The organism is Acidisarcina polymorpha, assembly GCF_003330725.1.
Classification (GTDB): Bacteria; Acidobacteriota; Terriglobia; order Terriglobales; family Acidobacteriaceae; genus Acidisarcina; species Acidisarcina polymorpha.
The window spans coordinates 5,065,574-5,180,916 of sequence record NZ_CP030840.1; the positions used below are offsets into that span (position 1 = coordinate 5,065,574).

General features: G+C 55.6%; 103 protein-coding genes, 1 tRNA gene and 6 pseudogenes (2 of these 110 running past the window's edge). 47 read left to right on the plus strand and 63 right to left on the minus strand.

Translation table 11 applies throughout. From position 1 onward, the window contains the following. The 4 genes in view from ACPOL_RS35885 to ACPOL_RS21450 are tightly spaced (at most 38 nt apart) and all read left to right on the plus strand, a layout consistent with a single transcriptional unit that may run on beyond the window. Positions 1–171 carry the 3' portion of a recombinase family protein gene (locus ACPOL_RS35885; RefSeq protein ID WP_479686121.1) on the plus strand. It extends 393 nt beyond the left edge of the window, so only the last 171 of its 564 coding nucleotides appear in the window; its start codon lies off the left edge, out of view; it ends in the stop codon at positions 169–171. 38 nt (positions 172–209) lie between these two features. Next, entirely contained in the window at positions 210–1,202 is a 993-nt protein-coding gene (locus ACPOL_RS21440; RefSeq protein ID WP_161557494.1) for a FecCD family ABC transporter permease, read from the plus strand. Next, complete coding sequence (locus ACPOL_RS21445) at positions 1,199–2,239, plus strand: FecCD family ABC transporter permease (RefSeq protein WP_161557495.1); 1,041 nt, start codon at positions 1,199–1,201, stop codon at positions 2,237–2,239. Before ACPOL_RS21440 ends, ACPOL_RS21445 begins: the two co-directional genes overlap by 4 nt. Next, complete coding sequence (locus tag ACPOL_RS21450; RefSeq protein WP_114208867.1) at positions 2,236–3,048, plus strand: ABC transporter ATP-binding protein; 813 nt, start codon at positions 2,236–2,238, stop codon at positions 3,046–3,048. Before ACPOL_RS21445 ends, ACPOL_RS21450 begins: the two co-directional genes overlap by 4 nt. Here the strand turns inward: ACPOL_RS21450 and ACPOL_RS21455 are convergent, their stop codons facing one another. Beyond that, positions 3,049–3,996, minus strand: a complete 948-nt coding sequence (locus ACPOL_RS21455) for an ABC transporter substrate-binding protein (RefSeq protein WP_114208868.1) — start codon at positions 3,994–3,996, stop codon at positions 3,049–3,051. It lies immediately after the preceding gene. After that, complete coding sequence (locus ACPOL_RS21460) at positions 3,996–7,166, minus strand: TonB-dependent receptor (protein ID WP_114208869.1); 3,171 nt, start codon at positions 7,164–7,166, stop codon at positions 3,996–3,998. The genes ACPOL_RS21455 and ACPOL_RS21460 overlap by 1 nt, the downstream gene beginning before the upstream one ends. 293 nt (positions 7,167–7,459) lie before the next feature. On the opposite strand from ACPOL_RS21460, the gene ACPOL_RS21465 reads away from it, so the two are divergent. Both ACPOL_RS21465 and ACPOL_RS33675 read left to right on the plus strand, forming a co-directional pair. Continuing rightward, positions 7,460–7,666 carry a hypothetical protein gene (locus ACPOL_RS21465; protein ID WP_114208870.1) on the plus strand — a complete coding sequence of 69 codons (207 nt, stop codon included), beginning with the start codon at positions 7,460–7,462 and terminating at the stop codon, positions 7,664–7,666. 92 nt (positions 7,667–7,758) lie between these two features. Continuing rightward, positions 7,759–7,926 carry a hypothetical protein gene (locus ACPOL_RS33675; protein WP_161557496.1) on the plus strand — a complete coding sequence of 56 codons (168 nt, stop codon included), beginning with the start codon at positions 7,759–7,761 and terminating at the stop codon, positions 7,924–7,926. Between the two features lie 429 nt (positions 7,927–8,355). Here ACPOL_RS33675 and ACPOL_RS21470 read toward each other — a convergent pair whose 3' ends face one another. Beyond that, the gene (locus tag ACPOL_RS21470) at positions 8,356–8,976 is read right to left on the minus strand and encodes a LysE family translocator (protein ID WP_114208871.1); all 621 of its coding nucleotides are present in this window, start codon (positions 8,974–8,976) and stop codon (positions 8,356–8,358) included. 444 nt (positions 8,977–9,420) lie between these two features. Here ACPOL_RS21470 and ltrA point away from each other — a divergent pair, with 444 nt between their 5' ends. From ltrA to ACPOL_RS21485, 3 genes are all read left to right on the plus strand, one after another. After that, positions 9,421–10,980: a group II intron reverse transcriptase/maturase gene (gene ltrA, locus ACPOL_RS21475; protein ID WP_236656923.1), complete on the plus strand. Its 1,560-nt coding sequence runs from the start codon at positions 9,421–9,423 to the stop codon at positions 10,978–10,980. A 304-nt stretch (positions 10,981–11,284) separates the two neighbouring features. After that, complete coding sequence (locus tag ACPOL_RS21480) at positions 11,285–12,046, plus strand: aspartate/glutamate racemase family protein (protein WP_114208872.1); 762 nt, start codon at positions 11,285–11,287, stop codon at positions 12,044–12,046. A gap of 852 nt (positions 12,047–12,898) precedes the next feature. Next, a complete protein-coding gene (locus ACPOL_RS21485) occupies positions 12,899–13,273 on the plus strand; it encodes an AAA family ATPase (RefSeq protein WP_236656933.1) in 375 nt (124 codons plus the stop codon). A 636-nt stretch (positions 13,274–13,909) separates the two neighbouring features. On the opposite strand, the gene ACPOL_RS21495 is transcribed toward ACPOL_RS21485, so the two are convergent. The 3 genes from ACPOL_RS21495 to ACPOL_RS21505 all read right to left on the minus strand — a co-directional run bounded on the left by ACPOL_RS21495 (position 13,910) and on the right by ACPOL_RS21505 (position 17,337). After that, the gene (locus ACPOL_RS21495; protein ID WP_150133089.1) at positions 13,910–15,439 is read right to left on the minus strand and encodes a prenyltransferase/squalene oxidase repeat-containing protein; all 1,530 of its coding nucleotides are present in this window, start codon (positions 15,437–15,439) and stop codon (positions 13,910–13,912) included. Between the two features lie 550 nt (positions 15,440–15,989). Then, on the minus strand, positions 15,990–16,664 hold the full coding sequence (locus ACPOL_RS33680) for a hypothetical protein (protein ID WP_161557497.1): 675 nt from the start codon (positions 16,662–16,664) through the stop codon (positions 15,990–15,992). After that, on the minus strand, positions 16,657–17,337 hold the full coding sequence (locus tag ACPOL_RS21505; protein WP_114208876.1) for a hypothetical protein: 681 nt from the start codon (positions 17,335–17,337) through the stop codon (positions 16,657–16,659). The genes ACPOL_RS33680 and ACPOL_RS21505 overlap by 8 nt, the downstream gene beginning before the upstream one ends. Before the next feature lie 528 nt (positions 17,338–17,865). Here ACPOL_RS21505 and ACPOL_RS21510 point away from each other — a divergent pair. The 3 genes from ACPOL_RS21510 (at position 17,866) to ACPOL_RS21525 (ending at position 19,947) form a co-directional block, all read left to right on the plus strand. Then, complete coding sequence (locus ACPOL_RS21510; RefSeq protein WP_414633387.1) at positions 17,866–18,255, plus strand: OsmC family protein; 390 nt, start codon at positions 17,866–17,868, stop codon at positions 18,253–18,255. Positions 18,256–18,590: 335 nt separating this feature from the next. Continuing rightward, complete coding sequence (locus ACPOL_RS34965; RefSeq protein WP_114208878.1) at positions 18,591–18,941, plus strand: hypothetical protein; 351 nt, start codon at positions 18,591–18,593, stop codon at positions 18,939–18,941. A 271-nt stretch (positions 18,942–19,212) separates the two neighbouring features. After that, a complete protein-coding gene (locus tag ACPOL_RS21525; protein WP_236656934.1) occupies positions 19,213–19,947 on the plus strand; it encodes an O-methyltransferase in 735 nt (244 codons plus the stop codon). Between the two features lie 557 nt (positions 19,948–20,504). Here ACPOL_RS21525 and ACPOL_RS21535 read toward each other — a convergent pair. The 4 genes from ACPOL_RS21535 to ACPOL_RS21550 all read right to left on the minus strand — a co-directional run bounded on the left by ACPOL_RS21535 (position 20,505) and on the right by ACPOL_RS21550 (position 23,093). Next, the gene (locus tag ACPOL_RS21535) at positions 20,505–21,092 is read right to left on the minus strand and encodes a recombinase family protein (RefSeq protein ID WP_114208880.1); all 588 of its coding nucleotides are present in this window, start codon (positions 21,090–21,092) and stop codon (positions 20,505–20,507) included. Positions 21,093–21,153: 61 nt separating this feature from the next. Continuing rightward, the gene (locus tag ACPOL_RS21540; protein ID WP_114208881.1) at positions 21,154–22,188 is read right to left on the minus strand and encodes an SDR family oxidoreductase; all 1,035 of its coding nucleotides are present in this window, start codon (positions 22,186–22,188) and stop codon (positions 21,154–21,156) included. Positions 22,189–22,222: 34 nt separating this feature from the next. Then, on the minus strand, positions 22,223–22,792 hold the full coding sequence (locus ACPOL_RS21545; protein ID WP_114208882.1) for a TetR/AcrR family transcriptional regulator: 570 nt from the start codon (positions 22,790–22,792) through the stop codon (positions 22,223–22,225). Positions 22,793–22,826: 34 nt separating this feature from the next. Continuing rightward, entirely contained in the window at positions 22,827–23,093 is a 267-nt protein-coding gene (locus ACPOL_RS21550; RefSeq protein WP_150133090.1) for a hypothetical protein, read from the minus strand. Between ACPOL_RS21550 and ACPOL_RS21555 the strand changes: the two genes are divergently transcribed. After that, positions 23,079–23,603 carry an IS6 family transposase gene (locus ACPOL_RS21555; RefSeq protein WP_114208884.1) on the plus strand — a complete coding sequence of 175 codons (525 nt, stop codon included), beginning with the start codon at positions 23,079–23,081 and terminating at the stop codon, positions 23,601–23,603. The two genes, ACPOL_RS21550 and ACPOL_RS21555, sit on opposite strands and share 15 nt — an antisense overlap. 345 nt (positions 23,604–23,948) lie before the next feature. Here ACPOL_RS21555 and ACPOL_RS21560 read toward each other — a convergent pair whose 3' ends face one another. From ACPOL_RS21560 to ACPOL_RS21575, 4 genes are all read right to left on the minus strand, one after another. Beyond that, complete coding sequence (locus tag ACPOL_RS21560; protein WP_114208885.1) at positions 23,949–24,371, minus strand: acyltransferase family protein; 423 nt, start codon at positions 24,369–24,371, stop codon at positions 23,949–23,951. Then, entirely contained in the window at positions 24,307–25,077 is a 771-nt protein-coding gene (locus tag ACPOL_RS21565; protein WP_114208886.1) for an acyltransferase family protein, read from the minus strand. Before ACPOL_RS21565 ends, ACPOL_RS21560 begins: the two co-directional genes overlap by 65 nt. Positions 25,078–25,202: 125 nt before the next feature. Further along, positions 25,203–25,535: a GatB/YqeY domain-containing protein gene (locus tag ACPOL_RS21570; RefSeq protein WP_236656935.1), complete on the minus strand. Its 333-nt coding sequence runs from the start codon at positions 25,533–25,535 to the stop codon at positions 25,203–25,205. Continuing rightward, positions 25,535–26,890, minus strand: a complete 1,356-nt coding sequence (locus ACPOL_RS21575) for an NAD(P)/FAD-dependent oxidoreductase (RefSeq protein WP_161557499.1) — start codon at positions 26,888–26,890, stop codon at positions 25,535–25,537. Before ACPOL_RS21575 ends, ACPOL_RS21570 begins: the two co-directional genes overlap by 1 nt. A 61-nt stretch (positions 26,891–26,951) precedes the next feature. Here ACPOL_RS21575 and ACPOL_RS33690 point away from each other — a divergent pair, with 61 nt between their 5' ends. Next, the gene (locus ACPOL_RS33690; RefSeq protein ID WP_161557500.1) at positions 26,952–27,095 is read left to right on the plus strand and encodes a hypothetical protein; all 144 of its coding nucleotides are present in this window, start codon (positions 26,952–26,954) and stop codon (positions 27,093–27,095) included. Between the two features lie 470 nt (positions 27,096–27,565). Here the strand turns inward: ACPOL_RS33690 and ACPOL_RS33695 are convergent, their stop codons facing one another. The 4 genes and pseudogenes from ACPOL_RS33695 to ACPOL_RS35755 all read right to left on the minus strand — a co-directional run bounded on the left by ACPOL_RS33695 (position 27,566) and on the right by ACPOL_RS35755 (position 28,930). Next, complete coding sequence (locus ACPOL_RS33695; RefSeq protein ID WP_161557501.1) at positions 27,566–27,712, minus strand: hypothetical protein; 147 nt, start codon at positions 27,710–27,712, stop codon at positions 27,566–27,568. Between the two features lie 343 nt (positions 27,713–28,055). Beyond that, positions 28,056–28,313 carry a response regulator gene (locus tag ACPOL_RS34250; protein ID WP_201758923.1) on the minus strand — a complete coding sequence of 86 codons (258 nt, stop codon included), beginning with the start codon at positions 28,311–28,313 and terminating at the stop codon, positions 28,056–28,058. After that, positions 28,303–28,500, minus strand: coding sequence for a response regulator (locus ACPOL_RS34255; RefSeq protein ID WP_236656936.1), 198 nt, complete (start codon positions 28,498–28,500; stop codon positions 28,303–28,305). Before ACPOL_RS34255 ends, ACPOL_RS34250 begins: the two co-directional genes overlap by 11 nt. After that, positions 28,478–28,930 (minus strand): annotated as a pseudogene (locus tag ACPOL_RS35755) (ATP-binding protein). The gene ACPOL_RS34255 and the pseudogene ACPOL_RS35755 overlap by 23 nt, the downstream one beginning before the upstream one ends. A gap of 585 nt (positions 28,931–29,515) precedes the next feature. Between ACPOL_RS35755 and ACPOL_RS21600 the strand changes: the two are divergent. Together ACPOL_RS21600 and ACPOL_RS21610 are read left to right on the plus strand one after the other, a co-directional pair. After that, entirely contained in the window at positions 29,516–31,114 is a 1,599-nt protein-coding gene (locus tag ACPOL_RS21600; RefSeq protein ID WP_114208891.1) for an inorganic phosphate transporter, read from the plus strand. A gap of 411 nt (positions 31,115–31,525) precedes the next feature. Then, positions 31,526–31,852, plus strand: a complete 327-nt coding sequence (locus ACPOL_RS21610; protein WP_114208893.1) for a CsbD family protein — start codon at positions 31,526–31,528, stop codon at positions 31,850–31,852. Positions 31,853–32,018: 166 nt separating this feature from the next. Here ACPOL_RS21610 and ACPOL_RS21615 read toward each other — a convergent pair whose 3' ends face one another. Further along, a complete protein-coding gene (locus ACPOL_RS21615; RefSeq protein ID WP_150133091.1) occupies positions 32,019–34,196 on the minus strand; it encodes a sensor domain-containing protein in 2,178 nt (725 codons plus the stop codon). Between the two features lie 183 nt (positions 34,197–34,379). Further along, on the minus strand, positions 34,380–34,871 hold the full coding sequence (locus ACPOL_RS21620) for a hypothetical protein (RefSeq protein WP_114208895.1): 492 nt from the start codon (positions 34,869–34,871) through the stop codon (positions 34,380–34,382). Between the two features lie 461 nt (positions 34,872–35,332). On the opposite strand from ACPOL_RS21620, the gene ACPOL_RS21630 reads away from it, so the two are divergent. The 5 genes from ACPOL_RS21630 (at position 35,333) to ACPOL_RS21650 (ending at position 38,324) form a co-directional block, all read left to right on the plus strand. Beyond that, positions 35,333–35,683, plus strand: coding sequence for a hypothetical protein (locus ACPOL_RS21630; RefSeq protein ID WP_236656938.1), 351 nt, complete (start codon positions 35,333–35,335; stop codon positions 35,681–35,683). Next, a complete protein-coding gene (locus tag ACPOL_RS21635) occupies positions 35,673–36,659 on the plus strand; it encodes an NHL repeat-containing protein (RefSeq protein ID WP_114208898.1) in 987 nt (328 codons plus the stop codon). The genes ACPOL_RS21630 and ACPOL_RS21635 overlap by 11 nt, the downstream gene beginning before the upstream one ends. Next, positions 36,659–36,973, plus strand: coding sequence for a hypothetical protein (locus tag ACPOL_RS21640; RefSeq protein ID WP_114208899.1), 315 nt, complete (start codon positions 36,659–36,661; stop codon positions 36,971–36,973). Before ACPOL_RS21635 ends, ACPOL_RS21640 begins: the two co-directional genes overlap by 1 nt. A gap of 156 nt (positions 36,974–37,129) precedes the next feature. After that, positions 37,130–37,582 (plus strand): hypothetical protein, encoded by a 453-nt coding sequence (locus ACPOL_RS21645; RefSeq protein ID WP_114208900.1) that lies wholly within the window; start codon positions 37,130–37,132, stop codon positions 37,580–37,582. A 52-nt stretch (positions 37,583–37,634) separates the two neighbouring features. Continuing rightward, positions 37,635–38,324, plus strand: coding sequence for a DUF4386 domain-containing protein (locus ACPOL_RS21650; RefSeq protein WP_161557502.1), 690 nt, complete (start codon positions 37,635–37,637; stop codon positions 38,322–38,324). 212 nt (positions 38,325–38,536) lie between these two features. Here ACPOL_RS21650 and ACPOL_RS33700 read toward each other — a convergent pair whose 3' ends face one another. Then, positions 38,537–38,689 carry a hypothetical protein gene (locus tag ACPOL_RS33700; protein WP_161557503.1) on the minus strand — a complete coding sequence of 51 codons (153 nt, stop codon included), beginning with the start codon at positions 38,687–38,689 and terminating at the stop codon, positions 38,537–38,539. A gap of 182 nt (positions 38,690–38,871) precedes the next feature. On the opposite strand from ACPOL_RS33700, the gene ACPOL_RS21655 reads away from it, so the two are divergent. Further along, positions 38,872–39,387, plus strand: coding sequence for a PadR family transcriptional regulator (locus ACPOL_RS21655; RefSeq protein WP_161557504.1), 516 nt, complete (start codon positions 38,872–38,874; stop codon positions 39,385–39,387). Positions 39,388–39,949: 562 nt separating this feature from the next. Further along, positions 39,950–41,011: a hypothetical protein gene (locus tag ACPOL_RS21660; protein ID WP_114208903.1), complete on the plus strand. Its 1,062-nt coding sequence runs from the start codon at positions 39,950–39,952 to the stop codon at positions 41,009–41,011. 208 nt (positions 41,012–41,219) lie between these two features. Here the strand turns inward: ACPOL_RS21660 and ACPOL_RS35555 are convergent, their stop codons facing one another. After that, positions 41,220–41,351 (minus strand): hypothetical protein, encoded by a 132-nt coding sequence (locus ACPOL_RS35555; protein ID WP_275066492.1) that lies wholly within the window; start codon positions 41,349–41,351, stop codon positions 41,220–41,222. A gap of 512 nt (positions 41,352–41,863) precedes the next feature. On the opposite strand from ACPOL_RS35555, the gene ACPOL_RS21670 reads away from it, so the two are divergent. The 5 genes from ACPOL_RS21670 (at position 41,864) to ACPOL_RS21700 (ending at position 46,752) form a co-directional block, all read left to right on the plus strand. Further along, positions 41,864–42,451 carry a hypothetical protein gene (locus tag ACPOL_RS21670; RefSeq protein WP_114208905.1) on the plus strand — a complete coding sequence of 196 codons (588 nt, stop codon included), beginning with the start codon at positions 41,864–41,866 and terminating at the stop codon, positions 42,449–42,451. Positions 42,452–43,135: 684 nt separating this feature from the next. After that, positions 43,136–43,585 carry a phage integrase N-terminal SAM-like domain-containing protein gene (locus ACPOL_RS36470; protein ID WP_201758927.1) on the plus strand — a complete coding sequence of 150 codons (450 nt, stop codon included), beginning with the start codon at positions 43,136–43,138 and terminating at the stop codon, positions 43,583–43,585. Between the two features lie 615 nt (positions 43,586–44,200). Then, positions 44,201–44,797, plus strand: a complete 597-nt coding sequence (locus ACPOL_RS21690; protein WP_114208907.1) for an isochorismatase family protein — start codon at positions 44,201–44,203, stop codon at positions 44,795–44,797. 61 nt (positions 44,798–44,858) lie between these two features. Further along, the gene (locus ACPOL_RS21695) at positions 44,859–46,274 is read left to right on the plus strand and encodes an alginate export family protein (RefSeq protein WP_161557505.1); all 1,416 of its coding nucleotides are present in this window, start codon (positions 44,859–44,861) and stop codon (positions 46,272–46,274) included. 19 nt (positions 46,275–46,293) lie between these two features. Then, complete coding sequence (locus ACPOL_RS21700) at positions 46,294–46,752, plus strand: hypothetical protein (protein WP_114208909.1); 459 nt, start codon at positions 46,294–46,296, stop codon at positions 46,750–46,752. Here the strand turns inward: ACPOL_RS21700 and ACPOL_RS21705 are convergent. Next, complete coding sequence (locus tag ACPOL_RS21705; protein WP_114208910.1) at positions 46,739–47,227, minus strand: MarR family winged helix-turn-helix transcriptional regulator; 489 nt, start codon at positions 47,225–47,227, stop codon at positions 46,739–46,741. The genes ACPOL_RS21700 and ACPOL_RS21705 overlap by 14 nt on opposite strands. A gap of 183 nt (positions 47,228–47,410) precedes the next feature. On the opposite strand from ACPOL_RS21705, the gene ACPOL_RS21710 reads away from it, so the two are divergent. After that, entirely contained in the window at positions 47,411–48,112 is a 702-nt protein-coding gene (locus ACPOL_RS21710) for an IS6 family transposase (RefSeq protein WP_236656939.1), read from the plus strand. A gap of 257 nt (positions 48,113–48,369) precedes the next feature. On the opposite strand, the pseudogene ACPOL_RS35760 reads toward ACPOL_RS21710, so the two are convergent. The 3 genes and pseudogenes from ACPOL_RS35760 to ACPOL_RS21725 form a co-directional block, all read right to left on the minus strand. Then, positions 48,370–50,034, minus strand: a pseudogene (locus tag ACPOL_RS35760) (RHS repeat-associated core domain-containing protein); the annotation flags it as partial. Positions 50,035–50,305: 271 nt separating this feature from the next. Beyond that, entirely contained in the window at positions 50,306–50,416 is a 111-nt protein-coding gene (locus ACPOL_RS36475; protein WP_114210964.1) for an SDR family oxidoreductase, read from the minus strand. A 40-nt stretch (positions 50,417–50,456) separates the two neighbouring features. Then, a complete protein-coding gene (locus tag ACPOL_RS21725; RefSeq protein WP_114210965.1) occupies positions 50,457–53,768 on the minus strand; it encodes a TonB-dependent receptor in 3,312 nt (1,103 codons plus the stop codon). Positions 53,769–54,335: 567 nt separating this feature from the next. On the opposite strand from ACPOL_RS21725, the gene ACPOL_RS21730 reads away from it, so the two are divergent. Next, a complete protein-coding gene (locus ACPOL_RS21730) occupies positions 54,336–55,616 on the plus strand; it encodes an NAD(P)/FAD-dependent oxidoreductase (RefSeq protein ID WP_414633312.1) in 1,281 nt (426 codons plus the stop codon). Positions 55,617–55,741: 125 nt separating this feature from the next. Here ACPOL_RS21730 and ACPOL_RS21735 read toward each other — a convergent pair. The 7 genes and pseudogenes from ACPOL_RS21735 to selD all read right to left on the minus strand — a co-directional run. Beyond that, positions 55,742–56,125, minus strand: a pseudogene (locus ACPOL_RS21735) (deiodinase-like protein); the annotation flags it as partial. Positions 56,126–56,137: 12 nt separating this feature from the next. Beyond that, positions 56,138–56,458 (minus strand): hypothetical protein, encoded by a 321-nt coding sequence (locus tag ACPOL_RS21740; protein WP_236656940.1) that lies wholly within the window; start codon positions 56,456–56,458, stop codon positions 56,138–56,140. A 28-nt stretch (positions 56,459–56,486) separates the two neighbouring features. Continuing rightward, positions 56,487–56,753: a carboxymuconolactone decarboxylase family protein gene (locus ACPOL_RS21745; RefSeq protein ID WP_114208914.1), complete on the minus strand. Its 267-nt coding sequence runs from the start codon at positions 56,751–56,753 to the stop codon at positions 56,487–56,489. 51 nt (positions 56,754–56,804) lie between these two features. Further along, the gene (locus tag ACPOL_RS21750; RefSeq protein WP_114208915.1) at positions 56,805–57,068 is read right to left on the minus strand and encodes a carboxymuconolactone decarboxylase family protein; all 264 of its coding nucleotides are present in this window, start codon (positions 57,066–57,068) and stop codon (positions 56,805–56,807) included. A gap of 51 nt (positions 57,069–57,119) precedes the next feature. Continuing rightward, complete coding sequence (gene selB / locus ACPOL_RS21755; RefSeq protein WP_114208916.1) at positions 57,120–59,021, minus strand: selenocysteine-specific translation elongation factor; 1,902 nt, start codon at positions 59,019–59,021, stop codon at positions 57,120–57,122. A 32-nt stretch (positions 59,022–59,053) separates the two neighbouring features. Beyond that, positions 59,054–60,577 carry an L-seryl-tRNA(Sec) selenium transferase gene (selA, locus tag ACPOL_RS21760; RefSeq protein WP_114208917.1) on the minus strand — a complete coding sequence of 508 codons (1,524 nt, stop codon included), beginning with the start codon at positions 60,575–60,577 and terminating at the stop codon, positions 59,054–59,056. A 2-nt stretch (positions 60,578–60,579) separates the two neighbouring features. Next, entirely contained in the window at positions 60,580–61,644 is a 1,065-nt protein-coding gene (selD, locus tag ACPOL_RS21765; protein WP_114208918.1) for a selenide, water dikinase SelD, read from the minus strand. A 58-nt stretch (positions 61,645–61,702) separates the two neighbouring features. On the opposite strand from selD, the gene ACPOL_RS33225 reads away from it, so the two are divergent. Next, positions 61,703–61,797 (plus strand) — tRNA-Sec (locus ACPOL_RS33225). Positions 61,798–62,481: 684 nt separating this feature from the next. Here ACPOL_RS33225 and ACPOL_RS21775 read toward each other — a convergent pair. Next, complete coding sequence (locus tag ACPOL_RS21775) at positions 62,482–63,642, minus strand: IS481 family transposase (protein WP_114208920.1); 1,161 nt, start codon at positions 63,640–63,642, stop codon at positions 62,482–62,484. Positions 63,643–64,096: 454 nt separating this feature from the next. Here ACPOL_RS21775 and ACPOL_RS21780 point away from each other — a divergent pair, with 454 nt between their 5' ends. Further along, complete coding sequence (locus ACPOL_RS21780) at positions 64,097–64,420, plus strand: single-stranded DNA-binding protein (RefSeq protein ID WP_114208921.1); 324 nt, start codon at positions 64,097–64,099, stop codon at positions 64,418–64,420. A gap of 63 nt (positions 64,421–64,483) precedes the next feature. Here ACPOL_RS21780 and ACPOL_RS34990 read toward each other — a convergent pair whose 3' ends face one another. The 5 genes and pseudogenes from ACPOL_RS34990 to ACPOL_RS21800 all read right to left on the minus strand — a co-directional run bounded on the left by ACPOL_RS34990 (position 64,484) and on the right by ACPOL_RS21800 (position 69,149). Beyond that, positions 64,484–64,681 (minus strand): hypothetical protein, encoded by a 198-nt coding sequence (locus tag ACPOL_RS34990; RefSeq protein WP_236656942.1) that lies wholly within the window; start codon positions 64,679–64,681, stop codon positions 64,484–64,486. A 23-nt stretch (positions 64,682–64,704) separates the two neighbouring features. Next, positions 64,705–65,268 carry a PDDEXK nuclease domain-containing protein gene (locus tag ACPOL_RS34995; protein WP_236656943.1) on the minus strand — a complete coding sequence of 188 codons (564 nt, stop codon included), beginning with the start codon at positions 65,266–65,268 and terminating at the stop codon, positions 64,705–64,707. A gap of 15 nt (positions 65,269–65,283) precedes the next feature. Then, positions 65,284–65,730: pseudogene (locus ACPOL_RS36480) on the minus strand (DUF1016 N-terminal domain-containing protein); the annotation flags it as partial. Positions 65,731–67,055: 1,325 nt separating this feature from the next. Further along, positions 67,056–67,853, minus strand: coding sequence for a hypothetical protein (locus ACPOL_RS21795; protein WP_114208923.1), 798 nt, complete (start codon positions 67,851–67,853; stop codon positions 67,056–67,058). Positions 67,854–68,144: 291 nt separating this feature from the next. Further along, entirely contained in the window at positions 68,145–69,149 is a 1,005-nt protein-coding gene (locus ACPOL_RS21800; RefSeq protein ID WP_236656944.1) for an alpha/beta fold hydrolase, read from the minus strand. A gap of 550 nt (positions 69,150–69,699) precedes the next feature. On the opposite strand from ACPOL_RS21800, the gene ACPOL_RS21805 reads away from it, so the two are divergent. From ACPOL_RS21805 to ACPOL_RS21815, 3 genes are all read left to right on the plus strand, one after another. After that, complete coding sequence (locus ACPOL_RS21805) at positions 69,700–70,338, plus strand: HD domain-containing protein (protein ID WP_114208924.1); 639 nt, start codon at positions 69,700–69,702, stop codon at positions 70,336–70,338. Between the two features lie 56 nt (positions 70,339–70,394). After that, the gene (locus tag ACPOL_RS21810) at positions 70,395–71,837 is read left to right on the plus strand and encodes a catalase (RefSeq protein ID WP_114208925.1); all 1,443 of its coding nucleotides are present in this window, start codon (positions 70,395–70,397) and stop codon (positions 71,835–71,837) included. Positions 71,838–71,904: 67 nt separating this feature from the next. Further along, on the plus strand, positions 71,905–72,702 hold the full coding sequence (locus ACPOL_RS21815) for an alpha/beta fold hydrolase (RefSeq protein WP_114208926.1): 798 nt from the start codon (positions 71,905–71,907) through the stop codon (positions 72,700–72,702). 398 nt (positions 72,703–73,100) lie between these two features. On the opposite strand, the gene ACPOL_RS21820 is transcribed toward ACPOL_RS21815, so the two are convergent. The 5 genes from ACPOL_RS21820 to ACPOL_RS21840 form a co-directional block, all read right to left on the minus strand. Then, positions 73,101–73,454, minus strand: coding sequence for a DUF1330 domain-containing protein (locus tag ACPOL_RS21820; protein ID WP_114208927.1), 354 nt, complete (start codon positions 73,452–73,454; stop codon positions 73,101–73,103). Between the two features lie 419 nt (positions 73,455–73,873). Continuing rightward, positions 73,874–74,530 carry a sigma-70 family RNA polymerase sigma factor gene (locus ACPOL_RS36485; protein WP_114208928.1) on the minus strand — a complete coding sequence of 219 codons (657 nt, stop codon included), beginning with the start codon at positions 74,528–74,530 and terminating at the stop codon, positions 73,874–73,876. Between the two features lie 114 nt (positions 74,531–74,644). Next, positions 74,645–74,908 (minus strand): STAS domain-containing protein, encoded by a 264-nt coding sequence (locus ACPOL_RS21830; protein ID WP_114208929.1) that lies wholly within the window; start codon positions 74,906–74,908, stop codon positions 74,645–74,647. Between the two features lie 415 nt (positions 74,909–75,323). Then, positions 75,324–76,889: a sigma-54 interaction domain-containing protein gene (locus ACPOL_RS21835; protein ID WP_114208930.1), complete on the minus strand. Its 1,566-nt coding sequence runs from the start codon at positions 76,887–76,889 to the stop codon at positions 75,324–75,326. Between the two features lie 34 nt (positions 76,890–76,923). After that, complete coding sequence (locus tag ACPOL_RS21840; protein ID WP_114208931.1) at positions 76,924–77,268, minus strand: integrase core domain-containing protein; 345 nt, start codon at positions 77,266–77,268, stop codon at positions 76,924–76,926. 239 nt (positions 77,269–77,507) lie between these two features. Between ACPOL_RS21840 and ACPOL_RS21845 the strand changes: the two genes are divergently transcribed. Beyond that, entirely contained in the window at positions 77,508–78,785 is a 1,278-nt protein-coding gene (locus ACPOL_RS21845) for an IS110 family RNA-guided transposase (RefSeq protein ID WP_114205959.1), read from the plus strand. Positions 78,786–78,876: 91 nt separating this feature from the next. Here ACPOL_RS21845 and ACPOL_RS21850 read toward each other — a convergent pair whose 3' ends face one another. From ACPOL_RS21850 to ACPOL_RS35000, 6 genes are all read right to left on the minus strand, one after another. Then, complete coding sequence (locus ACPOL_RS21850; RefSeq protein WP_150132899.1) at positions 78,877–79,458, minus strand: DDE-type integrase/transposase/recombinase; 582 nt, start codon at positions 79,456–79,458, stop codon at positions 78,877–78,879. A gap of 68 nt (positions 79,459–79,526) precedes the next feature. Further along, a complete protein-coding gene (locus tag ACPOL_RS21855) occupies positions 79,527–79,808 on the minus strand; it encodes a transposase (RefSeq protein WP_114205957.1) in 282 nt (93 codons plus the stop codon). Positions 79,809–79,823: 15 nt separating this feature from the next. Next, positions 79,824–82,799, minus strand: a complete 2,976-nt coding sequence (locus ACPOL_RS21860; RefSeq protein WP_114208932.1) for a GAF domain-containing protein — start codon at positions 82,797–82,799, stop codon at positions 79,824–79,826. Positions 82,800–82,803: 4 nt separating this feature from the next. Next, positions 82,804–84,207 (minus strand): serine/threonine-protein kinase, encoded by a 1,404-nt coding sequence (locus ACPOL_RS21865; RefSeq protein WP_114208933.1) that lies wholly within the window; start codon positions 84,205–84,207, stop codon positions 82,804–82,806. Positions 84,208–84,253: 46 nt separating this feature from the next. Further along, a complete protein-coding gene (locus tag ACPOL_RS36490) occupies positions 84,254–84,337 on the minus strand; it encodes an ArdC-like ssDNA-binding domain-containing protein (protein ID WP_414633388.1) in 84 nt (27 codons plus the stop codon). Then, positions 84,321–84,788, minus strand: coding sequence for a site-specific integrase (locus ACPOL_RS35000; protein ID WP_236656945.1), 468 nt, complete (start codon positions 84,786–84,788; stop codon positions 84,321–84,323). The genes ACPOL_RS36490 and ACPOL_RS35000 overlap by 17 nt, the downstream gene beginning before the upstream one ends. 172 nt (positions 84,789–84,960) lie before the next feature. Here ACPOL_RS35000 and ACPOL_RS21875 point away from each other — a divergent pair, with 172 nt between their 5' ends. Then, positions 84,961–85,650, plus strand: a complete 690-nt coding sequence (locus ACPOL_RS21875) for a hypothetical protein (protein ID WP_114208934.1) — start codon at positions 84,961–84,963, stop codon at positions 85,648–85,650. Between the two features lie 527 nt (positions 85,651–86,177). Here the strand turns inward: ACPOL_RS21875 and ACPOL_RS33705 are convergent. From ACPOL_RS33705 to ACPOL_RS36855, 4 genes and pseudogenes are all read right to left on the minus strand, one after another. Further along, a complete protein-coding gene (locus ACPOL_RS33705) occupies positions 86,178–86,315 on the minus strand; it encodes a hypothetical protein (RefSeq protein ID WP_161557507.1) in 138 nt (45 codons plus the stop codon). Between the two features lie 98 nt (positions 86,316–86,413). Beyond that, positions 86,414–87,229 (minus strand): glycerophosphodiester phosphodiesterase, encoded by an 816-nt coding sequence (locus ACPOL_RS21880; protein ID WP_114208935.1) that lies wholly within the window; start codon positions 87,227–87,229, stop codon positions 86,414–86,416. Positions 87,230–87,258: 29 nt separating this feature from the next. After that, on the minus strand, positions 87,259–88,764 hold the full coding sequence (locus ACPOL_RS35005) for a TonB-dependent receptor domain-containing protein (RefSeq protein ID WP_236656946.1): 1,506 nt from the start codon (positions 88,762–88,764) through the stop codon (positions 87,259–87,261). A gap of 88 nt (positions 88,765–88,852) precedes the next feature. After that, positions 88,853–90,583 (minus strand): annotated as a pseudogene (locus ACPOL_RS36855) (carboxypeptidase-like regulatory domain-containing protein); the annotation flags it as partial. A 281-nt stretch (positions 90,584–90,864) separates the two neighbouring features. Between ACPOL_RS36855 and ACPOL_RS21890 the strand changes: the two are divergent. The 3 genes from ACPOL_RS21890 (at position 90,865) to ACPOL_RS21900 (ending at position 93,676) form a co-directional block, all read left to right on the plus strand. Then, positions 90,865–91,626: a DeoR/GlpR family DNA-binding transcription regulator gene (locus ACPOL_RS21890; RefSeq protein WP_114208936.1), complete on the plus strand. Its 762-nt coding sequence runs from the start codon at positions 90,865–90,867 to the stop codon at positions 91,624–91,626. Between the two features lie 48 nt (positions 91,627–91,674). After that, the gene (locus tag ACPOL_RS21895) at positions 91,675–93,078 is read left to right on the plus strand and encodes a GHMP family kinase ATP-binding protein (RefSeq protein WP_114208937.1); all 1,404 of its coding nucleotides are present in this window, start codon (positions 91,675–91,677) and stop codon (positions 93,076–93,078) included. 151 nt (positions 93,079–93,229) lie between these two features. Further along, positions 93,230–93,676 carry a GNAT family N-acetyltransferase gene (locus ACPOL_RS21900; RefSeq protein ID WP_236656947.1) on the plus strand — a complete coding sequence of 149 codons (447 nt, stop codon included), beginning with the start codon at positions 93,230–93,232 and terminating at the stop codon, positions 93,674–93,676. A gap of 520 nt (positions 93,677–94,196) precedes the next feature. Here ACPOL_RS21900 and ACPOL_RS21905 read toward each other — a convergent pair. Next, positions 94,197–94,850, minus strand: coding sequence for a TetR/AcrR family transcriptional regulator (locus tag ACPOL_RS21905; RefSeq protein WP_275066493.1), 654 nt, complete (start codon positions 94,848–94,850; stop codon positions 94,197–94,199). Between the two features lie 133 nt (positions 94,851–94,983). Between ACPOL_RS21905 and ACPOL_RS21910 the strand changes: the two genes are divergently transcribed. Further along, positions 94,984–95,793 (plus strand): NADPH-dependent F420 reductase, encoded by an 810-nt coding sequence (locus ACPOL_RS21910; protein ID WP_114208939.1) that lies wholly within the window; start codon positions 94,984–94,986, stop codon positions 95,791–95,793. A gap of 658 nt (positions 95,794–96,451) precedes the next feature. On the opposite strand, the gene ACPOL_RS21915 is transcribed toward ACPOL_RS21910, so the two are convergent. Beyond that, positions 96,452–99,829 (minus strand): TonB-dependent receptor, encoded by a 3,378-nt coding sequence (locus ACPOL_RS21915; protein ID WP_114208940.1) that lies wholly within the window; start codon positions 99,827–99,829, stop codon positions 96,452–96,454. Positions 99,830–100,449: 620 nt separating this feature from the next. Here ACPOL_RS21915 and ACPOL_RS21925 point away from each other — a divergent pair. Further along, positions 100,450–101,307, plus strand: a complete 858-nt coding sequence (locus ACPOL_RS21925; RefSeq protein WP_236656948.1) for a flavin reductase family protein — start codon at positions 100,450–100,452, stop codon at positions 101,305–101,307. 35 nt (positions 101,308–101,342) lie between these two features. After that, a complete protein-coding gene (ada, locus tag ACPOL_RS21930) occupies positions 101,343–102,416 on the plus strand; it encodes a bifunctional DNA-binding transcriptional regulator/O6-methylguanine-DNA methyltransferase Ada (protein WP_236657557.1) in 1,074 nt (357 codons plus the stop codon). Positions 102,417–102,569: 153 nt separating this feature from the next. Here ada and ACPOL_RS21935 read toward each other — a convergent pair whose 3' ends face one another. From ACPOL_RS21935 to ACPOL_RS21950, 5 genes and pseudogenes are all read right to left on the minus strand, one after another. Then, complete coding sequence (locus tag ACPOL_RS21935) at positions 102,570–103,142, minus strand: hypothetical protein (RefSeq protein WP_114210972.1); 573 nt, start codon at positions 103,140–103,142, stop codon at positions 102,570–102,572. A 79-nt stretch (positions 103,143–103,221) separates the two neighbouring features. Then, positions 103,222–103,572 (minus strand): hypothetical protein, encoded by a 351-nt coding sequence (locus ACPOL_RS35020; RefSeq protein WP_236657596.1) that lies wholly within the window; start codon positions 103,570–103,572, stop codon positions 103,222–103,224. A 78-nt stretch (positions 103,573–103,650) separates the two neighbouring features. Beyond that, positions 103,651–103,803, minus strand: a pseudogene (locus tag ACPOL_RS35025) (TetR/AcrR family transcriptional regulator); the annotation flags it as partial. Positions 103,804–104,097: 294 nt separating this feature from the next. Further along, a complete protein-coding gene (locus ACPOL_RS21945; protein WP_150133094.1) occupies positions 104,098–106,485 on the minus strand; it encodes a serine/threonine-protein kinase in 2,388 nt (795 codons plus the stop codon). A gap of 212 nt (positions 106,486–106,697) precedes the next feature. Next, positions 106,698–107,285 (minus strand): ECF-type sigma factor, encoded by a 588-nt coding sequence (locus ACPOL_RS21950; RefSeq protein ID WP_114208944.1) that lies wholly within the window; start codon positions 107,283–107,285, stop codon positions 106,698–106,700. A gap of 579 nt (positions 107,286–107,864) precedes the next feature. Here ACPOL_RS21950 and ACPOL_RS21955 point away from each other — a divergent pair. The 3 genes from ACPOL_RS21955 (at position 107,865) to ACPOL_RS21965 (ending at position 111,254) form a co-directional block, all read left to right on the plus strand. Continuing rightward, positions 107,865–109,055, plus strand: coding sequence for a G1 family glutamic endopeptidase (locus tag ACPOL_RS21955; RefSeq protein WP_150133095.1), 1,191 nt, complete (start codon positions 107,865–107,867; stop codon positions 109,053–109,055). Between the two features lie 357 nt (positions 109,056–109,412). Beyond that, a complete protein-coding gene (locus ACPOL_RS21960) occupies positions 109,413–110,234 on the plus strand; it encodes an alpha/beta fold hydrolase (RefSeq protein WP_114208946.1) in 822 nt (273 codons plus the stop codon). A gap of 564 nt (positions 110,235–110,798) precedes the next feature. Then, a complete protein-coding gene (locus ACPOL_RS21965) occupies positions 110,799–111,254 on the plus strand; it encodes a hypothetical protein (RefSeq protein WP_114208947.1) in 456 nt (151 codons plus the stop codon). A gap of 210 nt (positions 111,255–111,464) precedes the next feature. Here the strand turns inward: ACPOL_RS21965 and ACPOL_RS21970 are convergent, their stop codons facing one another. Then, positions 111,465–113,867 (minus strand): chitobiase/beta-hexosaminidase C-terminal domain-containing protein, encoded by a 2,403-nt coding sequence (locus ACPOL_RS21970; RefSeq protein WP_114208948.1) that lies wholly within the window; start codon positions 113,865–113,867, stop codon positions 111,465–111,467. A 760-nt stretch (positions 113,868–114,627) separates the two neighbouring features. Next, positions 114,628–115,227: a TetR/AcrR family transcriptional regulator gene (locus ACPOL_RS21975; RefSeq protein WP_236656949.1), complete on the minus strand. Its 600-nt coding sequence runs from the start codon at positions 115,225–115,227 to the stop codon at positions 114,628–114,630. A 105-nt stretch (positions 115,228–115,332) separates the two neighbouring features. On the opposite strand from ACPOL_RS21975, the gene ACPOL_RS21980 reads away from it, so the two are divergent. Then, positions 115,333–115,343 carry the 5' portion of an SDR family oxidoreductase gene (locus tag ACPOL_RS21980; protein WP_114208949.1) on the plus strand. Its footprint extends 874 nt past the window's final position, so only the first 11 of its 885 coding nucleotides appear in the window; it begins with the start codon at positions 115,333–115,335; the stop codon falls past the right edge of the window.

The window sequence follows — 115,343 nt, forward strand, 5'->3', positions numbered from 1 at the left end:
CAGCTCGGACGTAAGTGCGGACGCAAACGCCAGATGACCGAAAGAAGGATTAAGTTTTGCCAAGAAACTGCTCGCCAGCGGTGTTCCGCCTCGCGAGGTGGCCGGCAATCTCGGAGTTCCCGTCCCTACTCTGTATCGGTGGGTTCCCGCCTCGACCCGCCCTTAGCATGATTCATTTGCTTCTGACGGAAACTTCAAAGGAGGACACAGTGAGTAGCTATACTCGCCTAGTTTTGACACTGATCGGCTTTGTCCTCCTCATTTTGCTTTGTTTGTCTGTGGGGGCAAGGCCGATTGGCTTAGATGGGCTTATTCACGGAATCTTTCACTTCAATGGTTCAGCGAACGATGTAGTGGTGATCTATCTGCGGTTTCCTCGTGTTCTGCAAGGCTTGCTGGTGGGTGCGGCTCTGGGGGTTGGAGGCGCTGTGATCCAGGGGCTCACGCGGAATCCGCTGGCGGATCCGGCCGTACTCGGCATCAACGGAGGCGCCTCGCTGGCGTTGGTGATCACGTCCACTTGCTTTCATGGCACCTCCCTTGCGTGGCGCTGCCCGATCGCTTTCGTTGGATCAGCAACAGCGCTGCTGATGGTTTACAGCATGAGCACTCTACTCTCTGCCGGAGGTCTTTCTTCACTGGTCATTCTCGGGGCAGTCGTCGCCGGCTTGACGGCATCGCTCACGACGACTCTTCTGCTGTCCACAGGTCACGATGTCACTAACATTATGTATTGGCTGGTAGGATCGTTGAACGGCTCTGACTGGCCAAACGTGCTGATGGTTCTGCCTTTGATTCTTGCTGGCCTGGCACTCAGCCTCACACTCGCCGGCAGACTTAACGCTCTACGCTTAGGAGAGGATGTCGCCCAGGCACTCGGTGTTGATATGACGCGCACGCGAGCGTGGGGAACGCTGGCGATCCTTCTATTGACGGCTGCGGCGGTGGCGTCAACTGGACCGATAGGGTTTGTTGGGCTGCTTGTGGCGCACATCGTGAGGAGCGTTGTCGGGCTTGATTATCGCAAGGTACTTCCAGGATCAGCGATCGCTGGTTCGTCATTCCTGCTGCTCTGTGATTTCCTGGCACGCACACGTCTCTGGGTTTCCTATGACGAAGTTCCGGTGGGCTTGGTAACTGCTTGTTTCGGCGCACCCCTGCTGCTGTTTCTCCTACAGCGCAGAAGGGTGTACGCAACGTGAGGGACCGACCGCTGAACCACCTGTATCAACATGAAAAGCAGCTTCTCAAGTTCGTCGGCTTGGGCGGACTTGTGCTCCTGCTCGCGGTGGCTGCTGCTTTAGTGGGCTACTATCCTGTTCATCTCCGCGACCTGACCTCAGCCGCCTTGCACACTCAGAACGCCGACCCGCTTGCAACGTATGTAATTCTTGTGCTTCGTTTGCCCCGCCTGCTTGCGGCGCTTTCGGTGGGCGCCGCTATGGCTTTGGCGGGTAGCGTAACTCAATCGCTGCTCCAGAATCCCCTCGCCGAACCCAGCGTGCTCGGCATTAGTGCAGGTGCTTCTTTTATGGCGCTATTTTCGCTGACCGTGCTGCACATATCGCAGACTCTGCTACCGCTGGCAGCTTTTCTGGGCGCCCTGGGGACTGGCGTAGCTGTAATGAGCTTGGCGCGCGGGTTTCGGCGTCGGGAAGCGCTCGATTACAACTCCATGCGGTTGGTGCTGAGCGGCGTGATGGTGAGCGTGGTCTTCTCAGCAGGCACTTTGGCCGTAGTGAATTATGGGCAAATGTTTCAGCTCAATGAGGTAATGCGCTGGACAACCGGCAGCCTGGCCGATGTGGGCTGGGGGCGGGCTTGGCCGATCCTTGTGATCCTTCCTCTGCTGATGCCTGTCGTGCTTCTGTCCGCCCGTACGCTGCGCGTCCACACTATGGGCGAAGAGCGCGCGCGGAGCCTAGGTGCCCACGCCGCGCGCGAACGAGGATGGCTACTGCTAACTAGCGCCGCACTAGTAGGCACGGCGGTCGCCGTTGCTGGTCCTGTTGCCTTTATAGGATTGCTCGTGCCGAATATTATGCGAAGGTGGCACGGCACCATGAGCGTTAGTTCGCTGCTGCAATCAGGCATGCTTGGCGGCGCATTGGTACTAGGTGCCGATTTGCTGGGTCGGAGCATTGTCGCCCCGCTTGAGATTCCGTACGGTCTCATTACGATTATCCTGGGTGCGCCCTACCTGCTGTATTTTCTGATACGAAGACGGCGAATCGCATGATTAAGAAGCCAACTGTTTCGAAGCGACTTGTCGCGGCGGACTTGTCCGTGGGCTTTCCAAGCCGGCCCGCCGCATTGAAATCGCTTTCAATTTCCATTCCTGATGGCAAGATCGTCGTTATCGCTGGCCCGAATGGATGCGGCAAATCGACGCTGCTGCGCGCACTCGCACGATTGATAAGACCTGCAAATGGGGCTGTGCTGCTGGATGGAACCGATGTTCAGCAGCTGACCTCGATTGAAATGGCACAACGTCTTGGGATGCTTCCGCAGGGAGCAGCGGCACCGGAGGGTATGTTGGTGCGGGAACTGGTTGCGTTAGGACGCTACCCCTTCCAACACTGGTGGCAGACCGCCTCGGCTGAAGACGGGTCGCTTGTACTCGATGCTATGAGACTCGCCGGCGTGCTCGCATTAGCCGAGCGCACAGCCGAATCGCTCTCCGGCGGCGAACGCCAGCGTGCTTGGATAGGTATGGTTCTGGCACAACAGACCTCTATCCTCTTATTGGATGAGCCCACGACGTATCTTGATATGGCTCATCAACTCGATGTGCTAGAGCTGTTGGAGCAATTGAATCGTCAACAAGGGAAAACTATCGTGATTGTGCTGCACGATCTAAACCACGCAGCGAGATTGGCCGATCACCTCGTGTTGATGCGAGATGGAGTGATCGTGGTTGAGGGCAGCCCAGCGGAGATCATGACTGTCGAGCGAATCGCGCAGGTCTTTGACGTAGAAGTAGAGCTGCGGCTTGACACGGAGAATGGTAAGCCAACATGTGTCCCTCTTCGCGTAATAAGGCCGTGATTACGAGCCAGAGCTGCTACTTAGGGGAAGACGTATATGCCACTGGGAATCGAGATCGCGTCCAAGCAGATCGCGCTCCAGGTCCTCCATAACTCGATCAGCCGTGATGGGCGTAATCATCTGCCAGTAGCTATCCATGTAGAAGACGTGGCCAGCCTTGACGAACGACAGCCGGTTCCACAATGGCTGGGCCGCCAGCAAGGCCAGTTGCTGCGCCACTTTATCGCGTTCCGCTAAGTTCTCATACGGAGCGGGTGTCACAAAGAAGGCATCGCAATCCAGGTCATCGACCCGCTCCCATGAGACGGTGGTCCCGTGCGAGTCGGAGAGATTCTGGTTGTGCAGCTTTCCATATCGAAGGCCGATAGCCTTCATCAGTTTCGCTGTGTTCTGATTGTCGGGGAAGATGACCATGGATCGGGTGTTGGCCGACACGTGGCCCATGAGAACGCGGAAAGGATGTCTCGCGAAATCTGCGCGCACCTGGTCTATTTTGCGATCCGTATCGGCGATCCCTGCCTCGGCTTGGGGTTCGCGATGAAGCAGCCTGGCAACTTCACGGTGACGCGTGCGCCAATCGGAGAAGTTTGTGAAATCTTTGATGTTGATCGTCGGCGCGATCCGACTCAAAGACTCAGCCGCATTCGGTCCTACCGTAAAGATCACATCCGGCCTGAGCGAGAGCACCTGCTCCACGTTCGGGGGGGCGGTCAGCGGATGGATCGACTGCCAGGTATCCGCGGACATCAGCGCCTGGTCGGTGTAGACCCGGTAAGCGCCTACCGGAGCAATGCCGAGTGCGACGATATCTTCGAAAGTTTGCGGCGCCACTGAGACGACCCGGTACGGGTTCTGCGGAAGCCCGTGTTCCACGGCCGGGGTAGTCGGTAACTTGCAGGCACAGAGCGCAAGCAGCAGCAGAGAGCTCACGATTGCGCTACGCTCCATCAGAACTCCAGCTTCAAGGCGACCTGCAAGGACCGTGGACCCCCTGCGTGGTAGAGGGGGATCAGGTTGCCGAAGGTGTTGGTCGCGTTGCCGATCACGGTAGATGTTGATGTGCCGAAGAACGGCGCGTTGAGCTGCGAGTTAGGCTGGGCAAAGTTGGGATGGTTGGCGAGATTGAACGAATCGGCCCGGAACAGAAGATGGAGATTCTCATGGATCGGAAAGCGGCGCGCAACAGACAGGTCCGGCTCAATCAGGTTGTAACCGCGAAAGGTATTTCGGCCGAGCGTACCCTGGCGGACCGCGCTGAGCGGCGTAGTGGAGTCATAAGCCGCGGCGAAGTTGGACAGGGCCGCCGCGTTCAACTCAAAGCCTCGCGGCACGCCTGGAGCACGGATCGTGAGAGATTGGCCGGGAACGCGATCCGGCCGGAGCGTTGTGCGTTGGCCCTGTACCGTCACGATCACAGAAGCATCCACCGGCGGCGCGCTTTGTAGGTACACCAGCGGGTCGAGGGACCATCCTTCCGCAATGGTACGGACGACCGCCGAGGAATTGGGCAGCGTAGGAACTTCATAGTGCCCCCCCAGAGAGAATGTATTGCGTACATCGAAGTCCGATGGACCTCGATCCAGAAACGGATTGTAATTCGATACGGGCCCGGTGCTGTAAAGATAGCTTGAGGCGTTGTCGAGTGAATGCGCCCAAGTATAAGACGACAGCACCTGCAGTCCATGACTTAGGCGCCGGTTGTACTTCACCTGCAAAGCCTGGTAATTAGAGCTGCTTTGATTGTTGAGCACCTGCGTGACGCCCTGAAAGGTCGGGCTAAGGTTGGGAATTAGGAGGGTGCGCAGCAGCTGCCTTCCTTCAGACCCAACGTAGGTTGCGGTGAGAGACTGCTCGATGCCAAGCTGCTGTTCCACAGCAGCCGACCACTGATAGGTGCGCGGCGACAGCAGACCGGGATCGACGATGGTCTGATTGGTGTAGGGTGCAATGGGCGCAGCGGGGTTGGGAAAAACAGCCTCAGCAGCGGTGAGGGGAAACTTCAGTCCGGCTGTCGTCGTAGCACTGCGGTTCCCCAGCGAGAGGGTGTTTTGCGCCGAACCCTGAACGTCATAGAAGCTGCCAAAGCCGAGCCGCAAAACCGTGGCAGCTCTCGAATCAGGGCGTGTTGTGTAAGCGAGACCGACTCGCGGAGACACGTTCATTTTCTGCGATGAGTAGAGTGGTGTGCCTGCGGGTGCGAGTGCGATCGTGGCGGGGCTAGAAAAGCCGGTGACGGCAAAAGGGCTGGGCCCCGAGATGAAGTCCGGGGCACCCGCATAATCCCAGCGCGCTCCATAGGTCAACACCAACGCTGGGAATGCTCGCCATGTGTCTTCGGCATAGAGACCAAGTGCCGGAAATCGGAAGACATTCCCCGCACTAGCAAGCAATTCCGTTGAGGAGAGAGTGCCGGAAGTGAGGTCGTTGAGGCTGGTGATAGTGAAACCTTCCAAACCGGGGGTGCCGATCTCGTTGCTTGTCAGACTGCGGTAATCCACACCAAACCCGAACTGGTGCTTGCCTGCGGACCACGTCAACTTATCGACTGCGTTCCATTGCGTTTGCTCGTTTGCCGAGTTTGTTCCCCAGACGACGTAGGTAAACTGATTGTTGAAGGAGAGGATCGTCTGGACATAACCGTTTGCTGTCGTGCGGCCCGGCAGGAAGCTGCCGAACTGACTGTCAGGCACGCTGACGCCGGTGGGCAGCAATTCGAGCGTCGTGGCAGCGCTCCTGCTGTAGTTGTATCGCAGGTCGTTGGTGATATTTGACCGGACAAGGTACGTTGCTCCAGCTGTAAGGCTATCGAGCTTATATTGACGCGCTTGCGGCGATAGTCCGTTGGGATTGGTGCCACTGTTGGGCGCGTAATCGTAACGCACAAAGATGCGGAGCTTATCGCCGAACTGGTGGTCAACCCGAAGGGCGGAGGTATCGATTTTGCTCGGGTTGGAACTGACGCTGTTCAACTGCGCGAAGCCCGATGCAACGCAGTTCGGAGCCGCGCCGCAAGAGGAAAGTGGTACACCCGTGGTGCTCAGTTCGGGTCCGTTCGGCAAGGGAAAGAGAGAGAGCAGTGGCTGGATGCTGCGGACCGCTTGTGCGCGCGTCGCGACCGAGGGTGTGGACGTGACCGTAGTCTCCGGTTGCACCAAACGAAGACCCTCGTAAGAAAAGAAGAAAAAGGAATGGTTGCGCCAGAGAGGACCACCCAGCACGCCGCCGAAGTCGTTCTGTCGTTCCGGCTGACGCGCGATACCGAGGTTGTTGTTAATCCAGTTGTTCGCGTCCAGCGCGTTATTACGAAGATAGTCGTAGGCCGTTCCATGAAAGCGGTTGGTGCCGCTGCGAGACGTAATCTCGAACTCGCCGCCGGGTGTTCGGCCATACTCTGGAGCATAGGTGGCTGTTTGCACTTGGAACTCTTGTAGGGCGTCGGTGGAAAGAAGAGCGTTCGTACCGCCTGTTGAACTCGTGCCGCCCAGCCCGAAGATCCCTCCGGAGCGATTTGCTGCGGTGTTGCTGGCGGAGATGTTCGCGCTGACGCCGTCGATGTAATACTGATTGCCTTCAGTGCGCTGACCGTTGACGGCATAGCTCCCTTGGTTGTTCGTCGGCGATGGCGTAACACCGGGCGTGAGTAGAAAGAGAGTATCGAAGCTGCGTCCGTTAAGTGGGAGATTATTCGCGAAAGCGCGATCGATGACGGTACTTACCGCAGCCGACTGCGTCTGTACCAATTCCGCATTCCCCGAGACGTTCACTGTCTCGGTAGCCTGACCCACTCTAAGCGTGAAGTTTACCCGTATCTGCTGTCCTGTTTGAACCGCGATATGCAATTGCTGGCTGTTGGCGAATCCGGCTGCGCTGACCTTCGCGTCATACGATCCGATAGGCAGGAAGGTTGCCGTGTACTCGCCGCTGCCATTGGTGAGTACGTCGCGGGACAGATTGGTGCTCTCTTGCGTTAGGTATACAGAAGCCCTAGGCACCACGCGCCCCTGTTGGTCTGTAACCACACCGGAGATTCGGCCCTCCTGCGCTTGTACCACAGCCGCGCAGATCACTAGATAAGCCGGACAGAAGCCACCATAAAGCAGTTTCGAGGGTCGCATCATACGATTTTAGGCGATTGAGATCGTTAGCCAACATTAATAAACGGCTTGGAAGCAACCTTACCTGCGGCGGCCGATGAAACCATTTCAAGGTCGCATCAGGCGAAATGCAACCCCTCCAAACTTTTAAGCGGCTCTTCCGATCGTGGTCCCTACTGCACAAATCACTGCTGTGACTGGCCATGTACCGACCGCAGGGATTAAAAAAAAATGTCACTCGCTACAGGGTTGGTCAGTTTGCTACGAGCGGGGAGTGGTGAGCGCGTGGGTGCGATGACGGATGTGATGCACTCTTGATGCATGGATTCCGAGAAGAACGTATCGCCATCCACCGGCTTGACGCTGAAGGTGGTTCTAAAGCGCCGGACATCTCTTCCAGCGAGCCCGAGAATTTTCTCGCAGCACTGCGCGATTGGCTCGCGCAAGCTGAACAACTCTACGCACCGACGTTGACGGACGAGCCAACGCGCTTGTTTCAGGCCGAGATTACCGCGCTTCCCTGATCGCCGCCGTCACGCTCCTGGAGGCCACGCTGCGAGAGCGATACAAGACGCAGACCTCAGCATCCTATTCGAGGCCAATGCAGCTGTGAGAGATGGTAGAGAAGGCACAAGCGGAAGGGCTGCTGAATAACGTCAGCACGCCGAACATCATGGGCTGGCTTCGCATCCGAAACGAGGCTGTTCATACGAACCAGCCAGTCACACGCGCCCAGGCCACCGAGATCGTTCGGGGCATAACGCAGCTCGTGCAGATACCCTAAAGTGCGAGCGCTCCTAAGCAAGGCATTTACACGCGCCTCTGCTACTAAGGAAGCTTTTACCAATACGCTAATCGAGGACCTTGTAGTTTCCATTCCTTTCCTTCGCTGGCTGAGGTGTCCAATGGTCGTGTAGGGGTACCTACACCAAACGTCAACAATCGTACGCTAGTTAGTCGAGGCAGAACGGGCAAACTGGCGTGGGAGGCGTTTCTCACGACCTATGTTGCGGGAGGGCGACGAAAAAACCCAGTTCGATGAGTGCATTGGCCTGGAGGCAACATCTGAAGTCCCGAACGGGTACGGATCACTAGAGGCTAGCCGACATTTGAGGACCGTTCGTCTTCTACGAGCGCATTGCTGATGATACGTCTATTCAGACCCAGGAGGTTCTCAGATGCGGCCCGCAGGCGGAATCAGCATGGAGTCGGGCTATTTTTCGCCGAAGGCTAAAAAAGCACCGAGCCCGATCATGCCGACGCCGGAGGCTACTCGCTGATTGCGGCGGAAACGGGTACTGGATCGGAGGCGTGCGCCGAGCGGGGCAGCGAAGGCGACGACGAGGAGGTCGGCAGTCGTGTTCAACGAGACAGACATGGCGCCTAGTAGCACAAACTGCACCACGACATGTCCAAGAGCCGGGTTAACAAACTGGGGAAGGAAGGAGAGGAAAAAGAGCGCCGTCTTTGGGTTTAGAACCTCGGTCACAATACCTTGTCGGAATCCATGATTCAACGTGCCGGTCTCAGAGAGTTCGTCCGGCACGTTGCGGGCGCGAATCATACGGAATCCCAACCAGACGAGGTAAATGGCTCCGGCATACTTTACCAGGGAGAATGCCGTGGCGGATGCAGCCAACACGGCGGAAAGGCCGAAACCGGCCGCGAGAACGTGGATCGATCCTCCGACGAGGGTGCCAAGGGCCGAAAGCACGCCCTCTCGCTTGCCTCCGGAGAGAGTGCGCGCGAGGACATAGAGTATGCCGGGGCCGGGAGTGATAGCGAGCAGCGTCGCAGCTGCGAGGAAGAGAGCCAGGAGATGTCTGTCCAGCATTTGCTTATTGTAGCGGTGAACTCTATTGCAATTAAGATAGCTCTGAGATCCCCTTGGCGGCGCCTGCAGTCAAATGCTTTGTTTGAATAGAGGTTAAGCAATGCTCTTGCCCAAATTGCTCGGCCATAGTGCCCCGAATGCTTCTGAATTTATGCCAAACCGCCAATGCAGTGCGCCGGGATAAACCGGCATGAAGCAGGGAATGCAAGAGTCCTACGAGAAAGGAGTAGCGAACCGCTCGGCCCCGAGTTTTGCGTTGCGCACCGCGAGGTGCTCGGCGAAGCGTAAACAGGGGTACAGGTGGGCTGGGTATTGAGCTTCGAAAAGATGCAATCAGGACGCTGACGCTTTTGCATTGGCGGAAGGCAACACGGGAGGGAGCGATATCGCGAGTTCCTGACCGATCCTGCGTAGTCGTAGACCCCAGACACGCCTGGAAGCTTCATGCACGAGAACCGGGAGACCTCGGAGGCTCCTGCTGGCAACAGTAGCAGGACGGCGGGTAAAGGCTCAGGCCGTAAGGCCCGCATGAACGTCCCCGAGGAGTCGGACAGCGGCGTATTACCTATGAATCATTCGAACAAAATCGAGCAGTCGATGGCGGAGAGTGAGGAGGGAAGGCCGCTGATCAAGGAGAACATCCATCAGTCCAGCACGCGCCCGACACAGAGCGGGGCACGCGTGTCACAGGGGCTGGCGGGTGTGCGGAAAGCAGCAAGGGAACACAAGGAGAGGAAGTTCACCACTCTGCTTCACCACGTCACAGTCGATCTGCTAAGGGACAGCTTCGGTTCTCTGAAGCGCAAGGCTGCACCCGGCGTGGATGGGATGACGTGGCAGGAGTATGAAGCTGGGCTGGAGGGTCGGCTTGCCGATCTGCACAGCCGGGTGCATCGCGGCGCGTATCGGGCGCTTCCATCGAGAAGGGTTTACATCGAGAAAGGCGACGGACGGAAACGTCCGCTCGGGATCGCGGCAGTGGAGGACAAGATCGTCCAGCACGCAGTGGTCACCATCCTCAACCAGATTTATGAGGAGGACTTCCTCGGCTTCTCGTACGGTTTTCGTCCGGGACGCAGCCAGCATAAGGCGCTGGATGCGTTGTTTTATGCGCTCGTGAAGAGGAAGGTGAACTACGTACTTGATGCCGACATCCAGGGCTTCTTCGATAACCTCGACAAAGCGTGGATGATCAAGTTCGTCGAGCATCGCGTCGCCGACCGACGCATCCTGCGCCTGATCCAGAAATGGCTCAAGGCCGGGGTGATGGAGGACGGGAAATGGTCGGACACGGAGACAGGTACTCCGCAGGGGTCGGTGATCTCACCGCTCCTTGCCAACATCTATCTCCACTATGTGTTCGATCTCTGGGTGGACGTCTGGCGCAAGAAGTGTGCGCGAGGCGAGGTGATCGTTCTCCGCTATGCGGACGACATCGTCCTCGGCTTCCAGTGGGGTACGGACGCAGACCGTTTCCGCAAGAGCTTGGAAGAACGGCTGGGGAAGTTCAGACTGGAGCTGCACCCGGAAAAGACGCGCCGGATCGAATTCGGGCGGTATGCCGAACAGAACCGGAAACGAAGAGGAGAAGGCAAGCCGGAGACCTTCGACTTCCTTGGCTTCACGCATATCAGCGGGAAGAATGGGAACGGGTCTTATGCCGTGCGGCGCATGACGATCCGCAAGCGCATGCGAAAGAAGCTGCAAGAGATCAAGCAGCAACTCAGGATGCGCATGCATGATCCCGTGCCTGAGACCGGCGCGTGGCTCAGGTCAGTTGTACAGGGGTACTTCCACTACTACGCTGTGCCCGGAAATCTCGATAGCCTCGGGCTTTTCCGGGAACGCGTGCTCCGCTACTGGGGGCAAGCGCTGAAGCGCCGTAGTCAGAGACACCGGTACGCCTGGGCGCGTCGTCTCAAACTGGCCGCACAATGGCTTCCTACACCTCGCGTGATGCATCCTTGGCCCCTTGACCGCTTCGCCGCCACTCATCCGAGATAGGAGCCGCATGCGCTAAGGAGCGCTCGTGCGGATCTGTGCGGGGGGCGATCAGTAATGATCGTCCCTACCGCGACCTCACCGACGCCGAACGAGTCCCGATATGTCGCATTAGCGGAAGTCATCGGTTCAGACCTTTCTCAACTGGTGACAACAGGCTAATGCGCGTTTCCACATCGTGGTCTTCGAAAACGTGCGTTGGCGAATACGCGCTCATCGATACTACATACGGGCGAAGCTTTGCCATGTCAGGATACCTGCTCTGCGGTGCCGTGAATGTCTGAACTCTAGTTTATAATTTCTGCCGATGTCAGATCAACAAAAAGCCTGCAGGTTTGGACTCATAGCTGGTTTAGGCGTTGGTGCAGGGATCTTCTACTACCGATCCCTGGTCAAAGCTCACCTCGCTGCGGGCTTATCGCCCAGTATTCTCATGGTTCACGCGGATGTTCGTAAGGTTATGGCACATGCTGCCGCCCGCGAGACTGAGGAACTCGCGGCGTACCTTTGCTTACTGCTCCGCCAACTTGCCGACGGCGGAGCAGACACCGCAGCCATCCCGGCGTTTTCGCCTCAGATATGCGCCCGGGAACTGGCTGAGATTACTCCACTTCCGCTTATCGATCTTCTGGATGCCATCGTCGCCGAAGTTGATCGCAGAAAGATCCAGCGTCTTTCCATCTTCGGTGCCCGCGTAACGATGGAAACCGCTCTGTTCGGCAAACTAAAGGACAGGGACGTCGTCGCGCCCAAACCAAGCGAGATTGACGCAGTGAGCGGCATCTACCAGCGGATTGTGGAAGAGGAGGGGGCCTCTTCCGAGGAGTACGCAAAGTTGCGCGCCTTGGCTCACAACTTGATCGAGCGAGAACAGCTGGATGCGATTCTCCTTGCTGGAACCGATCTCTCGTTTGTTTTTACTCCCGAGAACACTGATTTCCCTCATATCGACGGAGCACGTACACATATCGACGCCATTATGCACAGACTTGTCCGTGGGTCTGTCCAGGCCCGTCCCACGGAAGGACTCACGGAGGCCGGTGAGCCGCACCTTTCCAGGCTCGGCTGATGCCACCAGGCCAGAGCAGTCAGCCAAATGATTCATTCAGTCTGAGTGATTCTGTGACACGTAGCTACATCGATTCGTGCTAAAAGGCAACCTTGGATCCGATGGTCAAGACCCAAGAGGCGAAAGAAGTTACAGATAGACTCTCAATAACCTGCGATATGGGCATTGCGGGAGGAAGCACCGCTTTGTAGCTGGCGATAGTAGGCCAGTGCCCTTGGCACTGATAAACCAATGGTTGACAGTGGTACGGGCGCGATTCAGCTAGCAACGACGAGGATGCCAGAGATCGGACGCGGTGCGACAAACTCCCAAATACTCCCGATAAGAATGCACTCCCGACAGACTCCCAGCTCTCTTGCGACATGGAAGCGCAGCCCCTTGGGTTTTTTACCCAACGGTGAGCGCGGTCTAGGGAGTCTGAATTTCGTATTTTCATCGCTTTCACATTCGCCCGGTATTCGCCTCTAGACGCTTTTGGAAGTCTGTTCTCACAAACTCCCAATAGACTCCCAACAGGCTGTCTGGGCCGTACTTTTCCGTACTCCGGGGTGGCTAGAAGTGCTGCAAAGTCTGTAACTTACGCGAGCGCCCGGTCGCTCATAACCCAAAGGTCGCTGGTTCAAATCCAGCCCCCGCAACCAATCAAATTACGACTTGCCAGAGTTTTTCGATTGGCTTCTCCTCCAGATTCGCTCCCACTGACTCCCAAGACCAAAATCTGCGGTCGGCCCTCGCCAAGCGCTGGTTTGAGCATGCCGGAACCGCGGCGACTTTGTCCGTATCGAGGGTGACAAGTACGATTCAGGACCCAAATTTACTACGCCAGAGACCATCGCCAGCGAACGCGCGAACGTGGCCTATGTCATGCGCGGCCAGCAACTGGTAGAACCGATGATGGACGAGGATGGAGCACTTGCCCAGGCCTCCCGCAAGAGCTTCCTCAACTCTTCGCAGCGGGCCGTGATTCAGGAGGTGCTCACCTCTCCCGACCGCATCCACGGCCTGCAGGGGCTCGCCGGTACGGGCAAGACAACCGTTCTTTCAAGTATCCGCGAGGGCGCCGAGAGTGCAGGATATGCGGTTGTTGGCTTCGCTCCCTCGTCGCGGTCGGCGGCCCAACTCCGCGAGGCCGGAATCTCCGCGACCACGCTACAAAGCTTTCTCGCTCGAAGCAATCGGGGTCACGCTGCGGGCGATCCTGCCAGCCAACATCTCTATATGTGGTGAGCGCACTCACGCGCTCACCACACTAGGAGTCGTCGCGGTTAAACGCATGCATGATCCTGAAGAGCTGACACGTGATATCTCCACCAAACCACTTCAGGTGTCCTGCACCCTTAAGCTCACCGGTAGCAAACCATATCTTGTAGCCGCTGCCTCTATGAATGAGCTCTACTTTTGCCATTCCAATATTTTTAAGATTTATCCGCGGAACCAGAAGGATTTGGGTTCCCTTCGTGTGGATCTCTCCCGACACCGATAATTCCATGCGTGGGCAATACACTCTGCTCTTAACAAAATTGAAGTAGCCTCAGATGCCTGCGGCGACTAGGGCTATGACGTTACCGATAAAATGGGTGACAATGTCCTAAACGTCCTTTGCCTGAGCCAGCACTCCCTGCGATAGATGATCCGGCATGACAAAAGCATATACCGTTGTTTTTGTAGCCCATACAGGTCTCGTGTCAATCTCGGCACCTAACAATCCCATTTGTGCCGCCGATCTGGAGGCTAATCTCAAGCGACACCACGCTCGGCCGGCTGCACAAGGTCCTTCAGGGCGGGTCGTACAGTAATCGGCAGCCGTCATTCGCCGCACTCGTCGCGGAAGTGCCGTGAGAACCGCAGGGGCAATTACTCAACTCAGGAGCTCCGACGATCCAGGCCCTGAAGTCTTCCATGCACGCTAAGCGCCTTGCATACTGTGGCCGTAGTGAACAAGCCACTGTCCGCATACACAGCACTACTGCCCCCATCGATCCATGGTTGTTCACAATCGGTTTGTGGCACCCTCAGCATCGCGCTTCTTGCCCAGCTGCCATCTGGAAGCTGAGACTGAAGGAGTTCTGTAACCAGACCAGTGGAGGCCTCTATAATGTCGCGATTTCTCTTGAAGTGCTGAAGCGCCTGCAGGCAAAGGGCCTTCTCAAATGCGCCAAAGGACTGCCCGGTCTGTAAAAGGACCCAAGATTCCGTCTGCTGAATCTCCGGATATTGAGAGCAAGCGGCGAAGTAATCCAGCGCCGCAAGTGTAGCGTAGAGATCGGTTTCCCACCAGTAACTTCTCCAGGCTCCGGCCGAGTCTCTTAGCTTCAGGACTCTTTCAAAGGCGGTCGGACTATAGCTTCCCAGCGCACGCAAGACCGTCGGAAATACGTCGGCATGCGCATGGCTCCAGCAATTTGGGTAATCTGCGACTTGAAAGGTCCCGTACTCCCCACTCTCGATTGCATAGGCCCGCAGCGTTGCCCGGTATGGCGTTATATCGATCCCGAGTTGGCGAAGCAGGAGAAGGCTCATTGCAGTCGAGTCGGCATCGGTTTGCGCTCTCTCGTTAAAGCTCCAGCCACTGTGCCGAGTCTTCGATAATAGCCACGGGATGGCGGTCGCGATCGCCGAGTGAATAGATGCTTCGGCCTCAGAAGAACATAAAGTCTTGAACAGCGCGTCCCCAACGACAGCTGTCACCCAAACGTTTGAGGCCCCGACGATCGGCAAGGAAAAATCGGTCCACTCACCGCTTTTATGCTGCTGGTTAAGAATGTACCCAACCGCGCCTTCCAGCGCAGCGGCAGAATCGTAAGTGCGAGTGCCTCTATTTGCCTGCTTCGGAACCGCAGAAGGTCGTGTATTGTCCCTCAGATAAATGTTCAACCGGGGACCGCTTGGTCCTGTGCCCATACCAATGAAGTCATGCGAAGGGCTAAGACTTGCTGGCGCGGCCGGGTCTATCAGTGCCAACGCCTCATGATATTTTTGGGGACTCACGCCAATCTCCGACGCCAGGGTTTCGATGGCGGCGGTAGCTTCCGTGTTCGACTGGAACAGGTAGCGAGCATTGATATCTACCTTGATCGAAAGTGTCTCAGCCGTCGCGCTTTGTGCAATTGAAAACAGCAAAGCGCGGTCGGGTAGGGTGGATAATGCTGGCGATAGGAGTTGCTCGAGGACACTCATCGGGCCAAGGAACTCAGGCTCTATTACACTCACTAACTCCCGAGTGGCCTCCCATGCGGCGCCGCGCTTCGGGCGAAAATACACCTTCAGTAAAGGTTGCTCCTTAAACGTAACTGCAATTCCGGCCGGGCTGAAGAATGGCGCCAGCAGCGGAGCGAGATCGCGAAGACGGGCGGCCAGACCGAGCGCCCTCGATTCGCGCAGTACGGATGTCAAACGGACCCACTTCTGGAGCTCCTCTCCCCAATCATTATTTGCGTACACCTGAATGATGGGAGCAGAATCGCCCGCACAGCCCACAGAAATCCAAAAGCCGGCTGGGAGCTGATCAAGGACCTCGGCCGAATCGGGCAACGACTTGAGCAGACAAGTGATAAAAGCCTCCGCTGATGGGGGGAGGCCCACTACTTGAAGGGCCTGTTTAATTCTGATGAGGCTCAGATCCGTTCGCGACGACAGCGAATTGAAAGGGGAGCCGACTTCCGTTAGATATCGAACATCTCCCGAACCGCCTGGGCCTAAGGAAACGCAATACTCCCAGGGGGACCCGTCATCGCAGATAGAGGAAAACCTGGGGGGGGTACCTTCGACCGGATACTGCAGGGACTCTTGGGTGAATAGATTGAATAAGCACCAAAACTGCGTCCTGCGTTCACCAACGATCCGATCGTCCGCTAACATTCGTTCAAGTACTGGAACTACCGAGTCATGTAAAGTGCGCATTTAGAGGCACGCAAGTTCTGCGATTCCACGCTCTCTTCCTGGGCTACATCGCCTTCGCAACTGTGATACCCCCGGGTGTGCCCGAAGGTCCGATTGCGCCCGGTAGACCATTTCCTCCCACCGCGCCGGCGCTTCCCCCGCCGCCGTCACCGCCGCCCCCGCCCGGCCCTCCAATGCCGCCGACGCCGCCAACGCCGCCCGCTCCTCCCTGGCCGCCATTGGACTTATAGGAACTGGGACTGCCAAGAGTGATGCTCGTATAGGTAACGACTACGTCTCCTCCCGGCCCACCAGGTCCGCCTGCCCCGCCGTCGCCACCCCGGCCTCCCGGCCCCCCTGGGCCACCGTCGGAAGGCGCTAGTTCGTCATCGCCGTTGCCCCCGGTACCGCCCGGTCCACCTACGCCACCATTTCCGCCATTGCCACCCGTTCCACCTGTTCCACCTGAACAGTCGATATTGAGGCCGCCCAGCAACTCGGTGACTTGTAATACCAGGTCCACACCGCCACCCCCCGGCTGACCCACATTTCCCGGTGATGCATCGCCGCCGGCCGGTCCGGGTCCCCCAGGCTCGGAGGACACATCGCTCGACCAGGTATTGTCCTGCGCGTTCCTTCCGCTAAAACCAACGCCAACGGCTCCCGTGCCGTCGCGCCCATTTTGGCCAGCACCGCCCACCAGCGACCCGGGAGTAGGCATAATATTGACGCTAGACATGGGAGCCCTCCGCTACTACTTCGGTCTTACCCAAGTAGTTCAGCAGCGAAGCGCTGCTTACTTGGGGGATATGAATTTCGTGATAGTTGCCTACGATACTTGCGCAATCAATTTTGGTCGAACTGTCCAGATAGATCGCGCCACCTCGCCATATGCGAATCTTGTCGGCGAACAAGACCTTGATACTCGCTGAGATTTGCAGAATTCCCCTGGGAAGGACATCGATATCGTGGCCTACAAACAGTCCTGCGAGGCCGTATCTATTAAATTTCGCGATCAAATGGTTGATTGAGGGAAGATAGCTGCTAACGGTCGTTGAATCCCCATAAACATAGGTCCTCGCGATGTTGAACAGCGTCTGGCGTTGGCTAGGGCTTAGATCCTTCACGGCCTGGGGCGAATCTACGAATGCAACATCGGACAAACTTTGGCAGCAATTCTTGGACAGCCGGCCCACCTCATCCGAAACTCCCACCCAACGTTTCACGTCTTCCATGCTCTTCGGGAACAAGCGGTTGTATCCCGAGCCGTGCTGCTCGTTGCCTTCGCGGGCGTGCTCATGGTGACTCGGAGCATACAGCGTAAGCTTTACGCCGGAGGGCACAACGATCCGATCGGTTAAAAGTTGCTTTTCTGTCAGGTCGTAGACTGCAAGACGCTGTTCTATATCCAAGGCACTCACCTCTGAAAGGCCGAAATCGCCTCTCCAATCGTTGCCGCTCAAAACTTGGCGCGAAGCGTGAGAAAGACGTCACATATATAGCAGCTTTCGGCTCCCAAAGGTACATTAAATACAACTTTGGCAGCGTCAACGTCTGTCTGTCGGGCGCTACCCTAGGCCGCGCCCTGCAGCAAGACGTTACCGCGAGGCCTCTGGGAGAGTTGTGATGGAGCCAACCGTGTCGGGCAGTAAAGTGGAAGGTGGCGGCGGACTTCCTTTTGGTCGAGAGCGCTCACACGGACGTAGCCCACCTGGAGGCCCTTCCTTGCAGGCACCTCCTCAGCTTTCGTCCTAATAGATTAAGACTTCTCTTCACTACCCGTCATAATATTCCAGAAGTGATCCTATTAGGACGCTAAAGAGCTGCAATCAACATGTACTAATTGCGTATACCCAAATGCGACGATGTTCCTCGGCGCCTTACCTATACGTCTGAAAAAGCGAAAACTCTGAGGGACTTGGCAAGTGAGCGAAACAACTGTGGAGTACGAGGGTTTTTTACGCTGCAGCGCTAAACATAGGGAGTCAGGCGTCATTGTTGTAACGGATGCCCCTAAAGACAATCATGGGGACGGTACGAGCTTCTCGCCGAGTGAATTGTTGTCTGTGTCTCTAGGAAGTTGCATTTTGAGCATTATGGGCATCATGGCGCGTTCGCTTGATATCGACCTCACTGGAGCGACGGCTAGCATAGAGAAGGAAATGGCGAACGCACCGCGCAGGATCGTCAAGATTTCAGTTCATGTGAACGTCCCCCGTGTCTTTGAGGACGATCACCAGCGCAAGTTGGAAACAGCAGCTCATGCTTGTCCTGTCCACAACATTCTTAACGTAGACGCACCAATCTCGTTCAGCTGGGGTCCCTCGTAGGCTTGCGGGTAATCCTTTCTGACGTTTGGGTCTCTATAAATGCCTTCCTCGCCAGTTTGCCCGCTTTGCCTCAATTGGGGACGCCTCAAGATAGGGAATTTTATGTACGTTTAGGTCTGCCGAGGGAACGAAGCGCGATCCTGGAAGGCTCCCTTATCCGGACATTGAATTTCGGATGGGTTATGGGACGCTTTTGGGCCAAAAATTGTCATCCTAAGGGTATTTGAGGTTCGTCCTGAAAACTCTCGTTTTGGCTACAACAGCAGGAAGATGAACACTGTAAGCTGTTTAGGTTCAGCGCGGGCAAATCCTTAGAGTACGTAAATTTCCCTTTCTTGAAGTGTCCCCAAAGGGGAGTACATGCGTCCATCAAAGAAGACCTCAAGTGGCCCGTCGAGGATGCATTTAAGAAGCCGATCGAGGATCTACGTTACGCGACCATTCAGGCTCAGAGTGTCATGAGGGAGGTACGCAGCACGGCAAAGCTTCAAGGCTGGACCACGGTCGCAGTCGTGCTCGTCATGGGGATTGCCCTCGGCGTGACCGGCAGCTACTTCTTGTTTATTCGGGATCTCGGCAACATCGATGATCGACTGGAAACTATTCAGCAGCAGATCGCCACACCCGCTCCGGCTCCCGAGACCAAACCGGCCGGCAAGCCGGGCAAGGCTCATCCTAGCCATTAGAGCGTAGCTTGGTACAACCATGACCAACGATTTTAAGACGCTCGAACCGGTACTAGGCTTAGCCTGCGGCAACACTGTAGGGATGAACCAATGTTTCTGTTCCCGGAGGTTTTGGATGCTCTCGTTTTGTGTACTCAGCACGAGATTTCAGTTCTGGGGGTCGAGTTGATGAATGTTTCTCCTCAGGGCTACCTCACCGAAGGAATATCCATCTACGACGTGCTATTGGAAGGACAGTCTTGGCACGAGTTCGTGTTGTTGAATAATAGTTTTGGCGACTGAGTTCATAAAGCAAAATCGTGGAGGTAACGACCACTTTTATCTGCTTACCGCGCTGGTCGCCGGGGCCGGGATCGTCCTTACGATAGTACCGCCCTTTATAAAAAGGTATGAAGGGCTGCGCATATTGGAGCGGGTAGCGGATGATGAACAATTTACGCAGCCTGAATACACGCCGGCGACACCTGAGTGTCCGCAGCCGGAGTTGTGGAAGATGCTGGACTCGCAAACGACGGAAGTCGAGGTGCTGGAACTTCTAAAGACACTGGTCACGACGCTGAAGCCGAAGCTGGTAGTTGAAACCGGTACCTTCCTGGGGCATGGGACGGTCAAACTTGCTGAGGGCGTGAAGGAAAATGGCTTTGGAAAAGTGATTACAGTCGAGTTTGACGCGTCAATTCATGCGCGGGCCGTGAAGCGGTTTGAGGATTCCGGTTTGGCGCCTTGGATTGAATCGCGGCTGGAATCGAGCTTGGAAACCGTCATCGACGGGAGCATCGATCTGCTCTACAGCGACAGCCATCTGGCGAATCGCGAGGCGGAGATACAACGACTGTTGCCGCAACTCGATCCACGCGGGGTGTTGGTGATCCATGACGCAAGTTCGCATTTCAAGCTGGTGCCCGAAGCAGCACTGCGGATGGAAGCGGAAGGGCTGATTTCGGCGGTACTTCTCTCAACGCCCCGTGGAGTGGTGATAGCGCAGCGTCGAGATGGACGGCAGTAATTTTGTTGAGGGCCTGACAGCAGTGCAACTCATTTCGGGAAACTGCGCCACCACGCTCGCAAATGATGCGCAGCATTGAAAACAGGGCAGGATGCGATGGGTCAAAACTTACCCTTTGTGGGACACCAATTTCGAGAGCAGGGATGCGGCGGATTAGAGCCTTTCTAAAGTTGGCGATAGAAACCAAGCTACGCATCGGGCAAGACAGAAAATGAGTGATCCCGCGAGGAGCGCACAGCTCCAACAGCAGCGGCGTCATCCCGCTGAGTACGATCTGTGTGCGCTCCACTTTCGCATGACAGCTCGGACAAAGAGAAATCATCAGGTCCAGCTCTGAGATCCCCGGTTTACGATGGTGCACAACAATAGAGCGCTTCCGCCTTCCCGACGCCCCGCAGCCCGGCACCGGTAGTCGTCCCGCTGCAGTACCTGTTCACGGAGACCGCCGAAGTATTCGGCATCTTGCCGCTTCAGCGTGTAGCACGTAGAACAGAGGCCCCGAGCGAGAATCTTTGGATTCCCACAGCGGCAGTGCATCGCAACTTGTTTCGGCTTTTTCATCGCTGTGCTCTCTTGAGATACCGGTAGACGGTCGCTCGATCCACGCCGAACTCGCGGGCCAGGGCGGCCTTTTGTTCGCCTGCCGCCGCACGTTGTCTCAACTCGGCCGCCTTGTCGACCGGCAGGCTTCGTTTCCGGCCTTTGTAGACGCCCGCGCGCTTCGCCAGCGCAATTCCCTCTCGCTGGCGCTCACGTATCAGCTCACGCTCGAACTCCGCGAATGCTCCCATGACACTCAAAAGTAGTTTGGACATTGCGGAGTCCTGCCCTGTGAAGGTCAGGCTCTCTTTCACGAACTCCACTCGTACACCGCGTTCCGTCAAGCCCAACAGGATCTTGCGAAGATCATCGAGGTTGCGGCCCATCCGATCCATCGTATCCTTGATAAGGAACTTATTGGCATTGCCAGGTGCAGTCCTATTCCCGACGCTGGAGGGAGGTTCCACCCGTCGCTCGACCGAAGAACCACTGACGACAACATTTCCGTCCGACACATGCTGGATAAACCGATATGCCGCTGCCGCTGCAACGCTGCACTTGCCACGTAATGCTCGTCGTTGCTCATCGCTAGTTAATAAGTACATTGGCAATTTGCACTAAGCCGGCTTCGCGAGCAGGTCGAAGCGGTGGACGCAGAAGACTGAATTACGTCTTCACTAGGCCGAGGCTGGCAAGGCTTTCTCCACTGGCGGTGATCGCTTCCTCGTTAGTGCGGGGAATCCAACCCAAGATGCGCTTCGCTTTCTCATTGGAGACGTTCTTCCTATTTCCCAACTCGGGGGCGATGGCCTTCATATCTGGGATGAAAAGAGAGGAAAAGCGCACAATCCAGTCGGGAAGCTCGCGTGTGGGAACTCGACGCGCGACTGGGCCCATATGAATCTTAAGAATCCTTGCCACGTCGAGTAGGGAGAGGGACTTCCCGGCAACAGCCAGAAAGCGTTCGCCTCTTGCAGCCTGGTTGGTCATAGCGCGGAGATGCAGGTCGGCCACATCTCGGACATCCACAGCACCGAAACCGATTCGCGGACAGACTGGAATGGCTCCGTCGAGGAGGCGCTGCACGATAAGGATAGAAGTTGAATAGTCAGGGCCGAAGGTAGGTCCGAAAACGCCGACGGGGTTCACCACAGAAAGCTCCAGGTTACCGCCTTCATGCTTGATAAAGTCCCAGGCTGCGCGCTCTGCGAGAGTCTTCGACTTGGCGTAAGCGCTGATACCGGGCGCGTCGACATTCGTCCAAGTAGTTTCGTCAAAAGGAGCGGTCTGCGGCATGTGGCCGTATCCAATGGCGGCGAATGAGGATGTCAGGACGACACGTTCGACACTGGCGTCGCGGGCGGCGCGCAGGACGCGAAGGGCTCCTTCGCGGGCTGGGATGATGAGGTCGTCTTCATGGTTGGGAGCCGACGGCGGAAAGGGCGAGGCGACGTGGAGAACGAAGCGGCAGCCAATGACGGCTTCGACCCAGCCTTTGTCGTGAGTGAGGTCGGCTTCAACGAAGCGCAGGGCGTCGCGCCGCGGACTGCCCGCATTTTCTAGCATATCGCGGACTTCGGGCTCGCGTGTAAGCGACCGAACTGTAGTGCGGACGTCGTATCCAGCGCGAAGTAGTTGGTCAATGCAATGGATGGCGACGAAGCCCGAGCCGCCGGTAACTAGAATGAGATCTTGACTCATGGGTAAAGTATACATAATAGATCGAACGTTCGTTCTATTCTTTGGATTTCACTATCTGCCACATGCCTTCGGCGATCTCCAATAAGAGGGGCTCGGGGAGTTTGCGAGGCTGGCTGGCGAGACGTATGACCAGGTTGAGGGTCATCTCCTGGACAACCTCTGCAGGCCATTCGTTAAGGACGCCGCCCTTGGACTTGCTGGAAAAGCATCGAGCGTAGGCTTTCGCACGCTCATCCTCCTGCTTGGCATCATGGGTACAGGCGAAGCCCGCGTGCTCATACTGCTCGTAAAAGCGCATTTCCCGCTTGTGTTTACGATAGAAGTTATAGATGTTAAGGCAACCTCTTAGAAAGGTATTGTGGGGATCTTGGTCGGGCGAGAAACCGCCGAGGAACGCCTGAATCTTGAGTGCGCGGATACGTTCGTAGAGCGCCTGGATGATTTGTTCTTTACTCCCGAAATAGTGGTAGATGACGCCAGGGCTGGCACCGGATCTCTTTGACAGGAGAGACATGGGAGCATCGTGAAAGCCGCGCTCGACGACGAGATCGAGCATCGCGTCGAGGATGGAGTCACGCTTAGACGGTTTGGGCTTCGGTACCATCCTCGTATTGTTCCACGTTGGCGTTTCGTGTCGCTCAAACCCATCTCTCGGGCGCCCAATCTGGCGGCAAAAGCAGGTCCAGTAACACGACTTCGGCTTTCGGCAGCGGTTCACTATAGGGACGCGCTTCGATAACGGAGACGCCTACCACTTCCTGAACGGCGAAGGTCCAACGTACTCCATGCCATAGTGGCGGAAGGACGCGGCTCTTCAGTAGGGAGGCTGGACCGTTAGGGTCCCCAAAGCAGGCCTCCATCTTGCCTGCGGGACTGAAGGCGATCAGCATGTGCGCTGGTACCAAGGCTACCGAACCAGCTCCTGGCGCGTAGACGAGACGTATGTGAAGGTCGGCGGTCGGTGGAAGTACCTGTTTCGGGCCGTCGACAAGCATGGCCGCTTGATTGATTTCATGTTGGCAGATCGCCGCAATACTCGGGCAGCCCATCGTTTCTTGGGAAAAGCGCTGACGACCATGCGCCACTGGCCACCGTCCTCGATCACCACCGACCAACTCGGTTCCTACCCGAAAGCAATCCGCCGACTACAGCGCGAGGTCAAGCTGTCTGCAGACACAAAACATCGGACCTGCAAATACCTGAACAACATCATCGAAGTCGACCATGGCGCTCTTAAGCGCCTCATCCGACCCACCCGAGGCTTTCAGACGATGAGGACCGCGGCTGCTACGATCAAGGGCTTTGAAGTGATGCGTATGATCCGTCGAGGGCATTGCCTCACCTGTAAGCCGCGCGTCAAAGAGGAGATCCGTTTCGTAAACAAGCTGTTCCACATCTTCGCTGTCGCTGCCTGATCGAGCGGCCCACCAAGTGAACTGCGACCAGTGAAGTTAATGCGACAGAGCCCGATTCTGCTGCCTTCAGGAAGCCGCTCAGCAAGGTCGACCACTTGCGCATTGTATGGAGCAACGATCAAAATATCGTCTCTTCGTAGTTGCCGCGTGTTCGATTTCCATCGTTCCAGCCGACTTCGGGTGCTAACAGCCCTTGTACCGGATCGTTGCCATACCCGAGACGGGGCTACCTATCAATCTCCACCGGAAGCCTTAATTGCCGGTTGTCCGTGCCTAAATTGCGGATATGACCCTGGGCGGCCGTCTGAAGCGGGCGCACATGAAGGGCCAGTTGCCCTATTGGCGCTATCGGGCCGACTGTGTGACAATCCGCCACGAATCCTTACCGGAAGTGAAACCCGTGTGAAACCTCTCCATCAACCACCGCCGAGCCGGCATTTCCAGATAGTAAAAGCTCAACACGCTCAGCCCTACGCACAATGCCAGATACACCGGATAAAGCGCCAGATGTGTCTCCAGTCGCAAGAATTTAAACATGTGGAACATCGGAATATGAATCAGGTACAAGGCATAACTGCTTTCGCCCAGTACTACCAGCCATCTCGCGCTCAACATCCGTGCAGTCAGCATCTGCGCCGATGAAAGAGCCCAAATGATTCCCATCAGGATCGGTGCTAGCAGACCCGTAAAACAGAAGTCATACTCAGGCAAGGGCGCCGGAAACTGGTTCACCAGCAGCAGAGCGGCAAGCGAGGCGACGCACAGCATTCGCCTGCCATTCCCGGACCGGCTCAACCTCGCTCCGTTCCGCACGCAGTGCCCGCCACCGTGCGAGCAGAACTCCCAGCGCAAATGTTGAAAGATGCAGCACCGGTCTGTACATCACCATTTCTGTCTGCAGATGAGGCTGCACCAGCCACACCGCTATCTGCCCACCCCCGTATAAGCAGATGGCCGCGATCCAAATCTGTGTGCCGCTCAGTCGCCACAGCGCAACGCCCAGCACAGGAAAGCAAAGATAAAAAAACGTTTCGGCGGAAAGCGACCAGTTCGGTGCATCCAGTCCCGATAGACGCGTGGGATACCACGCCTGCAGCATCACCAGGTGCGCCGTGAACGTCGCCGCTGTTTTGCCTAGCGCAGCCGCCCATCCCAGCCTCGCCACCCTGTCCGCCAAGAGGCCCGGGATGTCCCAAAGCAGAGTCACCAGGTAGAGCGGGTACACGCGCGCAAACCTTGCCGCGAAAAATCGCCCCTTCGCCACATCTTGCCCATCTCGCAGATACACCAGGGCAAGCACATAGCCGGACAACAGAAAGAAGAAGCTCCCTGCAAACGATGGCGCAACAATCTGCCGCCACAAAAAGCCTCGCAATGTTCCTGACGCCGCCGTGGGATCCACCCCAGGCATAAAGGTGCCTATCGTATGCCGCACAGCCACCTGAAACGCCAGGAAGAACCGGATGGAAGTCACGGACCGATCTTCTTCACAGCAGAAAACGTAGTCGAACTCAACTATCCCTCCCAGCGGTCTTCAGTGATGCTGATCAATCCGACACAGCTTCACCTACTTCGCCAGCTCCCCCTTCACCATCTCACTCACCAGCTTCCCCTCCGCCCGCAGCCCTCCGCCATAATCCTCTGCTGCACCACCTTCATCACCTCGCCCATATCCTTAGGCCCCAGCTTGCTCTCACCTTCCGACAACGTAGCCATCGCCCCCTGCACCTCCCCGCGAATCACATCTTCTCCCGCAGTCTGCGGCAGATAAGCCTCATGAGCTTTCAGGCTATTAGGGCAATGAGGCGAAGTTTCTTGTTCAGCTTGAGTCGTGGAGAACTCCGGGAATAGCTGTGTCGGCGCTATGCACAACCAGGAAGGCAAAACGCATGCGATGGCCCCCACAGCCCCCAGCAACCAAGAAGGATTCATTAGATCTTCTCAGCGCCGGTCAGAACGCCGTGACGCGTATCTACCCTATCGGACACCGACACGCTATCAGCCAATGGCATGATGGAGCCAGGAGTGCGGAATGAAACATACTGCACCGTGTCCTTGGAAAACAATAGATCGAATGTCCAGCCCAGGGCAACATGCACTCGCTTCTCCCAATGCGGCAATTTACTGAGATAGACAGTTCTCCACATCCACCATGCCAGGAAGCCGGAAAATTGAAATCCGAAGATTCTCGCCACACCGACCCGACGGCCAATCGTCGCTAATTGCCCGATCGTGCTGAAAGAGAACTCTTTTTTCTGCGTCCCCTTGATTGCCGCGGCAATATTACCTCCCAGAGTCTGGGCCTGCCGCAAAGCATGTTGCGCGGTTGGCGGATGAAATCCACCCTTCCCGTCCGGAACGCTGGCGCAATCGCCAAGCGCCCAAACACCCGGCCACTCCTCCAACTCAAAGGTCGGTTGCGTAATGACGCGGCCACCATGTTTCTGACACGGCAAACAGGATACTTGCGGCGACGGCGAAGTACCCGCAGTCCACACCACGAACATAGTCGAAATGAAGCTTCCGTCACTCAGGACAACGCCTTCATCCGAAATGCTTGTGACTCTAACTCCATTCCGAACCTCAATCCCACGCTTAGCTAGTTTTTCCTGCGTGTAGCGTCCCAATTGTTCACCTAGTTCGGGCAAGAGGTATTTCCCTGGATGGACCAGCACCATCCGCACCATCTCCGGCTTGAGGTTTGGGTACGAACGTATCGCATGCATCATGAAGTCATACATGCCTCCAACCGTCTCCACACCGGCAAAGCCGCCGCCAGCTACTACCAACGTAAGTAACGAGGCGCGGGGTACCTCGGAACAAGGCGGGTCAGCTTCCTCAAGGTGAGCAAGCATCCGACTTCGTAGTTTTGTAGCGTCTTCGAGGGACTTCATCGTCAAGGCTCTAGCCTCAAGGCCTTCAAGTCCAAAGAAATTTGTAACGGAACCGAGAGCCAGCACTAGATGGTCGTAGTCGATGGCGTGCTTGTGCCGGCAAAGGCCATGCGATACGGTGACCTGTTTTTTTTCGAGATTTATAGATTCGACATCCGACGCAATAAATTGTGTGCGGCGCAGCATCTTTCGAACTGGATTGACGATAGCCGTCATATCGAGATCACTGGCTGCAACTTCGTGGAGCATGGGTGTGAACAATACAAAATTATCTCGGCTTACCAGCGTTATTTCAACATTGCTATCTCCGTGAAACAACCGCTCGAGTTTCATTGCGACGTGAATTCCAGCGAAGCCAGCACCGAGAATCAAAACCTTTGTTGTTTGTGGCACACACCCTCGCATAACTTGTAGAACCTGATCCTACTGTCTGTATATGAAACTGGATTGAAGCGTGTTTATTCCCTCGGCTGTCCTCAGACGCCTGCACTATCTAGTCTTTCCCGCTGCTGTGCTGTTCTTCCAGCCCAGTATCCTCACCTATCCGAGCTTTAAGGACGGCGACTCAGACCTGCTCGACGGCGGCATAGTCTTTTAGACGCGGCATCGTTCCTAAGCTTCATCGCCGCCACCATTCGGTACCGTCTTCGCGGAAAGGGGCTGGGCCAAGAGCCACCCGAACATACTTCAAAGCCGTTGCCTCCTGAGTTCCACAACTGCAATCGAAAAGTAAACCTATCGGAGCAAAGCCTCAGCGAACCGCAACAAACTCAGATATCGCATCAACCTCCTGCCGCAGTGTTGGCACAGACAAGAAGGGGGATAGTAAAGGCGCCGTGAAGTCTGCTAAATGGTTCGCTTTCTAACCTGGGGTAGATGAGAAGATGCCTTCGGAGCGAGGGCATTTATTCATGAGCTATATCCAAGGCGAGGGACTGAGTCAGGGGAGGTTGTGTTACTTCCTGCTACACCGGGCAACACGAACGGTGTCGCTAGCACTTTTTCGCTCCCTACGTGTCAACCGTGACCCTAAGGAGCGACGTCCCGCCGGCCCTTTACTTTCAAGTACTAATTAGCCGTGCATTCTGCCTCGAGCCTATTCAGCGAAAATGCCGCGAGTTCTTTGGCCGTAAAGATCGCCATGGTGCCATCTGAGAAATATTCCGCGACCTGATTACAGCTCACATGATCCACGGCGACTAGTTCCAATTGCATTTTCTCGACTATATGCTCCCCCTTACGGCATTTGAATCAGGGCTCCCTCATTTGGAGGGCACAATACTTTGAGGATGCTGATCGATCAGACGGCCATTTCCTGCCGAGTAGAAAATAAAAACTACGGCGCCGAGCAGTATGCCAACTAATATGACTACGCTGAGCACCAGTCTGGCTATATTTGAAGCACGGAACTCACCAACTTGAGCCATTGCGTCCACCTTGTTGTAAAGATGCTTAACTCAGCAGGGCGGTTTTGTCATCAGCTTCGAATGAGTGATTCGTTGGTGGCATGTATTGCAGCGGTTTCCGAGTCCCCAACTGGCGAGAGTTTTAGCGGTCACTAAGGAAACTCAACAATCCGTTTGTAAATACTCACGAGGGTGACAAGGCTGAGGAAGTCCTGCGCTACCTTGTCCTTGATGATATAACCCGCAACATTAAACTGGTAGGCGGCTACTCGATCCTTGTCGAGTTTCGAAGTTGTCAGGACAAAGATGATCGACGGATGCAGCTCCGCATCTTCGCGTAAGGCCTTGATAAACTGAATTCTATTCATCCTGGGCATGGTCAGGTCGACAAGCAACAGATTAGGCAGCATGATTTTCGCTTTTTGCGTTGGTCCCTCGCAACGTGTCAAGCGCTTCGATCCCGTCCACCGCTCGGATGATTGTATTGCTGAGGCCGGCACTCTGAAAGGCGCGCTGAAGCGCCTGGGCATCTCCGTCATCATCCTCAAGCAGTAGTATGTTCAGCGGTCTTTGGCTATGTGTTATCAAGATCTTCACCCGACCACGCCTCTCTTCCTGACCGCCGGTCTTTCGGCCAGGTAAAGCAGAAGGTGCATCTCTGGCCTTCAGCTGATTCAACCTTCAGCTCTCCGCCATAGGATTTGACGGTCTTGCGGTACAAGGGAAGGCCCATGCCCCTTCCCTCTACCCGGTCCCTGGGTCGCAGCGTCTGCAACATTTTTAAGATCTGTTCATGGAACTAGGTGGGAATGCCGGGATCATCGTCGTGGACCGCGAATTCGTAGGAGTCGCCTCTCTGATTCACTGTCAATTCGATGCGCATATCAAGCCTGTCGTGATGCTTGATTGCTTTGCCGATCAGGTTACTTAAGATTCGCTGTAGAGCCATTCGGGTTAGTTGGATTTCGGATAAGCAGAGGCTGACAGTGATTCTGAGGTTGCCTGTGGGGAAGCAATGCAAGCACATCGTTAATCAGGACATCTGCAGCTATAACCTCGTTGGACTTGAGCTCTTTGTTTGCCATGCCGCATCTCCTAGCGGTATGTGATGCCCGCGGATTATTTCACGCCTATATCGTTCATCTTTCTGGACGTCTTTCATCGTCCTTTAACAAAAGATTTGCTAACGAAGCGTTCATCAGTCAAGGAACGGGATTAAACTGGAAAAGCCATGCAGGAGCCCATCCTCTTTTTTCTTCATTCTATCGGCGCAGGCGGCCAGTTTGAGGTCGAAACGGCTGGCAGGTACAGACCCGACCTGGAGCGGATTGCGGATAAGCTAGACTGCAATGCCTTTGAAGTAGGGAAGTGGCACGCTATCCGCCGAACGCCCGATGGGTCAATGACGGTGATGGTTCTGGGCGAGTCCTTGCCGGAACTATCTAATCGGAAACCACCCCAGTCGTGGAGCAATCAGGCTCTCAGAGCATCCTAAGGAGAGTGAATTCTGTCATCCAGCTAGAGGGGCTGATGACTTAAATTCACACCTTGTTAACACGCCTCGCTCTAACTCCGTCTCTCGATTGCATCTCTCGAGTGAGGGCTCACTCAGATGGCAACCGCAGCTCCAGCGCAAGCTTCCATTCTCGATCAAAAGTTGAAGGACAACCCTCCGGCAAAATGGGGGTTCGGCATATTCGCTCTCGTGCTCGTGGGCGGTGTGATCTACATCGTAACGCGCCTCTCCATCGATCTTTCTCCAGTCCACCAAGCCAGCATCTTCCCCTATGTTCTGCTTGGCATCGCTCTTTTAATTGCGCTCGGGTTCGAGTTTGTCAATGGCTTCCACGACACGGCGAACGCAGTCGCAACCGTCATTTACACCCATTCTCTCGAACCCCATGTCGCCGTTGTATGGTCCGGATTGTGGAACTTCATTGGAGTGTTGACCAGCTCTGGAACGGTTGCGTTTTCGATCGTTTCTCTTCTACCCGTCGAGTTGATCCTCAAGGTATCGAAGGGCTCCGGCTTCTCAATGGTCTTTGCTCTGTTAGTTGCTTCCGTACTCTGGAATCTTGCAACCTGGTGGCGAGGCCTTCCTGTATCGAGTTCGCACACCATGATTGGCTCCATTCTCGGCGTCGGTCTTGCCAATCAATTCATTAACGGCAGGAACGGTGTTGATGGAGTCGACTGGACTCAGGTGACGAAGGTCTTCGAGGCCCTGATCATTTCACCCATCATCGGTTTTGTCCTTGCTGCGTTGCTTTTTTACGGTTTCAAACTAGTGATGAAGGACCCTCGCCTCTATGAAGCTCCGAAAGGCGCTGAGCCGCCACCCTTTTATATCCGGGCGCTCCTTGTCCTCACCTGCACGGGCGTGTCCTTCGCTCACGGTTCCAACGACGGACAAAAGGGCATGGGACTGATCATGCTTGTACTGGTTGGCACTGTTCCCACTGCCTACGCGCTGAATCACACCATAGACAAAGGATCAGTAGAGACCTTTGCCGCAGTGTCAACGCAGGTAGCTGGTGCAATTGGCAACTACACAGATAAGAACGCGAAAGCGCAGAACGCTCAACAGGAGCTTGAAAAATTTGTCTCCTCCCACGATTTTCAGCCTACGACGATGGTCGCACTCCAGAAAATGGTCACCGATATTCGGGACGAGGCCGTCAGCTATGGCTCTCTCGGAAGCGTTCCCTCCAATATGCAAGCCAACGTTCGCAACCAGATGTACCTCACGAGCGAGACAATGCGCTTGCTTCCAAAGTACGGGCCGAAAATGTCTGAAGACGATATCAAGCCGCTTACCAATTACAAAGGGTTCCTTGACAAGTCGACGAAATACATTCCGTCCTGGGTAAAGGTTGCCGTAGCTCTTGCACTGGGTTTGGGAACCATGGTTGGCTGGAAGCGCATCGTCGTCACCGTGGGAGAAAAAATCGGTAAGACTCACCTGACCTACGCGCAGGGCGCGTCCGCTGAGCTGGTGGCCATGGTGACCATTCTTGGTGCCGACAGCTTCGGCATGCCCGTTTCAACCACCCATGTCCTCTCGTCCGGCGTGGCCGGCACGATGGCGGCGAATGGAAGTGGCCTTCAAATGTCTACTCTCCGAAATATCGCTATTGCATGGGTTTTCACCCTTCCTGCGGCAGCGGTCCTTTCGGGGATTTTGTTTTGGATCTTTAATACCGTTGCTTGATAAATCAATCGGAGCCAAACGTCCATATCCGCTGAGATGGCTTCTACATATATTCCTCACTTCTGCTTGTGTTGAATTAAAGCGCTAGGACATTGAAATCATCCTATCCAGTCACTCCGGATGGCCGATACTTGGGGGTTGCGATTCGCCGATCGCAAGATCGAGATGCTCACGAGGCTGAAATAGCCGAGCCGGGCGCAGAATTTCGGATGGGTTGGCGACAGCGACATTGCGCCCGATGGATCGCCGATATTCACTCGCAACATCGGCACCCAGGAAGTCTAATGCGTTGACTGTACGCTGGCCAAAGTGATTCACAAGCGAGGTTCAATTCCATCACCATCTACTTAAAGAGCTCCAACGGCTTGCTGACGATTCGAAGATGCATCCCACTGTTGAGGAGAATTCATCATGAAAGCACTTCCTTGGCTCATTGCCGGTGTCGGCCTCGGTTTGGCCGCCTATTTTGTTTTGAACCAACCTGGTCCGCAGTATGCGACTGGCAACGACGATATCGAAGATGCAGCAGGGAAGACCGCGTTCTGGGGTTCAAAACAGCGAGTCAAGGGAACCGGCGGAGATTTGGTCGGAAAGCTGAAAGAGGGTGTGGGTCGTGCCACCGGCGATGACCAACTCGAAACGGAGGGCGTTGTGGATCAAGTCGCGGGCACCGTCCAGGACGCAGCCGGTCAGGCTGCCCATGCTGTCGCCGACACCATTCACGAACTTAATCGCTGAATACGCGGGATGGTGTCGAAGGCAAACATTCCCGTAATTTCAGCGTGGGTCTCGTTCGGCGACCATCCCATGTTCTTCAAGTAAATCTCTAACGCTGGGTGTACCGATACACCATTCTTCCGTCTATGGGCCTCGTTAGTGAAAGGCATATTGTACTTGCGGAGGTTTAGCTGAGGCGTCTGCGATCACGCTCCTGTTCCCGCGCAATCTGGTCGCATGAATTCAACGGAGATCGAGTTCTCGCGGCGTCACCAAAGATCCGAAATCCACCAGTGTTGTGAAGTCTTGCGAACTGCTCGGGAAGGACGGGTGGGCTGAAGTAGTACCCTTGGCCTTCGTCGCAATTTAGATCTTGAAGAAATTTCAGTTCTTCGGCAGTTTCAATTCCCTCAGCTATGAGTTTCAGGTTAAGACTCTTGCCCATAAGGATGATGGCGCTTACGATACCGATCTGATTGGGAGCCATGCTGATCTGTCGGACAAACGATTGGTCGATCTTGAGGGCATCAAGAGGAAGATTATGTAGGTAGCTCAAGCTGGAGTAGCCTGTCCCCAAATCGTCCATGGCAATCCGTACTCCAGTTTCGCGCAGGGTTCGGAGAATGGATGCCGTTAGCTCGGGGCGTCTTATGAGAAGAGTTTCGGTAACCTCGATCTCAACAGATTTTTTATCGAGGCCGGTTTCGTTGAGAATTGCGAACAGGCCTTCAAGAAAGCCCTCGCTCTCAAACCGGACCGGGGAGACATTTACGGCCATGGTTATGGGCGGCAGGCCTTTGCCTATCCAGGACTGGGCTTGAATACACGCTTGCCGGAGTACCCAGGCCCCAATCGGAATAATAAGACCGGACGCTTCGGCAATAGGAATGAAGTTCCCTGGATATAACAAGCCTCGAGTAGGATGCATCCAGCGTATCAGAGCTTCCGCTCCAGTAATAGCACCAGTTCTGAGGTCGATCTTTGGCTGGTAGTGCAGCACAAATTCCGCGCGTTCAAGAGCCTGACGCATACCTTCTTCAAGAAATTGCCGTTCCACCGCTCGAAGATTCATGGCTGGCTGAAAAAACTCGTACCCACGAGTACCATTGTCCTTTGCATTGTACATAGCAGTATCGGCATTCTTGATGAGCGTTTCGGCATCCAGGCCGTCATCCGGATAGATGCTGATCCCAATGCACGCTGTAATTTGCAGTTCGTGCTCGTCAACGGAATGCACCGCGGCTACGGCCTCAAGCATTCTTCTCGCCGCAATCGCGGTATCCTCCGGGTGGTTTACTTCTGGAAGCAAAACAATAAATTCATCTCCTCCTTGCCGGCTTACCGTGTCTGAGGAACGCACACAATCCAGCAGGCGTTTGGATATCGACTGAATGAGCTTGTCCCCAGCAGGATGGCCTAGAGAGTCGTTGATGTGCTTGAAGCCGTCCATATCTAGAAAGAGCAGTGCAACAGTTCTTCCGGTACGGCTTCCGAGTTCGATGGCTTGACCAATTCGGTCGTTCAGGATCCTTTGATTGGGCAGGCCGGTTAGAAAATCATGTTCGGCCAAGTATTTCATCTGCTCTTGGCTCTTCCGCAACGCCGCCTCGACCGCTCTGCGTTCGGTGACGTCTACATTGACGCCGACCACTCGTACAACATTCGCAGCCCCGTCGAGAACTGCTCGCTCTGTAAAAGAGATAATTTTCACACCGCCGTCAGCCGACACAATCCGAAACTCCCCAGAACCGTCAAGGTTTTGCTCTACTACCCTGCGTAGGGACGCTTCGCGTCCGGGCAGGTCCTCAGAATGAACGCAGGCGGCCCAATTCTCGTAAGTGATCCGATCGGTTGGCTCGAAACCATACATTGCCAACATCGTGGCATCCCAAGTGAGTTGATCCGTCGACAACTCCCATTCCCAAACGCCTATCCTGGCAACCGCCGTCGCAAGCGCGAGGCGTTCGACATGCAACGATAGTTGGTGTTCAGCTCGTCTCCGATCGCTATTGTCCCGCGCAATCGTCAACGCCCCGATGAGCTCACCCCGTCGGCTAAAGAGTGGTGAGATCGTTAGGGACACGTCGATGCGTTTACCGGATTTCGCAACCAGCACGGTCTCAAAATGCTTGATGCGTTCGCCATGCTCCAAGCGTCGCATGATGGCATTGAACTCTCTCGGGAGGCCGGCGGGAAATAGAAGCGAGATGTGTCTTCCGACCATCTCGGATGCTGAATATCCGTACAAAACCTCGGCTCCGGGGTTCCAGTATGTGATGATCCCTGCGAAAGTCTTGGCCAGGACAGCGTCCTCTATTGACTCCACGATCGCGGTCAGGTACGGAACCATAGACTGGTCGATCACAGTTATGCCTCTTTTTCTGGCAGGACGCCGTCCCGATTCACCAAACGTCGAATTGCTACTAGATGACTGCTGTTGAAGCTTGGGGATGCCCGATGGCGTAGATTGCGTCGAGAATGTCTTCGATGTTTGTCGTGTCTCACTGTGGCTACAATTGCGTAATGAAGACTTAGGCTCGAGCTATGTTCAAGCATTCGGCAAGGCATCGGGATCGAGGTAAGAAACTGACTGTCCGGTTGCCATGGTCTCCGCCGAGATAGTGAAACTCGACATGGCCTGAGCTAACTGTGAGTCGACCTCATCAGTTATCGCCATCACATCCAACATCAACACGTCGGAGTCTATTCCTGACACGTTCATCTGCAGCGTTTCAAAGATCGAGACCTGTAGTATCCGAGATTCCTCTATCATCATGGCACCGGTATAGCCTTGCGCATGTCGTAGGATCCCGTGTTCATACGCGGAGTCGGAAGTCAAAGAGCGTGTGCCTAGCGTAAGTGAGGCACGAAGGCGGGTAATTACGTCGCGGAACATCGCCGGGAGGTGAGCTCCCCGGTCTTCCTCGGACAGCGAAATCGTGATTATGTCCGGCTCCGCGTTCACCCGTTCGAGCCACAAGGGAATCGTACTATCGGTTTCCCTCTCGAGGATATCGGCGACACTTGGATGACTTTGCAATGGGCGATCCTACATTTCACCAAGCGAACAAGTTGGATTTCAGCGTGACTGAGGATAACCCACGATTCGAGTAGATGTTGGTCAAATTTGACCATTTGTTTTCCTCAAATCAGTCTTTGGGGGACCGACTGAAGAAGCTTATCGCTTTGAATGGCCAATCTTCGCTGGATGTAATCCCTTTTGCTGCGCTAATCATTCGTCTTAATAACTGGTTAATGCCGAGATTTGGGGGTATCATCGGGTGGCTCGAGTAAGACACCAAATGTGTCCTATTGGCATCGAGGAATAACTCCTGAAATGGGTTCTCTGCCTACGCTTTGTTCTGCGTCCATTTGCTTTGCTCTGCTTTGCCGGACCGGTGTTTTCGGGCCTCAAGTGTCCTGCTCGGTCAATCTGTGGTATCCACAGGAACTTCGCCGGCGCTTAACTTTGGCAATATCAACGTCTGCTCTTCGGGAGGGGTGACGCCTGCGACGTGCAGCAAGACGCTGACTTTGACATACAAGGTCACGGCGACGGGGACCCTGGACACGCCAAGAGCCGTCACCAAAGGCACGCCGGACCTCGACTACACGCTGGCCAGCGGCAGCACGTGTACCGGCTTGGTGACACAGGGCACGTCGTGCAAGGTGAAAGTCAAGCTCGCGCCCCGCTTCTCGGGATTGCGCAAGGGCGCGGTCGAGATCGTGGACGCAAGCGGTAAATTACTAGCAACGACATTGATCTATGGGATAGGTGTAGCCCCGCAAATTGCATTCGATCCCGCCGCACAGACGACCGTTACCGCGGCTGCCCTCTTTTGTGATCGATGAATCGGGATATTTCTACGTCCCGTACACTGACTACGCTATTGACTTGATCGACGGTATAGCCAAAATTCCTCCTGACGGTGGAACTCCGACCATTTTGAACACCGCAGGATTGGACGTGGGCGCTCCGTCGGCGTTGGATGGCGCGGGCAATCTTTTTGTAAAGGGAGGCAATCTAGACTTCGTCGAGTTGCCAGCCAGCGGCGGTGACCCTATCACCCTCCCCCTCGGTAATGGCCTCGATGAGCCATTGGACATCGCCGTCGACGGGTCTGGGAATCTCTTCGTTTTGTACCAGCATTATGTTTCGGGAAATCAAATGTTCGCGGTCGCGGAACTTCCGGCGGGGGGCGGCCCTGAGATTACCCTTGCGTTCGCCTTCCCGGTCGACGAGCGGGCCTCCGCAAAGTCACTCACGTTGGATAATCTGGGCAATGTTTTCGTGCTATTTATTTCTCCCCCTGACTTCACCTGGCAGGTATACGAAGTGCCGGCCCGTGGCGGCGGTCAAGTGGTGCTCCCACCGACCTTTAGCTCCGACGGAGGATACATGGCAGCAGACGCTGCCGACGATTTATTTGTTGGCAACGCTCCTCAGATAGAGGAAATTCCGGCCGGCGCCAGCTCGGCTGTTACGATCAGCGCTTTTCCAACGCCTAAACACTCGTACGCTCCGAACGTCGCTGTCAATCCTGCCGGCGATGTTTTTTCCGTCTTGCCTAGCGGCGACCTCGTCAAACTTCATCGGTCGCAACCACCGCAACTCAGTTTTCCGGAAACCGCGGTAGGAACCACCATCCCGCTCTCAATAAGTATTCAGAACACCGGTAATGCATCACTCTCGCTCAGTAGCATCACTACGAGCGGACCGTTTGCTACGATGTGGAGCACTTCCTCGGATTGCACAAACGGTTCTTCTCTCCCGCCTGGTCGCGATGCGACCTCCGCATCACCTTCAAGCCGGAATCGGAAGCCGTGATGACCGGCTCGGTTACGCTCACGGACAACGCGCTGAACAAGAGTGGCGCGATCCAGGTCATTGAGTTGTCGGGAACCGTTGGCGCCGCGCCGCTGGCCAAGCTATCGGCGACGACATTGCAGTATGGGGACGTCGCATACGCCAGCAGCAAGACGCTTCCTTTGACCATCACCAACGTCGGCGGTGGCACGCTGACGCTTGCGCCCTCAATCAACGGACCAAGCTATACTATCGCGCTCGACAGGAGTGCCTGCGGGCAAAAGCTGCACACTGCAGTTGGACTATGCTCCGGGTTCGGTCGGGAACCACAATGACATCCTGACCCTGGCGACCAATGGTTCCCTCAACAATGGGCCAACAAGTGTCACCGTTGCTCTCAGGGGCTCGCTACCGGAGTCGGTGCGCTTGAGTCTGAGAAGATAATCCAATTTCCCACCTACGAGCAAGGACAGGGTGATCCCTATACAGTTATGCCAATCACAATTTACAACTTTGGCGTGCCGGGTAAGGTCACGGTAAGCTCCCGCATTAACGGCCCAAGCTTCGACCTTGTCGGCAGCACGTGTTCTGCGGGAGTGACGACTGCCGGCACCTGCACTTTGCAGGTGCAATTTAACCCGGCCGGACCTGGCTCCCATACCGACATCCTCACGCTGACTCCAAGCGTTGGGGCCGCTTCCAGCACCGTCTACCTTCGGGGTTCGAAGACGTTTCAGATTGATGGGCGGTGGTGTCTTCATCCGCGTTCCACTGTCGATCCTCCTATCACAAGTGCTGCAGTCTTTCTTGTTCGAAATCGCGGACTGTTGGAGCGCTCCAACGGCACATGCAGATTGGGATCGCCCGAGCCGAAGAAGGCCGGCGTCCCTCCAAAATCGCCCCCACAGTTCGTCTCCATGCCCAAGCAGACGTATCGTTACTGATCCTGGAACAATCAGGCACTCCATCACGTAGCCTCTGAAAACGGAGGTTCTTGTGACGTCTCTGAAGAGAACGGCCCGCATCGCCGGCGTTTGGTACCTCGGCTTCACCTTTGGACCGTTCTACCTGTTGTATGTTCCCTCAAAGACAGTCGTGCTGAACGATGCCGCAGCAACTGCGGCCCGGATACTCGCGCATGAAACGCTCTTCCGCTGGAGCATGCTTGCCGAATCACTCGGTGTCGTGATCTTCATCGGCCTGAGTCTTGCGCTCTATAGACTTCTTGAGAGCGTAGACCGCCACCGGGCGCGACAAATGGTGGCTCTCGTGCTGGTTTCGGCCGCATTAAGTTTAGTCGCTCTTGCTTTTAACGCGGCAGCACTCCTCGTCTTTCGCGGAGGCGACGGTTTCAATAGCCTTGACGTACACACACGCGAAGCAATCGCCATGATTCTCATCCGAATGCATGGCCAGGCGAATGGCATCAACCAGATATTTTGGGGACTATGGCTGCTGCCTTTCGGATGGCTGGTCGTTAGGTCGCGCTTCTTACCACGCTGGCTTGGATACTGGCTTCTACTTGACGGTGTCGCGTGGGCTGTCGTCGGGGTGACATGGTTCTTTTCTCCTGATTGGGCTAACGCAATGTTCCACTACCTGCAACCGATATTCTTTGCCGAGATCGTCGCGATGCTCTGGCTGCTGATTGTGGGAGCAAAGGAGCACGAAGTCAGACAGCCATGATAGGGTCCTAACGTTTATCGGCGCCGAGAAAGAGACGTGAAGGGAAATGACAAGTGCAGACGACGATCCCAGCCACCGCGAGTAGCCTGCTTTTGTCGATAACGCGGTTGCAAGCAATCTGCCAGCGACAACTTGGTAGCAGGGTTGTTACGCCGGAAGCGAGATTCTGAAGACGGTTCCACTCTTTCCCGGAGTTACTCGGCTGCGCGCCATTATCCTTCCACCATGACAGTGTTGGCGAGGGTGGCAAGCCAGACCTTCCGTTTTCCAATCTGTGCCTGTACTTGAGAGCCGTGAATCCAACCCGGAAGATCGATCAGATGATGGCCGACGATGATTAGGAACTGCAGTACGATAAGGCACATAAAGAGAACCGATATAACGCCTCCATCCACCGACTCAATATATCATTTCGATATATACTCCGTACATGAGCTCAAATCAAACGGCTACCGCAGTTAACAAGAATGCAAGGGAGCCTTCACCTTCAGCCCCTGCAGATATCCGGCAGACGCGCGAAAAAGCGAGCCGATTTGCGATCCTGGGAATGCTCACTTTTGGCAAGAAGAAGTCGGGCTACGACCTCAAGAAAGCGATTGCTGCGAGCACAGCCAACTTCTGGAGCGAAAGCTATGGCAACATCTATCCAACCTTGAAAAAGCTGCTTGAGGAGGGTTCGATCCAAGAAGAGAACGACAAGGCCGCAGCCACCAAGAGACCGAAGCAGCTTTACAGCATCACCGAGAAAGGGAGGGAGTCACTAAAGCAATGGTTCCGACGGCCGGTGGCGGAGCGATCCGAAGACAACGAACTGCTGCTGAAGCTGTTTTTCGGCGCGATGATGTCTCCAGGAGAATCGCTTGCCTTAGTCAGGGCTCATCGAGATCATCACGTTGCTTTACTCGAAAGGCTTAAAGCGATTGAGAGACGCATCATGACAGGTCCAAGCACCGACAAGCGGAGAGTGTACCTGTGGGCGACGCTCTCCTACGGGCAGGCAGTCAGCCAAGCGCTGATTCAATGGTCTGATGCGACCGAGAAAGCTTTGCAAACCTTAGGGTAGTAAGAGCCTCCCAAACTCAAGAACGATCAGCTAAGCTTTTGCCAAGCGTACGAGTTTAACGTTTGTGTCGGCGTGGAAGATCGTCCTACGTGCCTTTTCCGTGTAGTTTTCGAACACTGAACCTCCTTCTACTCGGTAGAGACAACTAATTGTTCTGCTCTCCTTTGCCAGCCTGACAAGCTGGGAGTCAGACGACAATACCGACTGCTTTTTGGCATTACTCGGGTGACATAAGGTTAAGTATTGACCCACGACTTCTCTGCCCCCCCGTTTTCAGAGGCTTGCGCGGGTCATAAGTGGGAGCCTAGTACTGATGTTCCCGTGACGCTCAACAAGGCGCAGGAGCGGCGGCCTAGGTTAAGGAGAAGGCAGTTAATCTGGTGGGCAAGTGCCCGACAGGCGCGACCGCTGAATTGGAACATTAGCGCACGTGCCTAAAGTGGCATCCAAATGACAAACGGGGGCGGATTTTAAAGCGAAAACGACCTCGCGCTCAAAACAAATTTGTAGGGGCGAGAGTGTGCGCTAACAGTCACCTTTTAGTAGAGACGGGGTTTTTGCAATGACGAAGCGCCTAATCCCACTGGTAGCAGCCCTCATGCTGATACTTACGAGCAGCGCTTCTTTCTTTTGGGGCCGCCATGTGGCCATTCGCTCTCCAAAAGTTTCGCCGCAACGGGACGACACTCCCCCGCCATTCGTTAGGGTAGGTGAAGCCGCACCTACTAATATTTATGCGCACAATCTTCTTTTGCGGAAGGGTCCTCACTTTAGCATCTACATTCGCTGGATTCAAGGTCAGATGGTACGGACACGGCAGGACAAAAATCCCTCCTTTGACGATCCAGAATCCTTCGTTTTGATGATCCAAAAGGGGCTCATAAGTGTCCGGCTTTCAGATCTCGCCGGCTTTCTCAACGCAGGAGCAACGGGTGGAGTGGGAGCTCTGACGAATGTTTCTATCGAGACCAAAGGCGATCAAATCAAAATACATGGCACCGCCCATAAGATCATCCCTTTGCCGGTGACAATTGTCGGAACGCTCGCCCCACTACCAGACGGCAGAATACAGTTCCACATTCTGAGTTTCAGTGTGCTAAGACTTCCGTTGAAGGGGCTGCTTGGGGGATTTCATCTCAGCTTGGCCGATCTGACGCCTAAGAGTCAGACCCCTGGAATCATGATCGCTGGTAACGATTTCGACTTTGACACGCAGCGCTTGCTTCCTCCTCCCCACATTCATGGGCAGATGACCAAAGTCGTCCTCTCCTCGGACCAAATACGTGTTTTCTATGGCAACGCTCCTGAAAGCGATGCACAGCTTTCCGAATGGCACAACTTTCTCAAATTTAGTGGGGGCTCGCTAAATTTTGGAAAAATTACAATGAACGATGTCGACCTTACAATGATTGATGCTTCTCAAGATCCTTGGTTTGATCTTGATCTGGTGAACTATCAGGCCCAGCTCGTGCAAGGTTATAGTCGCATCACTACTGGAGCCGGTCTAGAGATATTTATGCCGGATGCGAACGTGGTTTCGCCAAAAAAAGTGCAAGAAGCCGTAACTTTAGATTGGCTGAAGAATCGGCATAGTTCTTTACCAGCCGATGTGCCTAGGCACTAGCAGAGGTAGGACCAGGTAAGAGATCTTACGAGCTAAACAAAGTCATTTGGGTATAAAAGGATGATGGTCAGAAGTTCACCGAGATGCCGCCCCAGCTATCTGGATCCACGTCTTCTAACGTCTCAGTTAAGTCCCACCTGTTGCCGTAGAGAAGTCTATGGCGTTCTACTTACGCTCGCCATGAAAACTCTCGACAAGCGATGAAAACCTAAATCACTAGCGGGATGACAGCGGCTGCAAGCACCTCACCGGGCGCGAGGTTGGACGGCTGATCGAAGGCACTAAGGGAAGCCGCAAATAGATCCGAGATCGATCCCTTTTGCTTTTGATGTTTCGGCATGGCGCTCTTAAACCGTTCGACATTTGGCTGTCGCAATCTGATGGAGCGCCGCATCGAGTGTGGTCATTGTCGAACGCTTCGAGGAGCGAGACGAAGCCGATGCTCAGCTCCGCCAACTCATCAGTGTCAGGATGAGATCGGAAAGCGAACCTCCCCAGCAGTCGAGCCGCCAGACGACAATCGCGTCCACGTTGCATGTTGGCGACTCTCGCGCTTAGGCCGCTGCAGAGCTGCAGGGCATCGGAACCTACTTCCTTGATCTCGGCGACGATCTGCCGCCCGCGTCGCCCGGCATACTCCCGCATGCTTCTGATCATGGCTGGATACTTGTCTGTGATGGTAACCGGGCGCGGGGTACTGAGAACCGCCGACGGGTCTTCCAGGAATTTGGGTCTTGTCGAGGAACTGCCGGCGAAGGAGGAGAAAGGTAGGTTACTTGCGTACTATAGCGGCGGGGTGTAGCAAACAACAGCAATTGCTCCAAGGCCATCGACTTAACGGCGGAGGTGCCTATGGGAGCTACAAAGATGTCGGGTTCAGAGCTCAGGAATAAAGTGACACCTCAATTGAGTGAGGTGATCAACATACAGGATCGGATGCTTCAGCCGATTGCCGATCCTCGTCAACTGTCGCCACTGATCGAGGAGGCGGATAAATCCGTAAGAGCCACGCTGGGCACGTTGGTCCAGCATGCGCCCAAGACGAAGCGCTCTTCAGTGGTCATCAGCATCGGTTCGGCGCAGACCTACCTGCGAACGGCCCGCTTCGAAAGACTAACGAAGATCTGCCTTGCACTTCCGGGAGTTCGAACTGAGAATATCGGAAATAGCGCAACCTTTCTGGTCGACGGACGGACCTTTGCCTACTATCTTTCCGACTACCGGGGGAATGGGATTACTGGAGTGTGCTGCAGACTCCGCTCTGGAAAGACACCCAAACCCGTGCTGAGCGCCATGTCGCCATGGTTCAATCCAACCAGCGGAGCGTTGAACGGCTGGCTCGGTCTTCGTTTGGACCGCTCAGCCATTGATTGGGGCGACGTGTTCGATCTTGTCCAGGGCAGCTATCTCCGTGTTGCGCCCCTTTCAACTGAGTTGTGAAATCCCTCACGGATCATCGAGAACTTGCCCGTTTTGCTTGGCAATAAATAGCCGTCTGGTGAACGGGCTCTTGCCTGATGTACTCCAACCAGTGTTGGGGTGAGAGTCAGATCGGGATGATTTGGCCGCTCATCCCTAGAACGGTTAGGTCTGGGGCAGTTACCTCGGTGATGTCTCTCTTGTTGTAACTAGCGGGATCGAACAGTTGTAGATCGCTATTCTCTCGATGCAGTGCTAGCCTAGGCCTGGTAGGTAGGCGAGTGACGCTTGACGATGTCTGAGTAGGCTACTCAGATGCGCGACGTTTTCGTAATACGGCTCGCCGCGCTGGCCCGCCTACCTGAATTAACGTTTGGAAGGGATTCGTCTGCCACGCGTAATCGTACGGCTAAGTCCTCGAACGCAAACCTATCGCCATCCGAAAAGCATGCGCAATAGCTTTTTGCATCACGGAATGCTGTGATTCAAACCACCAGGCATCGGCTTGCATAAACGTTCGTTTGTGCAACGCACTCTGAGAGGGTCTCACTGAGTGACTCGGCGATTGTGCACCAAATGAGCAGAACAGCTTTTGTCCGATTAGCCGGTTTGAACGAAGCCTCTGGCGCGGCGGACTGAGAGTCGTGGTGTAGCGAAGGGAGTCCTGCAGGGTTAGGGTGAGGGGTCATAGGAAGGAGATTTTTTATGACCCAACTTCGCGAGCGCATGCTGCACGAGCTTGAGCGGCGCAACTATTCACCTTCTACGATCCGCGGCTACCTCGGTGCGGTGCGACAGTTTGCCGAACATTTCCATTGCTCGCCGGAGCAACTGGGCGCTGAGCACCTGCGGCGTTATCAGCGATACCTGGCTTCCGCAGAGTTTCTGCGCCGCTTCGTACAGCATGTCCTGCCCAGAGGCCTTCCCCGCATCCGCTACTTCGGCTTCCTCGCCAACCGAAGACGAGCCCGCATACTGCCACTCTGCCGCGCTCTGCTCAGCCAGCCTCCTCCAACTGAAACGCCTGTTATCGCAAGGCCCACACAATGGGAGTGTCCGCACTGTCATGGACGCATGCACCTTGTCGCACGGCTCTCGGCCGCACAGATATTCTTCGCGGAAGCAAAGGAGGCATATCAGCTTGACTCTTCCTAGCCGCCAGGTCAAAGCGGCGATCATCGTGTGCTTCGCAGCATGCTTACTGGAGGTGTGTCTCACGGCCCAAAACAGCGCCTCTTATTCGCTCTACGACCCCCGCTGCATCCTCCCCGTATCCAAATGCGGGTGGCTACTGAGAAGGCTTCGCTCCACTTGCCGGACCTCATCCATCGCGTCGACCCAGCCCATAGGCATTAAAAACCCATAGCCAACATCCTCTCCCGACCGCACCAGCGCCTTCCTTCAAACCGCTCTATCCGACCCGCTCCGCCCTTAGACCGCTGCTGCACTACAAACTCGCGCCCGCGGAGCAGCTCCGATAGAGTACTGACGTTTATCGGCCACTTGCCGAGTACGACTGAACCGACTGGCTCGATGAGCGCATTGGCCATTTATCGTCCAGACAACTCTCGGGTTTTATCCTACCCCTGTTCGAAGCTCTCCGATGGCATTCGCACTTCTGCACCAGACAACTCTGCCACGCCATTTCGCGGTTGATAGGACTGGCTGGTCGTGAAGAAAGCCTTCATCTCTTCATCTGCTCTTGAGACAACTGCTTAGAATTCATTTAGCATTCTAAGCAGTTGCAACCAACTCACTGAGGAGACCTCCATGGCGCACGTCGCACCTCGTTTCTCACCCTCCGACAGCATCATCCTGCTTGTCGACCACCAGACCATGACCATCGATTGGGTTAAGAGCCTGCCGAAGACCACCGTCATAGCCAGCTGCCGCGTACTCGCCCGTATGGGCGTCACCTTCTCCATGCCGCTCTTCCTTACGACCACAATGGAGGAGTATGTCGGGCCGACGCTGCCCGAGATCCAGGAGGTCGCGTCCGGCGCCTTTGCCGCGCGCTTCAAGCGCGGCGGCATCCTAAGCTGCTTCGACCAGCCTGAACTCGTCGCCGCACTCAAAGCCACAGGCCGCACCAACCTGATTCTGGCGGGCCTTACCACCGACATCTGTCTGTTCTGGGCGGCCCGGGACGCCGTTCGCCTCGGCTACAACGTCAATGTCATCGCCGATGCCTGTGGCACCATGTCCACAATCGGCGACGACACGACTTTTGATCGGCTTCGTGGCCTCGGCGTCACGGTCAGTGTCGTCAACCAGATCGTCACCGAGCTCGAAAACGACTTCGGCAGTACTGATGGCCTCAAAGCCCAGCAAATCCTCTCCGACGAAGTCATCTCCAAGCTGAATTAGTGTTTCCATCATTGCCTCGCCCGAAGTGAACGCTCTGGGCGAGGCCTTTCAGAAAGGTCCAGTGTTAAGCGCTCGAGCCTCTCTTTACATCGCGACGATATTTGCTCTGGCGGCACTTGGCGCAGGCCTCCGGCTCACCGCGCAGACTGTGAACCCGCCGCCGTACACACCACCGGTGTGGGATATCGACTGGTCGTATCTCGCCCAGCCCGCCGCAGCCGGGGCATCTGAGCCAGACTGGACCGACCGCTTCCACTACATCTCTCTGGGCAACAACCGCTTCCTCTCGATCACCGGGCAGATCCGCGAGCGTGGCGAGTACCAGGACTACCCCGCCGTCGGCGCGCAGCCCCCGAATAACGGCTACTTCATGCAGCGCTACCTGATCAGCTCCGACCTCCACCTGAACACGCATTTTCGCACCTTCATCCAATTCGACAGCGGCCTGGTCGACTTTCGTGACGGTGGACCGCGCCCCGGCGTCGACGAGGATAAGCTTGATTTCAATCAGGGCTTTGTTGATTTCACTCTCTCTAAATCGTCGGACCATTCCCTCACTGTTCGGGCCGGCCGCCAGCTTATCTCATTAGGTTCGACACGCCTCATCGCTACCGGAGCTGGCCTCAATGTCGAACAGCCCTTCGATGGCTTCCGTCTTATGCTCCACGCCGGGCAATGGAGCGCCGATGGACTTGCCGTCCGCCCAACGGAGATCAAGACCGGTATATTCGACAACGAACCGAATTCCGCTGAAGAGCTGTGGGGGCTCTACCTGAGCCGGCCTCTTCTGCCATTGCATACCAACGTCGATCTCTATTACCTGGGCTATGACCACAAGTCGGTTCGCTACACGCAGAGCACGGGGCCGGAGCAACGCGAAACGGTCGGCGCCCGCGTCTGGTCCCACACTCCGGCGTGGGACTACGACTTCGAATACACCGCTCAGTTTGGGCGCTTCAACACCGGCAACATCCGAGCCTGGGGCACGGGGTATCACCTGGGCTACACCTTCAATCGCGCCCGCTTCGCCCCACACCCGGAACTGGACGGAGGCGTCCTGAGCGGTGATCACAATGCCCACGACAACACGCTCGGCACATTCAATCCACTCTTTCCAAACGGCAATTTCCTTAGTCAGAGCATTCTGCTCGGCCCCCTCAACCTCATCATCGTGCGTCCCACCTTCAAGACAGCCCTGACCCGCAAAGCCACGACGAACACCAACTTCGAACTCTTGTGGCGCCAGGCCACAGAGGACGGCGTCTACAACATCGCCGGCATTCTTACCCATGCTCCAGCCAACTCAACCGCCCGGTTTATCGGCGCACAGATCCAGCAGGAGATCGATTACGCATTCACCCGGCATCTCAGCGGCTCGTTGGCTTACGAGCACTTCTTCGCCGGCGAATTCCTCAAGCAAAGCCCCCCTGGCCACAGCCTCAACTTCATCTCTCCTCAATTGGCTTACAACTTCTAACCCGCGCCGGAATTCTGCCATGCAAACACCTCTTCAGCAAGCACTCGTCCTCGCAATCGTTCTGCTCAACCCATACTGTTCTGGGGCCAATTGCGTGGAGCGCTTCGTCAACTATCAGACCTGGAATCTCATCCCCACCGACGCCTTCAAGGCGTATCACAGGGCGCAACAGCCGCTGATCCAGGCCTTTGTAGTAGCGCCGATGTTCCTTGGGTTCGTGCTCCAGGTCTGGTTGGCTTGCAGGGTGCCTTCCGGCGTCGACCCACGGGTCGTCTGGGCGATGGTCGTTGCATCCGCAGCTGGGGCGGTCTCCACTGTAATGCTTCAGCTTCCGGTCCACGCAGCATTCAACCGGAGCGGCTACTCGCCTGAACTCATGCGGGGGCTACTCCATTCCGATTGGATCAGAAAAGCCGCGGATTCTGTCCGGCTAGCCGCAACGGCGGTTCTCCTGCATCAGATGCTTAGCGCTCATTAGGCCCCAGGCCACGCAGCTTGCTCAGGAGCTTGGCCGCAGTCTTCTTTTCTTCGGTGGAAAGGCGATGCATTGCTTCCGCAAGCTCGGTCGCATGTAATGGGGCAATCTTCCTCGCCAGCGTTCGACCTTTTTCGGTGATGACTCCCGTCACCACGCGCTTGTCCTCGCTTCGCGACTCGCGGGCAATCAACCCGCGCTTTTCCAGCTTCTTGACAGTATAGGTCGTGCTTGCACCGGTGAGCAGAATCCGCTCGCTTAACTCACCGAGCGGGGTGGGGCCGTGTTGCCAAAGCACCATCAACACCGAGAATTCAGTCATGGTCAGGCCATGCTTCTGCATTCGCGGGCGCACATAATCGTCGACAAACTTGAACGCTCTGCCGATCGAGACGATCAGCTCCAGCGACGCTGCCTCATCCGGCGCAGGTCCCTGTGGCTCGGCCCCGAAACCGCCGCTCGATGGAGGTCCTTGCATCCAATGATTTTATCGCCACGGCTAGTCTTCTCGGTCGGCGGCAAATCGCCTACTTTCTCACGGACGCTGTAGATCGGGCCAACTTGCCGTGCAGTCGACTACGCGTTCAGATACCGCTGGGGGCTCTGTTGCATTAAGTATGGCTGTGAAGGCCAAGTCGGGACGGAGGCGGTAGGATGAGTCATGTTCAAACGCCGGCGGTTCCCCGTTGAGATCATCCTGCTTTGTGTGCGCTGGTATTGCAAGTACGGCATCAGCTATCGGGATCTCGTGGAGATGATGCAGGAGCGTGGCGTGGAACTAGACCCGTCTACGATTATGCGCTGGGTGCATCGTTATGCGCCTGAATTGGAGAAACGGGTGCGCTGGTACCAAGGCTACCGAACCAGTTCCTGGCGCGTAGACGAGACGTATGTGAAGGTCGGCGGTCGGTGGAAGTACCTGTTTCGGGCCGTCGACAAGCATGGCCGCTTGGTTGATTTCATGTTGGCAGATCGCCGCAATACTCGGGCAGCCCATCGTTTCTTGGGAAAAGCGTTGAAGACCATGCACCACTGGCCGCCGTGCTCGATCACCACCGACCAACTCGGTTCCTACCCAAAAGCAATCCGCCGACTACAGCGCGAGGGCAAGCTGTCTGCCGACACAAAACATCGGACCTGCAAATACCTGAACAACATCATCGAAGCCGACCATGGCGCCCTCAAGCGCGTCATCCGACCCACTCGAGGCTTTCAGACGATGAGGACCGCGCCTGCTACGATCAAGGGTTTTGAAGTGATGCGTATGATCCGTCGAGGGCATTGCCTCACCTGTAAGCCGCACGTCAAAGAGGAGATCCGATTCGTAAACAAGCTATTCGACATCTTCGCTGTCGCTGCCTGATCGAGCAGCGCACCGAGTGAACTGCGACCTGTGAAGTTAATGCAACAGAGCCCCAGCGATGGCGCCCCGCTACCCCCACCGGTTCCCCCGTTACTGGGAGGAGAACCGCACAGTCCGAAATACCAGCAATATCCATTCCCACCATAGCCAAAGCAAGCCAAAGGATTTTCATCACAGGAGGGAGGGGGCGGGGGATTTTGGAAGATACACGGATTTCCGTCGTATTCAGGCAACGAGCAAGGGTCCAGCCCGCTTGGATCCAAGAAGCTCAGCGGGTTATTCAGAACATAGGCATAGCGGTTCAAGCTCTCTGGATTGGTGATGTCGTAAGAACCCACGTAGGGGTCGGGCGAGAGCCAGCGCCCCTGGTAGAAGGAGTAGTTACGGAACTGAGCGTGTTCGGACATAGGTGCGCCGGCGTCGTTGCTGTCCTGCTCCATGTCGGCGAAGTGGAAGTTGTCTACATCGGTCTCGGTATTGAGGATACTGGCTACGTAGCCATCACCCCAGGGCAGAGACTTGTAGGTTGCAGAAGTCGTGCCGTTATGGTCAGTCCGTATGCGCTCGGTGCCGATATAATCCTGGTTCTCAAAGTAGGTAGCGTTGTCGGAGGAACGAAAGGCGATCTGCTGCCCGTCCCAATACATGCGGCCATCGGTGCCATTGTTCGTGGCTGCATTCCAGGTGGAGATGCGCCTTCCCGCATAGTCATAGGAATATTCACTGGTTCCTGCCGGCGTCGCCACGCTCACCCGTCGGTTCAGTGCGTCGTAGGTGTAGGACGCGGTTGAGCCGCCATCGACGCTCACAATGTTGCCCTCCGCGTCGTAAGTGTAGCTATGATACCCGTCTTTGGTCATGTTACCGGCCGCGTCATAAGTATAGCCGCCGCTATTAATTTTGTTACTCGTCGGGTCGAAGGAGGCGCTGAAGGAAGGTGCCCCGTTTTGCGACCACCGGTTGCCATACCGGTCATAGCTGTAGGTGTAGTTCTGATTGGCGACTCCATTCGTCACGGTACGGGAGGTGAGCCGGTTGAACTCGTCATAGGAGTAATTGGTAGAGAGACCCAGAACGGTATCGCCCACGTAGGAGACCTGCGAGCCCTTGATGGTCTCGCCCTGACCGAAGGCTTGTGTCCCCCCGCTGGCACAGTATGCGGCCGCCGGGCCTCCTCTGCACAGCCACTGCCCGTCTGGCCGCCCCATGAAGTCGTAGCCTTTGTAAAGATTAAGGCCGTTACCCAAAGTGTAGCTGACCGGGCCGTTTGGTCCATTGATGATGTTTGAGGCGATGGGTGTCGATCCGCCGGTTCCACCGGTCAGGTTATAGCTGTTGTTGTTGATCGAGGTCACTTCGCCCGCCGGGGAGCGAGTGTAGGCGACTTGTCCACTGACAGCGTCTCCTTCGGAGGTCAGGTTACCCGCCCAATCGTAGGTAAAGCCCAGCGGACGCGACTCCTGCTTCGCCGTGCCACACGTCGACGGAGCACAGTTCCACATATTCACTATCTGGCCCCTCACGTTATAGCTGAATTCGGAAGTGGTAGGATTGATCTCCGCCGTTGGTCCCCTAAAGGCGCCCATGACGGCCAGCCGGCCCCTAACATACTGCAGATTGTTCGTCGTGCAGCAAATCGTGTCGTAAACGAAACTCTTGTTTGATGTAGATGCGGATGGAACATCGTTGTCCGCATACCCAATAGAAACCACCCGTCCAAGCGCATCGTACTGGGTCGTCGTCGTTGTTAGGATGGCCGGGTTGGTTTGGTTCGCTTCTGGTCGAGTCCGGGTTACCTTGAGTCCTGTAGCGTTGTAGGCATACTGGTAATTCGTCGCGCCTCGCTCCGGCTCGGTGACCGACACAGGGCGACCCAGGGAATCGGTAATGAATGTGCGGGTCTGCGAGCCTTGGGCGACCATTGTCACCTGATTGCCACCGCTAGCCGTGGGGTAGGAGTAGGAGGTCAGAAAGCCCGTGGCGGGGATATCCTGGCCGCAGGCAACCGGAGCAACCCCCTTTAGTGTGGAAGAGGAGACCTCGCAGGCCGACGTGACCCGGCCTAATCCATCGACCTGGGTGATACGGCTGACACCATTTTCATCGGTCACCAGAGTGGCTCGTCCGGCATAAGTGTACCTAATAAGATCGTTTAGCTACTCTTTCAACGGTCTCTCATCCGTAGATTGGTGGTTATGCGGAAAAGCCGCCGTCGGGCTTTATGAGCTGGCCGTTAATCCAAGAACCAGCAGGCGACAATAGAAATGCGACGATATTTGCAGCGTGTTGAGGAGTACCTAACAGCGCCTTTCTGCTCGCATTCCCACCTACTCGTTTATGTGTGCTAAAACATAAACTTCAACGCAAACTGCACCTGGCGCGGAGGATTTGCCTCAAGGATATAGTTGAATGTCGGCGAGCTGATGTCGCTGTCGGGCAGATGAAAGTTCGTGCGATTCAGGATGTTAAACAGCTCCGCGCGGAACTGGATCTGCATTGATTCTGTCACCTTGAAATTCTTAAGTGCACCGAAGTCCCAGTCGGCATAAGCCGGGCCGACATTCACGTTGCGACCTTCTGTGCCAAACTGACCCGCATTGGTTACGGTATTGAGTTGCTGGTAAGCGCTGGCGTTGAGCCATGCGCGCACCTGGCGCGGCCCGTTATTGGGGCTGCCGACGAGGTTGGGTCGCTGGGCGGAGAAGCCGGTGATCTCCGGCGCGCTGCCTTGCGCCGCGACGTCGTTCGAGTCAAACACCGTGAATGGCGTGCCGCTCATCAACGTTGCTATGCCATTCAACTGCCATGCGCCCAACACCGTCTGATACCAGTTCTGCGGATGATTCCAGAACGGAAGATCCCATACATAGCTCGCAACGAATCGGTTGCGAGCGTCGAACAGCGAGGGCCCACGCTCGGCTGCAAGATTGAACGGATCCTGGGCGAGGTCGTTTTCTCCTGCGACTGGCTTCGCCTCTGAGCCCGTTATGTTGAACGACGAAACATCGTCGATCACCTTCGACCACGTATACGAGAGTAGGAATGACAGCCCACGGCTGTACTGCTTCCGCAGCGAGGTTTCCAGTGCGTTATACGACGAATTGGCGATGCCCGCGATCTCGCCGGTCGATGAAAACTGGCAACTGCTCGGCGGATCGGCGAGTGTGCAGCCGGAAAAGAGCCGCCGTTGATCAGCGTTGCTGGAATTGGAGATTGGCTGGCCGTCCACGTATCCAGGAACGAATACCGCTGGGTTCGCTTCGATAAAGCGGGGCAGGCGGGTTCCCTTGGTGCCGACGTATCCGATCTCGAACAAATAATTAGATCCGAACGTCTGCTGTAGGTTCAAGTCCCAATCCTGCGCATAAGGAAGTCTTAACGTCGGCGACAGGGTCAGGTTCGTGAGTGGCTTAGAAAACGTCCCCGGGGCAGGAGGATCGCCGTTGAACGGATCTGCGAAGTCCGGGAGGCTCACCTGCGGGGTTCCCAGGAACGGAGGCGCACTGATCGGGGCCTGCAAAGGCCCACCCTGTCCGGTGTAATAAGGCTCGTAGAAGATACCGTACGCCGAAGTAATCAACAGCTTGCCGTTACCGGTCGGGTCCCACGCGATGCCGAAGCGCGGCGCAAATGCCTTGTAATCGGTGGGGATCAGGCCTGCCGTCACGCCGGGATCGCCGGGATACAACAACCCCACCGGCGCGTTCGGTATCACCCGGGATTGCTTTCCCGGCGCAAACAGCGAGAGCAAATTATTCGTTTCGGTGTACGGGAAGGGTAACTCATACCGCAGGCCGGCATTGACCGTGAGACGCGGTGTGACCTTGTAGGTGTCCTGCACATAGGCATTTCCACTGTTGCCCCGAATATGGCGCGAAAAATTGCCGATACCTTGCAGGAAGACCACCGGCTGCCCGGTGAGAAAACTGGCGAACGCGTCCGTTACAGGGAACGGCGCAAATACGAAGAAGCCGTTGGTCGCAATTCCTTGCAGCACGTTGATCTGCTGATATTGGTATCCGCCGCCAAATTTCAGCGTGTGCTGGCCATGAACCCAGCTCAGCGACCCAGAGTAATCAAAGACATTTTCGTAGGTGTTACGCGGGCCGGTGATCGGATTACCAACATCGGCATAGCCACTCACCTGGATGAATGGCAGTCCGGTGGCGGCTTCGAGACTCGGTTGGTATTGGAACCCAACGCTTGAGGGGGGCTGGTGGTTTTCACTCTGGCCGAAGAGGAGTTTGTTGCGCAGAAACGAGAACCGGCCCACCGCGATGAGGGTCGGCGAAAACGTGTGCGTTTCGTCCGCGACAAAGCTCTGTGCGCGCTGGTTTTCGCCGACCGGGAACCCAGGCACGCTTGCGCCGCCTGGCGATAGCGGATCGACCTGAGAGAGTTGGTAAAACACGTAACGGAAGCTCAGCGTGTCGCGCGGATCGAGGTAATCATCCACCTTGATGCCGGCCTGATCGGTATCGTTGGTCAAGATCTGAGTTGTGGAGAACAGGTTCGTGCCGGCGTTGGGGAGCGGGAAGAAACTCAGCAGGTTTTCTGAAACCGGGTCCAACTGGGCCCGCGGCACCAGGTTGTCCAGGTACGGTGCATTGGCGAGGACGTTGAAAAGCTGATTCGCAGGGTTGTTGCAGAAGCCCTGCGTAAAGCCCTCCGGGCAGAGTGCTGAGAAGTCGCCGCCACGCTCCTTCAGCGACGGCACTGTGGTCTGCCCTGACACGCCCTGGTTGTTACGGAAGCCTTCATAGAATCCGAAAATGAACGTTTTGTCCTTTTTGATCGGCCCACCAGCCGCGGCGCCAAACTGGTTTTGCTTCAGTGGCTCTTTGGTCGGCGCGAAATAGTTGTTCGCATCGACTGCGTCGTTGCGCAGGAACTCCCATAGTGTTCCGTGAAGCTGGTTTGTGCCTGACCGAGTGATGATGTTCGTTGTCGATCCTAGAGAGCCTCCGAATTCAGCATTTGCGCTATGCGTGATAATGCGGAACTCGTTGATCGCGTCTACCGGCGGCTTGAGGACGAATCCGCCGTCAACTCCGTTGAAGTTATTCGCGCCGTCAATGAGAAAGTTGTTCGATTCGGGTCGCTGGCCGTTGACCGCATAAGCCTGTCCGTCGCGCAGCCCACCTCCCGCTTCGGCTAACCCAGGCGTTAGCGGAACGACTCCAGGCTGCAGCAGACCAAGTTGCGAGAAGTTGCGTCCGTTCAGGGGCAGATCCTCCATCTCGCGCTGTTGGACTACCTTGCCCATACTAGTGACGGTCGGCTCAATCAGCGGAGCGTCGCCGCTGACCAGCACTTGTTGCTTTTCGGATCCGACCGCGAGATGAGGCGAGACTGAAGCTGTCTCATTCACGTTGAGAGTGATGCCGTCCTGCAAATATTCCTGGAAACCCTTCGCTGTCACCTGCAGGCTGTAGTGCCCGACTGGGAGTTCCAGAAGAACATAGCTGCCCTCCCGATCGGTTGTCGTAGTCCGCGACAGACCCGTTTCCGCCTGCCGCGCCGTAACCGAGGCGCCTTGAATGACAGCACCTGTCGGATCTGTAACTACACCGCGAATGTTTCCGGTGATCTGCTGAGCAGACACACTGAGACAAGACAGCACCACAAGTGCCAGCACATTGCGAACAATGTTCATATTGTTTTTGAGCCTTCCGTGAAGACTTAACCCTGCGACAAAAGCGACGTCGCTGGTTCGCGCGACACTCCGTATGCCTTGTATCGCCGTGCACGTGCGCAAAAGAACGTAGAGCATCGTCAAAGAACTCCGCTAACTAGAGATTTTGGGTGGGGAACACCGACAGCGGGGGGCGCCCATATTCTGGGGAAGAAATCGCTTTGGTGGGCTGCACGGATGGACGCTACTAGCCAGGTCGTTGCACTGTCTTGAACAATTCGATGGATAGTTTTATCAATCCTTCGGTGGAGTCCAGTCGTAGTCAGCCGGTACTTGGGTTTACGTAAAGCTTCGGGCACATTCGGCCAAGGCCCATAAGCGACTTTGCCTTCGGCGCAGGATGAAGTCATTGTGGCTCTGAGGTATGCCTGCGAGACAGCCCGCCCTCATGATCAAGTTTTGGCCATCGCCGCAGCGAAGGTGACACAGGCTAAATCACGGTAAAGCGATGTTGAAAATACATCTTTATGAATCGATATGCTTAATTCAATCGCTAATGCAAAACGACAATGATCAGTCGATGTAACCGTGATGGGCGGCGGCCTCGCAGGGATGACCGCCGCCATTCATCTCGCCGCTGCGGGACTTCGGGTTTTATGCGTCGAGCCGGATTCCCTCAATAGAGATCCAGTTGGCGAGTCATTAGACTGGTCAGATCCCGATTTGCTGAAGACCCTTGGGCTGCAAATTGACTATCTCATTGAGCAAGGAATCGCTACTTTCAAACGCCACGCCGTTCTGAAGCTGAGAGACGGGTCCGAACGGCACTATATTCCGAGGGAATGGCTCGGGAAGCCTCCGTATAATGTCGACCTTCGGACACTCCATGTCGATCGTGGCGAGCTGAACCAGGCACTTCGTCAGATATTTCACAGCAAGGGGATTCGGTTGGCGAATGACCGGGTCGTACATGTCGAGACTGCTGGCAGAATGGTCAAAGCCGTTGTCACTGGCGAAGGCGAACGGATCGCCTCTCGATGGTTTATCGATGCATCTGGATCCGGTTCAACCCTGCTTCCCCGTATATTCGAGCTACCCGTCTATGAATATGGCCCGCACAAGGTGGCCATATGGGACTATTTCACTGTGCCTGAATCTATAGAGGGAACAACTTTGCACGCGGACGGTGCAGGCCCCTTGTATATGGAATGGGTTTGGCAGATACCAATTCATCCCAACACCATCAGTGTCGGCTACGTGGCGCCAGGGGACGCAATTAAAGAGAAGCGGCAACAAGAGCTCAGTGTTCAGCAGATCTTTGAGGCAAAACTCAAACACTTGCCAGCCTTGCATGGATTGCTGTACGGCCCGTTGAAGGAGCCGCCGCGCACGACATCCTTTCGTTGCCGCGCTTTCGCCAAGACCGCTGGCCCCAACTGGCTCGTCGCCGGCGAAGCCGCAGCCATGGTAGATCCAATGACCTCGAACGGGGTGACGGCCGCTTTGAGACACGCCGCAGAGGCATCGAGGCTGATTATTCGATATAAGGACCGCAAAGCAATTCCGCGCCCGATGGCGGCAATGTACAGTCAGCGGATCGTGAGCCTTGCAAAATTCTTTAACAGCTCTATTGAGAATATCCTCTACGATGCACCGGTCAGAAATCGTATTGGTCCATTCAATGCCGGCGATTTGTATACGATTCCTGCGTGGAGCATTAACGTGGTCTACTCCCGCTTGCGCCCCCAGGGATTCATAAAAACATCTCTATTTTGTCTATTACTCGCAACGCTCAGATTTTCCCTCGGCGCCTTCCACTGGTTATGTAGCCGATTGCAGCCTTCCCTGCCAACAAGAGCTACGGCTTGAGTGGGTGCATAAAGATTTTTGAGGCCACCGATGCATAATCAGATTCTTGCGTTTTTTTCGGAATAACGGACGCGCGCGTCTAAAAACCCCCGGCTGCGACGCCTGAGCAATGCAGCTCAACCGTTTCAGTTTGTTCCTAAGTTTTTCTGAAGTGCCGCTGCCAAATCCGGCGGATGAAATCCGAATGGCCCCGGCTTACTCTTGTATAGAACATGACCGTCAGTCCCAATCAGGTAAAGCCGGTCAGGCCAGCCGGTGTATGCAGTCTCAACCTGATTATCGAAGCCGTCGATTACTGCGGGAAACTTGATGCCGAGTTTTCGCACGCAGGTTCCCGCGACTGAGGCGCGTTCAGCCTCGTCCTTCGGGCTGGCGAAGAGCACCTTATCGCGGACATTGCTTTGCATCTCCCAGACATCCGTGGGATGGGCCTCTAGAATGTAGACCGCGTAAAAATCCGCCTTGCCTTTGTACTGCTCCGACAGCTTGTTCAGGGCGGGAACCTCCCGCCGAAAGGGCGGTCAAGTATAGCTCCCGAAAACCAGCACCACAGGTCGTTCCGCCCATAGGGAACCGAGTTCTATTGGGGATTTGTCTTCAAGCTTCTTGACGGTCAGACTCGGCGCAATATCGCCGGCCTGGATGGTCCCTCTGCGCGCATGCGTCCACATTGTCTCGAAGGGGAAGAGAAAATAGGCGGGCATCGGCATCCTGGCCATGACATGCCCGAAGACCTCTGGCGGCTGCCGCATCGCCCGATAGATGTAACCGACAAAGCCGACCCATAGGGCGAAGAGTATTGCCGCGGCTCCGCCTAGACGTCGTTTTGTCCTGTCGCTCAACCTGATCTTCATCTTCATCGTATCGGGCTTAATCCGTCAGTTTGTTCATTTCAAGATAGTTCTGTGGTGGAATCCCAAAAGCATCGGCGACCCGGTTGAAAAATGCGAAGAGCGCGGTTATGTAAACCGCCTCGGCAATTTGAGGGTCGGTCCAACCGTTATCGCGTAGCAGCTGAACATCCTCCGCGGTGGTTTTGTAGGCGGCTTCCGTCACCTTGCCTGCGTACTCCAGGAGAGCACGCTCCGCGTCGCTTAGCTCCGCTTCTTCGAGCTTGCCCGCTGCCAACGCCTGCACCGTCTTCTCATCCGCTCCCTGAACCCGCAGGAAGTATGCATGTGAGTCCAGTCAATATGGGCAGTGATTAAGCCTGGAGACCCAGCTCGCGATGGCTTCCTTCATCCGGCGCGTCAGATGGCCCTCGGAAAAGTGCACGGTGTTGCTGAAGCTCATGACCTCGCGCAGGAAATCCGGGCGATGGCTAAAACATTTGAGAATGCCGGAGACGTTCTGTCGACCCGAGCGGGCGCGCCATTCGTCATAGACCTTGGCGATTTCGCCGGTGGCGTCCGCATCTTCAATCAGTTCGATCTTTGTTTTGGAGTCTGCCATGATTCCTCAATCGCTCCACGTAAAATCTAGCATATTTGGCGGCCGCAGAAATCAGAGCACCAGACGCCGGTCGCCCTCCTTGCGGGTCACTCTTTCGCGGTCGAGATATTCCAGGAGAGGGATAGCATATTTCCTCGACAGTCCGGTGATCTGCTTGAAGCGTGCGACATCGATGGTCTGGCCGCGAAATCCCTTGAACTGCGCCCGCAATTCGTCAAGTGCCTGGCGATGGATGTAGACCGGATCGGTTCCCATCCTGACCATTGTTTTGTCGCGCAAGAGCATTGTCATGGATCGGCGCATCTGGTCGTCTGTGATTCCGAGGACTGTTGCGACTTCGTTGGTCGATGGCGAAGCGAGGCCGGCATTCTTGTAGATTCCCTCTATCTTAGATTGAATCGGATCGTCCTCTCCGGATGGTTGAGGGGCCGCTCCGCGAGAAAAGACCATTTCGCCTTGCCTGCAAAGCTTCTGCTCGGCAAACAAGCCTTCAACCAGATATTCGAATACTTCCCCGCTCAAACCGATCTGACTCTTCAGTTCAGAAAGCTTGATACCTTTCTGGTTGGATTTCATCTCCAGTCGAAGCAGGACAGCTTCGGCGGCGGCTTCCACGGCGTCTTTCGTCAAAAAGAGGTCGCCAGCAAAGCGGCCGAGATTGTTGCGGCTGACGAGAATATTGAGATGCCGAATCATAGCTTCTGGGGTGAGGCCAGTTTCGCGAACCAACTCCCGCAAAGAGACGCCCCGAGTTTTGCGTCGGCCAATGCGGAGCTTCACTTGTTCTTCGAGACTCGCATTCCCCATCGATTCGAGCCACGCGAGGCACTCGGCCTTCTTGAGTTTCTCGATCGGCTGCGCGTCGAGCACACGCCCGCCGCCGATGGTTGCCGCAGGCGACAGCTGCCGGAGTACAAATCGGTCTCCAGGCAGAAGTAGCACCGGATCATTAAGCTTCAACCGCACGATTCGCTTCGCGCCCGGTTCGACAGAGTTGTAGCCATAAAGCGAAACCGAGGCAAGCGTCTCGGTGGTGAAGGCGTGGAAATGGAGCCGCTCGCGATGCTTCAGTGCGGCGACGCCGGGCAGCAGCATGACCTCCGCGTCGATGGTCGATGTGGCCGTTAGCATCTCCGGCTCGACGAACGTTTGTCCCCGACTTATCTTGGATACTTCAATGCCGGTAAGGTTCAAAGCAACCCGCGAACCGGCGGAGACGCGCGCCTCGGAATGGCCATGCGTCTGTAGTCCCCTTACTCGTACCGTGCGACCGCCGGGTTCCAGAGCGAGCGATTCACCAGCGAAGACTGTTCCTGAGAGCAGCGTGCCAGTGACAACCGTGCCAAATCCCTTCATCATGAAAGCCCGGTCGATTGGCAGCCTCGACACATGGTCGGGTTGACGGACTTTCGTGTCCACCGCCAGGGCGCGCAGTTCATGGCGCAACTCCGCCAAGCCTTCGCCATTCTTTGCGCTCACAGGCAAAATTCTGGACTCGCTTGCATCGAGAAACGTTCCGCGGAGAAACGCTCTTACTGCGGTTAGAACCTGATCTAGGCGCTCAGGACTAACAGCATCGACCTTGCTGATCGTAGTGATTCCACGACGCACTCCGAGAAGTCCGCAGATTGCGAGATGCTCCCGGGTCTGCGGCTTGACGCCTTCGTTGGCCGCGATGACAAGCAGGACGGCATCCACGCCGCCCGCGCCAGCCAGCATGTTTCGGATGAAGAGCGCGTGACCGGGAACGTCAACGAAACTGATGCGGAGAGGCGTTCCGTCGGGCGCCGTCTCGTCGAGAGAGGCAAAGCCGAGATCGATGGTGATGCCTCGGCGCTTTTCCTCAGGCAGCCGGTCGGCGTCGACTCCGGTAAGCGCGTGTATCAAGGCTGTCTTTCCGTGATCGATGTGGCCGGCGGTACCAATAACAATGGATTTGAGCGGTGGGGTCATGGCGGGAGTTTCGTGCGGGCTCAGGTGGCCGCTCAACTGGCGCCAGGCTCACGAGCGCCAACGCTGCTGCGTGCGGCCTGCGTCAGGAGACTTGGCAGAGATGAATCGAACTCCGGCTCCACGGTTCGAAGGTCGAGAAGCAGGCGCTCCTCGCTGATCCGGGCAATGATGGGAGGGTTTAGTTGCCGCAATGCAAATAGGAGTGACTGCGGTTGTACCGCCGCATGCCGCAGTGCGATCGCCCAACTATCGAGGCGCGCTGATGGCGCCGTACCACCGCCAATCAAGCTGAGCGCGGGAACCACCTCCGCGGAAAGTTCGGCGGAAGTGATCTGATTTACAAGTCGCTTGCATCTCTCAGCCAGTTCGGCAGGCGGAATGTGAAGCAATCTCATGATTGGAATTGCATTTTGTCGCCCCAGTAAGTAGTCCATCAGTGTTGCTTCAAGGGCAGCGTACGTCAGCTTATCAACCCGAAACGCCCGGAAGAGCGGGTTTTTGCGAATACGCTCGATAAGATCAGCCCTGCCGATGAGCAACCCACACTGAGGGCCACCGAGCAGCTTGTCCCCGCTGGCGGCCATGAGGTCAGAGCCCAGGCTATAGCTTCCGGTTAATGTTGGCTCGGCGCGAATGCCCAGTTCATCCAAAGGCATGACAAGCCCCGTGCCCTGGTCATCGAAGAAAGGCACACCGTGACTCTTGCAGAGGGAAATCAGATCGGACAGTGCGGGTCGTTCCGTGAACCCTTCCATGCTGAAGTTCGATTGGTGAACGCGGAGAACCAAGCCAGTCTCGGGTGTGATGGCGTTCTCGTAGTCGGCGAGCCGGGTTCTGTTGGTTGTGCCAACTTCACGGAGGCGGGCCCCGGACTTCGCGAGGATTTCAGGAATTCGAAAGCCGCCACCGATCTCGACAAGTTCGCCGCGTGAAATGATTACTTCAGCGTCTTCGGCGATCGAGTGCAGTGCGAGAAAGGTTGCGGCGGCACAATTGTTCACCACGATCGCCCGTCGCGAAGGGGTATCTTCCTGCGTGCCACTCTTAAGGTTGAGCAGACGCAGCAAAAGGCTTTCTGCATGAACATCGCGGCGACTACGCTCTCCGCTCTCCAGGTCGAGCTCAAGATTGGAGTAGCCCTTTGCGACCTCAGCTATGTGATCGATTGCGGCCTGGCTCAAAGGAGAACGCCCAAGGTTGGTATGGAGGACGACGCCCGTCGCATTGATCACTCGTCTCAGGGAATAGCTCGCGTTCTGAATAAGCTCGGCGGCGATATCGCTGTCCAAAGAGTCAAGCCGGTGAGTCAAGCTGGCATGCGTGTACTTACCTGCTGTGACCTGCTCTTTCATACGACGGAGCACGGCCCTGGCCGCTTGCACAACAGCATCGTGGGAGTGGGACTGCAGCATCGCCGCAAACGGCTGGGTCAGGAGCAGATCGCCGATCGAAGGCAGCAGTCTGTATAAGCTGTTCGTTTCGTTACCGTTCGTCGCCTGCTCCAAAGTCTTCATCGCCTCACCCGAGCAGGTCTGATTGTATTGCTTCGTTTGCATGGCTATCTCAGGACAATCGCCGGTTTTCCCCGCCCAGCCACATAATGGCCAAGCACCGTGCCAATCCTTGCGGGGTTTAAGTCTGCCTCGCGCAGAGCGTGTAACAGCAAGTCTGCGCTTTCCGATGCAACCGAGATCAGCAGACCGCCAGCCGTCTGCGGGTCATACAACAAGCTGCGCAGATCATCAGAAATCGCCGCGCCCTCGTGATCTGCGCTCTCACACTCGGCGAACTCGCGGTTCGCCAACAGTCCGGCGGGGATTGCCCCTAGAGCGATGGCGTCGAGCGCGCCGTTGATACGTGGAACCTTATCTGCTTCGATTTCAATCGTCACACCGCTGCCGAGCGCCAACTCGCGTCCATGGCCCATCAGACCAAATCCAGTCACATCGGTCATCGCATGAACGCCGGGCGTCTTCGCCGCAGTCTCAGACGCCGCTCGATTGAGCGTCGTCATCGATCGAACTGCCTCCGAAACCCAGGACTCCTCCGCGATGCCTCGCTTCAATGCGGTCGTAATCACGCCAGTTCCAATGGGCTTAGTGAGAACGAGTGTATCGCCCGAAATCGCACCGGTGTTGGTGAACACTCGCGCGGGGTCAATCAGACCGCTGACTGCATAGCCAAATTTGATCTCCGCATCGCGAACGCTGTGGCCGCCGACGACGACACAGCCGGCTTCGTCCATCTTAGTGAGACCGCCGCGCATGATCTGCTCAAGCACATCGAGGCCGCCATCCTGAGGGAAGCACACAATGGAAAGCGCCGTTACCGGACGGCCTCCCATGGCGTAGATGTCGCTTAGAGCATTGGTTGCCGCGATCTGCCCGAAGGTGAATGGATTATCGACAAGTGGGGTAAAGAAATCCACGGTCTGAACAAGCGCCAGGTCGGGCGCTATGCGGTAAATGCCGGCGTCATCCGACGTTTCGAAACCGACAAGCAAGTTTGGGTCGACTTGTTTTGGAAGCCTCGACAGCACGGCCGCAAGCGACCCGGGCGCAAGCTTGCTCGCGCACCCCCCGGCCTTCACCTGCTGCGTCAATCTCACCGTCGCTGTATCCAATCCAATCTCCTAATCTTGAGATAGCATAGTGTTTCGCCGGGTTGTCGTTGTTGGTTTAGGAAGCGCTTAGGCTCCGGTGGTCCTCCCGGTCTTCAAAACCGGTGGTCGTTCTTAACGGGCGACGGTGTGTTCGACTCACACGCGCTTCCGCCAGACATTAGTTAGTTCGCTGCGAGCAGCCCCCTGGGAGCGTCAGGCTCCCATCGCCAGCAACGACTGTTGAACAGTCGGAGTCTTCCCATCTTCAACATCACGGCGACGCCGCTGATGGAAGGTGAAAAGAACTTGATTCGCTTTCGCGAGTGTTTCGATTCTCTCTGTATAGCTTTCGCTTCGTTCGTGACATCCATGGTTAATCCCGTTGGTGACAAATGGTTATTTCATAAAGCGTACTCTGGTCAACACCCTGAAATGGATATATGTTCGACCGAACATAACGTCCTTTATGTTGTAGTAGCTGTGATCGGAAGACAGTAGCTTCCCGACCCTCCATTTCACCCCTTTTCGTGGGTAGCTCCACGTTCAACAAGCTGACGAACATCCAATCATAGCGCGTGACCGCGCCGTATTTCGGTAGACAAGCCCCTAATGGTGAGAGCACCGGGAGATGGTTTACGTTTCGTACCGGGAAGAGAGTTTACAAGGCCCTTGCGGGGAAATTGGCTCTGGTTCTGGGTAAAGGCTGGCCGAGCCCGGTCTGTAATAAGAATATCTCCCGCCGTCGAAGCGTTGGGAATGTGGGAATCCCGAAGGGATTTCCAAGAGGAGTGGGACGGGTGGAAAACCGGCTTTATGGTTTTCCATGCTTTCCACTCCTCGTCATTTCCAACGCTTGTTTTAGGGACGAAGCGCCGGTAGAAACCGCATTTCGTTGACATCGAACGCACCAACTTCCAAAGAGCAGAAGTAGACTCGATAGAAGGCGTCCTGGACTTTTTCGAGTGCTATATCCTGGCCGCGAAAGACTTGGCTGATGAATACCCGGCCCTTATGCCAGCTAATATCTCCTGAGTCGTTGACACGCCGCGTCTGGAAGTGAGCAGGATACTGATATGCCTTCGTGTACCGTGGCAGAAGCCGCGAGCTGGGCACATAGATGTTGCCGGGTGTTTCGTTCCCCAAGGCTTCGTGCGGACGCTCATGGTTATAGACCCGGCGAAACTCATCGAACCGTTTTTGCTGTGCCTGGAGCGTCTTCGCGGACGGGTTCGTTGTGTCCTGCTTGAGTGTGCGATGCATCCGTTCGTGTCGACCGTTCTGCTGCGGTTTACCCGGCTGAATGCGTTCATGCACGATCCCGAGGCGCACCCAGTTAAGTGACAACTGGGACAGTCCCAGCAAGGCATGTCCAGAGAATGGGCATCCGTTGTCCGTACGAATCCTGTCAGGAACACCATACTCGCGCATCGCTGCCTCGCAGATCGCGAGTACATGCGCCGTATCCATCCGGGTTATGGCCTGACAGCGGATCAGATAGCGACTGTAGGCATCTGTAATGGTGAACGGATCGCATCGGTGCCCATCTCCTGTGCGGAACCAGCCCTTGAAGTCCATGCACCATAGCTGGTTCGGTGCGGTGACCTCAGCGAAGGGTTCTGAGTATGGAGTGGTTCTGCGTCTCTTGCGAACAGGGTTCGTGAGTCCGGCCCGGCGAAGAATCTGGCCAATGGTGCTAGCTGCTGGCCATACAACGTTCGGGTTCATCTTCTCCAAACGCGCCTTCAACTTCCGCGCTCCCCAGGAAGGAAAACGCTTCCGAAGAGCAAGTATCTCGTTTTCGATCTCCATAGAGGTTGCATGAGAACAACCGTGGGGTCTGCGCGAAATATCCAGCAAGCCTTCCGGGCCAACTTCGTTATATCGCTTGATCCACTTATAGGCGGTTGGGCGTGAGATGCCGTACTCATGGCACAAGTCCGTCACAGACATCTCTGCCTTCTGATAACTCGATAAGAACTGCAAGCGTTGATCCACAATACGACTCTCTCTCCAAGGCATAAACGCATCTTCCTGCGTTACGTCCTTCGTTGAAGAGCCACTCCTCCCATATCTGTAAACCCTGTCTCCGGTCTTGCGTGTAAACCATGTCCCCGGTACCTACTATGGGCCAGCCCCTCGCGCTCTGCAAGGCCATTCGCCCCTCCGGGTTTTGGCTCCCCCACGGCTGGCAAGGGACGCAGCCGCGGTCCCCCCAAAAAGCTGCGCTCGAAGACCTTTCCGTTTGCTACCCCCGCCTTCGCCAGTGGGCGTTCGGCATGTATGCACATGCCGTGTTCCACGACACGCAAAAGCAACAGCAACCGACCGGACACAAATCCGTAGGCCATGCATACGGGTTCCGGGAATGAAACTCGCCGAGGATCCACAACCTCAGTGCTCAACGCGCCAAGTAAACCGCAGTCTCAACTGCCAACAAAATGTAAGCCAAACCAAGTCAGGAGAATGAACAACCATGATTAGCGATCTTAACCGTGTAGTTCTGATGGGTCATCCCGGCGCTGATGCCACCAAAGACAAGAACCCCGACGCTCCCATCACCTTCAGCATCGCCACCACTGCCCGCTGGATCGACAAGGCGGCCCAACGCCAAAGCCGCACGGATTGGCACAACATTGTCGTCTTCAACAAACTCTCAAGGTTTGCGGCCAAGCTCAAGAAGGGCGATCGCGTGTACCTCGAAGGCGAGCTGCGAACCAGCAAATGGGAGAAAACCCTTGGCGGCGAAACCTCAAGCTCGTTCGGTACGAGGTCTATGCTTCGCAGATCGACCGCGTAGCGAAGGCTGAAAGATGCGGAAGACGAAATGACATCACAGGAGGTCACGGCAACTTACGCGTAATCAGCAGTCGTCCAAAGGGGGCGGTGCTCCAACACTGCCCCCAACCATCCCGATGTACATGGCCTCACCACACCAAGTGTCATAACCGTAGGATAACGGGTTGTGATTGATCGCGACCGTAATCTCCTGCTCTAAGCTAAGATAGCGTCCATCAGCTGAATCGGGAATGTCCTTACCCGCTGTGTTTGAATTCCGCATTTTCGTTCACCGAGGTATCAGCGTTATGCCTCATCGGGACTCGAATTTTGTAGCAGCAGGCTCCATTCATGAAGCTTTCTCTGAAGGAGCGCCTTCGGAATCATTTGCGTTTCGTACTTCGCCACAAGCGCAGGCGAGAGATGCCTGCTCATGGCGTACTCCACGACTTCGTCATCCTTTGTTCTGCAGAGAAGAACCCCCACGCTGGGATTCTCATGCGGGCGCCTCCGGTCGCGATCAAGGGCCTCCAGGTAGAAGGCAAGTTTGCCCATATGCTCCGGTTCAAAGCGCCCGGCTTTTAATTCGAAGGCTACGAGGCACTGAAGGTCTCGATGATAAAAGAGGAGGTCTAGTTCGAAATCCTGATTGCCGACCTGAACTCTCACTTTTTCCCCAACGAAGGCGAAGCCGTCTCCCAGCTCCATCAAAAACTTCCTCAGGTTCCTGAGAAGCCCAGCTTGGTGGTCTGCCTCACTGTGGGTAGCCGGAAGAGCAAGGAGGTCCAGGAGATAGCTGTCTTTGAAGACCCCTGTGGCGTTATCCGGCAAAACTCGCGACACTGTTGCGAGTTTTAGATCGGAGAGCATTGTCCGTTCAAACGCTGAGTTCTTGATTTGCCTTTCGAGTTCGCGGTGCGACCATCGTCCGCGGGTGGCGGAAAGCAGGTAGAACTCCTTCTCCTCCTCGGATTTGCATTGTGAAAGCAGGAGGAGATGCTTGGACCAGGACAATTCTCGCAACAGCGTTGCGAGTTTTGGGAGCTGCGAGTAGGTCTCAAAGAAGCTGTGGGGTGCGGCGGCAATGCACAAGGTCGGAAAGCGATCTAACCAGTCGAGTAGTCGTCGCTGTTCGATTGCGAAGTCCCGATCACCTGCAACAAGCAGACTCTTATCCGTCGGCATGCTCTTTCTGAGAGGGCCTTCCGCGAAGATTGACTTCTTCGCTATCTTGCCGAAGATGCGTCCCAGGATACTACGCGGCGTCTTGATCTGGCCGGTTGCCATCTCCATCCAGGCAGAACAGTGCGCAAGCATTTGCGCCACGGTCATCGAGCCCCATTGTCTTTCACTTTCAGGTGTCAAGCGTCTAATCCGATTCTTAACTTCGGAGATTGAGGACGGTTCAAACAAGTTTTTCACGAAAGTTTCCTTCCGATAACCGCGGCGGCGCTCCAGATCAAGTGGACGCCGTCCACATACGCTATCAGGCGAGGATTCGGCCGTCCACCGTGCGTCTTCAACGCGATACAGTTTCTCTTTATTGCATATGAAAAATATCCAACCGTGTCAAAGCTCGCAAGACCTCCGGTATGGCGATTTGCGCAATGCGTTGGGGGCAGTGGGCATAGCACGGTCGGGGTGACCGGCGCGGTTGTCTTGCGGGATGCGACTCAGCACGCTGGGCACGTTGGGGCAGTCCCGAAGTTCGCAATAGAGTGGCGTGTCAGCCTTATACCGGTGCGAAGCCTCGCCGCCTCACAGTTCTATGTGTTCCTGATTCAGTCCCCAGCTATCCATAAATTTCTCGCGATTGACTTCGCTCCCATACTCGGATTGTGCCAATATTCACACTCCCGATACGGTTCGTCTGTACTTCAAGGATTGGGTTGACGGTGCTCCCGTCATCTTCCTGCATGCCTATGCCCTCACTTCCGACGCACGGATTACCAGAACGGCACGTCTCTCGCAAAACGGCTTAAGATGCATGGCCTCTGATCGAAGAGGTCGACTATCTGACCGTCCGGGGGAAGGTTATGACTACGACACTCTGGCGGACGATCTCGCCGATGTTATTTCCCATCTCGGTCTCAGCGGAATTATGCTTGTCGGCGATTCAATGAGAGCAACAAGATCACCCGATACCTTCCAGACGTGGAAGTTCTAAGGTTAGAGTACCGTCCTGGTGTCACCCAATACGCCATTATGCTTAGGACAGTCGACAGTCCGGGCGGTCTTGATCCGGCCATCTTCGAACCAGTCATTGAACTGATCGCGGCAGATTACCCGAACGCACTGAGACAGCTTGCGCCCAGCTTCTGGGAGAAGGTGGTCAGGTTTCCCCGGATATGAAAGAGTGGGTTCGCAACCCTCGCTCATTGCTGCGTCCTCCGGCATTCGAGCTTCCCGGCATACCCACTTTCGCGCACGTTTGACCGCCTTCAGTCTCCCAACTCTGGTAATCCAGGGAAACCGAGACCTGATTCTTCCGCTGGAACAAAGCGGTCAGCTCCCGGCGCAAAGAGGAGGTCATCCGGAACAACCGATCTCACTATCGGAGGCTTTAATCAACCGAGAGCCAAAGGGCGACTGTCTCACTATTGAGGGCGTACCCGCCGCAGCCATCAATCAGTTCGCATTCAATCAGGAGTTCCTATTTAGGGTCGCCACGGATGGACGTTTAGGTCGCGTGACAGCATCAACTTCAGTGTCCATTTATCCGAAGCTGCCGTCAGACCATATCCCACACCGGTTTCAACGTTCAGACCGAGAAATTTGCTGCCTGAGTAGTCCGTTGTCGCCCAGACCTCGTGGAATTGCTTTGAAGTTGGCAAGAACCCATGCAGTGGGCCGAAACCGTCGTACTCTTCCGCTGCAACCGCCCACCTGTCGTTGAAGTTGTACGCCACTCTCGCGGACGGGTTGTATTGCAGGTTTCCAAGTCCCCCGGTGTAGTCCGTGTCCACAATCGGGTTGTAGATTAAATCCCATGGATGCAAGTGCAGCCCTACGATCGGCCTGATCTCGGAGGTAATCGTTTTGGATTCCCAGTAGTTGTGATTGACGCTGAACTCAAAATTGGCTGCATAAAAGAAAGTGTGGTCACGAGCGTTGGGGCGCGCGAACAGTTCGCGTATTTTGAAGCCATTAATCGTCGAGCCATGATTCGATGAATAGGGCGACGTTACAGGCAAATAGAGTCCCTGCTCGAACCACGGCGTAACACCATACGCCCATTCCGCGGTGACCTGATACGAATGATTGGCGACGATTGCCCCAGGATAGTCGGGTATCGTTCGTCCCTTGGGCGTGAAGTTGTTGTGGATCATCAGATTGAAGATTCCAGGCGGCGCGATCGCTCCGTCATACACCTGAATCTCGTCGGTTTGAGCAACAACCAGCGCCGGCATAGCGATGAGACAAAGAGTAACCAATACAGGCGCACATATATTCATTTTCAAAATCTCTTCTGAAACTTTCGTTTAACATTCGTCGTTGTGTCCATTCCATCAATCTAGAAGCACCAAGAATTTCGTAGCCGACTCGTAAAGCCCTCTTCTTTGCACTGTTGGCCGGCGGCGCCTCGGGCGAGCAGGTACAGCGCTCCTTCTGACTACGGAGTTGTCTTCCTCACCGATCCGTGCCGGAGCCGTATTCTTGCCAGCTAGCCGATAGAAGAATGTCAAAGATCTTGCTCGAAAGAGCTCATCATCGAGGCGAGATTGCAGGGCACCTGTATTGGGCGATCACGCCGCCAAAAAGTCGCGCACATATGTTGCGACTTCAACAACGTTGGTCTCAAGCGCAAAGTGACCAGCGTCAATAAGATGCACCTCGGCATGCGGATTATCGCGGGCGAAGGCCTTCGCTCCAGCCGGAAGGAAAAACGGATCGAAGCGTCCCCAGACCGCCAGTGTTTTCGGCAGCTTCTCTCGGAAGTACCGCTGAAATTCAGGGTAAAGTTTCACATTGCTCTTGTAGTCCAGAAAGAGATCCAGTTGGATGTCAGCATTCCCTGGCCGGGACATTAGAGCCGCATCGAGAGTATAGCCCTCCGGCTTTACAAGTTCCGGATGTGGTGTTGTGACATATTGCTCTTTAAGTCCTTCAAGAGTGAGAGCTCCACGCAAAGCATTGCGGTTCTCTGTGTTCGGGTCACGCCAGTGTCTCTGAATGGGGTCCCAAGCATTCCCTAGCCCTTCTTCATATGCATTGCCGTTCTGGCTGATGATTGCAGTGATTCTTTCTGGATGCTTCAAAGCAAGACGAAAACCGGTCGGAGCACCATAGTCAAAGACATAGAGTGCGAATCTATCGAGGGATAATGCCCGAGTAAAGGCTTCGATGGTTACGGCCAAATTCTCGAATGTGTACCTATAGCCACGGGTGCTTGGAACGTTAGTGAAACCGAAGCCAGGAAGATCTGGAGCAATCACGCGGTACTTGTCTGCAAGAAGGGGCATGAGTTCGCGGTATTGGAAGGAAGATGCTGGGAAGCCGTGCAAGAGAAGCAACACAGGACTATCCTTCAGACCTGCTTCTCTGTAGAAAACCTCGACGCCATCCGCGTGTATGTAGTGAGTGGCAATCTGAGGTACAGTAGGCGTTTGCTCGGCATGCTTCGTCTGCGCGTATGACTCTAAACCTGACATAAGAGCTATCCCCGTGGCTAGTGTGGTGTACATGAAGGTGCGACGGTCGAGTGTGTCGACACCCGGCCCGCTCTTTCTGGCTTGAGTTTCAAGCTCCATGGTCGTCCTGCTTCTTGCGCGTACTTCTTATAAATGTTCATCGCGCGCACCAGTACATCATAGTTCTTGTCATCACTCGGTGCAGTCTTATTGATTACGCCATCCTGATCAGAACGTTTGCTATGTAGGTTTCACTCATAACCGAATGGCCCCATTGTCCTGCACAGCCAAATACATGCATTTGGACGACCAAACCACATCCTCACACAACGCTAACCTTCCTGCCGTCGGGTTTGCGTTGAGTCTCCAGCCTCATTGGGTAGCAATCCTCTTGAACGGCCGATGGCGGACCGGTTTTTCTCGAAGTGCTGGGACTTATCCAGGGCACACATTTTGTACAACCGTCATCAATTGGCGACCTTCGTCAATCTACCAGGATTGCCAATCTCCGTAATCGCAACACCTTAGCAATGGCACGTGACTTGCCTCAGAGGTAGTGGGCCGGCTGTATCGGGCGGGACATGAGCGGGTGCAACCTCCTACATGTCGAATCTCCACTTCGAATAGTGAGACAGTTATGTCAACTTGCACGGAAGCTTCGTCGTCAACCATGGGATCTGCTTCAACCATTGTGTTTCCTTTCAGCAAACTCACTCGCGATATCACAGAGTTCATCCGAGACACCGAATCGAGCTTACTTTTTAATCATTCCAGCCGTGTTTACTGCTTCGGTGCCCTTGCGGGGCAGCGCCGTGGCCTTACCTTTGACCCGGAACTTCTCTACGCTGGGGCAATGTTCCATGACTTGGGCCTTCTGCCTTCTTACAGCAGCGCGTCTGATCGCTTCGAAGTGGACGGGGCAAACGCAGCAAGCGACTTTCTGCGCCGCTACGGCATACCCCTGAAAGACATCGATCAAGTGTGGACGGCGATCGCGCTCCACACGACTCCGGGGATTCCGCAATACATGCATCCGGTCGTTGCGCTTGTCACGGCCGGTGTCGAAATGGACGTGCTGGGAATTGATTACAACGACTTTGCTGATGTAGAACGGGATTTCGTATTAGGGGCTTTCCCTCGTACCCCCAATTTCAAGGAAGACATCCTACAAGCGTTTTACAACGGCATCAGACACAAGCCCAATACTACATTCGGAAACGTAAAAGCCGATGTTCTGGCTGACAAAGACCCTTCTTTCAAACGCATCAACTTCTGCAGTGTTATTCGCAACTCGCCCTGGCGCAGCTGATATGCCGCGATCTGAATCGACCTTTCAACACCACCTCGATGCTCACAGGAGATCCTATGTCCGAGAAGAAATTCACCAGCGCCACCGGTATGCCGATCGCCGACAACACCAATATTGTCACCGCAGGCCCTCGCGGTCCGGCTCTTTTGCAGGACGTATGGCTGATTGAGAAGCTCGCACATTTTGACCGTGAAGTCATTCCCGAACGCCGCATGCACGCAAAAGGCTGGGGCGCTTATGGAACATTCACGACCACGCACGATATCACCCGCTTTACCAAGGCGAAGATCTTCGACAAAGTCGGGAAGCAGACGCGTTTGTTTTTGCGTTTCTCATCTGTCGCAGGAGAACGCGGTGCTGCGGATGCGGAACGTGATATCCGGGGATTCGCAGTGAAGTTCTACACGGAGGAAGGAAACTGGGACATCGTCGGCAACAACACACCGGTGTTCTTCTTCCGCGATCCACTGCGGTTCTCGGATCTGAATCATGCCATCAAGCGCGATCCTCGCACGGGGCTCCGTAGCGCACAGAATAACTGGGATTTTTGGACTCTGCTCCCCGAAGCGCTTCACCAAGTCACCATTGTGATGTCGGAACGGGGAATTCCGAAGAGCTTCCGCCACATGCACGGTTTCGGCAGCCACACCTTCTCCCTGATCAACGCGGCAAACGAGCGCGTGTGGGTAAAGTTTCACTTCCGCTCGCAGCAGGGCATCGAAAATCTAACAGATGCTGAGGCGTCTGCAATCATAGCCAACGATCGCGAAAGCCACGGTCGTGATCTGCTTGGCGCGATTGAACAGGGAGCTTTTCCACGATGGACTCTGTACATCCAGGTCATGACGGACGCTCAAGCCAAACAGCATAAGCACAACCCCTTTGACTTAACTAAGGTGTGGCCGAAAGCTGAGTACCCACTGATCGAGGTTGGCGTGATGGAACTTAACAAGTATCCCGAGAATTACTTTGCTGAAGTCGAGCAGGCTGCTTTTTCACCGGCTAATGTTGTGCCGGGGATCAGTTTCTCGCCGGACAAGATGCTTCAGGCGAGGCTTTTCTCATATGGAGACACCCAGCGTTATCGTCTAGGCGTGAACTTCAACCACATTCCGGTGAACGCGCCGAAATGCCCTTTCCTCGCTTATCATCGGGATGGAGCCATGCGCACGGACGGCAACCTTGGCGCGACTGTCAGCTACCACCCTAACTCGCTGGGCGTTTGGAGCAATCAACCCGAATATGCAGAACCGGCGTTGAAGCTTGAAGGCGATGCCGATCACTGGGATCATCGCGTCGATGAAGACTACTTTGAGCAGCCCGGCATTCTCTTCCGCAAGATGAGCCCCGCTCAACAACAGGTTCTATTCGAAAACACGGCCCGCGCCATACACGGAGCTTCAGAAGAGGTTCTTACGCGGCACGTCGAGAACTGCAAACGCGCTGATCCGGCTTACGGCGAGGGCGTGGCACGAAGCCTAAAGCCATCAGGCCTCTAACCATACACATCTTACGAACCCCACAACAGGAACAGCCATCCCGCGAGGTGCCGGAAAAGGAATATTGATGTCGCTAATCCAAGTCGCTACAAAGCCCGCCCTCGTACTGTTACACGGAACATCTGGCTTTTCAGAAGATTGGTCGAGCGTGATTGACGCTTTAGCCAACGACCGAGTCGTGATTCGCCCGGATTATATGAATTCAAAGGGCAAAGACGGTGCGTCCTATTCCAGAACGATTCCGGAGGCGGCATCTCAAGTCTTAAAGAATGCTGCCATTATTGATCGAGGGCCAGTTGATCTTGTAGGTTACTCTCTGGGTGCGGGCGTAGCCGCTTTCATCGCTGCGGAATATCCTGAGACCGTTCGTTCGCTAGTCATTGTGTCAGGCTTTGGATACGGCAGCGACGTTTGGATGAAGTTGCAGTTCACTCTCTGGCTCGATTTAATTCGAGCGAACCATGCGGCACTAACCAGGCTGCTGCTCTTGACTGGAGTAAGCACGGATTTCCTCTCACGTTTCGACGAAGATACGATCGCGGGAATCGTCAACGCATTTGTGACCTCCACCGATTGGGAGAGTCTTGATCATTCGATTCGACTTGATCTAGGCCTAGACGTGAGAGAACAATCTCGAAAGATATCAGTTCCAACTCTATCGATCACGGCAACGCACGATCGGATAGTTCCAGCAAGCCATTCGCGTCAACTCAGCGAAATGATGGCCGGCGCTCAACACGCTGCTGTTGATGCAGGTCACCTCGCTTTTCTGGAACGACCGTCTGAACTGGCCATGACCATCGAAGACTTCTTAAGTCGAGTTGATCTGGCGGCCACTCATCTACCGATCACGACAACTGGGTAGGAAAGTCAGTACGACCCTGTTGCCGCTGAAGGTCAGAGTGTCGAGTACCTCGACCATCTTTCTTCCAAGGCTGAATCTGCTGCGCATGCGACGCTGCTTTTCAGTGTGCGCCACGCCGTCCAGGAACGCGACTCTTCTTTTAACGATTGCCGTGACATCTGATTACCTTACTCCCAATTGCAGTGTTGCCTGACGATACTGAACATCACTCGCACGATGTATGAGGTCTTATCAGCAAGTCGGAGAACCACCTACAAATGATGCGGCGCTATATATTGAACGGGGGTTCGTGCACACTTTGCTTGATGTGACAACTAAATCTTCGAACGATAAGAGCAATCCTGGATAGCTTTATCTGAGGGGAGCATCCGCAGCTCCCCCCTTCAGATAAAAAAACTCTATTTCGCGGAGGTGGCTTTACGAACACCCTCAGCCCAACCCTTGACTGTGAAGCCGTCCGGAAGCTGATCGACGAAGATGATGTCGGAAATAGCGTTCTTTGTCCGGAGCGGTAGGATAGCCTGGTATTCCGAAGAGTGATACCAGTTGGTTGCCGACTTGCGATCGGGAAACTCCATCAGTACAACAGCGCCAGGCCAAGTGCCCTCAATGCTCTCCGCCGGGGGGCCAAGAGCGAGCCACTTTCCTCCGAACGGCGCCACAGTCGCTTCTACCGTTTCGAGATAGTCCAATGATGGGCTGTTCGGAACATCGCCCGGGATGCGTAGGTGATTGATCAGGTAGGTTTTCATATTGTTGCTCCTTTGGTGGTTGGTTGAGGTGAAAGTCGATGAAGTGAAAGTCGATAAGGCTTCCTGCCCTGCTATCCGGGAGGTGAGATACCGGCAATAAGGGCCGGCATAAGACGGTCGCGGCACCTAAATACGGCGGCCCTGAAGATCAGTGGGATCGGGAGAGAACTTCGGCTTATTCTCGCTCCTAAGGTAGTCACCTTGGTCTTAATTCTGGAGAGATCTGCGGGAACTCTGGCGATCTCATTATCCTGGTTGTGAGGAGCTCTTCAGCGACCCGATGTTTTTGCGTTCAGAGGCCACGAGTTTGGACTTGAACGGGTCACATGCTGATAAAGATCATTTGGTACAGACATTCATGACTCATTCCTTTCAGGAGAACGCATCTGGACTCCTATAAGACAACACCTGCTCATCCATTACTTGGACCCAGCGGTCAGGGAGGGCTCGGTGTTGCTGTTTCGCCGCACAGCACTAATTCGAGCAGAGCCGGTAGACGATTTGCCCTGCAGCATTCGTCGAGCCGTGTGCAATCTCGCCTTCGCGGTCGAAAGATCAATACTCAGGATTTGCGCAGAGTCTTTCACTGACCACCCCTCAACCATTCGCAACATAAACATCTCTCTGTAACTTTCGGGGAGACTGAAAACCGCCTGCGATAACAAGGCTGCTGTCTCCTTTTGCTCAAAGTGTTGTGAAGGTAGACCTCTTTGATCCACAGGCGTGGCTATGGACGTACTTGCTTTGATCTCCTCGTTGATCGAGTTCATAGGCGTCCGCTTCTTCTTCCGCGATCGCTCTCTCGCTTCGTTCAGGACAATACCGATCAGCCATGTGCCGAATCCGGATTCAATGCGGAACTTTGTCAGATTTTGAAAGGATTTCAAGAAAGCCTCTTGAACCACATCTTCTGCATCTGCCTCGTTCCGTAACAGGCAGAAAGCCACTTTGTATGCGGACACTTCATAGGGCCGAATTAGATCGTGAAAGAGGCTCGTATTCCCGGCGCATATTGCACCTATCATAGAAGCTTCAGTTTGATTCCTAATGATCTGTGACAGTAGGGGTTCAGCCATATCGAGGTCCTCGCTACGAAAGGGTGTTATATGGTTGTGTTTGTCCGCCTATCACATAGTCGGCTATTCTCCCGGCGTCGCGTCAGCGATCAACTATGTAAGCCATAACTCAAATTATCCTCCAACTCTATGCCTGTTGATCCACTCACGGATGTAAGGTGGACAGTTCCGCAGTTCAATACCGGATGATTCGTAGCGTTCGAGTAGGCTGATGACCTCGTGGCCTGCCAAGGTCAGGTCGGTTAAATCCAGAATGATGCGTGTACCCTCGGTCTCCGAATCAATCAGTGCTTTTAATTCACCAACATGTTCTTCGCCCACCCTCCCGCTGAGCGAGAATACGATTCGACCATTCGATACTTTATTGATCTTCAGCAATTGCTTTCTCCAAAGGGCTTAGCAGCTTAAAACAAACTCCCAGACACAATTACGCGGGGGGTGATTTCTGAACGGGCGCCCGAAATGGCAGTCCCTGCAGACACGTGGATATCAGCGGCTGCTTTTGCGCAGACACACAGTTGCAGAGAGTAACCACGGATCAACTTGCCCGAGGTCGCATCGGAGGAATGCTTCATGCCCATATCTATGCAGTTGGCAGGCCATAGAGCAAGTTGTTGAAAGTGAACCAATTAGGCCGGCTGTTCAGATTGACGTAGGTAGTCAATTGGCGAAAATTGGACAACCTGTTTCTGAGAAATGCGCTTCGGAATTCATTTTTGCGACCGCATTGAGGGGGGCCACAGATACATCTGCATCGTCGAGCGCGAGGGTTTCGCTTCAGGACCGCCTGATCTTACACTTTGAATCGATTTTTATTGATCTTCATGCTCTTGATCTTGGACTCAAGAGTTGATCGCGGGATGCCGAGTTTATCCGCCGCCCCTAATGGTCCGTATACCCGCCCCCGGCATTCGCTCAACGCAGCCTCAATGACCTCTCTCTCATTAGAAGAAAGACTCTTCAACGAGTACGGTTCCCGGCTTGAAGCATTGGCAATTGGTCTTTGTGATATCCAACTCTCGTCCACGGAGAAAGTTTCAAAATCACATACGATGACGGAACGTTCGATGACATTTTGTAATTCACGAATGTTTCCGGGCCAGGAGTAGGATTGAAGCAACTCAAGGCTCTTCTTGCTTACAGCCTTAAAATTCTTTCCGGCTTTTCTCGCGTAGCGATCAAGAAAATACTCCACCAGCAATGGAATATCCTCGCTGCGCTCTCGAAGTGATGGAATCTCGAGAGGAAAGACATTGAGTCGGTAGAACAAATCACTACGGAATGAGCCCGAAGCAATCGCTGACTCGAAATCGCGGTTGGTTGCAGCAATTACCCGAACATCAGTTCGTATAGAACCTGTCCCACCTACGCGTTCGAACTCGCGCTCCTGGAGAACTCTCAGGAGAGCAATCTGGGTGTCGAGCGGCAGCTCACCTACTTCATCGAGAAAGATCGTTCCCCCGTCGGCGAGTTCAAAACGTCCCAGGCGGCGTTGCGTTGCACCCGTGAAAGCGCCTTTCTCGTGGCCGAATAACTCCGACAGGATTAGGTCCCGTGGAATCGCTGCACAGTTTACGCTGACGAACGCGCGGGATGCGCGGTTGGATCGCCTGTGAATGGCGCGGGCTACGAGTTCTTTCCCCGTCCCGGTTTCCCCGGTAATCAATACGCTCGAGTCGGTGGGAGCGACCTTGGAAATACGAGAGAGTACCTTCTGCAACAATGGCGATGTTCCGACAATTTCTTCGAACATCGATGCCTTATCAACTTCTTCTCTCAGTGCGATGTTCTCTTGATAGAGTTGGTCCTTAAGTTTCTTGATCTGATCGAAAGCTTTTCTCAGTTCTTCGTTCGCCTGCTTTCGTTGGGTGATATCCGTCGAACTTCCCACAAATTCGATCAGATTTCCGGAGGCGTCTAAAACGGGATCTCCAACGCTGTGGATATATTTCACGACTCCGTCTGGAAGAACGATCCTGTACTCGTATTCGTAATGCGACTTTTTATTGATGGCTTGATTTACTGCCTCCAGCCATTCAGTTCGATCCTCCGGATGAATGCTCTCAAGATGTCGTTGCCACGTTGGAATGCCCTCTTTCCTGTCTATGCCATATATGCGGTACCATTCGTTGGACAAATGCGAAGCGCATGCGTCCCCTTGAATTGGGCGCCACACCCAACTCCCCATATGCGCGAGCCTCTGCGCTTCCGCCAGATAATTCTCTGTCCGCCGCAGGGCCTCTTCCGCCTGCTTTACTGCGGTAATGTCCGTAATTGCGCCCACGTATTCGAGGCTGCCAGATGAGGTGATAAATGCCCGCCCCACCGCATGGACATGCTTGATCGATCCGTTTGGCATCGTCAGGCTGACCTGCCCCGTTTTTCTCAACCAGTCATAACTGGAGATTCTCTCGGTTTAGGTTTGGCTTTGGAAAAACTCCGTAGCCGCCGTGGTGGCTGTGTAAATGTGGGAGGCGTGGTTGGCCTTCCACATTTGCATAGCCTGCTCTCTGCCGGAACTGCTCCGGCGTTTGGTAGCCCAGCGAACTGTGCGGACGTTCCCAGTTATACTCCTGGCGCCAACTCGCCAGAGTGTTGCGCACATCGTTCAAGGTCCGGAACCAGCTTGCGTTGAGGCACTCGTCGCGCAACCGTCCGTGGAAGCTCTCGATGTGGCCGCTTTGATCGGGCGGCCTCTGGATATGCACCAGCCCGGTTTTCGTCTTGCTTTGAAGCATCCAGAAAGAATCACTGCAATCATCAGCCAGAACGGCAATGCATATGAAGAAGGGCTAGGAATGCTTGGGACCCCATTCCCGTAGCACCACACGAAGCACTTGGAAGGAAGAGGTTGAGGAAGGCAGGAAGTCAGGTTTGGGGAGCGTAGCGACCGAGATCCGACTTCCTGGGCCATGGCTGGCCGTAGGTCTCCTAAGCTGAACGTATGCCTACTTTCACTTTTAGGAGAGAACCAACCATGTCCCTTGTCCAGCCTACTCAACCGTCCACCGTTCTGGTAGCGATCGATATTGCCAAGCTCCGTCACGATGTCCTGATCGAAGCTCCGGGATGGAAGAGCCGCAAGCGCCTGATCCTGCCCAACACCGCAGTCGAGTTCCGACTGTTTGCCGACTTTCTTCATGGCTTGAAGCACCCGGTGCGCATCGTCTTCGAGGCCACTGGGAACTACCATAGGCCGCTGGCGCACTTTCTGCAGGCCGAGGGTTTCCATCTGGAGCTGATCGCGTCCCTCGCTGTGGCGCGAACCCGCGAAGCCATGCATAACTCCTGGGACAAGAACGATCCGAAGGACGCCCAGGTCCTGCTCCATCTGCTCAAGACCGGCGTGACTCAGCACTACCATGACCCGCTCGTGAACCAGATCCATGACTTTCAGGAGCTGTCGCTCACCTATGCGCAGATCTCTCTTGAGAAGACCCGGACCCAGCATCGGCTCTTGACCCATTACCTGCCGCTCTACTTTCCGGAGATAGAGCGGTATTATCATGCCACGCGTTCTGAGTGGCTTCTCGCGTTCCTTCAGGTCTTCCCCACGCCTGCCCTGATTGCACGCCTCTCGATGGAAGACTTCGTTCAGCAAGCGTGGACGGTCGTCGGACGCAAGGTAAGTAAACAGCGGCTGCTAGAGGATATTTACCGCACGGCCCAGTCCTCCATCGGGATCCCCGTTGCTGAGGACTCAGAGGCCGTTGCGATGTTCCGCGTCGTACTCGGCGAGATGATCCGACTCTGCCAGCTCCGCGATCAACTGGAACAACGAGCTGCGCTTCACCTGAAGGAAAACGTCGACTTCAGGCGTCTCCAGCAGATGCCAGGCATCGGCCCTATCCTGGCGCTCACGATCCTGGCCGAAGCCGGCGACCTGCGCCGCTTCAATCACCATCGTCAGTTCCTCAAGTTCTGTGGCCTCGATCTCTCGACTCAGCAGTCGGGCCAGTTTCGAGGAGCGACCAAGCTGTCGAAATACGGCAACGCACGGCTTCGCTGCGCCTTCTGGATGGCCGCCACTGTGGCTGTGAGGCTGCGAGAGAACAGCTTCCGAGACAAGTTCGAACGATATCTCCGGCGTGATCCTGCCAGTGCCGACCGCAAGCGTATGGCGTATGTCGCCGTCGCCGCCAAGATGGCTCGCGTGGCTCATGGGATCATCAAGACCGGTACCGACTTCCGCTGCTTCTATGAGGCAGCGGCACCAAGTGGAAGAGCCGCTTCACCTGGGCCGTCGAGGCCGTAAGGACCTCGTAGATAATGATTCGGCCTTTCACTTGGTTGAGACTTCATTTTGAGTACAGTGGAGACTGCGCTCTTCGGCAGATCTCGTGTCGCTATGGTCGAACGCTCAGCCCTTGCTCGTGGAAGCCACTTGGAGGTACAGTCGTCGTCAAGCACATCCCATACGGGATGCTAAGGGACCTTCTCTTCTCTCCAGCTTTTCCTTCCTGTGTTAGTACGTTGTCCGAGCGCACATTTTCTGGCCGGCCACGCTCTTCGATCAGCCGCTCCAGCACCCGCGTCACGCGCCCTGAGCCGAGGCTGGTGTCGGCCTCCAGCGCCAGGCACTCGCGCGTGTACACGTCGACCACGCTCAGGATGCGCACCATCCGCCCCGTCGTCAACCCATCGACGATGAAGTCCATCGCCCACTCCTGGTTCGCTCCCGTCAGCCGCGGCTCGGCCGCGCGATCGCGCACCAGACGCTTGCGCCTCTTGCGCCGCACCATCAGTCGCTCTTCCACATACAGTCGATAGACCCGCTTCACGTTCACCTCGTGGCCGCACCGGCTCAACACCGCGTGCAGCCGCCGGTAGCCATAGCGCGGCTTCTGCCGGGCCAGCTTCACCAACGCCTCGCGCAACGCCGCGTTGCGGTCCGGCCGCGGCTCGTACCGGTAGCTTGACCTCTTCATGCCTAGCAGCTTGCAGGCCGTGCGCTCGCTCAAGCCATGCTCGGCCTGAGCGTACGCCACCGCTTCTCTCAGGCCGGCAAGCTCCAGCCGTTTTTTCGGATCACGCCCTTCAGCGCCTCGCCGTGAAGACTCAACTCCGCCACCAGCAGCTTCAGACGGCGGTTCTCGTCTTCAAGAGCCTTCAGACGTTGCGCTTCGCTCACGTCCATGCCGCCGTACTTCGACTTCCAGCCATAGAACGTCGCCGCGCTGATCCCGTGCTCCCGGCACAACTCCGCCGTCTTCACTCCTGCCTCATGCTGCTTCAAGATCCCGATGATCTGCTCTTCCGTGTAACGGCTCTTCTTCATACAAAATCCTCCCGTCTACATTACGAGAGAACTCCAGCTACCACTGGTACAGTTTTTTGGGGGCAGGTCAAGGCGATGTTCAATCTCATAGCTGACCTTTTCGCGGGTCGCTTGTTGAACAACATTCCGAACAAAATCTATATCGTCGGGAAAAATTCGCTTCGATACCACTTCGAATGATGGTTTGACGGTTCGGTCGAGTTCGAAGATGTTATAAGTTTCTTCTGAAAAGACAGCTCCTCCGCTGTCGGAACACCAGCAAAAACTTCCTGTGTGGCTGATACTTTGGGCTTGAGCCAGAATTGCTTCGCTGCGTTGCAGATCTGAATAGAGGATGGCATTATCCAGTGAGATTGCAGCTTGCGAAGCAAGTAATTCCAGTACGGCGACCCGCGCAGCGGTGAAAGCACCCGGAGTCAGGTTGTTCTCCAAATAGAGGGCGCCTGTGAATTTCGATTGTTTGATAATCGGAATGCAGAGAATGGACCTGAGGGGCTTCTTCATGTACTCGTCCTCAGAGTACAAATTCCGGATCGAGGCATCATCTATTACGACACATTCCCTTGTCCGGACCACGTACTGAAGCATGGATTCCGGGAGATCATGTGGAGTGATGGCTGTTTGCCGAAAGGTAACCTGAACACCGTCCTCAACAGTGGCAGCTTCCGCCTCGATTTGTGACTCGCCTCTGCGGACGAGAACAAGCAGCCCTTTCTCAGCTCCCGCGAGCTCAACGGTGCATTGCATGAGCCTCTCAACTAGTCGGGGAAGCATTATTTCACCCGAGAGCGCCTGCGATGCCTTTATTACAGTCTCTAAATCCAACTGGCCTACCGGCGCGCCAATAGTAGAGAGAGAAGACAGCGGAACACGTTGCTCCTCACTCAGGTCGGGATAGAGTTCATCGAGTTTTTTTACCTTTGCGAAGGCACCCCAGCGTTCGTAACCATTCCGCGCGTTGAGCCGGTATGCACGGGCGACTCTGTCGATGCTGAGCGTCGAGTAATAGCGGGCCGCCACTTCATGAGCCAAACCTTCGTTTTGCACGAAGGAGTGTTCACGCGCCAGATGAATAGCCCGTTCATACAAACGCATTGCATCAGCATCTCGCCCTTCGAGACGAGCGATCTCCGCCGATACAAGCGCGTGCTTATCGGCAAATGTCGATGGATTAATTTCAGCCCACAGGCGCAGTTGTTCCAAGTGCATCGATAGGAGTTGGCGCCAAGGCTCCTGACGATCGGCAGGCGCATTTTCATAGCCGGCAGCTACCGTAAGAGCATAGTAGAAAAAATAGTCGAGCAACTGAATGTGAGCGGCCGAGGCTGAGAGGAGGGGTTGTGCCTTCTCGGCTGCGTCGAGAGCCTCAGCATAGTCACCTAACAGAAACCGCGATTTCAGCTCCAGAATCCAATACCAGCAAATCATCAAGGGCATCTGAGTGTCGCTTAACTGCGACTTGAACTCTGCCTCATCGAGGCGTACCTGGTTGTATGAGGAGAAGCTCGTAGTCTCGCCCTGCATAGTAGCGATGAAGTGTTGTTGGCTCCATATGATGTCTAAGATATTGTTGTACTTGGCTTCTCGGACAAATTGCACCGCAGCTTCCGACTCTTGCCAAACCTCGTCGAGAGGATTATTTTGCAAGAGAAGAGCCGTTACGATTTGGTGCTTGCCATAGCTGGCGAAGGCCAGATCGCCCGCCTCGATTCCCGCCCGCACCGTCATTCGGAAGCGATCTATTGCAGTTGTGACAGGATGCGCAAAGATGGCGATATTCGCCGTCGCATAATAAACGTGTGCCCGATGCGCGACAAATCCGTATTTCTCGATAAGTTCACAGGCAAGTTTGCCGAAGCTATCGGCTTCGCTATAACGCTGTAAGACATGCCCGAGCACACATCCCCAATCGCCGTAGGCATGTGCGGCAGCGCCGCACGTCCCATGCTGGATGCCGATTCTCACCATGCGGCTCACCAGAATGCACCACAACCGAGAATCGGTAATAAAGGCTGCAGGAACAACTGTCGACAACACCTGTATTGCAGCCTCTATCTCGTGATCGATCATCAGCGGTTGATCAACTAAACTCTCGGGAGGACGTCCCGCGAGGCTTTGCGAAATTGAATCGTACTCAGCCTGGACGGTCTCCCAGCCTGGATCCACCGGCAGGTCGATATCGAACAGGCGCAGGCATGCTCTGGCGCTAGCAACAGCCTGATCGTTTTCCGACTTCTGGGTGCAGGACTCGATACTAAGACAGTAGACAGCCGCCTGGTCGACCTTTGATGTTGCGCGCGGCAACAACTCCTCAATGAGTTGCTCACATTGCTCGACGTTACCGCTCAAGAATTCGGCCCGCGCGCATTCGAGCCGCAGGTCGAACATCAATGCGTAGTGAGTTGCCCAATCCTGCTCTTGAAGCATCGTCATGCCAGCCGAGAAATACGTGCGCGCTGACGCATAGGCGGCTGCTGCGCTGGCCTTCCGCCCCACACGCAGGTTGATCGATGCCACTCGTGTCCTCTCGTCGAGTTCCATCAGTCCTGTGGCGGCGCGATTGAGTTGGTTGGCGACATCGAACAGGTGCTCGGCGAGTTGGTCCTCTTTTAATCCCGACAACAGAGCACGGCCAATGCGAAGGTGAACTTGTGCACGTTGCTCTTCGGGAACCAGACTGTAAGCCGTCTGTTGAATGCGGTCATGCAGAAACCTGAAGCTGCGTTCTTCGTGAAAAACGAGCCCGGCGCGAACAGCTTCATTGAGGGCGGTATCAATCTCCTCTTCAGTTTCGCCGCGCGCCAATGCCAGGATCGGAAGGTTGACGACACTGCCCAGGCATGCAAATTCCTTCAGAACATCCTGGGTGCGGGCCGAGAGCCGCAATATCTTCCCGGCCATAAGGTCGACCACGTTGTCGCTACAATCTTTGGCTCGAATACGCTCTATGTTCCATTGCCAGGTCTGCGTCACTTGATCCAGTGCGATCAACCCTTCATTGGACAATGAGATGAAGAATTGAATAGCAAAAAACGGATTGCCGCTCGTCTTTTCCTGTATCAGCTGCGCCAAAGGATAAGCGTGGTCTGACGTGCAATGCAGCGTATCGGAGACAAGCCTGCTGACATCGTCGATTTCTAGCGGAGATGAGGTCAATGATGAGTTGACCGTTGGTCCCCAGCGCCTCTAACAGGACGCTTCGCAGACGGTCCACCTCCTCTTTCCCCTTGACGAGGCTTTGACGAATCAGCGCATGGAAGGCCTGGACCACCGTTGCATAGGGTATGTCACGCTTATACTGTTCGAATTTTCCTGCAGCAAAAAGTGCTCGCGCCGTAACGAGGATGTTTTGCAACTCATTTACCACTGCGGATTTGCCGACACCTGCATGCCCGGAGACGAGAACGAGTTCCGGCGCACCGGACGTGGAGACGCGGCCTAAAGCTTCCAGGAGAGTGCTTACCTCGCTCTCTCGCCCGTACAGCTTTTCCGGAATCAGCAGCCGGTCCGCGATGTCACGTGTCCTCAACGGAAATGAATTAATGCGGCCATGCATCGTCCACTCGGTGAGGCAATGCAAAAGATCCGCCTCCAGGCCGGCTGCCGTTTGATAGCGCTCCTCTGCAGTCTTAGCCAGAAGGCGCATGACAATGTCTGAGAGCGGCCTTGGAAGATCGCAAATGCTGTTTGGTGGAGCGGGCTCGCGAGCGATGTGGCAGTGCACCCATTCCATGGTGTCAGTGGCAGCGAAGGGCAGACGTCCGGTAAACATCCGGTAGAGGGTGACACCCAGAGAGTAAAGATCGCTGCGCGCATCGATGGAACGATTCATGCGTCCGGTCTGTTCGGGAGCCATGTAGGCTAGCGTGCCGGCGATCATCTCCGGTGGTGAGGGAGGTTGCCGTTCGCGCGGAAGTTGCGAAGCAATTCCGAATCCGGTGAGCCACACATTTCCGGCGTCGTTGACGAGGATACTCTTAGGGGTAATGTCTTTGTGTATGAGGCCATGCCGATGAACTTGGCTCACGGCTCTGGCTAAGCCGACCGCGATGCGCAGTGACTGGCTAAGATTGAGTTCTTCGCCCTGTCCCCTTTCCAAAATCAAATCCAGGGGCTCGCCTCCAGGGTCTACCAAGACCAAGGCTGGCCGCCCCTCTCGACGAATGAATTCAAGAGGCCGTGCCGACCATGCGACATCCAGTTTCGATGAAAGTGAGTATTCGTTTTCCAATCGGCGGATCGCTGCAGTCGAGGGCTGTTCCGCAACGAGCGCAACCACCAGAACCGGCGACGAATTGTCATGTCGGCGACCACGATAAAGCGTCAGGGTCGCATCTTCTCGCAACGGCGTCAGCAAGTATCCTGCAAGTTCGGTGATGGAGGGGTTTATCCTCAACATGGTAGACACTCAATACGATTATTAATGATGAGACTCGAATGGAACGTCAAGCGTGGACGATGCCTTTCAATGCCTGCGCCTGCTTGAAGGTAAGCCAGAACGGGGAGCTATATTCACTCGACCAAAGCAACAGAACATCTATGCCTGGATCGAGGCGTGGCCAAGTAGCAGCTGGATCTGCTCCAGCTCCCGGCCTTTCTGCGTAATTTCGCGCACGTCCGGCGAGGGTCGTGGGGCGCGAGCTTGCCCAGACCGCTTGCCCTGGCATAGCGCATGACCAGGCGCCAGACCGCCTTCTCGTCCCGGATCTCCTCGCCGGCCAGCACCCCGGCCTTGGTGACCGGCCGGAATAGCCGGCCTTCGACGATGCCGGCTGCGAGAACCCAGGCGGCGATGCGGCTCTTCACCCCGGCTGGGATCGTCACGGTTCGGGTCCGCCCGCCCTTTCCTGCCATGTCGGGCAGCACCCAGCGAGCCTCCCGCTGCTGGAGGTCTTCTATATCGGTCCGCGGATTACTGGGTGGGATACTTGCCGATAGGTAGCATTCTTTGGGAATGGTGTCAGTATACAGACAGGACACGCGGATACCGGCCCGAACGGACAATTTGGCGATGACTATTGGGTCTGCAGTACTTTTGCCCTGCATCATCCGGCCAAACACAGGCGGCACAACAGCCCGTAGATACGTTGCCAGACACAACGACGGCTTGCGATGCAGCGGCATGACTGTAAATGGGAAGTAGCAGGCTAATATGCAAAAGCAGGTGTATCTCAAGATCACTCAGGTAATTCTATTCATGTGCTTGAGTTGCTATGCTCAGGAGCAAGCACCATCTACAAGCCTTGTAACTTTCGTACGCTCGGATGCCAGGCCAATTGATGCGATCATCGCGACGGCACTCCAGACTCATAGACCGATAGGCATAGCTGTGGGCGAGCACCAGCAAACTCTGTGTGAGTCAGTTCATACGTTCGAAATCCGAGCCGAAACCGCGGGAGACTCGCTAGTAAAGTCACTTACGGGGACTGGTTATACAGTTCGGGATGAGCAAGGTGTGCTTGTGGTCATTGCATCTGATTTAACTGCCTTGCAGCAGGATTTATTAAGACACCATTTTGATAGCTTTTCTGTGCAGAGAGGAACGACCATGGCAGGTCTCGGCGCTCAGCTGACCGGGGCGCTCTGGCTTGGCAGTGGACTTGTATCGGGCGTTGGCGGCTCCTCACTTTATTCCCTTTCGGCTAGTAAATATAAGTTGGATGACATCGGAGCATCTACGACGGAAGGGATAGCGAATAGGATCGTGTCATTGCCACCCAAAGGAGTGTGGATGTTCAAAGCAATATACACCGGTGGATCAAGTAAACCGATGCCGGCCATCCAGACGTGGTCGTATTCCGATGATCGAGAGGATATTCAGAAGATTTCGTGCGAGATGTAGCGTGCGACGTGTGGCGTGTGGTGCAACAACTCTCCTAGGCCTGGCAGAACAAGAACGGTTAATTTCAAGAACGTCTTCATGGTTTCCCTGTGAAGCAGATTAAATCCTTGCCTCAGCCCTGCACGGACAGAGCAACTCCCGCAAAGTCGTTGGCGGCAATGACTTCTTCGCGGTCTGCGGCTTGGGGTAGAGGGAAGGGAAGTAACGTTGGATTGGGTGCTCATGGTGTCTCTGTTTTGAGGGTTTTGGCTCTTGCACTTGCGCGTTGAAACGCGGCATGTGAATGCCGAACGCCCACTGGCGAAGGCGGGTGTAGCAAACGGAAAGGTCTTCAAGCGCAGCTTTTTGGGGGACCGCGCTTGCGAACTCGACAGGTTGGGGAGCCAAAACCGGAACGGCGAATGACCTTTCGGGCAAGAGAGGCTGGCCTATTACAAGGGACACTTCAAGAAAGGGAAATTAAAGTACGCTTGTATGTTGAATCTGTGGCTGATCGTTCGTACGCAGATCTGAAAGATCGAGCTTAGCTATGGGTCGCCACCGATCGGCTTGCTTGCCGCCTGGGGAGGATAGTCGCACTCGAACGTGACGCCGGGGACTGAGTCGCCGAGGTCGAGCGCGTAGAGAATCTCAGTGGCCGAAGGGAGGAACGAGCAGATCTGCATGACTTCAAGGAATAGCACGGGCAGGCTTGGGGAGACAACAAGGCCAAGCCGGAACCGGGATCCCGCCCGGTTCAGACCGGCCTCCCACGTAGAACGCTTCAGTGCGCCGCGAGATGATGCGCTCGCAGATAATCGGCGAGCTCCGCGGGTTTGTTGGTCTGGATGCCATTGGCGCCGGAGTCGATTGCCTTCTGCCAGGTCTCGGGATTGTCGGCGTCGCCCAGCCGGTCAACATAGATCTCGGCGTTCGCCTGCTTGGCGCAGCCGATCACTTCATCCTTGAAGTCGTTGGCGTCAAAGGCGATCACCTTCGGCTGCATGGCCCGCACCAGGAACTTGCAGAGATCCGGGCTGATGGCTTCGGGCATCACTTTCAGCGTGGGGCGGATCTTGTGCACCTCATACAGAAAGAAAGGATTGCCATAGATGACGACGTGATCCTGCATATCGTGCTTAACGACGGTATCGATGAGCTGCTGCGGATCCGCGTATTTCGTATCCACGTAGACGTTGATCTTTCCCTGGGCGAGATCAAAAGCCTCATCGAGCGTTGGCACCTTCGTTCCGGCAAAGGCCGGGGAGAACTTCGCTCCGGCATCAAGAGCGCGGATCTCGTCGAAGGTGTGCTTGTGAACTTCGCCTGTGCCGTTTGTGGTGCGGTCGAGCGTGTTGTCGTGCATGATCACGAACTTGCCATCCGAGGTGGTGCGCACGTCTAGTTCAAAGTAGTCGGCGCCAGCATCGATCGCAGCCTGAAAGGCAGGCAGAGTGTTTTCAGGATGGTGAAGATGTTCCCCGCGGTGGGCGATCACCACGATTTTCTTGGCCGTGTCGGTCGCCGGCGCTGTCTGTGCGAGAGCAACGCCGGTCGCCATGGAGGATGCGAGAAGAAGAGACAGCAGAGTTTGGCGCATCAGTTTTTCCCTCTAAGTATTCCGGAGTTTCAAAAAGTGAGTCGGCCGATGATCAGCAGCTGGCGCGGATCCTGGGCGCCGGTCACGCTGCCGAAAGCGGCATTGGTTATGGTGGTGTTCAAGCCCGAGAATTGCGGGTGGTTGAAGGCGTTGTGCGCATCGGCCCGTAGCGTGAAGGTGAGCCGCTCCCAGATGGGGATATCCCGCATCACGGCAATGTCCCACACATTCTGGCCGGGACCGTAGAGCGCAGCCCGCGGCGAGTTGCCGAGCGTGTCCTGCGGGGTGGCCGCGAAGGCGGCGGGGTTAAACCAGCGGGCAACGGTGCGAGAGCCTCGGGAGATATCCGGGCTGCCGACCCTGTTCACATACTGGCCGCCGGAGAAGATACCAAGGGTATCTCCTTGCGAGATGAAGTAAGGGTAACCCTTCTGAAATTGGGCGACGGCGCTGACCCGCCAATGCCCGATTACCTGCGAGACGACCGGAGTATCCGCAAGCCACCTTCCGCCTGCCCCCACCGGCAGCGAGTAGACGCCTGATAGCACAAAACGCTGCGGGATGTTGATCATTGACGTGCCCCACTGCGCATGCAGGTTGTAGACGTTCTGCACTGGCGCGGCATCGGCGCGGGCAGGCGCGTCCACGTCATCCAGACCATGCGCCCAGGTGTAGGCGGCGCGCAGGGAGAGACCATTGCTCCAGCTATGGCGCAGCTCGGCGAGCATCGCCGCATAGGCTGAGGCTCCGCCATTGACCAGCGAAGTGATGGTGAGGAACTGCGGATAGGGCCGAAGGCTCTGCGCGTTTTTCACGCCGAAGCAGCAACCGGCCGTTGGAGCAATCTGGTTGATCGGCAACTCGATCGGCTGATGCACTCCGTGGTTGCCTTCATAGTCGATCTCTGCAACCCAGTTGTGGCCGAGGTCCTGCTCGATGCCGAACTGCCACTCCTGCAGATATGGCAACACCGCGGTGCGGGGCACTTGCGTGACATTTGAGCTGGGCTTGGTCACGCTGGTCGGGATCAGCGGCAGACCATTGACGTCTGCATTCGGGGAGTAGGGCGGCACACCCTGTGAGAGCTGGTAAGCGGGCGTGACTCCGTCAACGCTTTGGAAGGTCGCGTCCACCGTCGATGCCGAGGTCAGCCCCGCAGTGCCGAAGCCGATGCTCGGCAGCTGGTAAATGCCGTAGCCGCCGCGCACCACGGTCTTCGGAAGCGCGTGGTAGGCAAAGCCGACACGTGGCAGCACTCCGGTGTAGACGTTGGGGATAAGGCTGTGCGCCGCGCCGTGATAGCCGGCGAAGAGAATGCCGCCCTGCTTGCCGGTGGCTGCGTCGGTCACGCTCGGGTCGAAGGTATACATGTTGTTGTGAATCTCGGAGAACGGTCCGTCGAACTCCCAGCGCAGACCAAAGTTCAGCGTGAGCTTGCTTGAAAGACGGAAGTCGTCCTGGATATATCCGGCGAAGTAGTTCAGGTTCTCGTGGAAGATCGTGTTGGTGGTGCTGATGCTGGTGGTTGCCGGCAACCCCAGCTCGAGATCGGCCAGGCCAATCCCCCGAGCTTCCTGTCAGATTCGTGAAGGTGCCAGTGAAGTTATATTTCCCCGAGAGCACGCCCGGAGTGTAGTAGCTGTAGGCGTAGCGCATGGCCTCGCCGCCGACCGACAGGCTGTGGCGGCCAAGCTGAATGGTGACCGCGTCATTCCAGATGTAATGACCGTCGCGGGTTCTCGCGAACGAGCCCGCGCCGAAGCTGGCATACTGATTCGTCGTCACCGACGGGAACTGGGTTAAGGGCACGCCCTTCAGCCCGAGTGCGTTGGCGTCGGCCGGCAGCGGCGATGCGAAGTTCTCCTCTGACACGTAGCCGAAGCGCGCCTCGTTCGATAGCTTTGGTGAGAAGATGTGGCTCCATGAGATGCCGTAGTGATCGTCAACCCAGCCGTTGAGCGCGGAGGTGTTGGCGGCGTTCTCGAGATACTGGACCGGCTGATTGGTCGGCCCGTCGCGGGAAAACTTCACCCAGACGTGGTCGTAGTCGGAGGGGTTATAGTCCACGCGATCGGCGTTGTAGAGATAGCTGCTCAACGATCGCGGATAAGCGCAATAGTTGAACTGGCCCAGCGCGCAGTTAGGCTGTGGGAAGAACGACAGGATGTTCACGCCGACCGGGTCAAGGCGCGACTGCGGGATGACATTTCCCGCAAATGGAGTGCGCACCAGCTTGCCGTTGACGATCCTGCTCGTGGCCGGGTCATAAATAGCCGGGGTCGGAGTTCCCTGCGGAGAAATTCCTGAAAAGTCTCCCTGGCGTTCGGCCATGGTGGGCACGTCGGTGATCAAAGAAGCGGCTGCGTGGCTGAGGGTGTCTTCCCAGTCCATGAAAAAGTAGAGTCGGCGCTTGCGGCCGTCGAAGAGCTTGGGGACGAGCACCGGGCCGCCCAGCGATCCGCCGAAGTAATTGAAGACCGAGCCAGGCACCGAAGCGCCCTTGGCGGTGAAGTAGCCTAACGCATTGAAGGCCTGGGTGCTGTAGGTCTCAAAGGCGCTGCCGTGAAAGTTTGCTGTCCCCGATCTGGTCGCGGTAAGCACCGCGCCTCCACCGGATTGTCCGTATTGGGCGGAGAATGGCGAGGTGAGCACCTGCAGCTCCTCGGTCGAGTCCGGCGTCGGGATAAATCCATAGGTGCCGTCGACGCCCATATTGCTAGGCAGTCCATCGATGATCAGCGGATTGGTCACCGGCCTCCCGCCGCCGAGTGAGAGATTGTTCACATTGGAGTAATCCTGGCTGGTGCTAGCCGCGCCGGCAAAGGTTTTGGTGATCAGGAATTCGTTGGCGCCGTGGGTGCCGGTCACTTCCGGCAGGTTCACCAGCTCGGCCGTATTCAGCTCGCCGCCCACCTGCGGATTGGTGGTGTTGAGCGCTGTGCCTTCTGACACCGTGACCACCTGCGTGCTCATTCCGATCTGAAGGGTGCCGTCCACCACCAGCTCCTGGTTGAGCACCAGATGCAGCTCGCCAGTCTGGAAGAGGGTAAAGCCGTCTTTTTCAAAACGCGCAAGGTAGCTGCCCGGCTTCAGGAAAGAGACGCGGTAACTACCGCTCTTGTTGGTCAGGGTCTTGTACTCGGTGGCGGAAGCGCTCTCGCGCACGGTCACGGCCACGTCGGGGATCACGGCTCCGCTCGGGTCCTTGACTACGCCGGTGATCGCTCCGTAGAAGGTCTGAGCGCGGAGATCGCCGCTGGAGAATGCGAGCATTGCCACCAGCGCAAGACAGATTCGTTGCCACCTTCGGAGCGGCGCACCGGAACGTCGTGAGTTCAGGAAGACGTATTTCATAGAAGCCTCTGCGTTCAAAAAATCGTTGAAGAAGACGGCACAACCGGCTGTGAGATCGGAGAAGAAGAGTTCCGTTGAGCTGCGATGAGGAGACCGTAACAAACCGATGTTAATAGTGGACAAAAAATAGGCATTTCATGAAAAAAATGACATTCCCGCTTTACGCTTACCGCATTGTTTGCTTCCGGTGGCATTCGCACGAAGTTCTCTGCAGTTCCGCCGTTCTGCTATAAAATGCGGGGATTGAGGCAGGAAGGAACTACTTCGCGCGGAGAGCAGGATTGACTGAGATCGCGGAACGAAACAGGCTCGAATCCATCGTTCAAATGTTAAGAATGAACACCTCTGCCTCTATCGGCGAGATTGCCGAGGCGTTCCATGTTTCGCAGATGACCATCCGGCGCGACATTCAAAAGCTGGTTGAGACAGGGCAGGTGATCCGAATCCCGGGCGGCGCGCGGATCGAACACTGGCGCGGTGCCGAGCGTAGCTTCTTTGAGCGACTGCAGAAGATGTCTCCGGCCAAGCGCAGCATCGGCGCCGCCGCGTCGGCGCTCATCCGCGACGGAGAATCCGTGGTTCTTGACTCGGGTACAACCACGCTCTACGTGGCGCGCCAGCTCCGCAGCCGCAGGAATGTCGTCGTCTTCACTTTCTCGCTGGCGGTGCTCGAAGAGCTGACCTCAGCCGAAGGCATTCGGGTGGAGCTCACCGGCGGCGTCTATCGCGCCAGCAGCCATGACCTGATCGGCCATGCTGTCGCGAAGAGCCTGCTGTCGATCTTCGCGGACACCGTCATCTTTGGCGCTGCCGCGATCTCCTACACGCGCGGCGTCATGGTGCACGATCCCGACGCGCAGATCGAGATGCTGCAGGCGGGCAAGCGCAAGGTGCTGGTGGTCGACAGCAGCAAAATCGGGACCGAGGCGACTTACCGGCTCTGCGGCATCGAAGAGTGCGACCTGATCCTCACCGACAACGGCATCACTCCGGACGATCTGGCCCGGCTGCGGCGGGTCACCGAGGTGCTGGTCGCCGATTAAGTCTTCGTTAACACAGCGTTGTCCCCGTTTCGCTAGCCTGTCAGGAAGATGGGAAGTTGGGAAGAACCGCCGGGCGCGCTGCTTGCCGTGAAGAGCTTTTTCGAGTCTGCCGGGCCGGTCTTCGTGGCTCGCGCCCCGGGCCGGCTTGACGTCATGGGTGGCAATGTCGATTACACCGGCGGCCTGGTGCTGCAATCGCTGCTCCGCGAGGCCGTCTGGGTTGCCGCTCAGACCCGCAGTGACGGCCGCGTGCGCCTGTTCAATCCAGGGGCGACAAGCTACGGATGGGATTCGAGCTTTGAGTGCTTGCAAACCGAGACTGTCGACGCAGAGCAGATCCGGGTGCTCTGTACACGGCAGGAAAGCTCACGCTGGGCGGCTTTCGCGCTGGGAGCGCTGCATTACCTCGGCCGCTTTCACGGCGCTTGCATTTCAGGCATGGACCTCTTCTTCGCCTCCGATCTGCCGCCGAACCGGGGGGTTAGCTCCTCGGCGGCGCTGGCGGTCGCGACACTCAAAGCAGCCTCGGGCGCCTACGGGATTTCGCTCCATGGGATCGCGCTCGCCACGGCGGCGCAATGGGTGGAAAATGTGATCGCCGGCGCAGCCTGCGGCATCATGGACCAGGCTGCCATCGTGCTGGGGCGCAGCAATCACCTGCTTCCCCTGCTTTGCCAGCCCTGTGATCCCAGGCCGCCGCTCGCACTGCCACCGGAGATCGCGCTGTGGGGGATCGACTCGATGGCGCCTCGTGCAACCACCGGAACCGCCTACGAAGTCGCACGCGCAGCCGCCTTTATCGCCTATAAGCTGATCTGCAGATGGGAAGGCTTTGCCGTTATTCCTGATGCCAGCTCTGCGATTCCGCGATGGACAGATGCCCGCTGGTCGGGCTATCTCTCCAGCCTGGCGCCCTCCGAATTCCGTGCTCGATATGAACGCCGCCTACCCGAAGTGCTGTGTGGCGGCGACGCGCTCGCCCTTATCGGCGAACATGCCGATCCCTTTACGGCGATCCATCCTGAATTGGAATACCCCATCCGCGGTGCGGCACAATATGCGGTCGACGAGAACTTCCGCGTCCAAACGCTCTATGCGATCTTCCAAGATGGAAATTGGAGTCGCTCTGAAAGCACCGTACGTCTCGCTGGCGAAATCCTCTGCCAGTCGCATTACGCCTATTCCGAGTGCGGGCTAGCTTCTCCTGCCTGCGATGACCTGGTTGCGCGCGCGCTGGCTGCGGGTTTTCCCGGCGCCAAGATGACGGGTGGCGGTGGCGGCGGAGTGGTTGCCGTGCTCGGCCATCGTCACGATCACGCCGCCGTCGAGAGGCTTGCCCGGGAATACGGTGCCCCCCGAGAAGCCGTCCCGCATCTGTTCGAGGGCAGCTCTCCCGGTGCCGACACATACGGCGTCCGGCGGCAACTGCTCTCCCTTGATCGGCTTTCCTGAGCCATTCCTCACCGAAACGGAAAACTTCATTGCGTCTTGTCTGCGAATTGGTAATATTTCACACAGTATTCCCGGGTCCAACCCCGGATTAGAAAAGCCCAGCCCCTTCGAGGCATGCCAAATGTACTCTCTCGACGGGAATTGATTTGGAGTGATCCGCGCGATGACTGGTGTGAATTACTTTCTTCGTCAGCGGGATGAGTTCCTGGTTTCGACCGATCCGGCCCTGCTCGACCGCAGCGCGGTTTATGCTTTTCTGGCCGAGGCCCGCTGGTGGACCGAGCTGACGCCAGAGTCGCTTGCCCGGGCGCTCGAACACTCGCTCTGCTTCTCGCTCGTCGAGGGCGGTCGGCAGATCGGATTTGCCCGCGTGATCACCGATCGCGTCACCTTCGCCTATCTCTGCGATGTCTTCATCACGGAGCCGTGGCGAGGTCGCGGCCTGGGTTCGTGGCTCATCCGCAGCGTGCTCGAGCACCCCGACCTGATCTGCCTCAAGCGCATCTCGCTGATCACCCACGACGCCCAGCAGTTCTATCTCGGTCTCAACTTTCGCTTTTCTCCCGATTGCGCGAGCTATATGGAGCGGCTGCGTTAACTGCGCGGCTCACTGTTAGGGGTCCCTTCAGAATTCGGACCACACCGCACGCTAGCAGTTTGTGACGTTGAAATGAGACTTACAAGGTTGATCCTGTCGCATCGCATAGGGTGAACTGTCGCTTTGTAAGTGCCTGATCGAAGATTCGTGTTCTCACTAACGTGCTTTCATGTCCCAATTCTAGGGTGGCCCCTATTGGGAAAAGCTGATTGAGTTTGAAGCGGTGGCTTTCGAAGAGTGGGAGCGCCCGGATGACCATCAGTAAATCCGAAAAACGGAATGGCTGTGTAGACGCAAATCGCAAGTAGAGCAGAAGGTGTCCCAGTCAAATATGCGTCCGCGTTTCCAGAACCACTTTGCGCGTTCAAATGGCAGCGAACAGAGCACCCAGACAGCAACGTAAGCTAAGGCGACATTCACGGCGTCTGCCAAAGGGGTCTCCACACTAAACGTCCAAAATCGTACGATAAACCCTCGTGCGCAAACCTATCGCCACCCGAAAAGCATGCGCCATCGATCGTTATTTGCAATCTACAGAAAAAAACTTCCACATCTTCCTTGAAGCTGAACGTGCACGGTCGTCGATCACATCCTCCGTTACGGTCAGCAGACCGTGAAGTGCCTCTTCGAAGATCCCCGTGCGCAGCAAGGCTTCATAAAGTGCCGCATCCTTTATCGGATCTCGCCTCGTCCACTTCCGTTTTTGGGCGACACCTTTGAGATAGGCAACCAGGATAGCGGTTCTACCCTTCGCGAAGTTCTTTTGATACTGACGTCCCAGCTCAGGGAAGCGGGCGCTATCCTGCGTCACCACACGGTAGAGGGCCAGCTGTTCTGCTGAAAGCAGATGACCGAGATATGTTCGACCGGCTTCCGTCAAGCCGCTCTGCGTCGCCTGGGCGAACCATGGAAACCGATCTGCAAGTGCCTCGTCGGATGGAAGTTTTTCCGAGAGCAAGTGATCAGTGCAAGCTGAAACCATCACGTGGCTGAAGAGAACTTCCTTATCTTCGAAATGGCTGTAGATCGTCTTGACGGACACTCCTGCCGAGGTTGCGATAGCATCCATCGAAGCGCCAGCGAACCCATGACTGAGAAAATGTTTGTGCGCAGCCCGAACAATCGCACGGTCTTTCTCTGCAACCATGGTTGCTTTAGGCGTACGTTCGACCAAAGTCTCCGTGGATGATCCCATCTCAAGTAGAGAATACAAGATGCTTTCTGAATCTACAACGACCGTTTCCGCATCTCTCTTGCGTAGAGGAAAACGACCGTTGTACGTAGGCCGCAGTCCGACAGGAGAAGGCATGAAGATCGGGGTCATCGGAGCCGGCCACATTGGATCGGTGCTGGCAAAGCAGTTTCGCAGCGCGGGACATACCGTCGTTATCGCAAACTCAAGAGGGCCAGAAACGCTCTCCGATCTGGCCAGGGCGACTGGTGCCACCGCTGTCTATATTCAAGAAGCAGCGGACGGAGTGGATTGCATGGTGGTCACCATCCCGATGAAGAATGTGCCCTCTCTTCCCAGAAATCTGCTGGCTCGCCTGCCCGCAGGCTCGCCGGTGATCGACACGGGTAACTACTACCCACTGCGGGATGGAAGCATCACAGAAATTGATGACGGAATGGTCGAGAGTGAATGGACCAGCCGCATCCTGCGGCATCCAGTGATAAAAGCGTTCAATAACATCACGGCCTATAGCCTCGCGAACAACAAGCGTTTAAAGGGATCATACGACCGCATCGCGCTTCCGGTATCAGGAGACGACGTCCGCTCGAAGCAGGTGGTACTCAACTTAGTGGATCAAATCGGCTTTGATCCCTATGATGCAGGCACACTCGCTGAGTCCTGGCGCTACCAACCTGGCACTCCCGCATACTGCCCCGACCCGACACTCAAACAGCTGCCAAAGCTATTGCAGAAAGCAAACCGAGCCAAAGCGCCAAAGAACCGAGATCAGGCAGCGAAGATGATGGCGAAAGTTCCCAACATCCCCCCGGCGGAACTAGTGCGTCTAGCCCGGCTTTCTGCAGGACTCGATACCTTAAAGCCCAGGACGTGGCTTGCTGTTCTTCGTCTGGGGTTTGCCATGCTTGGCGCCCCGGGTCGCTGACCGTTTGTTGGTCGAGCGACTTCCTGCGTTCGCCATCAAAACGGCTTTTGAGCGATGTGCGGGCGGTAGATTTGGGACGCACAAGCCACTAACCTAAAGCCGGCGGCCGCCAGGCAGAACCACCCTTTGGCACCGGACTGTTGGAACTCGGCGCTACGCAGTTCGACAATTTCAAACGCAGGTTCGATAGCCAGCATCATCGCCCGAGCCGAGTGGCGCGGCGGGGGCGACCTCCCGCGGCGGACCTTCGGTCGACCCGATAAGGCTCAGCTACAGGCCTCCAGGCGCGAGTGCTGCCACAACCTGCGCGGAGAAACGCGCTCTCTCCCCGGATTCCTCGAAGACGGGATGACTCCACGTAAATACATGTACACACGAGGCCAGTTGATCCTTGGCGTACAGTTTCTGACGTTTGGTGTAGCGAACCCCTTGCGGCTCGTGACATCATTGTTGGGGTTTTGGCTACCTACAACGACTTCGAACCAGATGCCGGGAAAGTTCCTGGATTCGCAGAAGTCTGATAAAGCCAAGCATTCAGGCCTTTTCGGTGCAGGAGAGATGATTCGCTCAGCACTTTCGACCAAGATGGAGACAAGCCTGCGTGGTGACAGCCTTGTCTCGCGATCCAGTGGTAGTGGAATTCTTCCTGTTCAACTCCTCAAAACGATAGACGCAGGGCGAATTGCATCACCCTCGGATCCCCGGAAAGGGTAGTGATTGATCCTGCCGCAGAACTGCTGAAGTTGCCGCTCGGCTGTCCGAACTCTGGCGTGTTGGTGACATTGAACACCTCCCAGCGGAACTCGAGATTTGCGACTTCACCCAATGGAAATTCCCGCAGCAGAGAGGCGTCGAAGACGTTTGTTCGAGGTCCGCGCAGGGTGTTTCGTCCGCTGTCGCCTATCTGGCCAGGTGCGGGCAGAGCATACGCGTCGGCCTGATTTGGAGATAGCTTTTGGCATGCCTTGTTCGCCCCGACGAAGAACCAGCATGTCGGATCTTTCACCAGATGCGGTTTACCGATAACGAACGGAACTGCTGTCGCGTAGCCGTAGGGATCCAAGGAATCGGTCAGTGTGCCACCGGCATTTACGGTGAACGGATGCCCGCTGTAATAGGTGTAGACTCCCGAGGTGCGGAAGCCACCGAAGATCCAGGAGAGTGGTCCGCTGTTGAGCATTCTCTGGCCGTGCCCGAAGGGCAAGTCGTACACGTAGTTGACCGACACACGATGCGGAATATCGAAGTCGCTGAGTCCGTACCACGCCGAGTAGTCGCGGCCATTCGGCGCGTCACCGGAGTTTGTTTCTAGTTCTTCCGGCGCGTTATCCAGGCTGCGTGAGTAGGTGTAGGCCGCTCGAAAACTGAGTCCGTTATTAAAGCGGTGATTCAGGCTCGCTTGCAATCCGTTGTAATTTCCGTACCCGATGGCGTTGGTATATTCAATCAGCCCGAAGTTGTTGTACGGGGTGACTGCGGCAGGCTTGCCATTGGCGCCGATCGCCGTAACCACCTGGTTGTGCTCAATCAACGGCTGGTTGTAATTCGACAAGACGTCGAGATGGGTCGACTTGGTGCCGACGTAGTCGACTTCCCCTGTCCAGTTACTTGCAAATGCCCGTTGTACGCCAAAGCTCCATTGCTGGACGCTTGGCGTCGGATCGTGCGGGTTTATGGCCCGGATGTGGTATGCATTCAGCTGATTCAGGTTAATCGTGCTCGGATCCAGAAAGTTCGTCGGGAAGCCAATTTCAGGTGTGATCACAGGAGTGGTGTTGCTCGCCTGGGTCTTGTTAATCAGGTATGGCGGGTTCAGTGCCAGCTGGTCTTCGCTGCCATAGCGCTCGAACAGCGTGTAGTAGAGGCCATAGCCTGCACGCAAAACGGTTTTCTGGTCAGGGGAATAGGAGATGCCGATACGTGGTCCGAAGTCCTTAGTGTTGGTTTGCACTAGGGCTCGCTGTGACAATGAACCGGAACTGCCGAAGTTGAGTGAACCCGCACCCGCGGGATTGAAGTTCGCCACGTTGTTCGCACCCTCGAGTGCAGGCGTCGCAAAGTCATATCGCAGTCCAAGGTTCATCGTAAGCTTTGGCGTGAGCTTCCAATCATCTTGTGCAAAGCCGGAAATCATCCAGAGACGCTGGTCTACGAACAGCACATTTGTCAGCTGATCACTCTGCGTCTGTCCGAGCAGGCCATCCGCATAAGGAAAACCAGTAAAAACGCCAGTGAACGTTAGATCACCGCGGGTGCCTGGCTCGTCCTGGAATATATTCCGCATAGGGGCGTAGACGCTGCCTCCCACCTTGAGTGTGTTTCTGCCAAATATGATTGATACCGTGTCGTTGTATTGCAGCAGCTGCGGGATTTGTTTCTTTGGTAGGTAGTCGGCTGAGCCGAGGAAAGAGTAGTTGGTAAATGTGGTCAGGGGCACGCCGCCCCCAATGCCGGCGCTAGCGGGAATGCCTGGCACAAAATCGCCCGCGGTTTCTGCAAGACTGAATGGTTGCTGTACGGCGTAGCTGTAGTTGCGCACGAAGCCAAGGCGGAAGTCGTTCACCAGGTCCCGGCGAAAGATGTGCGTCCATCCCAGCACAAAGCTATGGGACTTCAGTTGCTGGTTGCCCCACGCCGATGTTGATGTGCCATCGGCAAGGCCGCCGAAGTAGCCGGGAATTTGGCGGGTGCGGTTGGAATAGTTGTAACGGCCAAAGACGATGTTCGACGAGGTAGGATTCCAGTCGATGCGAGCATCGTAGCTGTCGTTGTTGTCGGTCAGCAGAGCATTGCGCTGGTAGTTATTGAGCTCCGGGATCACGCCGCCGGAAGTGACATTCGGTTCCGGAAACAAGGCAATCAGCTTGGCGACGGCTGTATCAATCCGATTGCTGGGGACCTGGTTGTTCACAAATGGCAGTCCGGTGAGAGGGTCGGTAATGGTTGGGTATTTAACCCCAACGCGTTCGCCAGTCGCAGCGCTGAAATCGCCGAGGCGTTCGTTGTCGAGCGGCACGCTTGAAATCCGAGATACGCCCTGCTTGATGCGCGTTCCTTCGTAGTTGAAGAAGTAGAAGAGCTTGTCGGTCTTGATAGGGCCGCCCAGGCTGCCTCCGAACTGGTTCTGATTGTTCTCAGGCTTGCGTAGGCCCTGGCGATCGGAGAAGAAGTCATTCGCGTCGAAGTAGTTGTTGCGCAGATACTCGAAAGCGAGGCCATGCATCTTGTTGGCACCGCTCTTGGTGTTTACTGAGACAACGGCACCCGGGCTGCGGCCGTATTCTGCCGAGTATGGATTGGTGATGACATTGAATTCCTGGATGACGTCGACAGAAGGATGCGAAGCTTCCGAACTCAGTTCCTGCACATTTTCTGAGAAGGTGTTGTTGTCGATGCCGTCGAGCAGAAAGTTGTTCTGTAAGGAATGTATACCGTTCACGTTAAAGTCGCCGGTCCGGCCAGCTGACGTGTTGCCACTCTGCTGCGTGTAGCGGCTAATCTGAACCCCCGGGACGGTGCGTAGCAAATCATCCCAATTGCGAAGATAGAGCGGCGTTTGCTCAATCGTTTGTGCGCTCACGACCGTACCGATCGAGGCATCATCCGGTGAGAGCGCGGTGTCTGTGCTCTTAACCTCTACTGTCTGTTCCGCGGTTCCTACAGGCAGGGTCACATCGCGGCGCCCCTTTTCCCCAACGCTCAGCTCAACATCCTCATTCACCTGGTCGAAGCCTGGAGCGTTCACTGCGAAGCGGTAATGCCCAATGGGAAGGTTCTGCAGGGAAAAAGAACCGCTGCTGTCGGTATCGATGTCTCGTGCATAGCCGTTCTCGGCGTTCTCTACGTGAACGTGGGCCCCTGATACTGCAGATCCCGACGGGTCTGTGATAAGGCCTGATAGGTTTGCGGTGTTTACCTGCCCTGATGCAGAGAGGGCTGCGACGAAGAAGAGGGCGAGGAGTAGGCGGCCGACATGGGACCTAGAAAGTGGTTTGCTAGAACAAGCACAGACGGCAGCAAGGCTGGCTGGGGGCACTGGAACTCCTGAGAAGTATTGGTTTGTTTCTACTTACAGGCTGTCTCAGGTGGGCTAGAGGATCAAGGCTTACATCGTCCTGATTGTGAAAGGTCACGCTGGTAATCTGGTCATCTTGTTCATTATGGAGGCTTTGTCAGCGTTGTTAAATTATAGTAAACGTGCTGAACCGGAAGCGGGCGGGCCTGAGAACGCCGGAGCAAGGAAGCAGCGGACAAAAAAGACACGGCGCCGGTGAGATTGCCTTCTATTTTTCTCGTTTCCGGCGGACTTCGCTACAGATGCAGCCCTCCGATGAACTCCGTTCGTGCCTCACGGGGTACGATAATCCTCCGCGCTTCACCACCCAACCGGCAAGCTCCGGGTCGAATTTTACCCCCAAAAGTGGTGACTCGTTGCACCTTCCACGATGATCTCAAACAGATCGATATTCCAGTGCTGGTGATGCATGGGGAGGACGATCAGATTTGCCCGTTCCCGATGACAGGGGCCCGGTCGGTCAAGCTGCACAAGCAGGGAAGTCTTAAATCCTGCCCGGGCCTCCCATCCCCGGCTTGATCTGTTGTGGTCAATACGTGCTTCGGAATCCCTCCGATGGGGAGGTCGCAAAGTGTGTAGGAATGAACAGCGTTGTTGACCAGACTGTCGCCCCTCTGGGAGAATGCGGCACGATTAGCGGTGGGGCCGGGCTTCCGAATCCTCGAACCCAGGGCTGCTGCGGGTCGCTCCGCCGGGCGCCGGAGGCATCCCCATGCAGTAAGCTCATCAAATTAGGGCGCAAGAAACGGATATCCCAATCGGTTCGTCTGCCGCAGACTCAATACATGAACATTCCCGTTGAACCATCCATTCTTTACTTCGGCGCTCCGGTAGTGCTTATCAGCACCCTGAACGAGGACGCGACTCTCAATGTTGCTCCCATGTCCTCGGCTTGGTGGCTGGGCTGGAATTGCATGCTAGGTCTCGGGGCCACGGGGCACACCGCTCACAATCTCCAGAGAGAGAAAGAGTGTGTCCTTAATCTTCCGTCGGTCGCGCAGGTCGAAGCTGTGAACAGGCTTGCGAGAACCACCGGCTCTAAGCCGGTCCCGCCGCACAAAGTGGCAATGGGTTACAGACACGAAAAAGACAAGATCGGTATTGCTAATCTGTCGACGGAGCCCTCGGCACTGGTTCGACCAGACCGGCTGGCCGAGTGTCCCGTACAACTGGAAGCCGTCCTTGAAACGTCACGGCCCTTCGGGAGTCGGCCCGATAAAGACACCACCGCCATCGCGTTCGAGGTCAGAGTAGTTCGAGCTCATGTCAACCCCAGTATCTTGCTCGATGGTCACGAAAATCGAGTCGATCCGAACAAATGGCGACCGCTCATGATGAGTTTCTGCAGGTTCTACGGATTGGGCGAAGAAGTCTTCCCCTCGACACTCGCCGAGATCCCCGAGTCTTTCTACCGCCCTGTCGCACACATGGCACGGTAGTGGACGAGATACAGAAAGACTGAGAGCTAATCATGATGAACGAAAGCAAGTGCTGGCAATCAGTGATAGACAAAGACCAGACGAAGGATGGCAAGTTTTTCTACGGCGTCATGACTACAAAGGTTTTTTGCCGCCCTGGATGTCCCTCGCGTGCACCTTTGCGAAAGAACGTACGTTTCTATGAAACTGCGGAAAGAGCTCAGGCTGACGGTCTAAGACCCTGCATGCGTTGCAAACCGCTTGAAGTAAACCGCCTAACTGACCAAGATAGGTTCTCCGAGATCCGACGTTATATCCAGCGTAACCTGGATAGCCGCGAACTCTTGAAACTGGAGATGCTCAGCCGGAACTTCGGCCTTAGCCCTTTTCATTTCCAACGTACTTTCAAGAGCGTTGTCGGATTGACGCCTAAACAATACATCCAGGAGCTGCGCATGCAAACATTTAAGGAAGAGTTGAGAGATGGCGCCTCCATCTCGGGAGCGGTATACGGCGCTGGATTTGGTTCAAGCAGCAGGGTGTACGAGCGCTTGGACACCCAATTGGGAATGACACCCAAGGAATACCGATCAGGTGGCGACGGAGTTGCAATCTCGTTTGCCACATTTGGCACTCCTCTTGGTCTGATGATGCTCGGGGCGACGGACCGCGGATTATGCTTCCTGGAATTTGGAACTTCCGCGGCTGATCTCAGCGAGTCCCTCCGGCAGGAATATCCGAGAGCTACCATCAAAGCCATGTTGAAGCCCTATTCCACTCAATTTATTGCCTGGGTGGAAGCTCTGTCTGGATATCTGGAAGGAGAGAAAGCTATCGGCGCGATGCCGATAGCACTTCACGGAACAGCGTTTCAGGTAAAGGTCTGGAGATATCTCCAGACGATCCCTAGCGGAAGCGTTCAGTCCTACTCCGAAGTCGCCGAGGCAATAGGAAAGCCAAAGGCGGCGCGAGCAGTCGCATCAGCCTGCGCAGCCAATCGCATTGCGCTCGTCGTTCCGTGCCATCGCGTCATCCGTGGCGATGGGTCTCTTGGCGGATACCGGTGGGGTCTTGAACGGAAACGAGCCTTGCTTGATGCCGAACGTCAGGCACTTGCTACAGCCCATTAGTAACCGGCCCACTACTCGAGCGCTCAGGTCGAAGCATCTCAACACAAACAGGGGCTGCCCTATTGCCTTTCTGTGCCTGCTCCGCTAGTGATGCCTAGTGCGAGGCAATCGTTGAATCAAACGATTCATACAAAGAGGATAAACGGTAGCGTCTCAATTCGCGTCTATGGTTGAAGGCTTCGAAAGTTTGCGCGTGAGCAGAATCCCGCCGATGAGAAAGTAAATCGCTCCGAACATGGCGTAACCTCCAACATCCTTGATGTGAAGCTTGTCAAAGAGCCCGCCCAGGAAGTACGCAACCCCGGCAATCATCGACTGTGCGCCGCTAAGGATCATCGCCCACTGGCCGCCTCTGAGCAGTCTCCGCCGAATCAGGCCAAGGATATGTTGCAGCAAACCAGCGCCAAAGGCCCAGACGCCGAAGACCGCGACTGAATAGACTGGCTGATGAAATACCGTTAGTCCTATACCGATCGCGGCCCCCACTCCCAGCAGCGCGTTGATGATCTGCGAGCTGCGTGCGCTACCTGATCTGCTCGACGTATTGAGGTCGTAAACGGTACAGGCAACGTCCCACAGCGGGTAGAGGAAGAAGAGTATGGCGGCGACTTTGGGCTGCTTGATCGCGGTTGTAAAGACGCTTGCTGCCCAAACTGCCTGGAAGACGGTACGGACGAAGTAGAGATTGCGTAAAGAACGTGCGGAATCAGGTAATATCGCTTCCATGTTTTTTGTCTCACTATCTTCTAGTTGGTAGGTAGATATGTTGTAGAAGGCATCACGCAAACGAGCCTCCAAGGCTGGCTTAATGCTTTGCTGGGGAAATCCGGTTCAGCTCCGCTTGTGACAGCGAACGAAAGACATCACAATTGCTCGTCACGCGTGCGGAAAGCATCGCGCCATGCAGCACAGCAATTAGCATTTGGGCCTCCGCTGCAATAGTACCCTGAAGAGATATGGTCCTTGCTTTTACTCCGGCTTTCAGGGTTCGCTCAAACCATTGGGTGAGCATCGAGAAATGCAGACGAACCTCGACTTGAACTTCCTCCGGAAGGGAGGGCATCTCGGCACCCAGCAGTGCGCCGATACAGAACGAGAGAGTTCGGCCCGCGATGCATCCCTCCCAAAATTTGAAATAGTTCTTGATGCGCGCCAAAGGGTTCTCGATCTGATCATCGATCGTTTTCATCCCCTCTGAAATCCTCGCACGATGGCGCCTTAGGACAGCGACAACGAGCCCGGCCTTCGTTGGGAAATGATGGTGAATGCTAGCCTTTCGGATTTTAACGGTCTCAGCAATATCGGCGTAGCTGAAGGCCGAATACCCTCGATCGACGAGGAGGGCGTTAGCTGCGTCGAGAATCCGTTCTGCTGTTTCACCGTGCATGCATACTAAGACTACTAACTAGTAGGGTTGGTTGCAAGTTTTTTCGCTGGCGAATGACGGACTGCGTGGATGCTTTTCCATATCTGGTGTTGCTGCAAAGTTGAAACGTCGCCAGGCTTGCAAAGCTAAAGTGTCAGTTTGCTCCCAGTGGTCGCCGACGGTTGAAACGTGTCGACTCGCTCTTCTTGGCAATTTCCAAGGGCAGTGGAAAGCGTGGGACAGTTGTATAGTTCATACTTCCCTAAGTATCCCTATCGGGCGGTACCGCCGAATCAACCGCGCCAAGTTCCTCTTTTACTGCAATTCCCTAAATATTGCTTGATACCTGGGATCCGTCCGCAGAGACTCCAGGTCATCGTCTGCAGCCAGTTGTTGTCTGTTGGAAAAACCGTGATCGATAGCCTGCTTCAAACGGTCAACCGCTTCATCAGAATGACCCAGGATAGCCATGCCTTCAGCATAGGCGTAGAAGACGTTCGCCAAAGTATTGCCTTCTGTCTTGGATGAAGTCGCGACAGCTCTCTTGAAGAGTGCTTCTGATTCGCCCGATCGCATTTCATGAGCAAGAATCAAAGCAAGGTTGACAGTGTTGTCTATGGATTGCACGGAAGCAGCACCAAGGGTTTGCAGAGATGCATCCAGAGCGTCGCGAGAAACAGACTCGGCTTCGGCAAATTTCTTTTCCATGCTAAGTGTGATCGCGAGAGTAGTCATCATTTCTATCGTGTGTGCGGCCTTCGGTCCTGCGGTTTTTCGCAGATGCTCCACCACTTCGCGCTGGATTGGCTCGGCCTCGGTTAAACGACCTTGTTCCTGTAAGGCGTCCCCGATATCTCCAAGCTCGAGCAAGGTATGCTCATTATCGGGTCCATACAAGTGTGTTGAAATACGAAGTCCCTCTCGGTCGAGCTTTTCTGCCTCTTCCGGATGCCCCTCATTGATTACTATAAGGGCGAGCTCCTCGATTGAAGAAAGAGTTACCGCATCGTAGGGTCCGAGCACCCGCTGGTTGATGGCCAAAGAATCGCGGGCTATGTTCTCAGCTTCTACGTATCGGCCCTGGTTCCTCAGATTGTCGGTGAGCCGATTGTTACTAAACAGGAGTGCGCGGTTCTCGGGTCCGAGAATTCTGCGCTGAGCAACTAGCACTTTGCGCAGCAAGCCTTCGGCCTCGGCATATCGACCCTCTCTCGTGAGCGTGTCGGCCAGAGTATCAAGTGTGACCATGGTGGCTTCGTTGTCTGATCCTACAATTCGCTGCTGCTCGGCAAGAGTTTGCCGTAGTAGCTTTTCAGATTCAGGATACCTATCCAGACCTCCATAGGCGGCGCCAAGCATGCTCATTGTTTGCAGAGTCTCTGGATCCGCGTTGCCAAGCAATTTTGTCTGAACACCAACAGCACGTTCGAGGAGAGCGACGCTCTGGGGATAGAGCCCTAAATTCTTGTAGCTCGATCCCATCGTTCGCATAAGTCTCGCTTGTACCTGCGGATCCTTACTGAGCCCTGCTTCAATGCCCGACGAAGCTTTGTCCAGCAGCTCGCGAGCAGTGATGGTATCGCCGTGAGACACGCTGGGATCGGATATTTTAAACATATCGGTCATGAATTCAGTCACATGTCGCGAAGTTTCCGCTTCCCGGTTCGCACGGTTTCGCTCAAGTGTCATCGCTATCGTGAATCCGCTTAGCGCCAGAAGCATGGCAGCTCCTGCGGAGGCAGCCGCCTTGTTTCGTTGAATAAATTTGGCGACCCGATAACTCCAGGAGGGCGCTATGGCCTTGACCGGATAACCGTGAAAATAAGCATCGATATCCGCGGCAAATGAAGCAACCGAGGCATATCGGCGAGAGGGCTCCTTGCTTAATGCCGCGAGAACGATGTTGTCCAGATCGCCCCGAAGTGTATGATGTGCGTCTGCAGCCGCACCATGTGGCGGTGCCGCTTTGCTCCGGCGGACAATCTCGCTTGGCGGCGCTGGCGCCTGCTCGCAGATCACCATTGCCGCTTCAAGCGGCGACGTTGTAATGAGTTGCAAGGGTAGACATCCAGTCAGCAACTTGTACAAGAGCACACCGAGCGCATAGACGTCCGTAGCTGTGGTCACCGGCTCACAACGCATTTGTTCCGGGCTCGCGTATTCCGGTGTCATCATCCGGTCCACCGTTTGCGCTTGCATCCCTAAATTCGGCTCAAGCAGTTTTGCGATGCCAAAGTCGAGAAGCTTTGGGAGACCTTCTGCATTGACGAGGATATTGGCAGGCTTGATGTCGCGATGCACCACCAGATGCTTATGCGCATACTCTACCGCCGAGCAAACTGAGCAGAAGATCCTTAATCGCCCTGCCGTGTCCAACTGCTTATGCTGGCAAAATATATCAATTGGGATCCCTTCAACATACTCCATGACCAGGAATGGGATGCCAGTTGTAGTAATGCCGCCGTCCAGAAGTTTCCCGATGTTGGGATGATTGAGGTTGGCGAGTATCTGCCGCTCACTGCGAAAGCGTGAGAGCATGCCAGGGTCGCCTGCAAGAGGGATTCTTGCCAGCTTGATCGCGACGTTCTGTTCATAGAGATCATCGGCGCGCGATGCAAGATAAACCGTGCCCATCCCGCCTGTGCCTATCAGCCGCAGTATTTCATAAGCACCAAAGCGTTGGCCTATGACAACATTCGGCATCTCAAGAGACTCTGCAGTATTAGCAATCGATCTTTCCAAGAACCCATCTGTCTTAGTAATTGCCGCCAGAAGAGACTCGGCCTGCCGCTTGAGCTCAGAATTGGAGCCACAGGCTTGATCTATAAACCCTTGCCGATCTTGCGGATCCAATTCGAGGACCGCATAGAAGAGATTCTCAAGCTGTTGCCAAGCGATTTGTAGCGTGTCAGGAGTCAATCATCTGCCTCCGCTGACCCTCTATTTCTCGACAAGTCTTGATAGAGCCAAGCCTTCGCCATCTTCAGTTCGCAATGGATGGTCGATTCTGATGTTTTCAGCGCCAACGCCGTTTCTTCATAGGTGAGACCTCCAAAATAGATCATTTCGACAATGTCGCTCTTACGTTGGTCTCGGATGGCCAACAGATTCAGCGAATCATCCAGCGCGACCAAGCCCGCATCAACCTGCGGACCTACAAAAAGCCCATCATCGAAAACTAACTTGTCGGGCCGCTTGCCTCGTTTCTCGCAGTTTAACGAACGGGCATGATCGACGAGAATGCGCCGCATCAATCTGGCTGCCATCGCATAAAACTGAATGCGGTCCCGCAACTCCAAGTCCGAATCTACGAGGCGTAGATAGGCCTCGTGTACCAGAGCTGTAGCCCTGAGAGTATGATCTGGGCGCTCGCCGCGCATGCAGCCCGAAGCAAGTCTGTGGAGGTGGACGTAGACGACCGGGATAAGTTCATCAAGAGCTTTCTGATCGCCGCTGCTCCACCTCCGCAACAGCCGGGTGACCGATTCATTCTCTTGCAGCATCGCACGCACCCTTGTCAGTCATTTGGGGAGTCTAGTCCACGGACTATTGCGTTTTCTCCTTCGATATCGACCCGGTCCCCTTTGCCGCTTGCGATCTTTTCAGGGGAATTTCTAATTCGGCAGATCCCGGATCCTATCGTCCCAATAGTCACCCCAAGAAAAAGATAGTCCCGCGTGAAGGAATTGTCTCAGAAATTACGCCTTGGATAGTACAGGAAATCGAATACATGGCACAGCAAGACCCAAGGAACGGTTAAGGAGACAAGACGAACGCAAATTCCTTGGGGCTTCCTGTTTAGCCTGCGCTTAACCTCCCACCAACCACACCTTTGTATCAACCATAAGGAGAATCACTAACCAAAGTTTGCTGCGGCTTCTTGGAACCTGATCGTGAGTGCTCGCGGCAGCCATTGTGCAAGAGGCAAGTTCGGAGAGCCGATGATCTCCGGGATGCATTGTTGGGAACCCGACAAGGCTCGGGAGAACCACTCCCGCACTGTGATAACTCGTTGGTCGTTCGTTCTGCATCAAGACCCCGAGTACGAGTAGCCCAACCCAGTCCATCAAAGGAGAGATGTTATGTCTATAAACATGTCGCACGTTCGTTTCGCAGCTTTCGCGGGCCTGGTAGCAGCCTCCGCTTCGTTATTTGCGGAAGATGCCGCATCAGCAAAACGGGAGCTCAGCCTCAACTACGCCAATGTTGAAACCAACCTTTCCACGATCCGCACTTTCGCCGAGGCACCGAAGACTTTCGACGCGCTAAATGCCGCCGATGAGGACCTAGCACGATTTGGGTTTCCAGCGCGGCCAGATCCGCTAGCTGAGCCGGAACACTACGCCATGTGGACGCGCGCCATGCAGGCTGCGAAGATTCGCTGGCGCGGGAAGCTGAAAACGATTCAGGCAGAAAAGCGCCCCAGCGACAGTCCGCTCTCTTCAGAGCGGATGGAGTCGTCAGTACCCGCTGCGTCAGTCCCTGCGACCTCAACGTCTTATGACTGGTCAGGTGTGGTGCTTACCAAGAATCTCAGTGCTTACAACCGGTCCCAGTCATTTAGCGACATCTACTCGCTCATGACTGTTCAGGTGGGTCAATTGCCCTTCGGAGCCGAATGTAATCCAAACGTAAGCGAGGTGGAATTCGACCAATACACCTGGGTCGGGCTGAATGGATACGTCAAAAACGCGGCTATTCAACCAGGGTCATCTCGCGGTGCGCTTTGGGGAGGAGTGTGGACGCAGGTGCAGTGCAACCCTTACGTTCCGCTCCCCGCAACCTATCACGCAATGATTGGTTGGACTCCAGGCCTCAATATCATGGCATTCAATGTGAATCCTGGGGACATGGTGTATGCCGAAGTCGGCGCGCCTGTCGGAGGAACTCAGCCAAGCTACCTGTTCATCGAAGACTTGACTACGTTGACCTACACTGCCTATTCGGTCAGTGTTCCCGCGGGTTTGACCTACGTAGGCGATACTGCGGAGTGGATCGTTTCGCGGCCTTGCTGCCGGGCAAGCGGATATCCTCTTGCGCTGCTCAATACGGGCGAGACTTTCTTCGACGGCGGAGCAGCGTTGGATTATGCCGGCCATACTCTCTACCCGGGTTCCCAGGCCGCATCGACGCAGCTACTTACCATGCGCGATGACTATAATGACCAAAGCATTGAACTCGTAAATCAAGGCGCGACCGGCTATGAGGGAAACCATGGTGTGATGTTGCAAACGACTGGCTGTGCCTGGTCCGGTCCCTGCCCCGTGAGATGATCTGACGCTGCTAGAGGACACATAGACACCAACCGGAGCAGAGGGGTGCCTCAAGAGCGCTTCCTCTGCTTCGTTATAGGGCCAGCGCGAACAAGCCCCTTGATCGAAACCAAGACCCAGGCCTCTTGATGGACTCCCTTTGTGGCTCGCAGAAGGTACGATTTATCTTCCGCGCTTGACCAACCCAACCGGCGAAGCTCCGCGTCGAATTTTCCCCCCAAAAGTGGTGACTCGTTGCACCTCTAATTGGATGTGTGTTCACCCTACAATCGGGGTTGTTTAGGATGCGCCGAGCAATGACAATCTGGAATGCACAAACGTGAGCGGTAAACATTTCATTTCAGAGGAAATACCAACATGAGCAGTATCACAGTGAAGGACGGGACAGAAATCTACTATAAGGATTGGGGCACCGGGCAGCCTCTGTTCTTTCATCATGGTTGGCCACTCAGCGCTGATGACTGGGACAGCCAGATGATGTTCTTCCTCGAGCACGGCTTTCGCGTCATCGCTCACGACCGGCGCGGACACGGACGATCCTCGCAGACGTTCCTTGGACATGACATGGACACCTATGCCGCCGACGTCGCTGAGCTGGTCGAGATACTTGACCTCAAGAACTCCATCCATATCGGGCATTCCACGGGGGGTGGAGAGGTGACACGCTATGTTGCGCGCCACGGAGGAACTCGCGTGGTCAAGGCGGTTCTCATCAGTTCCATCCCCCCGATCTTCATGCAGACGGCAACAAATCCCGACGGAGTTCCCAAAGAAGTCGTTGACGGGCTCCGCAATGGAACGGCATACAACCGAGCTCAGTTTTATGAGGACATCACGATACCCTTTTATGGCTTCAACCGGCCGGGAGCAAAAGTCTCTGAGGGTATTCGTCAGAACTGGTGGCGACAGGGCATGATGGGCGCCGCCACCGCCCATTATCAGTGCATCAAGGTTCTCTCCGAGACCGACTTCCACGATGATCTCAAACTGATCGATATTCCGGTGCTGGTGATGCATGGGGAGGACGATCAGATCTGCCCGTTCCCGACGACAGGGGCGCGGTCGGTCAAGCTGCTCAAGCAAGGAACGCTTAAGTCCTACCCGGGCCTCCCGCACGGCATGCCCGCCACGCATGCAGATCAGATCAACGCTGACCTGCTGGAATTCATCAGAGCCTGAGTTGGTACCCTTTGCCTGTTCGTCGCTCGCAGGTAAGGTGCTTCGCAGGCACCTGTCAAGCAGATCTCCTGGTTCAGAGATCGCCGTCCGTTGAATCGCTCACCCGCTTATCCACAACGCCAGGAATACCGGAATTTGATATTGCTGGTTTCCTGGTTACTTTAACCGCACCATCAAAAGGTTCAGCGTGCCGATAACGTTTATGTCGATGAATGCCTGCAGCCCGGGATCGGAAGACGTCCGGCTTATGGAGCGCGTCCGCATCGATCACCGCCTTGATCCCGCCGCAGAGACCTGATCGACTTTCGCGCAATCGGAAACCGATCCAAGGACATCAATGTCCGCGCCTGGCGCGATAGAAATCCAGTGACGGTTTGGCCCATGTTCCGCAGACTTGGGAGAGAAAGCGCCCGAGCTATCCGGATAAGCCTGTGAGCAGTACATGCACGCAGCCATGATAAACAGGGAATGTCTCTGCGACGGCGTGCCCGTCGCTCGATTTGACTTACAACGGATTTAAAGATTTTAAAGCTAACCTATATTCTGGAACAGCGGCTAAGAGAGTTGGGGGCGAACTTCATCGCTCGCGAGGTGAAAGCCGACCACATCGAGCGAAACGGACAGTTCATCACCGGGCAGAATCCGGCGTTGAGCGTTAGCCTTGCTCGCGCTGTAATTTCCTCACTCAAGAAAGAGCTCCCGCCTCTACCAAACACCGTAAACGCGCAGCCGTTTCCGCCCTCGTGTCTAGCCATTTTCCCAGTAGGGACCTTCATCGAGAACATTGCGGTGGCGAAGACGGACGACATCCGAATTTCTAACCTGGCGGAGGGTAAAGTGTACCAGGTCGGCCGGACCGGGCAGGGAACAGAGATTGCAGCAGTCGAGCAAGCGGCTAGTCTTCCCTTTGCTAAGTCCGGAGCCCTAATTGTTAGCACTTCCATAGCGTCGACGGAACTTACCGCGTTGAGCAAGGAACGGCTTAACTCATTATTCCTTGCCCGAAGCTGTCTTCCTTAACGGCCTCACGCATCTTCACGAGAGCCGCTTTCTCGCAGTTGACTCCTATCGAGCTTTGATCTGGTAAGCGCGCATCGGCCTCCGTGACATGGATGTAGTCTGGTCCGCATCTGCAAGATTTCCGAAGATGATCTCGGCATCATGCTCGCCGTTCGGCCGGAGTTATTGAATCCCAGGACGGCTCGTATCCAAGGCAGTCTCTGAGTACGGCTACCGAAGAGTATATTTCGCCGACCCGACCGCGCTTGTGCTCGAACGGTTGGTCGAAGCGATGGCCTTCACCTTTTCTGTCTTCGCTACCTTGATTGGACCCGAGTAGAGTTTTGAGCTGGTCGACGGCGTAGTTCCATCGGTTGTGTAGTAGATCGCGACGTCGCTGGCTGAATCGCGGATGACTACCGTCTGCTCGGACGAGTAGTTTCCGGCTTCAGGGAAGAAGGTCGGCGTGGGTGCAGCGCAAGCGGTGGCATTTTCGGTGATTGCCTCCGAGGTTGCGCCTGGATACCACGGAATCGTTGTTTGAGTTCCTCCCGGTGGCTCCGATGGAGTGCAGCACCGCGCGATCGAATTCCCTGAATACACTGCCGTCAGCTTATTGTCGCCGTGTGCGAGTTGCGACGCATGGAGCGGCAGCGTCGCCGCGGTCGTGTTGATGCCGGTCGGCATCAGCGTTGCGGTTTCGATCAAGGTCTGCCCACGCACGATGCTCACCGTTCCGCTCGGCGCCCCGCCGCCTCCGGGCGTCGCGGTGACCTTGACCGTCAGGACAGTCGACGCGCCTTCTTTGAGGTCGGATTCCGCCGAAGACAAATCCACCGTAACCGTATTCTCAAGTGGGTCTCCTGCGTTTTGATAGGCGCCAATGTCGATCCTGGAACCATCTTTCCGGGGATTACCCAGGAAGTCGGTGCTGCCATATATTGAGTTGGGTGAATCGCCATTGGGGTCACACCAGCCATCGCTGCACGAGAGGTGGGCGCGACCGCCGGCAATCGCTCGTGAATTCTCGAAGGTGTAGAGGTCTGGTGGAGACGCCTCCTGATCGACAAACTCAGGTTGCGCATCGATAGAGTTTGCATCCTCGCCTCCGAGATTGTCGGCCTGGTACTTTGAAAAGCTCGAGAAGCTGCTCACGTCAGCCCACAAGATGGACGTTCCTTCTTGATAGCCCGCGGCTGAGCCGTAGAGGTTGTAATTGAGCGTTGCCGGCGGCCCAGGGTACTTCAACGAATCAGGATAGGCCTGGTCAGAGGGCACAAAGCTATGAATCCACATATTGGGTGAGACAGAGTAGGGGGAAGAAGCCGACTCGTGCACTAAATTGTTCTCGAAGTAGTTTCCTTGGGCTTTGCCCACCTGGTTCTGAATCTGGAAATCGCCGCTTGGTGTGCCCTCAGAGTCGTTGCCCGGCTGTGTGCCATTGTCGAACAAAGTGTTGTTGACGAAGACGTCGTGATAACTGCTGCCTCCTCCATTGCTTCCCCCGCCCTCTTCGGTAGCGAGCGCATAACCGCCGATAGAGATGCCGCAGGCATTTTCATAGTAGAAGAGGTTATTGCGCACCGTGGCGTTCATCCCATAGCACGGCAATTTGCCCCTGGCTGCGGTTCCCTTATGATCGGGAAGAGACCATTCAGTGCCCGTGGCCTGACAGACCTGATTCTCGCTTGTCGTCTCGATGCCGTAGTCAACCTGAAAGACCGCGTTGCGCTCGAACGTAACGAACGCGCACCCATCGCAGTAGAGGCCGTCGGCGTCGTAGGAATTTCCTTCCCCTACACTGCCAATCCCGCTGATGTTATAAACCGTGTTCCCGCTGACCAGCCCATAGCTGGCCTGATCGTAGCCAACTGGTCCGGTGCCTTCATAGCCAATGAAGTCCAGACCAATATTGTCATTGTCATGGACCAGGTTATTCGTCACCTGGAAATTAGTTACATTTCCATTCAAGGTCACCGACTCACTGTTCCCGGTTTTGAGGTGGTCGACTTCGTTGCCGCTCACAACCAGCTTGCTTATGGGTGTCTTCGACGTGCCGTAGGCAAAGAGACCGCAACCGTTTCCGTTCTTTTCCTTCGTAGTCACGATGTCGTGGATCCGATTGTTTAAAATTTGAACGCCAGTGCCTGAGCCTGTGATCCATACGCCGCAAGGAACCACATCTTCGGAATCCGCCCTTAAGTTACGGATCTCAAATCCCTTGACGGTGATGTAACTCCGATGCCCTGAGATCGTAATGAGACCTTGTGTACCTGATACCTTCAATCCCGTCCCGTCGATGATTGCCGGCTGCACAATACCCCCAACCACGAGGGGGTGGCTCTCAAACGTAATCGGCTCCGACTCCGTTCCTGATTTCGGAAACTTCACAAAGCCGTTGTAGACTCCCCCCATTACATGCACCGTTGCGCCAGCCGTGACCGTGTCGGCCGCATGCTGGATCGTCAACCACGGCGAGGCTAACGTGCCTGCATTTGAGTCGTTGCCCGTAGTCGCTACGTAATAGACGGCACCGTCTTGTGCCGCCAGGGAATGCACCGCCATGAAGACAAGCACAAAGAACGCGGCACCCGTGGCGCCGACTTGCCGTAAGATCGCAAACCTGCATTTCATGAACTGTTCCCCCTTCTTACGTGGCAACGGCTTCCTATGGGACAGAGATCATTTCAGTTTTCATCTAGCTGCCTTCACCCGAACATCTGCCCGTGTTGGCGCGCCGCCGGTGCAAGAAATCCACCAATAAAGCGAACTGAGCAACGGCTTTCAATCAAATTCGAAGTGCATCTGGTGAAGTCGGCGTTGCCTACTGCTTTTTTCAAAGTGAAACAAAAGGAAAGCAAGCAGCGTTTCGAAATTTTACGGATGTAATCGTTGATCGTCAATAAGTTATTTTTCGGTTGTAGTAGTGGCGAGATGCGCGAGGGCTACAGAGCGGGGCGGTCGACGATCGCCGACCTGAATCGACGTTTTTATAAGGCCGGGAGACGCGGGAGAGATTCGAACCCACGTTGAGGGATTAGCAGACCCCTCCTCGAACGTGATCCATAAGCAGACATAAAAGGGCCAAGCGATGCGGAACGAACGATGGGGAACGTAATACGATACGTCTCAAGCTACGTCGATTCGACAGTCTGCACTTACTTACAGAGACTGGCAGAGCCATCGGGTCCTGTAGGTCATCGTAGGGTCAAGAATTGCTGGAATCACACGGTGGATGTCTGACGAAGAACCCTGGCAAGCTAACGAAGAAACCGAAGCGCTTTGTCTCGAGTTTTCCAACTGTGATTCCATAATCCACGCCACAGATATCCTAGAGCTTCCTCCAGGTAGAGCACACGTCTGATCGAAAGCCGGCACAGAATCGAGAAGCAATTCACTTGAGCGGGCGCGAACCTGCTATGAGTATGTCAACGAGTCTTCTGGCACTTTGCTGCCAGTCAGAGCCGGAGCCCACGTGCGAGACGCCGATCAGCGCCCGAAGCAGGTCGTATGCATCCAGGTTTCTTCGTAGATCGCCACTCCTCTTAGCCCGTTTCACCAGCCCATCAATCGCGCTCTGAATCATGGCGCGAGAACCTTCATGAAGCCTGGATGGGCCTCCGGCAATGGTATTGAGAGCGGGCGCAATGATGTGCTTTGCCGCAATGTAATCGACCAGCAGCAGCATCCAGGCTCGTAGCGCTTCGATAGGGGACATAGTCTCGGTGAAACGGGCCGCGGCCGCTGCGATTTTCTCCACTTCGTTCCGGTAGACACCTTCAATCAGTTCATCGCGTGTAGGGAAGTGGCGATAGAGGGTACCTACCCCAACACCCGCCTGCTTCGCGATCTCCTCCAGGCTGGCATTGGCGCCTTGTCGAGTGAAGACACCCTTTGCAACTTCAAGAATGCGCTCGCGGTTGCGCAGCGCGTCTGAACGTAGTTTCCGGGTAGTTGTCGAACGCTTCTTGGTGGTCTCCAAAGTTTTTTGCAACCGGAGGCTGCCTCCAATTATCTACTCATACGGAGGCTGCCTCCATTTGAGTCGAGGCTGCATCCTTTCGTCAATCTTAGCTCGAATGAGATTAGGGAGGCACATATGCGCGTATT

What these genes read in the sequence shown, in the direction of transcription:
- ACPOL_RS21450 (WP_114208867.1), top strand. Translation starts at nt 2,236, where the DNA reads ATGATTAAGAAGCCAACTGTTTCGAAGCGACTTGTCGCGGCGGACTTG.
- ACPOL_RS21455 (WP_114208868.1), bottom strand. Translation starts at nt 3,996, where the DNA reads ATGGAGCGTAGCGCAATCGTGAGCTCTCTGCTGCTGCTTGCGCTCTGT.
- ACPOL_RS21460 (WP_114208869.1), bottom strand. Translation starts at nt 7,166, where the DNA reads ATGATGCGACCCTCGAAACTGCTTTATGGTGGCTTCTGTCCGGCTTAT.
- ACPOL_RS21465 (WP_114208870.1), top strand. Translation starts at nt 7,460, where the DNA reads ATGCATGGATTCCGAGAAGAACGTATCGCCATCCACCGGCTTGACGCT.
- ACPOL_RS33675 (WP_161557496.1), top strand. Translation starts at nt 7,759, where the DNA reads ATGGTAGAGAAGGCACAAGCGGAAGGGCTGCTGAATAACGTCAGCACG.
- ACPOL_RS21470 (WP_114208871.1), bottom strand. Translation starts at nt 8,976, where the DNA reads ATGCTGGACAGACATCTCCTGGCTCTCTTCCTCGCAGCTGCGACGCTG.
- ltrA (WP_236656923.1), top strand. Translation starts at nt 9,421, where the DNA reads ATGCACGAGAACCGGGAGACCTCGGAGGCTCCTGCTGGCAACAGTAGC.
- ACPOL_RS21480 (WP_114208872.1), top strand. Translation starts at nt 11,285, where the DNA reads ATGTCAGATCAACAAAAAGCCTGCAGGTTTGGACTCATAGCTGGTTTA.
- ACPOL_RS33680 (WP_161557497.1), bottom strand. Translation starts at nt 16,664, where the DNA reads ATGTCTAGCGTCAATATTATGCCTACTCCCGGGTCGCTGGTGGGCGGT.
- ACPOL_RS21535 (WP_114208880.1), bottom strand. Translation starts at nt 21,092, where the DNA reads ATGTACTTATTAACTAGCGATGAGCAACGACGAGCATTACGTGGCAAG.
- ACPOL_RS21540 (WP_114208881.1), bottom strand. Translation starts at nt 22,188, where the DNA reads ATGAGTCAAGATCTCATTCTAGTTACCGGCGGCTCGGGCTTCGTCGCC.
- ACPOL_RS21545 (WP_114208882.1), bottom strand. Translation starts at nt 22,792, where the DNA reads ATGGTACCGAAGCCCAAACCGTCTAAGCGTGACTCCATCCTCGACGCG.
- ACPOL_RS21560 (WP_114208885.1), bottom strand. Translation starts at nt 24,371, where the DNA reads ATGCTGTGCGTCGCCTCGCTTGCCGCTCTGCTGCTGGTGAACCAGTTT.
- ACPOL_RS21570 (WP_236656935.1), bottom strand. Translation starts at nt 25,535, where the DNA reads ATGAATCCTTCTTGGTTGCTGGGGGCTGTGGGGGCCATCGCATGCGTT.
- ACPOL_RS33695 (WP_161557501.1), bottom strand. Translation starts at nt 27,712, where the DNA reads ATGCAATTGGAACTAGTCGCCGTGGATCATGTGAGCTGTAATCAGGTC.
- ACPOL_RS34250 (WP_201758923.1), bottom strand. Translation starts at nt 28,313, where the DNA reads ATGCTGCCTAATCTGTTGCTTGTCGACCTGACCATGCCCAGGATGAAT.
- ACPOL_RS21600 (WP_114208891.1), top strand. Translation starts at nt 29,516, where the DNA reads ATGGCAACCGCAGCTCCAGCGCAAGCTTCCATTCTCGATCAAAAGTTG.
- ACPOL_RS21610 (WP_114208893.1), top strand. Translation starts at nt 31,526, where the DNA reads ATGAAAGCACTTCCTTGGCTCATTGCCGGTGTCGGCCTCGGTTTGGCC.
- ACPOL_RS21640 (WP_114208899.1), top strand. Translation starts at nt 36,659, where the DNA reads ATGACCGGCTCGGTTACGCTCACGGACAACGCGCTGAACAAGAGTGGC.
- ACPOL_RS21645 (WP_114208900.1), top strand. Translation starts at nt 37,130, where the DNA reads ATGCCAATCACAATTTACAACTTTGGCGTGCCGGGTAAGGTCACGGTA.
- ACPOL_RS33700 (WP_161557503.1), bottom strand. Translation starts at nt 38,689, where the DNA reads ATGTGCCTTATCGTACTGCAGTTCCTAATCATCGTCGGCCATCATCTG.
- ACPOL_RS21655 (WP_161557504.1), top strand. Translation starts at nt 38,872, where the DNA reads ATGCTCACTTTTGGCAAGAAGAAGTCGGGCTACGACCTCAAGAAAGCG.
- ACPOL_RS21660 (WP_114208903.1), top strand. Translation starts at nt 39,950, where the DNA reads ATGACGAAGCGCCTAATCCCACTGGTAGCAGCCCTCATGCTGATACTT.
- ACPOL_RS35555 (WP_275066492.1), bottom strand. Translation starts at nt 41,351, where the DNA reads ATGCCGAAACATCAAAAGCAAAAGGGATCGATCTCGGATCTATTTGCG.
- ACPOL_RS21670 (WP_114208905.1), top strand. Translation starts at nt 41,864, where the DNA reads ATGGGAGCTACAAAGATGTCGGGTTCAGAGCTCAGGAATAAAGTGACA.
- ACPOL_RS36470 (WP_201758927.1), top strand. Translation starts at nt 43,136, where the DNA reads ATGACCCAACTTCGCGAGCGCATGCTGCACGAGCTTGAGCGGCGCAAC.
- ACPOL_RS21690 (WP_114208907.1), top strand. Translation starts at nt 44,201, where the DNA reads ATGGCGCACGTCGCACCTCGTTTCTCACCCTCCGACAGCATCATCCTG.
- ACPOL_RS21700 (WP_114208909.1), top strand. Translation starts at nt 46,294, where the DNA reads ATGCAAACACCTCTTCAGCAAGCACTCGTCCTCGCAATCGTTCTGCTC.
- ACPOL_RS21705 (WP_114208910.1), bottom strand. Translation starts at nt 47,227, where the DNA reads ATGCAAGGACCTCCATCGAGCGGCGGTTTCGGGGCCGAGCCACAGGGA.
- ACPOL_RS21710 (WP_236656939.1), top strand. Translation starts at nt 47,411, where the DNA reads ATGTTCAAACGCCGGCGGTTCCCCGTTGAGATCATCCTGCTTTGTGTG.
- ACPOL_RS21725 (WP_114210965.1), bottom strand. Translation starts at nt 53,768, where the DNA reads ATGAACATTGTTCGCAATGTGCTGGCACTTGTGGTGCTGTCTTGTCTC.
- ACPOL_RS21750 (WP_114208915.1), bottom strand. Translation starts at nt 57,068, where the DNA reads ATGGCAGACTCCAAAACAAAGATCGAACTGATTGAAGATGCGGACGCC.
- selB (WP_114208916.1), bottom strand. Translation starts at nt 59,021, where the DNA reads ATGACCCCACCGCTCAAATCCATTGTTATTGGTACCGCCGGCCACATC.
- selA (WP_114208917.1), bottom strand. Translation starts at nt 60,577, where the DNA reads ATGCAAACGAAGCAATACAATCAGACCTGCTCGGGTGAGGCGATGAAG.
- ACPOL_RS21775 (WP_114208920.1), bottom strand. Translation starts at nt 63,642, where the DNA reads ATGCCTTGGAGAGAGAGTCGTATTGTGGATCAACGCTTGCAGTTCTTA.
- ACPOL_RS21780 (WP_114208921.1), top strand. Translation starts at nt 64,097, where the DNA reads ATGATTAGCGATCTTAACCGTGTAGTTCTGATGGGTCATCCCGGCGCT.
- ACPOL_RS34990 (WP_236656942.1), bottom strand. Translation starts at nt 64,681, where the DNA reads ATGCGGAATTCAAACACAGCGGGTAAGGACATTCCCGATTCAGCTGAT.
- ACPOL_RS34995 (WP_236656943.1), bottom strand. Translation starts at nt 65,268, where the DNA reads ATGCTCTCCGATCTAAAACTCGCAACAGTGTCGCGAGTTTTGCCGGAT.
- ACPOL_RS21795 (WP_114208923.1), bottom strand. Translation starts at nt 67,853, where the DNA reads ATGAATATATGTGCGCCTGTATTGGTTACTCTTTGTCTCATCGCTATG.
- ACPOL_RS21800 (WP_236656944.1), bottom strand. Translation starts at nt 69,149, where the DNA reads ATGGAGCTTGAAACTCAAGCCAGAAAGAGCGGGCCGGGTGTCGACACA.
- ACPOL_RS21805 (WP_114208924.1), top strand. Translation starts at nt 69,700, where the DNA reads ATGGGATCTGCTTCAACCATTGTGTTTCCTTTCAGCAAACTCACTCGC.
- ACPOL_RS21810 (WP_114208925.1), top strand. Translation starts at nt 70,395, where the DNA reads ATGTCCGAGAAGAAATTCACCAGCGCCACCGGTATGCCGATCGCCGAC.
- ACPOL_RS21815 (WP_114208926.1), top strand. Translation starts at nt 71,905, where the DNA reads ATGTCGCTAATCCAAGTCGCTACAAAGCCCGCCCTCGTACTGTTACAC.
- ACPOL_RS21820 (WP_114208927.1), bottom strand. Translation starts at nt 73,454, where the DNA reads ATGAAAACCTACCTGATCAATCACCTACGCATCCCGGGCGATGTTCCG.
- ACPOL_RS36485 (WP_114208928.1), bottom strand. Translation starts at nt 74,530, where the DNA reads ATGGCTGAACCCCTACTGTCACAGATCATTAGGAATCAAACTGAAGCT.
- ACPOL_RS21835 (WP_114208930.1), bottom strand. Translation starts at nt 76,889, where the DNA reads ATGCCAAACGGATCGATCAAGCATGTCCATGCGGTGGGGCGGGCATTT.
- ACPOL_RS21840 (WP_114208931.1), bottom strand. Translation starts at nt 77,268, where the DNA reads ATGCTTCAAAGCAAGACGAAAACCGGGCTGGTGCATATCCAGAGGCCG.
- ACPOL_RS21845 (WP_114205959.1), top strand. Translation starts at nt 77,508, where the DNA reads ATGTCCCTTGTCCAGCCTACTCAACCGTCCACCGTTCTGGTAGCGATC.
- ACPOL_RS21850 (WP_150132899.1), bottom strand. Translation starts at nt 79,458, where the DNA reads ATGAAGAGGTCAAGCTACCGGTACGAGCCGCGGCCGGACCGCAACGCG.
- ACPOL_RS21855 (WP_114205957.1), bottom strand. Translation starts at nt 79,808, where the DNA reads ATGAAGAAGAGCCGTTACACGGAAGAGCAGATCATCGGGATCTTGAAG.
- ACPOL_RS21865 (WP_114208933.1), bottom strand. Translation starts at nt 84,207, where the DNA reads ATGTTGAGGATAAACCCCTCCATCACCGAACTTGCAGGATACTTGCTG.
- ACPOL_RS21875 (WP_114208934.1), top strand. Translation starts at nt 84,961, where the DNA reads ATGCAAAAGCAGGTGTATCTCAAGATCACTCAGGTAATTCTATTCATG.
- ACPOL_RS33705 (WP_161557507.1), bottom strand. Translation starts at nt 86,315, where the DNA reads ATGCAGATCTGCTCGTTCCTCCCTTCGGCCACTGAGATTCTCTACGCG.
- ACPOL_RS21880 (WP_114208935.1), bottom strand. Translation starts at nt 87,229, where the DNA reads ATGCGCCAAACTCTGCTGTCTCTTCTTCTCGCATCCTCCATGGCGACC.
- ACPOL_RS21895 (WP_114208937.1), top strand. Translation starts at nt 91,675, where the DNA reads ATGGGAAGTTGGGAAGAACCGCCGGGCGCGCTGCTTGCCGTGAAGAGC.
- ACPOL_RS21910 (WP_114208939.1), top strand. Translation starts at nt 94,984, where the DNA reads ATGAAGATCGGGGTCATCGGAGCCGGCCACATTGGATCGGTGCTGGCA.
- ACPOL_RS21925 (WP_236656948.1), top strand. Translation starts at nt 100,450, where the DNA reads ATGAACAGCGTTGTTGACCAGACTGTCGCCCCTCTGGGAGAATGCGGC.
- ada (WP_236657557.1), top strand. Translation starts at nt 101,343, where the DNA reads ATGAACGAAAGCAAGTGCTGGCAATCAGTGATAGACAAAGACCAGACG.
- ACPOL_RS21935 (WP_114210972.1), bottom strand. Translation starts at nt 103,142, where the DNA reads ATGGAAGCGATATTACCTGATTCCGCACGTTCTTTACGCAATCTCTAC.
- ACPOL_RS21945 (WP_150133094.1), bottom strand. Translation starts at nt 106,485, where the DNA reads ATGCCGAATGTTGTCATAGGCCAACGCTTTGGTGCTTATGAAATACTG.
- ACPOL_RS21950 (WP_114208944.1), bottom strand. Translation starts at nt 107,285, where the DNA reads ATGCTGCAAGAGAATGAATCGGTCACCCGGCTGTTGCGGAGGTGGAGC.
- ACPOL_RS21955 (WP_150133095.1), top strand. Translation starts at nt 107,865, where the DNA reads ATGTCTATAAACATGTCGCACGTTCGTTTCGCAGCTTTCGCGGGCCTG.
- ACPOL_RS21960 (WP_114208946.1), top strand. Translation starts at nt 109,413, where the DNA reads ATGAGCAGTATCACAGTGAAGGACGGGACAGAAATCTACTATAAGGAT.
- ACPOL_RS21970 (WP_114208948.1), bottom strand. Translation starts at nt 113,867, where the DNA reads ATGAAATGCAGGTTTGCGATCTTACGGCAAGTCGGCGCCACGGGTGCC.